General features: G+C 63.9%; 107 protein-coding genes, 1 tRNA gene and 1 pseudogene (1 of these 109 only partly in view). 73 read left to right on the top strand and 36 right to left on the bottom strand.

Annotated elements, in window-relative coordinates:
* The 4 genes from AC5ZGW_RS18135 to AC5ZGW_RS18120 form a co-directional block, all read left to right on the top strand.
* Positions 1–1716: the 3' portion of a potassium transporter Kup gene (locus tag AC5ZGW_RS18135; protein WP_028166501.1), read on the top strand. The gene continues 210 nt to the left of window position 1, outside the view; the window shows 1716 of its 1926 coding nt (coding positions 211–1926); its start codon lies off the left edge, out of view; its stop codon occupies positions 1714–1716.
* A 123-nt stretch (positions 1717–1839) separates the two neighbouring features.
* Entirely contained in the window at positions 1840–2169 is a 330-nt protein-coding gene (locus AC5ZGW_RS18130; RefSeq protein ID WP_130226340.1) for a rhodanese-like domain-containing protein, read from the top strand.
* Between the two features lie 6 nt (positions 2170–2175).
* On the top strand, positions 2176–3345 hold the full coding sequence (locus AC5ZGW_RS18125; RefSeq protein ID WP_130226339.1) for an aminotransferase: 1170 nt from the start codon (positions 2176–2178) through the stop codon (positions 3343–3345).
* Between the two features lie 4 nt (positions 3346–3349).
* Positions 3350–4459: a polyamine ABC transporter substrate-binding protein gene (locus AC5ZGW_RS18120; protein WP_130226338.1), complete on the top strand. Its 1110-nt coding sequence runs from the start codon at positions 3350–3352 to the stop codon at positions 4457–4459.
* Between the two features lie 117 nt (positions 4460–4576).
* Here the strand turns inward: AC5ZGW_RS18120 and AC5ZGW_RS18115 are convergent, their stop codons facing one another.
* From AC5ZGW_RS18115 to AC5ZGW_RS18090, 6 genes are all read right to left on the bottom strand, one after another.
* Positions 4577–5512, bottom strand: a complete 936-nt coding sequence (locus AC5ZGW_RS18115; protein WP_130226337.1) for a lipid A biosynthesis lauroyl acyltransferase — start codon at positions 5510–5512, stop codon at positions 4577–4579.
* Between the two features lie 74 nt (positions 5513–5586).
* Positions 5587–6864, bottom strand: a complete 1278-nt coding sequence (locus AC5ZGW_RS18110) for a beta-ketoacyl-ACP synthase (protein WP_130226336.1) — start codon at positions 6862–6864, stop codon at positions 5587–5589.
* Positions 6865–6896: 32 nt separating this feature from the next.
* The gene (locus AC5ZGW_RS18105) at positions 6897–8084 is read right to left on the bottom strand and encodes a beta-ketoacyl-ACP synthase (RefSeq protein ID WP_130226335.1); all 1188 of its coding nucleotides are present in this window, start codon (positions 8082–8084) and stop codon (positions 6897–6899) included.
* Positions 8077–8550 (bottom strand): 3-hydroxyacyl-ACP dehydratase FabZ family protein, encoded by a 474-nt coding sequence (locus AC5ZGW_RS18100; RefSeq protein WP_130226334.1) that lies wholly within the window; start codon positions 8548–8550, stop codon positions 8077–8079. Before AC5ZGW_RS18100 ends, AC5ZGW_RS18105 begins: the two co-directional genes overlap by 8 nt.
* Before the next feature lie 11 nt (positions 8551–8561).
* A complete protein-coding gene (locus AC5ZGW_RS18095) occupies positions 8562–8867 on the bottom strand; it encodes an acyl carrier protein (RefSeq protein WP_027583603.1) in 306 nt (101 codons plus the stop codon).
* Between the two features lie 194 nt (positions 8868–9061).
* Positions 9062–9403 carry a hypothetical protein gene (locus AC5ZGW_RS18090; protein ID WP_130226333.1) on the bottom strand — a complete coding sequence of 114 codons (342 nt, stop codon included), beginning with the start codon at positions 9401–9403 and terminating at the stop codon, positions 9062–9064.
* Positions 9404–9699: 296 nt separating this feature from the next.
* On the opposite strand from AC5ZGW_RS18090, the gene AC5ZGW_RS18085 reads away from it, so the two are divergent.
* The gene (locus AC5ZGW_RS18085; RefSeq protein ID WP_130226332.1) at positions 9700–10326 is read left to right on the top strand and encodes a ParB-like protein; all 627 of its coding nucleotides are present in this window, start codon (positions 9700–9702) and stop codon (positions 10324–10326) included.
* Here AC5ZGW_RS18085 and AC5ZGW_RS18080 read toward each other — a convergent pair.
* The 3 genes from AC5ZGW_RS18080 to AC5ZGW_RS18070 all read right to left on the bottom strand — a co-directional run bounded on the left by AC5ZGW_RS18080 (position 10323) and on the right by AC5ZGW_RS18070 (position 13244).
* On the bottom strand, positions 10323–10823 hold the full coding sequence (locus tag AC5ZGW_RS18080) for an MgtC/SapB family protein (RefSeq protein ID WP_130226331.1): 501 nt from the start codon (positions 10821–10823) through the stop codon (positions 10323–10325). The genes AC5ZGW_RS18085 and AC5ZGW_RS18080 overlap by 4 nt on opposite strands.
* 21 nt (positions 10824–10844) lie before the next feature.
* On the bottom strand, positions 10845–11423 hold the full coding sequence (locus AC5ZGW_RS18075; RefSeq protein ID WP_130226330.1) for a peroxidase-related enzyme: 579 nt from the start codon (positions 11421–11423) through the stop codon (positions 10845–10847).
* A gap of 84 nt (positions 11424–11507) precedes the next feature.
* Complete coding sequence (locus AC5ZGW_RS18070; RefSeq protein WP_028166489.1) at positions 11508–13244, bottom strand: ATP-binding protein; 1737 nt, start codon at positions 13242–13244, stop codon at positions 11508–11510.
* A 292-nt stretch (positions 13245–13536) separates the two neighbouring features.
* On the opposite strand from AC5ZGW_RS18070, the gene AC5ZGW_RS18065 reads away from it, so the two are divergent.
* The 4 genes from AC5ZGW_RS18065 to AC5ZGW_RS18050 all read left to right on the top strand — a co-directional run bounded on the left by AC5ZGW_RS18065 (position 13537) and on the right by AC5ZGW_RS18050 (position 18229).
* Complete coding sequence (locus AC5ZGW_RS18065) at positions 13537–14745, top strand: cytochrome P450 (RefSeq protein ID WP_130226329.1); 1209 nt, start codon at positions 13537–13539, stop codon at positions 14743–14745.
* 73 nt (positions 14746–14818) lie between these two features.
* On the top strand, positions 14819–16306 hold the full coding sequence (locus AC5ZGW_RS18060) for an amino acid permease (protein WP_130226328.1): 1488 nt from the start codon (positions 14819–14821) through the stop codon (positions 16304–16306).
* Positions 16307–16452: 146 nt separating this feature from the next.
* Positions 16453–17703 carry a sulfite dehydrogenase gene (soxC, locus tag AC5ZGW_RS18055; RefSeq protein WP_463328262.1) on the top strand — a complete coding sequence of 417 codons (1251 nt, stop codon included), beginning with the start codon at positions 16453–16455 and terminating at the stop codon, positions 17701–17703.
* Positions 17690–18229 carry a c-type cytochrome gene (locus AC5ZGW_RS18050; protein ID WP_130226326.1) on the top strand — a complete coding sequence of 180 codons (540 nt, stop codon included), beginning with the start codon at positions 17690–17692 and terminating at the stop codon, positions 18227–18229. The genes soxC and AC5ZGW_RS18050 overlap by 14 nt, the downstream gene beginning before the upstream one ends.
* A 2-nt stretch (positions 18230–18231) precedes the next feature.
* Here AC5ZGW_RS18050 and AC5ZGW_RS18045 read toward each other — a convergent pair whose 3' ends face one another.
* Together AC5ZGW_RS18045 and AC5ZGW_RS18040 are read right to left on the bottom strand one after the other, a co-directional pair.
* The gene (locus AC5ZGW_RS18045; RefSeq protein ID WP_130226325.1) at positions 18232–19482 is read right to left on the bottom strand and encodes an acyltransferase family protein; all 1251 of its coding nucleotides are present in this window, start codon (positions 19480–19482) and stop codon (positions 18232–18234) included.
* 360 nt (positions 19483–19842) lie between these two features.
* Positions 19843–20802: a LysR family transcriptional regulator gene (locus AC5ZGW_RS18040; protein WP_130226324.1), complete on the bottom strand. Its 960-nt coding sequence runs from the start codon at positions 20800–20802 to the stop codon at positions 19843–19845.
* Positions 20803–20905: 103 nt separating this feature from the next.
* Between AC5ZGW_RS18040 and AC5ZGW_RS18035 the strand changes: the two genes are divergently transcribed.
* Complete coding sequence (locus AC5ZGW_RS18035) at positions 20906–22087, top strand: MFS transporter (protein ID WP_130226323.1); 1182 nt, start codon at positions 20906–20908, stop codon at positions 22085–22087.
* 137 nt (positions 22088–22224) lie between these two features.
* On the opposite strand, the pseudogene AC5ZGW_RS18030 reads toward AC5ZGW_RS18035, so the two are convergent.
* Positions 22225–22457 (bottom strand): annotated as a pseudogene (locus AC5ZGW_RS18030) (transposase); the annotation flags it as partial.
* A gap of 129 nt (positions 22458–22586) precedes the next feature.
* The gene (locus tag AC5ZGW_RS18025) at positions 22587–23501 is read right to left on the bottom strand and encodes a LysR family transcriptional regulator (RefSeq protein WP_130226322.1); all 915 of its coding nucleotides are present in this window, start codon (positions 23499–23501) and stop codon (positions 22587–22589) included.
* 200 nt (positions 23502–23701) lie between these two features.
* On the opposite strand from AC5ZGW_RS18025, the gene AC5ZGW_RS18020 reads away from it, so the two are divergent.
* The 3 genes from AC5ZGW_RS18020 to AC5ZGW_RS18010 all read left to right on the top strand — a co-directional run bounded on the left by AC5ZGW_RS18020 (position 23702) and on the right by AC5ZGW_RS18010 (position 25973).
* Positions 23702–24685, top strand: coding sequence for a polysaccharide deacetylase family protein (locus AC5ZGW_RS18020; RefSeq protein WP_130226321.1), 984 nt, complete (start codon positions 23702–23704; stop codon positions 24683–24685).
* Positions 24686–24761: 76 nt separating this feature from the next.
* A complete protein-coding gene (locus tag AC5ZGW_RS18015; protein ID WP_130226356.1) occupies positions 24762–25541 on the top strand; it encodes an MBL fold metallo-hydrolase in 780 nt (259 codons plus the stop codon).
* 213 nt (positions 25542–25754) lie between these two features.
* The gene (locus tag AC5ZGW_RS18010) at positions 25755–25973 is read left to right on the top strand and encodes a hypothetical protein (RefSeq protein WP_130226320.1); all 219 of its coding nucleotides are present in this window, start codon (positions 25755–25757) and stop codon (positions 25971–25973) included.
* Between the two features lie 154 nt (positions 25974–26127).
* On the opposite strand, the gene AC5ZGW_RS18005 is transcribed toward AC5ZGW_RS18010, so the two are convergent.
* From AC5ZGW_RS18005 to AC5ZGW_RS17990, 4 genes are all read right to left on the bottom strand, one after another.
* Positions 26128–26412, bottom strand: a complete 285-nt coding sequence (locus tag AC5ZGW_RS18005) for a DUF2158 domain-containing protein (protein WP_130226319.1) — start codon at positions 26410–26412, stop codon at positions 26128–26130.
* A 112-nt stretch (positions 26413–26524) separates the two neighbouring features.
* Positions 26525–27439, bottom strand: a complete 915-nt coding sequence (locus AC5ZGW_RS18000; protein WP_463328244.1) for an RNA polymerase factor sigma-32 — start codon at positions 27437–27439, stop codon at positions 26525–26527.
* Between the two features lie 559 nt (positions 27440–27998).
* Entirely contained in the window at positions 27999–29363 is a 1365-nt protein-coding gene (locus AC5ZGW_RS17995; protein WP_130230449.1) for a PQQ-dependent sugar dehydrogenase, read from the bottom strand.
* A complete protein-coding gene (locus AC5ZGW_RS17990; RefSeq protein ID WP_130230451.1) occupies positions 29360–29830 on the bottom strand; it encodes a DUF2231 domain-containing protein in 471 nt (156 codons plus the stop codon). Before AC5ZGW_RS17990 ends, AC5ZGW_RS17995 begins: the two co-directional genes overlap by 4 nt.
* 495 nt (positions 29831–30325) lie before the next feature.
* On the opposite strand from AC5ZGW_RS17990, the gene AC5ZGW_RS17985 reads away from it, so the two are divergent.
* Positions 30326–31039 carry an STN domain-containing protein gene (locus AC5ZGW_RS17985; protein ID WP_130230453.1) on the top strand — a complete coding sequence of 238 codons (714 nt, stop codon included), beginning with the start codon at positions 30326–30328 and terminating at the stop codon, positions 31037–31039.
* A gap of 273 nt (positions 31040–31312) precedes the next feature.
* Positions 31313–31867: an RNA polymerase sigma factor gene (locus AC5ZGW_RS17980; RefSeq protein WP_028164570.1), complete on the top strand. Its 555-nt coding sequence runs from the start codon at positions 31313–31315 to the stop codon at positions 31865–31867.
* 87 nt (positions 31868–31954) lie between these two features.
* Here the strand turns inward: AC5ZGW_RS17980 and AC5ZGW_RS17975 are convergent, their stop codons facing one another.
* Complete coding sequence (locus tag AC5ZGW_RS17975; RefSeq protein ID WP_283813341.1) at positions 31955–32089, bottom strand: hypothetical protein; 135 nt, start codon at positions 32087–32089, stop codon at positions 31955–31957.
* Between the two features lie 172 nt (positions 32090–32261).
* Here AC5ZGW_RS17975 and AC5ZGW_RS17970 point away from each other — a divergent pair, with 172 nt between their 5' ends.
* The 15 genes from AC5ZGW_RS17970 to AC5ZGW_RS17900 all read left to right on the top strand — a co-directional run bounded on the left by AC5ZGW_RS17970 (position 32262) and on the right by AC5ZGW_RS17900 (position 46535).
* On the top strand, positions 32262–33260 hold the full coding sequence (locus tag AC5ZGW_RS17970; RefSeq protein WP_245475106.1) for a FecR family protein: 999 nt from the start codon (positions 32262–32264) through the stop codon (positions 33258–33260).
* 80 nt (positions 33261–33340) lie between these two features.
* Positions 33341–34144 (top strand): S1 family peptidase, encoded by an 804-nt coding sequence (locus AC5ZGW_RS17965; RefSeq protein WP_130230455.1) that lies wholly within the window; start codon positions 33341–33343, stop codon positions 34142–34144.
* Positions 34145–34163: 19 nt separating this feature from the next.
* Positions 34164–34601, top strand: coding sequence for a hypothetical protein (locus AC5ZGW_RS17960; RefSeq protein ID WP_245475107.1), 438 nt, complete (start codon positions 34164–34166; stop codon positions 34599–34601).
* A gap of 312 nt (positions 34602–34913) precedes the next feature.
* The gene (locus tag AC5ZGW_RS17955) at positions 34914–36572 is read left to right on the top strand and encodes a ShlB/FhaC/HecB family hemolysin secretion/activation protein (protein WP_496113943.1); all 1659 of its coding nucleotides are present in this window, start codon (positions 34914–34916) and stop codon (positions 36570–36572) included.
* On the top strand, positions 36572–38596 hold the full coding sequence (locus tag AC5ZGW_RS17950; protein ID WP_496113942.1) for a DUF2341 domain-containing protein: 2025 nt from the start codon (positions 36572–36574) through the stop codon (positions 38594–38596). Before AC5ZGW_RS17955 ends, AC5ZGW_RS17950 begins: the two co-directional genes overlap by 1 nt.
* Positions 38597–38602: 6 nt before the next feature.
* The gene (locus AC5ZGW_RS17945) at positions 38603–39007 is read left to right on the top strand and encodes an ExbD/TolR family protein (protein WP_027584694.1); all 405 of its coding nucleotides are present in this window, start codon (positions 38603–38605) and stop codon (positions 39005–39007) included.
* 167 nt (positions 39008–39174) lie between these two features.
* Complete coding sequence (locus tag AC5ZGW_RS17940) at positions 39175–39507, top strand: hypothetical protein (protein ID WP_245475176.1); 333 nt, start codon at positions 39175–39177, stop codon at positions 39505–39507.
* A complete protein-coding gene (locus tag AC5ZGW_RS17935; protein WP_463328247.1) occupies positions 39504–40241 on the top strand; it encodes a TonB C-terminal domain-containing protein in 738 nt (245 codons plus the stop codon). Before AC5ZGW_RS17940 ends, AC5ZGW_RS17935 begins: the two co-directional genes overlap by 4 nt.
* Before the next feature lie 47 nt (positions 40242–40288).
* A complete protein-coding gene (locus tag AC5ZGW_RS17930; RefSeq protein WP_130231500.1) occupies positions 40289–42166 on the top strand; it encodes a putative porin in 1878 nt (625 codons plus the stop codon).
* 2 nt (positions 42167–42168) lie between these two features.
* Complete coding sequence (locus AC5ZGW_RS17925) at positions 42169–42768, top strand: hypothetical protein (protein ID WP_130231502.1); 600 nt, start codon at positions 42169–42171, stop codon at positions 42766–42768.
* On the top strand, positions 42765–43823 hold the full coding sequence (locus AC5ZGW_RS17920) for a peptidylprolyl isomerase (RefSeq protein WP_463328248.1): 1059 nt from the start codon (positions 42765–42767) through the stop codon (positions 43821–43823). The genes AC5ZGW_RS17925 and AC5ZGW_RS17920 overlap by 4 nt, the downstream gene beginning before the upstream one ends.
* An 8-nt stretch (positions 43824–43831) precedes the next feature.
* Positions 43832–44584 (top strand): hypothetical protein, encoded by a 753-nt coding sequence (locus AC5ZGW_RS17915; RefSeq protein WP_130227782.1) that lies wholly within the window; start codon positions 43832–43834, stop codon positions 44582–44584.
* 113 nt (positions 44585–44697) lie between these two features.
* The gene (locus AC5ZGW_RS17910) at positions 44698–45234 is read left to right on the top strand and encodes a YbjN domain-containing protein (RefSeq protein WP_130227783.1); all 537 of its coding nucleotides are present in this window, start codon (positions 44698–44700) and stop codon (positions 45232–45234) included.
* A 15-nt stretch (positions 45235–45249) separates the two neighbouring features.
* Positions 45250–45744, top strand: a complete 495-nt coding sequence (locus AC5ZGW_RS17905; RefSeq protein WP_130227784.1) for a hypothetical protein — start codon at positions 45250–45252, stop codon at positions 45742–45744.
* A 47-nt stretch (positions 45745–45791) separates the two neighbouring features.
* Positions 45792–46535 (top strand): lytic transglycosylase domain-containing protein, encoded by a 744-nt coding sequence (locus AC5ZGW_RS17900; RefSeq protein ID WP_245474871.1) that lies wholly within the window; start codon positions 45792–45794, stop codon positions 46533–46535.
* A gap of 107 nt (positions 46536–46642) precedes the next feature.
* Here the strand turns inward: AC5ZGW_RS17900 and AC5ZGW_RS17895 are convergent.
* Positions 46643–46716: transfer RNA gene (locus AC5ZGW_RS17895), tRNA-Gln, on the bottom strand.
* Between the two features lie 536 nt (positions 46717–47252).
* Here AC5ZGW_RS17895 and AC5ZGW_RS17890 point away from each other — a divergent pair.
* The 6 genes from AC5ZGW_RS17890 (at position 47253) to AC5ZGW_RS17865 (ending at position 52016) form a co-directional block, all read left to right on the top strand.
* Positions 47253–48116, top strand: a complete 864-nt coding sequence (locus tag AC5ZGW_RS17890) for an ABC transporter substrate-binding protein (protein WP_245474872.1) — start codon at positions 47253–47255, stop codon at positions 48114–48116.
* Positions 48117–48191: 75 nt separating this feature from the next.
* Positions 48192–48506, top strand: a complete 315-nt coding sequence (locus tag AC5ZGW_RS17885) for a type 1 periplasmic-binding domain-containing protein (protein ID WP_245474873.1) — start codon at positions 48192–48194, stop codon at positions 48504–48506.
* Between the two features lie 184 nt (positions 48507–48690).
* Positions 48691–49554, top strand: a complete 864-nt coding sequence (locus tag AC5ZGW_RS17880) for a branched-chain amino acid ABC transporter permease (protein WP_130227785.1) — start codon at positions 48691–48693, stop codon at positions 49552–49554.
* The gene (locus tag AC5ZGW_RS17875) at positions 49554–50546 is read left to right on the top strand and encodes a branched-chain amino acid ABC transporter permease (RefSeq protein ID WP_130227786.1); all 993 of its coding nucleotides are present in this window, start codon (positions 49554–49556) and stop codon (positions 50544–50546) included. Before AC5ZGW_RS17880 ends, AC5ZGW_RS17875 begins: the two co-directional genes overlap by 1 nt.
* Positions 50536–51303: an ABC transporter ATP-binding protein gene (locus tag AC5ZGW_RS17870; RefSeq protein ID WP_130227787.1), complete on the top strand. Its 768-nt coding sequence runs from the start codon at positions 50536–50538 to the stop codon at positions 51301–51303. Before AC5ZGW_RS17875 ends, AC5ZGW_RS17870 begins: the two co-directional genes overlap by 11 nt.
* On the top strand, positions 51300–52016 hold the full coding sequence (locus AC5ZGW_RS17865) for an ABC transporter ATP-binding protein (RefSeq protein ID WP_130227788.1): 717 nt from the start codon (positions 51300–51302) through the stop codon (positions 52014–52016). Before AC5ZGW_RS17870 ends, AC5ZGW_RS17865 begins: the two co-directional genes overlap by 4 nt.
* Before the next feature lie 107 nt (positions 52017–52123).
* On the opposite strand, the gene AC5ZGW_RS17860 is transcribed toward AC5ZGW_RS17865, so the two are convergent.
* On the bottom strand, positions 52124–55276 hold the full coding sequence (locus AC5ZGW_RS17860) for a multidrug efflux RND transporter permease subunit (RefSeq protein WP_130227789.1): 3153 nt from the start codon (positions 55274–55276) through the stop codon (positions 52124–52126).
* The gene (locus tag AC5ZGW_RS17855) at positions 55273–56442 is read right to left on the bottom strand and encodes an efflux RND transporter periplasmic adaptor subunit (RefSeq protein ID WP_130227790.1); all 1170 of its coding nucleotides are present in this window, start codon (positions 56440–56442) and stop codon (positions 55273–55275) included. The genes AC5ZGW_RS17860 and AC5ZGW_RS17855 overlap by 4 nt, the downstream gene beginning before the upstream one ends.
* A 168-nt stretch (positions 56443–56610) precedes the next feature.
* Here AC5ZGW_RS17855 and AC5ZGW_RS17850 point away from each other — a divergent pair, with 168 nt between their 5' ends.
* The 7 genes from AC5ZGW_RS17850 (at position 56611) to AC5ZGW_RS17820 (ending at position 63154) form a co-directional block, all read left to right on the top strand.
* Positions 56611–57069 (top strand): MarR family winged helix-turn-helix transcriptional regulator, encoded by a 459-nt coding sequence (locus AC5ZGW_RS17850; protein ID WP_130227791.1) that lies wholly within the window; start codon positions 56611–56613, stop codon positions 57067–57069.
* A 104-nt stretch (positions 57070–57173) separates the two neighbouring features.
* Positions 57174–57410: a hypothetical protein gene (locus AC5ZGW_RS17845; RefSeq protein WP_130227792.1), complete on the top strand. Its 237-nt coding sequence runs from the start codon at positions 57174–57176 to the stop codon at positions 57408–57410.
* Positions 57411–57639: 229 nt separating this feature from the next.
* Positions 57640–60192, top strand: coding sequence for a TonB-dependent receptor (locus AC5ZGW_RS17840; protein WP_130227793.1), 2553 nt, complete (start codon positions 57640–57642; stop codon positions 60190–60192).
* Between the two features lie 11 nt (positions 60193–60203).
* A complete protein-coding gene (locus AC5ZGW_RS17835) occupies positions 60204–60893 on the top strand; it encodes a Fe2+-dependent dioxygenase (RefSeq protein ID WP_130227794.1) in 690 nt (229 codons plus the stop codon).
* A complete protein-coding gene (exbB, locus tag AC5ZGW_RS17830; protein WP_130227795.1) occupies positions 60890–61879 on the top strand; it encodes a tonB-system energizer ExbB in 990 nt (329 codons plus the stop codon). Before AC5ZGW_RS17835 ends, exbB begins: the two co-directional genes overlap by 4 nt.
* 3 nt (positions 61880–61882) lie before the next feature.
* Positions 61883–62353: a TonB system transport protein ExbD gene (gene exbD / locus AC5ZGW_RS17825; RefSeq protein ID WP_028164594.1), complete on the top strand. Its 471-nt coding sequence runs from the start codon at positions 61883–61885 to the stop codon at positions 62351–62353.
* A gap of 12 nt (positions 62354–62365) precedes the next feature.
* A complete protein-coding gene (locus AC5ZGW_RS17820; RefSeq protein ID WP_130227796.1) occupies positions 62366–63154 on the top strand; it encodes a cell envelope integrity TolA family protein in 789 nt (262 codons plus the stop codon).
* A 130-nt stretch (positions 63155–63284) separates the two neighbouring features.
* Here the strand turns inward: AC5ZGW_RS17820 and AC5ZGW_RS17815 are convergent, their stop codons facing one another.
* From AC5ZGW_RS17815 to AC5ZGW_RS17805, 3 genes are all read right to left on the bottom strand, one after another.
* Complete coding sequence (locus tag AC5ZGW_RS17815) at positions 63285–63692, bottom strand: hypothetical protein (protein WP_130227807.1); 408 nt, start codon at positions 63690–63692, stop codon at positions 63285–63287.
* A 43-nt stretch (positions 63693–63735) separates the two neighbouring features.
* Positions 63736–64416, bottom strand: a complete 681-nt coding sequence (locus tag AC5ZGW_RS17810) for a site-2 protease family protein (RefSeq protein ID WP_028164597.1) — start codon at positions 64414–64416, stop codon at positions 63736–63738.
* Between the two features lie 111 nt (positions 64417–64527).
* A complete protein-coding gene (locus tag AC5ZGW_RS17805) occupies positions 64528–65445 on the bottom strand; it encodes a DMT family transporter (RefSeq protein ID WP_130227797.1) in 918 nt (305 codons plus the stop codon).
* Between the two features lie 101 nt (positions 65446–65546).
* Between AC5ZGW_RS17805 and AC5ZGW_RS17800 the strand changes: the two genes are divergently transcribed.
* Positions 65547–66389, top strand: a complete 843-nt coding sequence (locus tag AC5ZGW_RS17800; RefSeq protein WP_463328253.1) for a LysR substrate-binding domain-containing protein — start codon at positions 65547–65549, stop codon at positions 66387–66389.
* On the opposite strand, the gene AC5ZGW_RS17795 is transcribed toward AC5ZGW_RS17800, so the two are convergent.
* From AC5ZGW_RS17795 to AC5ZGW_RS17785, 3 genes are all read right to left on the bottom strand, one after another.
* Entirely contained in the window at positions 66390–67136 is a 747-nt protein-coding gene (locus AC5ZGW_RS17795) for an SDR family NAD(P)-dependent oxidoreductase (protein ID WP_130227799.1), read from the bottom strand. It lies immediately after the preceding gene.
* Between the two features lie 17 nt (positions 67137–67153).
* Entirely contained in the window at positions 67154–67888 is a 735-nt protein-coding gene (locus tag AC5ZGW_RS17790) for an SDR family oxidoreductase (protein WP_130227800.1), read from the bottom strand.
* Between the two features lie 132 nt (positions 67889–68020).
* Positions 68021–69829: an IlvD/Edd family dehydratase gene (locus AC5ZGW_RS17785; RefSeq protein WP_130227801.1), complete on the bottom strand. Its 1809-nt coding sequence runs from the start codon at positions 69827–69829 to the stop codon at positions 68021–68023.
* 222 nt (positions 69830–70051) lie between these two features.
* Between AC5ZGW_RS17785 and AC5ZGW_RS17780 the strand changes: the two genes are divergently transcribed.
* From AC5ZGW_RS17780 to AC5ZGW_RS17715, 14 genes are all read left to right on the top strand, one after another.
* Positions 70052–71113, top strand: a complete 1062-nt coding sequence (locus AC5ZGW_RS17780; protein ID WP_028164602.1) for an ABC transporter ATP-binding protein — start codon at positions 70052–70054, stop codon at positions 71111–71113.
* A gap of 157 nt (positions 71114–71270) precedes the next feature.
* Positions 71271–72593 (top strand): ABC transporter substrate-binding protein, encoded by a 1323-nt coding sequence (locus AC5ZGW_RS17775; RefSeq protein ID WP_028164603.1) that lies wholly within the window; start codon positions 71271–71273, stop codon positions 72591–72593.
* Between the two features lie 114 nt (positions 72594–72707).
* Positions 72708–73667: a carbohydrate ABC transporter permease gene (locus AC5ZGW_RS17770; protein WP_130227802.1), complete on the top strand. Its 960-nt coding sequence runs from the start codon at positions 72708–72710 to the stop codon at positions 73665–73667.
* A complete protein-coding gene (locus tag AC5ZGW_RS17765; RefSeq protein ID WP_130227803.1) occupies positions 73660–74568 on the top strand; it encodes a carbohydrate ABC transporter permease in 909 nt (302 codons plus the stop codon). Before AC5ZGW_RS17770 ends, AC5ZGW_RS17765 begins: the two co-directional genes overlap by 8 nt.
* 44 nt (positions 74569–74612) lie before the next feature.
* Positions 74613–75599: a D-erythronate dehydrogenase gene (gene denD, locus AC5ZGW_RS17760; RefSeq protein ID WP_130227804.1), complete on the top strand. Its 987-nt coding sequence runs from the start codon at positions 74613–74615 to the stop codon at positions 75597–75599.
* Between the two features lie 21 nt (positions 75600–75620).
* Positions 75621–76589, top strand: a complete 969-nt coding sequence (locus AC5ZGW_RS17755) for a sugar kinase (protein ID WP_463328256.1) — start codon at positions 75621–75623, stop codon at positions 76587–76589.
* Positions 76586–77233, top strand: a complete 648-nt coding sequence (gene eda, locus AC5ZGW_RS17750) for a bifunctional 4-hydroxy-2-oxoglutarate aldolase/2-dehydro-3-deoxy-phosphogluconate aldolase (protein ID WP_130231089.1) — start codon at positions 76586–76588, stop codon at positions 77231–77233. Before AC5ZGW_RS17755 ends, eda begins: the two co-directional genes overlap by 4 nt.
* Positions 77234–77287: 54 nt before the next feature.
* On the top strand, positions 77288–78454 hold the full coding sequence (locus AC5ZGW_RS17745) for an acetyl-CoA acetyltransferase (protein WP_130231087.1): 1167 nt from the start codon (positions 77288–77290) through the stop codon (positions 78452–78454).
* 157 nt (positions 78455–78611) lie between these two features.
* Positions 78612–78812, top strand: coding sequence for a hypothetical protein (locus AC5ZGW_RS17740; protein ID WP_027579670.1), 201 nt, complete (start codon positions 78612–78614; stop codon positions 78810–78812).
* 130 nt (positions 78813–78942) lie between these two features.
* Positions 78943–80142, top strand: a complete 1200-nt coding sequence (locus AC5ZGW_RS17735) for a CaiB/BaiF CoA transferase family protein (RefSeq protein ID WP_028164610.1) — start codon at positions 78943–78945, stop codon at positions 80140–80142.
* Positions 80143–80153: 11 nt separating this feature from the next.
* Positions 80154–81320 (top strand): acyl-CoA dehydrogenase family protein, encoded by a 1167-nt coding sequence (locus tag AC5ZGW_RS17730; RefSeq protein WP_130231085.1) that lies wholly within the window; start codon positions 80154–80156, stop codon positions 81318–81320.
* 139 nt (positions 81321–81459) lie between these two features.
* Complete coding sequence (locus AC5ZGW_RS17725) at positions 81460–82596, top strand: thiolase family protein (protein ID WP_130231083.1); 1137 nt, start codon at positions 81460–81462, stop codon at positions 82594–82596.
* On the top strand, positions 82593–82952 hold the full coding sequence (locus tag AC5ZGW_RS17720) for a Zn-ribbon domain-containing OB-fold protein (protein ID WP_130231081.1): 360 nt from the start codon (positions 82593–82595) through the stop codon (positions 82950–82952). Before AC5ZGW_RS17725 ends, AC5ZGW_RS17720 begins: the two co-directional genes overlap by 4 nt.
* A 375-nt stretch (positions 82953–83327) precedes the next feature.
* Entirely contained in the window at positions 83328–83855 is a 528-nt protein-coding gene (locus AC5ZGW_RS17715; RefSeq protein ID WP_130231079.1) for a carboxymuconolactone decarboxylase family protein, read from the top strand.
* A 203-nt stretch (positions 83856–84058) separates the two neighbouring features.
* Here the strand turns inward: AC5ZGW_RS17715 and glsA are convergent, their stop codons facing one another.
* The 4 genes from glsA to AC5ZGW_RS17695 form a co-directional block, all read right to left on the bottom strand.
* Positions 84059–85912 (bottom strand): glutaminase A, encoded by a 1854-nt coding sequence (gene glsA / locus AC5ZGW_RS17710; protein ID WP_130228317.1) that lies wholly within the window; start codon positions 85910–85912, stop codon positions 84059–84061.
* Positions 85913–85934: 22 nt separating this feature from the next.
* Positions 85935–88010, bottom strand: a complete 2076-nt coding sequence (locus tag AC5ZGW_RS17705; RefSeq protein WP_130228318.1) for a TRAP transporter permease — start codon at positions 88008–88010, stop codon at positions 85935–85937.
* 47 nt (positions 88011–88057) lie between these two features.
* Positions 88058–89203 (bottom strand): TAXI family TRAP transporter solute-binding subunit, encoded by a 1146-nt coding sequence (locus tag AC5ZGW_RS17700; RefSeq protein ID WP_130228319.1) that lies wholly within the window; start codon positions 89201–89203, stop codon positions 88058–88060.
* Between the two features lie 156 nt (positions 89204–89359).
* Positions 89360–89581 (bottom strand): acyl-CoA carboxylase biotin carboxyl carrier protein subunit, encoded by a 222-nt coding sequence (locus tag AC5ZGW_RS17695; protein WP_028164618.1) that lies wholly within the window; start codon positions 89579–89581, stop codon positions 89360–89362.
* A 133-nt stretch (positions 89582–89714) separates the two neighbouring features.
* Between AC5ZGW_RS17695 and AC5ZGW_RS17690 the strand changes: the two genes are divergently transcribed.
* Together AC5ZGW_RS17690 and AC5ZGW_RS17685 are read left to right on the top strand one after the other, a co-directional pair.
* Positions 89715–90689 carry an IclR family transcriptional regulator gene (locus AC5ZGW_RS17690; RefSeq protein WP_130228320.1) on the top strand — a complete coding sequence of 325 codons (975 nt, stop codon included), beginning with the start codon at positions 89715–89717 and terminating at the stop codon, positions 90687–90689.
* Positions 90619–92178 (top strand): acyl-CoA carboxylase subunit beta, encoded by a 1560-nt coding sequence (locus AC5ZGW_RS17685; RefSeq protein WP_130228321.1) that lies wholly within the window; start codon positions 90619–90621, stop codon positions 92176–92178. The genes AC5ZGW_RS17690 and AC5ZGW_RS17685 overlap by 71 nt, the downstream gene beginning before the upstream one ends.
* A 152-nt stretch (positions 92179–92330) precedes the next feature.
* On the opposite strand, the gene AC5ZGW_RS17680 is transcribed toward AC5ZGW_RS17685, so the two are convergent.
* Entirely contained in the window at positions 92331–93497 is a 1167-nt protein-coding gene (locus AC5ZGW_RS17680; protein WP_130228322.1) for a patatin-like phospholipase family protein, read from the bottom strand.
* Between the two features lie 163 nt (positions 93498–93660).
* Here AC5ZGW_RS17680 and AC5ZGW_RS17675 point away from each other — a divergent pair, with 163 nt between their 5' ends.
* From AC5ZGW_RS17675 to AC5ZGW_RS17665, 3 genes are all read left to right on the top strand, one after another.
* A complete protein-coding gene (locus tag AC5ZGW_RS17675; protein ID WP_130228323.1) occupies positions 93661–94440 on the top strand; it encodes an acetoacetate decarboxylase in 780 nt (259 codons plus the stop codon).
* 132 nt (positions 94441–94572) lie between these two features.
* Positions 94573–95592: a transporter gene (locus AC5ZGW_RS17670; protein ID WP_130228324.1), complete on the top strand. Its 1020-nt coding sequence runs from the start codon at positions 94573–94575 to the stop codon at positions 95590–95592.
* A 19-nt stretch (positions 95593–95611) separates the two neighbouring features.
* Positions 95612–96952, top strand: coding sequence for a carbohydrate porin (locus AC5ZGW_RS17665; protein WP_130228325.1), 1341 nt, complete (start codon positions 95612–95614; stop codon positions 96950–96952).
* 126 nt (positions 96953–97078) lie between these two features.
* Here the strand turns inward: AC5ZGW_RS17665 and AC5ZGW_RS17660 are convergent, their stop codons facing one another.
* From AC5ZGW_RS17660 to AC5ZGW_RS17650, 3 genes are all read right to left on the bottom strand, one after another.
* Positions 97079–98371, bottom strand: a complete 1293-nt coding sequence (locus tag AC5ZGW_RS17660) for an MFS transporter (RefSeq protein ID WP_130228326.1) — start codon at positions 98369–98371, stop codon at positions 97079–97081.
* Positions 98372–98484: 113 nt separating this feature from the next.
* Positions 98485–99681: an acetyl-CoA C-acyltransferase gene (locus tag AC5ZGW_RS17655; RefSeq protein ID WP_028164626.1), complete on the bottom strand. Its 1197-nt coding sequence runs from the start codon at positions 99679–99681 to the stop codon at positions 98485–98487.
* 208 nt (positions 99682–99889) lie between these two features.
* A complete protein-coding gene (locus tag AC5ZGW_RS17650) occupies positions 99890–100660 on the bottom strand; it encodes an enoyl-CoA hydratase (protein ID WP_130228327.1) in 771 nt (256 codons plus the stop codon).
* A 144-nt stretch (positions 100661–100804) separates the two neighbouring features.
* On the opposite strand from AC5ZGW_RS17650, the gene AC5ZGW_RS17645 reads away from it, so the two are divergent.
* Positions 100805–101341, top strand: a complete 537-nt coding sequence (locus AC5ZGW_RS17645; RefSeq protein ID WP_130228328.1) for a PaaI family thioesterase — start codon at positions 100805–100807, stop codon at positions 101339–101341.
* Positions 101342–101401: 60 nt separating this feature from the next.
* Positions 101402–102016, top strand: coding sequence for a TetR/AcrR family transcriptional regulator (locus AC5ZGW_RS17640; protein WP_130228329.1), 615 nt, complete (start codon positions 101402–101404; stop codon positions 102014–102016).
* A 105-nt stretch (positions 102017–102121) separates the two neighbouring features.
* On the opposite strand, the gene AC5ZGW_RS17635 is transcribed toward AC5ZGW_RS17640, so the two are convergent.
* A complete protein-coding gene (locus AC5ZGW_RS17635) occupies positions 102122–103033 on the bottom strand; it encodes a LysR family transcriptional regulator (RefSeq protein WP_130228330.1) in 912 nt (303 codons plus the stop codon).
* Between the two features lie 118 nt (positions 103034–103151).
* Between AC5ZGW_RS17635 and AC5ZGW_RS17630 the strand changes: the two genes are divergently transcribed.
* The 8 genes from AC5ZGW_RS17630 to AC5ZGW_RS17595 all read left to right on the top strand — a co-directional run bounded on the left by AC5ZGW_RS17630 (position 103152) and on the right by AC5ZGW_RS17595 (position 112584).
* Positions 103152–104648 carry a CoA-acylating methylmalonate-semialdehyde dehydrogenase gene (locus AC5ZGW_RS17630; protein ID WP_130228331.1) on the top strand — a complete coding sequence of 499 codons (1497 nt, stop codon included), beginning with the start codon at positions 103152–103154 and terminating at the stop codon, positions 104646–104648.
* Between the two features lie 119 nt (positions 104649–104767).
* Positions 104768–105913 (top strand): isobutyryl-CoA dehydrogenase, encoded by a 1146-nt coding sequence (locus AC5ZGW_RS17625; RefSeq protein ID WP_130228332.1) that lies wholly within the window; start codon positions 104768–104770, stop codon positions 105911–105913.
* Positions 105910–106986 carry an enoyl-CoA hydratase/isomerase family protein gene (locus AC5ZGW_RS17620; RefSeq protein ID WP_130228333.1) on the top strand — a complete coding sequence of 359 codons (1077 nt, stop codon included), beginning with the start codon at positions 105910–105912 and terminating at the stop codon, positions 106984–106986. The genes AC5ZGW_RS17625 and AC5ZGW_RS17620 overlap by 4 nt, the downstream gene beginning before the upstream one ends.
* Before the next feature lie 25 nt (positions 106987–107011).
* Positions 107012–107899, top strand: a complete 888-nt coding sequence (gene mmsB / locus AC5ZGW_RS17615) for a 3-hydroxyisobutyrate dehydrogenase (RefSeq protein WP_130228334.1) — start codon at positions 107012–107014, stop codon at positions 107897–107899.
* A gap of 51 nt (positions 107900–107950) precedes the next feature.
* Positions 107951–109684 carry an AMP-binding protein gene (locus tag AC5ZGW_RS17610; protein WP_130228335.1) on the top strand — a complete coding sequence of 578 codons (1734 nt, stop codon included), beginning with the start codon at positions 107951–107953 and terminating at the stop codon, positions 109682–109684.
* 4 nt (positions 109685–109688) lie between these two features.
* Positions 109689–110165: a MaoC family dehydratase gene (locus AC5ZGW_RS17605; protein WP_028164634.1), complete on the top strand. Its 477-nt coding sequence runs from the start codon at positions 109689–109691 to the stop codon at positions 110163–110165.
* A gap of 119 nt (positions 110166–110284) precedes the next feature.
* Positions 110285–111202, top strand: a complete 918-nt coding sequence (locus AC5ZGW_RS17600; RefSeq protein WP_028164635.1) for an SDR family NAD(P)-dependent oxidoreductase — start codon at positions 110285–110287, stop codon at positions 111200–111202.
* A gap of 152 nt (positions 111203–111354) precedes the next feature.
* Positions 111355–112584 carry a BaiN/RdsA family NAD(P)/FAD-dependent oxidoreductase gene (locus AC5ZGW_RS17595; protein WP_130228336.1) on the top strand — a complete coding sequence of 410 codons (1230 nt, stop codon included), beginning with the start codon at positions 111355–111357 and terminating at the stop codon, positions 112582–112584.
* The last annotated feature ends 138 nt before the right edge of the window (positions 112585–112722 follow it).

Raw genomic sequence — 112722 nt, 5'->3', positions numbered from 1 at the left:
GGCGTGCTCTCCCTGATCCTGTGGGCGCTGATTGTCGTCGTCACGCTCAAATATGTGGTGATCCTGCTGCGCGCCGATAACCACGGCGAGGGTGGAACGCTGGCGCTGATGGCACTGGCCGAACGCGCCGTTACCAAGGGCGCCGGCGCGGTCGTGATGCTCGGCATCATCAGCGGGGCCTTGTTCTACGGCGACGCGGTGATCACGCCGGCGCTATCGGTGCTGTCGGCGATCGAAGGCATCAAGCTCGTCACCGCGACCTTCGAACATTATGTCGTGCCGGTCACGGCGTTGATCCTGGTGGTGCTGTTTGCCGTGCAATCCCATGGCACAGCGCGGGTCGCCGCATTTTTCGGACCGATCATGTGCGTCTGGTTTGCGGTGCTGGCGATTGCAGCCGTGCCGCAGATCATCAAGCATCCCGAGGTCCTTCTGGCCTTTAATCCGCTGTATGCGGTCTCCTTCATGCTTCATCACGGTGTGATCGGGTTCGTCACCCTCGGCGCGGTGTTTCTCGCCGTCACCGGCGCGGAAGCGCTCTATGCCGATCTCGGGCACTTCGGCAAACGGCCGATCCAGTTCGCCTGGATGTTCATCGTGCTGCCGGCGCTGGTGCTGAATTATATGGGGCAGGCCGCGCTCGTCATCGTCGATCCCAAGGCGATCGAGAATCCGTTCTTCCTGATGTTCCCGGATTGGGCGCTGATCCCGATGGTCGTGCTTGCCACCGTCGCGACCGTCATTGCCAGCCAGGCCGTCATCACCGGCGCCTATTCGCTGACGCGCCAGGCGATCCAACTCGGCCTGCTGCCGCGCTTCGAGATTCGCCATACCTCGGAAGCCCATTCGGGGCAGATCTTTATTCCCCGCATCAACCGGATGCTGCTCATCGCGGTGCTGTTGCTGGTGCTGATGTTCCGCTCCTCCAGCGCGCTGGCCGCGGCCTATGGCATCGCGGTGACCGGCACCATGGTGGTCACGGGCATGATGGGCTTTGTCGTGGTGTGGAAGGTTTGGCGATGGTCGCCGATCGCCGCCGCCGCGCTGATCGCGCCCTTCCTGTTTCTCGACTTCACCTTCCTGACGGCAAACCTTCTGAAGGTGCTTGAGGGCGGCTGGGTGCCGCTGGCGCTCGGCGGGGCCGTGATGGCGCTGATGATCACGTGGCGGCGCGGCAGCCGGCTGTTGTTCGAGAAGTCGCGCAAGCTGGAATTCCCGCTCGCCGATCTTGTGGCGATGCTGGAGAAGCGGCCACCGCAGCGCGTCTCGGGCACGGCGGTGTTCCTGACCAGCGATCCCGCCAGCGCGCCGACCGCGCTGATGCATAGTCTAAAACACTACAAAGTGCTGCATGAGAAGAACGTCATTCTCACCATCGAGACCGCGCCGACGCCGCGGATCGACCCGTCCGAGCGGGTGCGAATGGAGCAGATCAGCCCGACTTTCTCCAAGGTGACGCTGCGCTTCGGCTTCATGGAATCGCCGAATGTGCCGAAGACGCTGGCGATCGCCCGCAAGCTCGGCTGGCAGTTCGACATCATGTCGACCTCGTTCTTCCTGTCGCGGCGCTCGCTCAAGCCCGCCGCGCATTCCGGGATGCCGCGTTGGCAGGACCATCTGTTCATCGCGCTCAGCCGCGCCTCCAACGACGCCACCGACTATTTCCAGATCCCGACCGGCCGCGTCGTCGAGGTCGGAACGCAGGTCACGATCTAGCTTTTTGCTGGTCCTAAGCTGTTTGCGGTGCTTGATTTTCCCCGCGCAAGAGGCGACTTTGCGCCCGAAACGGGGGCCGGCTGAGCCCAAGAACTGAGCCCAAGAATTGTCTGGAGAACGCGCGTGGCCGACCACAAGGTGCATGATCTAACGCCTCAGGAAGTGTCGAACGGGATAGCGGATGGACGCTATCTCCTGGTCGACGTCCGCGAGCCCAACGAGGTCGCCGCTGAGGCCTATCCGGATGGCGTCGTCGTGCCGCTGTCGACGTTTGATCCGGACGAGATTCCGGATCCGCAGGGCAAAGAGGTCGTGTTTGCCTGCCGCTCAGGCAAGCGCTCGGTGACGGCATCGCTCGCGGCGCAGGCGGCGGGGTTGCCTTACGACAAGCATCTGGCAGGGGGCATATTGGGCTGGAAGGCTGCGGGATTGCCGACCAAGACGGGCGGCTGACTTTCCATGACTTCCATGAACAAGGTCTTCGCAGACCTTCCCGTCACCATTTTCGAAGCGATGTCGCAGCTCGCGCGCGACAACAACGCCATCAATCTCGGCCAGGGCTTTCCGGACGATCCCGGTCCGGAGGACATCCGTCGCGCGGCCGCGGATGCTTCCGTCAACGGCTACAATCAGTACCCGTCGATGATGGGTATCCCCGAGCTCAGGCAGGCGATCGCCACCCATTACGGCCGCTGGCACGGACTTGACCTCGATCCCATGACGGAAGTCATGGTGACCTCGGGCGGCACCGAAGCGCTCACATCGTCGATCCTCGCGATGGTCGAACCGGGCGATGAAGTGGTCGTCTTCCAGCCGGTGTACGATTCCTATCTGCCGATCATCCGTCAGGCCGGAGGCATTCCGCGCCTGTTGCGGCTGGAGCCGCCGCACTGGCGGCTGAACGAGGAGATGCTGCGGAGCGTCTTCAACCACAAGACCAAGGCGGTGTTGTTCAACAATCCGCTCAATCCGTCCGCCGTGGTCTATCCGCGCGAAGACCTCGAACTGCTAGCGCGGTTCTGCCAGCAATTCGACGTGGTCGCGATCTGCGACGAGGTCTGGGAGCACGTGATCTTCGATGGCCGCGAGCACATCCCGCTGATCACGCTGCCGGGCATGCGGGACCGCACCATCAAGGTCGGTAGCGCCGGCAAGATCTTTTCGCTCACCGGCTGGAAGATCGGTTTTGTCTGCGCCGCGCCGCCGCTTCTGCGGGTTGCCGCCAAGGTGCATCAGTTCCTTACCTTCACCACCGCGCCCAACCTGCAGGCGGCGGTGGCCTATGGGCTCGGCAAGACGGATGCGTATTTTCACGACATGCGCAAGGACCTGGCGCGGAGCAGGGATAGGCTGACAAAGGGACTGGAGAGCCTCGGCTTTCCCGTCCTGAAATCGCAAGGTACCTATTTCCTCACCGTCGACCTGTCGCCACTCGGGCTCAACGAGACCGACGAGGCGTTCTGCCGGCGCATCGTGACCGACTACAAGGTGGCGGCGATCCCCGTCTCGGCCTTCTACGAAAAGGACCCGGTGACCTCGGTCGTACGTTTTTGCTTTGCAAAGAAGGATGCAACCCTCGACACTGCGCTCGAGCGTCTGTCGGACGCGGTGCACCGTCGAAAGAGGTAGAGAGATGCACGGGCAGGGCCGTCATTCAATTTTTCTCGCCGCCCTGTTTGCCGCGGCTCTGCTCGTCTCCTCATCCGCCCGCGCCGAGGAACGCACGGTCAATTTCTACAATTGGTCGAACTATATGGCGCCGGGTGTGCTGGAGGACTTCACCAAGGAGACCGGCATCAGGGTGGTGTACGACACCTTCGACGCCAACGAGACGCTGGAAACGCGGCTGCTTGCGGGCAAGTCCGGCTACGACGTCGTGGTGCCGACCGGCTATTTCCTGCAGCGCCAGATCACCGCAAAGGTCTTCCTCAAGCTCGACAAGTCGAAACTGCCGAATCTCGCCAATGCCTGGCCGGTGGTGACCAAAGAGCTCGCGACCTACGATCCCGGCAACAACTACGCCGCCAATTACATGTGGGGCACCACCGGCATCGGCTACAACGTCCAGATGGCGCAGAAGATTCTCGGCCCCGACGCCAGGATCGATAGCTGGGACATGGTGTTCAAGCCGGAGAATCTCGCGAAGTTCAAGGATTGCGGCATCCATATGCTTGATTCCGCTGACGACATCCTGCCCGCGGCCTTGAACTATCTCGGCATCGATCCGAACTCCACCAAGCAAGCCGATCTCGAGAAGGCCGCTGACCTCGTCAGCAAGATCAGGCTTTATGTTCGCAAGTTTCATTCCTCGGAATATCTGAGCGCGCTCGCCTCCGGCGAGATCTGCTTCGTGGTGGGCTGGTCGGGCGACATCATGCAGGCGCGCAGCCGCGCGGTCGAAGCCAAGAACGGCATCGAAATCGGCTACGCCATCCCGAAAGAGGGCGCGCAGATGTTCTTCGACAATCTCGCGATTCCTTCGGACGCCAAGAACGTCGCCGAGGCCTATGAGCTGATCAACTACCTCTACCGGCCGGACGTCGCTGCGAAGAACTCGAACTTCCTGTCCTACGCCAACGGCAACTTGGCCAGCCAGAAGCTGATCGATCCGAAGATTCTCAACGACAAGAACAGCTACCCGGACGAAGCGACCCAGAAGAAACTGTTCGTCATCACCGCGCGCGACCCGGCCACCCAGCGGATCATCAACCGGCTCTGGACCAGGGTGAAGACGGGGAAGTGAGGCTCGCTGCCGCCGTTATTGCGAGGAGCGCAGCGACGAAGCAATCCATATCTCCGCAAGTGGCGCAATGGATTGCTTCGCTTACGCTCGCAATGACGCGCAAAGGCAGCAGTCGGCTCACCGCCAGCGGCGGTGCAGCCAGAGCCACTGTTCCGGATATTCGCGCACCCAGCCTTCGATCACATTGGTGACGGCCTGCATCGTGCCCTGAATATCGATCTCCCCGGACGCATTGAACACGGGCTTCACTTCCTCCGACAGCTCGCCGCGGAAGCGGTTATTGGGCAGGCGGATGATGCGGGCGCCGTGGATCGGGCATTCCACTTGACGTCGGAGCCGCGCCAGCGTCGGGTTGGCCTTGGTCTTGCGGCCGAAGAAGGTGACCTCGACCCCGTTGGTCAGATATTGGTCGACGAGCATGGCGACGTGCTTGTTGTCTTGCAGCGCCTGCGCAAGCCGGAGCGGCGCGTCGCGGCCGGCGGGGATCAGCGTGCCCATCTTGATCGCGCGGATCTTCTCGATCGCGCGGTCGGCGGCTTCGCTATTCGGCCGGCGGAACAAAATCGCGGTGTCGAGCCCGTGCGCAACCGCCGCCAGCGCCGGCAATTCCCAATTACCGAGATGCGCGGCAAAGATCAGCGCCGGCTTGCCGTCGTCCCTGATCTGATCGAACAGCTCCATGGTCCGCGGCGACAATTCGATGCGGCTGTTCTCGGGATGGTCGCGGTCGTAGTCCCAGATATGGTCGAGATGGGCGAATTCGGCGCCGATGCGGCCGAGATTGTCCCAGACGCCGGCCAGGATCTTCTCGATCTCCTCAGGCGATTTTTCCGGAAACGCGGCCTTCAGATTCTCGCGACCGATCCGGTCCTCACGCAGCCTGCGACCGATGAAATGCGCGGCGCGTCCGAAGAAATCGGCAGTCTTGAACGGATCGAAGCAGCGCGTGGTGCGCAACAGAGCGATCGTCAGCGCGCCCACCGCTGCCTCGCCCACGGGCTTGACGGCGTCGCGAAGGCGCGCGCGGGCACGAAGGAGCTGGAGGCGGTTCATCGCGACAAGCGGCGCAGCGTTTGGTTGAGCATGATCTCTTCGGAAAACCGGAGATCAGTTCTTCCGATCATGCTCTAGGCCGGCTCGCGCGTCAGGATCAATGAGGCGTTCTGCCCGCCAAAGCCGAACGAATTGGACATCACGGCAGTGACACGGGCGTCGCGCGCCTTGTTGCCGACCACGTCGAAATGAATGGTCGGGTCCGGTACGTCATAGTTGATGGTCGGTGGAATCCGCTGGTGCTCGAGCGTGAGCAGCGAGAATACCGCCTCGACCGCACCGGCCGCGGAGATCGTGTGGCCGACCATCGATTTGTTCGACGACACCGGAATCTTCGAGATCTGCTCGCCGAAGACCGCCGAGGTCGTCAGATATTCCATCTTGTCGTTCTCGGGCGTCGCTGTTCCGTGCGCGTTGATGTGGTCGATCTGCTCCGGCTCCATCCCGGCGTCCGCCAGCGTTTTGCGCATGCAGCCGATGATCGGCTTGCCGTCCGGGCTCGAGCGGGTGCGGTGGAACGAATCAGTCAGTTCGCCGCAGCCGGCGACGACACCCAGGATCCTCGCGCCGCGCGCGGTGGCCGCCTCATAGCTCTCCAGCACCAGCGCGCCGGCGCCTTCGGCCATCACGAAGCCATCGCGATTCTTGGAGAAGGGCTTGGAGGCACCCTGCGGCGGATCGTTCTGCGTCGACAGTGCCGAGAGCAGGGAGAAGCGGACTACGGCCTCGGGATTTACCGAGCCGTCGGTTGCAACGCAGAGCGCCGCATCCGCCTCACCGCGACGGATCGCCTCGACGCCGAGCTGGATCGCGGTTGCGCCGGAGGCGCAGGCGGTCGACAGCGAGATCGGCGAGCCCTTGGTACCAAAGTTCTCGGCGAGGTATTTTGCGACCGAACCGAACATGAAGCGATCATGATAGGGCGCGAACCTGCCGCCACCGCTCGCGCGCAGCATGTCGTAGTAGTCGAATTCCTTCTTGTCGATCGTGCGCCCGAGTTCGAGCCGCTGCGGCCATTCGGTCTCGACCGGCGCGACTGCGAGGAAGAGGGGGCCTGGAAAGTCACCCTTGCTGCCGATACCGGATTGCGCCAGCGCTTCGTCGGTGGCGATTTCGGCGATGCGCTCGGAAAGGCTGGTCGAGGTGAACGGATCGACGCTGACGAAATCCACCGTTCCCGCCATCGTGGTCCTCAGTCCATCGATCGGAAAACGGGTGACCGTCTTGATGCCGGATTCGCCGGCAACGAGCTTGGCCCAATTGTCGGCTTTGCCGGCGCCGAGCGACGTGACGATGCCCATGCCGGTCACGACAACGATCGGCCTGCCAAACTTATCGCGTGGTGTCGCCATGCTTCCCCCGTCGATGCTTGCGCGAATGCGCCCTACTTGACGGCCTCAACCAGGGCCATCCCTTCGCCCTGCCAGTGACCGGTTCCCATCACTACAATCTGGGTCGGCGGATCGGATTTTTCAACCTCGAAGCCGGTCGGATCGTTCGGCGGAAACAGCGCGCCGCGTGAGACCGAGAGCGCCGCCAGGGCAACGCCGAGCGGGAATTGGGCCTCCACGGTGTGGCCGAACATCGTTCCGGTGGCGCGCACGGCAAGGCCCTGGTGCTGGCGCAGGAACGCGCGCTCCTCTGACGTGACGGGCTCGGCGCCGGTCGCGCCGGTGACCACCACGCCGACATCGTCGTCGACGCCGAGTTTCGACCATAGCGCCTCCAGAGACTTCGTCACCGCGCCCGGCTGTTTGCGCTGTGCGAGGTCGGCGACCACCTTGGAGAGCTTGGCATAAGGCTTGGCGCCGCGCGCCTCGGCGTGCTCACGGGATTCCAGCACCAGGAACGCGCCGGCGGAACCAAGCGCGAATCCGCTGTTGTTCTCGCGGGCCCAAACCGGAGTGAACTCTCCGGTCAGGTTGAAGTCGCCGAATTCGAAGAGGACGAGCAGGTCGAGGCGTTCGCCATTATAGGCGCCGCCGATCAGCGCAATGTCGCTTTGGCCGGCCTCGATGCGCGCCACCGCAATCCGCGCCGCATCGATGCTGGAGGCTTCCTCACCCATGAAAGTGCGCGAGGTGCCGCGGACGCCGTGAACGATGGCGATATTGCCCGCAAGCAGGTTGGAGAGCTGCGCCAGGAACAGCGTCGGGCGCAGCTCGCTCATCAGCCGCTCGTTGAGGAAGCCGGGGCTGAAATTGCCACGCGCATCGGCGTTCAGGATCGCCGTATCGACTGCGAGGTCGCGCTCGCCGCCGCCGGCCGCGACGATCATGTCCATGCGGGACAGGATTTCCTGATTGCCTTTGACGCCGGCCGAATCCAGCGCCATCCCCGCAGCATAGGTGCCGATGCGCTGCCAGGCTTCCATCTGGCGCTGGTCGCCCTTCTTCGGGATCTGCGCGTCGAAACTGACCGGGGCGAGCGGATGGACGATATAGGGCGCGAACCGCTTGTCGTCGATGTTGATGCGCTTGGCGTTGAGCGCATCCCAATGCGCGTCCAGTCCTTCGCCGAGCGACGAAAGGACGCCAATGCCGGTGATCCAGACTTCCTTCCGCTCAGTCATGCGTCAGCGCCTGCAGCGGAAAGCCGATCTTCTTGGCCATCGCGTCCATGTGCACGCGAAGATCGGGATGGGGGAAGGGGATGTGGCGGAATGTCAGATAGGCGCTGCATTTCAATTCCTTGCCTACCCGAACCTTGGCCGACGTCACCGCAAAGCCCGAACCTTCATGCTCGACCTTGGCCTCGATCGTCAGTACCTCGCCCGGGTTGACGAAGCCACGCATCTTGGCTTCCTTGATCATCGCGAGAAAGGGCATCCGCTCGAACTTCATCAGGCCGAGCAGCAGCCAGCCGGACGACTGCGCCATCGCTTCCGTCAGCAGCACGCCAGGCATGATCGGATAGCCCGGGAAATGGCCTTCGAAGATCGTGCTGGTCTGCGGAACGTCAGCTTCCACCACGATCGTCTTGTCGCCGATGTTGAGGTCGACGATGCGATCGATGAGCGTGAAATATTCGAGCTGCATGGGGCGCTCGGTTACGAGCCCGACGCCGTGCCCGTGCCTGCGTTCTTGGCCGCGACCAGTTCGTCGATGCGGTCAGCGAGGTTCTTCAGCACGAAGTACTGCTCGGTCGTGGCCTTGCCGTCGTTGACTTCCTGGGTCCACTTCTCAAGTGGCATCTTGATCCCGAACGCCTTGTCGATCGCAAAGGCGATGTCGAGGAAGTCGAGGCTGTCGATCCCCAGATCGTCGATGGCGTGGCTTTCCGGCTTGATCGTGTCGCGCGGGATATCGCAGGTCTCGGCGATAATGTTGGCGATCTGCTCGAATGTGGAAGACATCACTAAGCCTTTGATATATTGGCGATAAATTCCGGGACGATCGGGAGGCGGCGGGCTGATTTGCCCCGGAATGCCCTGTTCCCCCGGGCGGACTCGAGTGCCCGTATATCGGAGCGGGGCCGCGAGTTCAATGGAGCTTGGCCTTGTCTGTGGAGCCGCTTTGTTGGGCAGCAGATAGGGCTGCGGTTCCAGCGCTAGCCCCTCGGCATCACCGAAATCCGCGCGCAATCGCGCCGGCCCATCAGGACGCAATCCTGGGTTTTGCGCAGGTCGGCGATGCTCACGGCCAACCAGATGCCGATTGCGGTCAGCGCCACCGTGAAAGCGAAGGCCGCGATATTGGCCAGCATGCGCTGGCGGAAGTCATCGGGCTCCTCGCGCGGGCGCTCGTAATGGGAAAGGTCCCGGGCCACTTGCCCGGGCTTTCCCGCCTCGAGCGGTTGCTCGTGGCGGGCGGGCGGATGGGCGGAGGTGCGCGGCCGGAATTTGAGCACCACGTGCTCGCCGTCCGAGCTGATAGGCCGCTGGGTTTTCACTGCCGTCCGTCCGCAGAAGTTGTGATCCTGTTTAGCACGCCGTGCGCGCTCCTCACGTAAAATATTGGTGCGCGCTCTCGCAACCTGATCCCCCGCGACACTTCATGGAACTGACAGTGGGGCGATGGGCGCAAGGCATCGCGGCGATGCGTGCGATGCACCCTCGCGCGTCGTGGGGGATCCTCTGTTCACAGCTTGTCGAAACGAGAGACCAAGGAATTCAATCCCTGGTGGCGACGTGCCATAGTGGAACCGGCCCTCGATGGTTTCCGTCGGCAGCAATAGGGAGTTGAACCATGGCAAATACGCGTGAGCCGATTCTCAAGCCGGTTACGATCATGTCCCTGCGCCCGACTCAGATGACGGTCGGCATGAGGGAGGTCAAGGAGAAGCGTCAGCGTTGGCGCGAGCACAAGTCAGCGAAGAAGCGCGCCGAAATGCTCGGCCAGCACATGATCCCGGTGGTGCTCGGGCCCGATGAGCGCCACTACGTCGTCGACCATCACCATCTCGCCCGCGCGCTGCACGATGAGGGCGTCAAGGATGTGCTTGTCACCGTGATCGGCGATCTCACCATGGTCGAGCGCGATGCATTCTGGGGGGTGATGGACAACAAGCGTTGGGTCTTTCCCTACGACGCGAAGGGCGACCGCAGGCATTTTCGCGATCTGCCGAAATCGGTGGTCGACCTGAAGGATGATCCATTCCGCAGCCTCGCCGGCGAACTGCGCCGTGCCGGCGGCTTTGCCAAGGATACCACGCCATTCAGTGAATTCCTATGGGCGGATTTCCTGCGCCGCAGGGTCGCCCGCAAGCTTGTGGACGCTGATTTCGACACGGCGATGGAGAAGGCGCTCGCGGCGGCAAAGAGCAAGGACGCGGTCTACCTGCCGGGCTGGTGCGGTCCAGCGTCCGATGACTAGCCGTTTGCCGGTCCCCGTGGTGGCGTGACCGCCGTATCCCGCTCACCGGGATCGTCGTGGCCGCCCAGTGCGCGATGCAGCAAGCGCTCAGTGCGGCGGCCGACGGTCAGGAGCACGAGCGCGATCACCAGGGCCGTCGCGACGATCCGCCACTCTCCGGCTCCGGAGACGATCCCGATACAGGCGGCCAGAAAGGCACAGGCGGCGCTCGTCAATCCACGGACGCGGAAGTGTTCTCTCTCATGGACGATGACGCCGGCGCCGAGAAAGCCGATGCCGGTCAAGATGCCCTGGATCACTCGGCTGGTCGCATCGGTGATCTTGCCAACTTCGGTGAACTGCACGGCGACCACCACGACTGTCGCGGTGGACAGTCCGACGATGCCGAGCGTCTTCAGGCCGATCGGCTTTCCGCGCAGATCGCGATTGAGGCCGATCAGGGCGCCCGCCAGCGTGGCGACGCCAAGGCGCAGGATGATGTCGCTCCATTCAAGCACGCGGCATACCTCGGCGGCCGGCTATTTCGGCAACCGTCCCATCATGTAGAACTCGTCGTTCGGGCGCATCGCGGTGAAATTCGCCATCCGGTTTGACAGTGCAAAGAAGGCGGCGATCGCCGCGATGTCCCAGATGTCGTCGTCACTGAACCCGTGCGCTTCGAGCGCGCTGAAATCTGTCTCCGAGATTGTGCTCGCCTCGCGGCTCACCTTCATCGCAAAATCCAGCATGGCGCGTTGGCGCGGCGTGATGTCGGCCTTGCGATAGTTGACGGCGATCTGGTCGGCGATCAGCGGATTCTTGGCGCGGACGCGCAGGATCGCGCCATGCGCGATCACGCAGTAGTGGCACTGGTTGGCGGCGCTCGTTGCCACCACGATCATTTCCCGCTCGGCCTTGGAGAGGCCGCTGTCCTTCTCCATCAGCGCGTCGTGATAGGCAAAGAAGGCGCGAAACTCGTCGGGGCGATAGGCGAACGCCAGGAAGACGTTCGGCACGAAACCGGATTTCTCCTGCACTGCGAGGATACGCTCGCGGATATCCTCGGGCAATTTGTCGAGGGAAGGCGTGGGAAAGCGTGTTGCGATCGGCTCAGTCATGGGCGGGTTCCGGCTCAAGGCAATGCAGCTTGGCCGGAACCATAGTCGATGACGGCGCGAGCGCAAGCGCCCGGCTGAAAGCGCTCAGCGCAATGGCTTCTTCAGGAGCGAGAAGCGGTCCGGATCGAGTCCCATCGAGGGCTGCAGCATCGGCGCATCCAGCGTGGTGCTGCGCGCGGCGGGCCGCTCGCTGATCGCGGGGTCGTTGGGCACGTCGCGGTGCGAGGTCGCGCCGCGCCAGCGCTCCAGGACGGCCGAGACGAAATGCATGTCGTGGCCGGCGGCAACCGACGGCACGGTCGCGATGGTGGCTTCGCTGCGCGGAAGCTGATGCGGCGGCACCTCCTTGAAGCGCAGCCGCGTCGGCAGCGCCACGCCCTCGCCGAACGCCAACACCTCGCGAGTGCCGAGCGAGGGCACGAACGACAGCAGGTTGGCCGCGGCGTCGGAAACCGCCGAGCGCAACAGCGCCTGGTCGCGGTCGTTGGCGAGCCGCATCGTGAACAGCGTGTTGCACTGGGAGATGATGGTGGCATCCAGCTCGGCCGGGCGCTGGGTGACGAGGCCGAGATAGACGCCGTATTTGCGGCCTTCCTTGGCGATACGGGAGACCGCCTTGCGGGTCGGGCCAAAGCCGATATTGCGGTCGGCGGACGCGTAGCGGTGCGCCTCCTCGCAGACGAACAATAGCGGCGAGACGCCGTCGCTCCACAGCCCGAAATCGAATGCCATCCGGCAGAGCACGCTCACGACGGAATCGATGACCTCGGCCGGGAAGCCGGCGAGCTGCATCACTGTCATCGGCTTGCCGTTGGCGGGCAGGCGGAACAGGTGGCTGATGACCTCCGCCATGGTGTCGCCGCCGACATTGGCGTTGTCGAACATGAAGGCGTAGCGCGGATCGTTGCGGACGGTTTCGATGCGCGAGATCAGCTTGTGATAGATGATGCGCGAGGAGCGGTTCTCGAGCTTGCCCATGCGCTCGTCGATCAGCGCGATCAGGTCGACAAGACGATACGGCACCGGCGTGTCGACGGTGTAGCCGATCTGCTTGGGATCGATGCGCTTCAGTCCGATACGGTCGGCATTCTGGTATTGGGTGTAGATGCCCTTCGCCATCGGGATGACTTCGGCAAGGATGTCGAGTTCTTCCGGCACGCCGGGGCGGCCGCCGAACAGCACGTCGACGATCTCTTCGAAGTTGAACAGCCAGAACGGCAGCTTCAGGTTGCGCGGGTTGAGCACCTGGGCGCGGTCGCCGAAGCAGCGCCCGTATTCGTTGTGCACGTCAAGGAGGAAGATGCGCAGGGTCGGCCGCGACTTCAGGATCTCGTTGAGGAGCAGCGACACGCCGGTGGACTTGCCGACGCCGGTCGAACCGAGCACGGCGAAGTGCTTGGACAGCATTTCCTCGATATCGACATAGGCGGTGACTGAACGATCCTGCTGCAGAGTGCCGACATTGATCTGGTCCGAGCCGCTCGGCGCATAGATCGTACGCAGTTCCTCTGCGCTGATCAGGTCTACGGTGTCGCCGATGGTCGGGTAGTTGGTGACGCCGCGCTGGAATTTGGGACGGTCGCCGCCGAGGATTTCGCCGAGCAGGTCGACGGAGGCGGTTGCGATATAATTGTCGGATGTCGGCAGGTCCTCGCAGCTCACCTCCGTGATCATGGCGACGATCACGGAAGACGCACTCCGGATGCTGACGAAGCGGCCGACGGTCGCACGCACTTCCGAAAACGGCATCTGGCTGGTTGCCAGGAGTCCGACGCGGGCTTGCGAGCCGCGCACCGAAATCACACGTCCAAAGGATGTCACAGTTCCGGACCCGGGATATTGTGAGATTGAGGTGGGCTCTCACTATGGGAAGCGGGGCTGCACAAAGGGTTAAACCGACGCCGTTCCGAATTTGCTAAATCCACATCATCTGAGTGAGGATTTACCTCTGGGCGATAGCGAGGGAGCCAAGTTGTACGGGAAAATCAGGGTTTTCTCGGTGGAACTCGGTTCGTGGCTCCGGTTAACGATCGATTTACCACTTCAGCAGAGCGCGATACCGTCAACCATGCGCGCCGCACCACTTTGATCGGGGCAGGGTGGAGGGGGGCCGATGGCACCGCGTATCGACTTTACCAGCGAACAATTTTTCCGCGATCCGGCGACCGCCGTTGCGGCGCTGCGAGCCCGAGCGCCTGTGGTCGCCACGCGATTTCCGATCGTGGGCAAGGTCTGGGTCACCACGACCTATGAGACCACCGCACAGATGCTGAAGGATTCCTCCACCTTCACGCTGCGCAAGGAGGACGGGGCGCTCGCAGGACTGCAGTGGTGGATGCCGAAATCCATCGCGACGATCGCCAACAGCATGTTGACGAAGGACGAGCCGGATCACAGCCGGTTGCGCGGCATCGTCGATGAGGCCTTCCGCCGTCGCTCCGTGCTCGGGATGGAGCCGCACATCCGGGTGATCGCGGACGGCCTTGCGGACCAACTGTTCGCATCGGGCAGCCCCGCCGATCTGGTGCAGCGCTATGCGCGCATCCTGCCGCTCTCCGTCATCTGCGAGCTGCTCGGCCTACCGGCGGCCGATCGGCCGAAATTCATCGGCTGGGCGAATGCGATGGGGCAGATTACCAGCGCCTTCGGCTTCCTGCGCATGCTGTTCACCTTGGGGAAGATCCGACGCTATCTGGAGGAGCGGCTACAGGCTGCGCGCAAGGAGGGCGGCGAGGGGCTCATTGCCGAACTGGTGCAGGTCGAAAGGGAAGGCGGCCGCATCACGCCGGACGAAATGGTGTCGATGGTGATGCTGCTGCTCGGAGCGGGTTCCGAAACCACCACGCATCTGATCAGCGGATCCGTCTTCGAACTGTTGAAGAACCCCGAAACGCGTGACTGGCTGGAGGCCGACTGGAACCGCGCCGCCCTCGCGATCGAGGAATTCCTGCGCTTCGTCTCGCCGGTGCAATTCTCGAAGCCGCGCTATGTGCGACACGATGTCGAGCTCGGCGGTGTCGCCCTGAAGAAGAACGATCGCGTGATGGCCATGATCGTGGCGGCCAATTTCGATCCCGCATCGCACGTGCAAACCGAGCAAATGGATCTCGAGCGGCGTCCGAACCGCCACATCTCCTTCGGCACGGGCATCCATTTCTGCCTCGGTCACCAGCTCGCGCGGATCGAGGCGATCTGCGCACTCAAGGCGCTGTTCACCCGCTGGCCAAAGCTTCAGCTTGCGGTTCAGCCGTCGGAGATCCATTGGCGACGCCGTCCCGGGATACGGATGATCGAGAAGTTGCCCGTGGTGTCGAATGCGTGAGCGGCGTAGCCTATCGAGACCATGCTAGCCTGTACGACCGGCCGCCGGGGTCGAAGTTGCGAGGAGGCGGTTCTTGGCAGACATCTGGGCCAGGAAATCGACAGCCGACCTGCTGCAGGAGGCGGCAGGCGTAGAAGGAGACGCGCGGGCCTCGCCGCTGCGGCGCACGCTGTCGGCGCTCAATCTCGTCGCGCTCGGGATCGGCGCCGTCATCGGCGCGGGCATCTTCGTCCTGACCGGACACGCCGCGGCGGCAAATGCAGGACCTGCGGTGACGCTTTCGTTCGCGTTCGGCGCGGTCGCCTGCGCTTTCGCGGGCCTCTGCTATGCGGAGATGTCATCGACCGTCCCGGTCTGCGGCAGCGCCTACACCTTTGCCTATGCGACGCTCGGCGAATTCGTGGCCTGGATCATCGGCTGGGACCTGATCCTGGAATATGCCGTCGGTGCTATCGCGGTCTCGATCGGGTGGTCCGGCTATGCCGTCAGCTTCGCCAGGGATTTTGGCCTTACGATCCCGCCGGAGCTCGCGTCTGCGCCGCTGAGCTATGACGCGACCACGCACGCATGGTCGTCGACGGGCGCGATCTTCAACGTGCCGGCGATGGTCGTCATCGTCTTCATCACGGCGCTGCTGGTTGCAGGGATCAGGGAGTCGGCGCGGTTCAACAATTTCATCGTCGCGGTGAAGCTGATCGTCATTCTGCTCTTCATCGCCTGCACGATCTCCTCGTTCTCGACCGCCAATTGGGTCACCGCGAGCAATCCCGAAGGGGCCTTCATTCCGCCGAATGCGGGCGTCGGCATCTTCGGCTGGTCCGGCGTGTTCCGCGGCGCGGCCGTGGTGTTTTTTGCCTATATCGGTTTCGACGCGGTCTCGACCGCAGCGCAGGAGGCGAAGTCGCCGGAGCGCGACATGCCGATCGGCATTCTCGGCTCGCTCGTGATCTGCGCGGCGGTCTATGTCGCCGTCGGCTTCGTGCTGACCGGGATCGTCCCCTTTGACCGGCTGAACGTTCCCGACCCGATCGCGGTCGGGATCGATGCGGCCGGCGTCGGCTGGCTGTCGCCGGTCATCAAGCTCGGCATCCTGTTCGGCCTGACGTCGGTGATACTGGTGATGCTGCTGGCGCAGCCCCGGATCTTCCGCGCCATGGCCTATGATGGATTGCTGCCGCCGGCGATCGCAAACATCCATCCGCGTTTCAGGACGCCTCATGTCGCCACCATCGGTTCCGGCATCGTCGTTGCCCTTCTCGGCGGGTTGCTGCCGATCGGGCTGGTCGGCGAACTCGTCAGCATCGGCACGCTGTTCGCGTTTGCCGTGGTCTCGATCGGCACCATGGTGCTGCGCGTCGTCGATCCCGACCTGCCGCGTCCGTTCCGGGCGCCGGCGATCTGGCTGGTGGGCCCGGCCGCGGCCGCAACCTCGATCTTCCTGATGCTCAGCCTGCCGATGGACACCTGGATCCGGCTCGCGGTGTGGCTCGTGATCGGCCTTGTGATCTATGCCGCCTATGGCCGGACGCATAGTCGTCTGCGCGCGGGCGATCAGCGCTGACGCGGCGGAACGATTCGGCCCGAAGCAAATTCCCCCATGACGCCTCACGCGATTTTGCAGATGTGAAGGCGTATTCCTGGCGTTCGGTGCTAGCGTGAGATCGATCAACGAGAGCGGCAAGGGAGCGCGTCGTGAGCGAGCAAACAATCGCCAACAGCGAACGACGACCATCCCGCCGGCATTTTCTGCAAACAGGTGCGGCGGTCGCGGGCGGGGCCGCCCTCGGCGCGACACCAGGCACCGCGGACACCAGCAACCTTCCGCCCAACATTCCCGAATGGATGAAGGCGCCGGGCGCACCGATGGGCGATCAGCCCTATGGCACGCCGTCGGTCTATGAGAAGGGCGTCGTCAAGAATATCTCCAAGACGCTGCCGCAATATATCTCGGCCTCCGGCCGTACGCCGCTGCAGGAACTCGACGGCATCATCACGCCGAACGGGCTGTTCTACGAACGTCATCACGGCGGCGTCCCGACGATCGATCCGGCGCAGCACAGGCTGATGCTGCATGGGCTCGTCGATCGCCCGCTGATCTTCACGATGGACGACATCCGCCGCTTTCCGTCGCAATCGCGGATCCATTTCATCGAGTGCTCCGGCAATCCCGTCTACACCAAGCCCTATGGCAAGACCGCATCCGATCTCGTCGGCCTCGTGAGCTGCGCCGAGTGGACCGGCGTGATGCTGAAGGACGTCCTTGACGAAGCCGGCCTGCAGAAGGAAGCGAAGTGGATCGTGGCCGAAGGTGCGGATGCGGCGGCGATGACGCGCTCGATCCCGATCGAGAAATGCCTCGACGACGCCATGCTGGTCTACAGCCAGAACGGCGAGCGGCTGCGCCCTCAGCAGGGCTATCCGTTGCGCCTCTTGCTGCCGGGCTTCGAGGGAAACATGAACATCAAATGGCTGCGGCGGCTGAAGGCGGTGGCCGAGCCGGTTTATTCGCGCGAGGAGACCTCCAAATATACCGACCTGATGCCCGACGGCACTGCGCGCGAGTTCACCTTCTACATGGAAGCGAAGTCGATCATCCTGCGTCCCTCGGGCGGACAGAAACTGAATGACACCGGCTTCCACGAGATATCCGGCATCGCCTGGAGCGGGCACGGCAAAATCAAGCGCGTCGAAGTCTCCGTCGACCACGGCAAGAGCTGGCAGGTCGCCAGACTTCAGGAACCGGTCCTGACCCGCGCGCTCACCCGCTTCCGCCTGCCATGGCAGTGGGACGGCAATCCCGCCGTAATCCAGAGCCGCGCGATCGACGAGACTGATTATGTGCAGCCGACACTTGCCGAACTGCTCGCGGTTCGCGGCGTCAATCATTACTACCACAACAACGCGATCTGGCCGTGGCGCATCAGCGCGAATGGGGAGGTGAGCAATGCGCTGGCTTAGATCGCATGTCGCCCTGCTGGCCGCCGTGATCGCCGGGCTCGCTGCTGCCGCGCAGGCCGAGGAGTCTTTCCATATCGGACGCGCGGCGACGCCGGCGGAAATCAAGGGCTGGGACATCGACATCGGCCATGATGGATCGAACCTGCCGCCCGGCAGCGGCAACGTCGAGCGCGGCCGCGTGGTCTTCAGCGAACAATGCGCCGCCTGCCACGGCGCCGACGGGCAGGGCGGTGTCGGCGATCGCCTGGTCGGCGGCCAGGGCACGCTTGCGGGCGCAAAGCCGGTGCGCACCGTCGGCAGCTACTGGCCCTATGCTCCGACACTGTTCGACTATATCCGCCGCGCCATGCCGCAGAACGCGCCGCAGTCGCTGAGCGATGAGGATGTCTACGCGGTCTCCGCCTACATCCTCAATCTCAACGGCCTCGTTCCGCCGGACGCCGTGCTCGACGCGAAGACGCTCGCCGCTATCAAGATGCCCAATCGCGACAACTTCGTTTCCGATCCGCGGCCAGACGTGCGCTAGCTCTACGGCAGCCGCAGCCGAACGGCGCGGAAGCCGGCCGCCGCGCGGATCACGCCGGCACTGAACAGCCGCCATATTGCCGCGCCGAAGCCGAGCGGCGCTTCCGCGCGCGCCGTCCCGGAGAGCGCGTGTCGGGCCATGTCCATCGCGGGCTTCTCGATCCAGCGATAGGAGAGCGCAGCGACGGGGACGACGAGGACCACGGAAAGAACCAGCGCGGCCACCAGCGCCTGCGCTGGCGTTCCCAGGACCACCAGCTTGTCGTCATTGTGCCAAGCCACCAGTTCGAGGTGGAGCTTGTGGCCGAGGAAGGAGGCGGCGCTGCGCATGATCTGGAAGATGAAGGTGTGGATCATGTAGATCGAATAGGACCACAGCCCGAGCTTCTGCAGCGCAGGCGAGCGCAGCACCGCCGAGATCTTGCCCTGGTCGAACGAGAACACGCAGATCACGACCGCGGCGAGCAGTGGAAACAGATATTGTGGTCCGCCGGATGGAGTAACCAACACGAACACGGCAACCAGCACCGCGCACGAGACCTCCAATATGTTCGGCATGTCGAGCCGGCCGTTGGAATAGAGGCGCAGGTCGTAGACCAGGCATCCCGCGAAGAAGGAGAACATCGCGCGCAGCATGCCCCAATCGCTGGAAACGAACAGCGTGCCTGGCGAACGTTCGTAGAGATGCATTCCGGCCGCAAGACAGAGGCCGAGGAAGATCTCGCGCCGCCGGCGCGGGAACAGCACGACGATGACCGCGAACAGCATCGAGACGTAGAACTCGACCGCCGCGCTCCAGGCGGGGCCGTTCCAGGTCAGGCCGCCATGCAGGTTGAAGGACTGCAGGAACAGGATATTGGTGACGGCTTCATAGAGCGTGTGCCCGGCGCCGAACGGTACCGAATCCAGCGAGAACGAACCGTCGGTGCGCATGAAGATGATCTTGCTCACTTCGATCATTACGAACAGCGCCAGCATCACCATATGCAGCGGCCAGAGCCGCGCGAACCGCATCGCCATGAAGCGGACGCCATCGCCGGCATGCTGAAGGCGCTGGCCATAGGCGTGACAGAGCACGAAGCCGGACAGGGCAAAGAACATGTCGACGCAGAATTGCAGGTTCACGAACGGCTGGGTGCCCTTCAGCGCATGGTAAATAGGGATGTGGAAGAGCACCACGAGCAGCGCGCAGATACCGCGCATTGCATCAAGTGCCTCAAACCGGCCCACGCCCGAAGATGTCTGTCCCGCCATGATACGCCTCTTTCGCCGGCAATGCGTTTGGCATGTCCTTGAGCAAGGCGGGGGCCAGCGCTGATGGCGGAGCGGCGGGGTGGTCGGGGTTCTCTGAGGTTGGTAAATCAGCGGATGATTCGCTTACGCTTGCAATGACGGAGCCGTCATTCCGGGGCATCGCGAAGCGATGAGCCCGGAAAATCCAATTCGCCGCTCGCGCCTGTGGCCAGATGGATTCTCTGATGTGCAATCGCACATCATAGCTCGCGCTGCGCGCGCCCCGGAATAACCACGGCGTATTCGTACGAGCGAACGGCAGGACTACGCTTCTCCCGCGCTCGTTGATTATCGCGCAGCGTGGGACGCTAACCCGCCCCCTTACGATTTCCTCACCAGCTTCCACTTGCCGTCGGCCGTTCGCTTGAGCGCGGGGTCGCTGAGCCGGATGTGGCGCGACAGGAAATCGATGAAGGCGCGCACGCGGGCGGGAAGGGGGCCGGCATGGCCCACATAGACCGCGTGAATATCTTCGCGGTCGCCGGGATTGAGAGTTTGAAGCACCGGAACCAATCGTCCGGCCTCGATGTCCGGACCGATGTGGAACAAAGCAAGGCGCGCCAGCCCGGCGCCGCCCAAAACGAGCCGGCGCACGGCTTCGCCGTCGCTGGCACGGACCATCGGCGGCGGCAGCACCTCTTCGATCCGCTCTCCCTTGCGGAATGGCCAGCCGCGGATCGTGCGCGGAAAGGTCCAGCCGATGCCGCGGTGGTTGGCGAGCTCGGTCGGCGTCTTGGGCGTGCCATGTTTGGCGAGGTAGTCCGGCGAGGCCACGACGACCATGCGGCTGGTCGCGAGCTTGCGCGCGATCAGCCGCGACACCTGCAGCGGGCCGGCCCGGATCGCGATATCAGCGCGCTCCTGCATCAGGTCGATCACGGTGTCGGTAAGGACGATATCGAGCGTGATCCCGGGATGCTCGGCAAGGAAGCGCGGTACCAGCGGAAGGATATGCAATGAGCCGAACGGGATGTTGCTGTTGACGGTGAGATGGCCTCGCGGCGTCGCGCCGGCGGCGGCTTCATGTTCGGCTTCCTGGATCTCGGCGAGGATGCGGACCGCACGTTGATAGAAGGCTTCACCTTCCGGCGTGAGCTGCAGCTTGCGCGTGGAGCGGTTGATGAGCCTGGCGCCGAGGCGTGCCTCCATCCGCGACACCAGCTTGCTGACGCCCGAGGGCGTGAGCCGCAGGCTCCGCGCTGCGGCAGTAAAGCCGGCGCGATCGACGACGCGGACGAACACTTCCATTTCGCCGGAGCGGTTGGTGTCTGATCGGACCATGTTGAACTGGTGTCACAAATGATTGGACTTGTCGCCCTCTAATTCCTGCAACCTCACAGCGCTATTTCCGGACTTGCCGTCCTTCCAGTCCGGAGCCACGTCCTTGCCCATCGCTGTCCTCGCGCTCACCGCCGGTGCCTTCGGCATCGGTACCACTGAATTCGTCATCATGGGTCTTCTGCTGCAGGTCGCTGCCGACATGCAGGTGTCGGTATCGGCCGCGGGCCTGCTCATCTCCGGCTACGCGCTGGGCGTGTTCGTCGGCGCGCCGATCCTGACGCTGGCGACGCGGCGGATGCCGCGCAAGGCCGTGCTGCTGGCGCTGATGGCCATTTTCACACTCGGCAATGCCGCCTGTGCGCTGGCGCCGAGCTATGGGCTGCTGATGGCTGCTCGGGTGCTGACCTCATTGGCACACGGCACGTTTTTCGGCGTCGGCTCGGTGGTCGCGACAAGCCTCGTCGCCGAGGACAAGCGCGCTTCCGCGATCGCGACGATGTTCGTCGGCCTCACGGTGGCGACCATTCTCGGCGTGCCGTTCGGCGCCTGGATCGGGCTATCGCTCGGATGGCGCGCGGCGTTCTGGGCGGTCACCGCGATCGGCGTCGGGGCCTTTGCCGTCGTGGCATTGTTCGTGCCGGGCAGTGTGGGCGAGGACGGCAATGCGGTGAAGGTCCGAGATGAACTGGCGGTGATGCTTCGTCCGCAGGTCCAGCTCTGCCTCGCCATGACGGTGCTCGGCTATGCCGGGGTGTTCACGGTCTTCACCTACATCCAGCCGATCCTCACACGCGTCACCGGATTTTCCGATGCTGCCGTGTCGCCGATCCTCCTGGTGTTCGGGCTCGGGCTGTCGATCGGCAACGTCGCCGGCGGACGGCTGGCCGATCGAGGCCTGCCGCGCGCGCTGATCGGAACGCTGGCCGCGCTCGCGGTCGTCCTGGTCGCAATGACCGCTGTGCTTCCGCTGAAGGTGCTGACCATCGTGCTGGTCGGACTGCTCGGCATCGCGGCGTTCGCGACCGTAGCGCCGCTGCAGCTCCGGGTGCTCGAAACGGCAGGCGAAGCCGGACGGACGCTCGCCTCGAGCCTCAACATCGCCGCCTTCAATCTCGGCAATGCATTCGGCGCCTGGGCCGGCGGGATCACCATCGATTATGGACTCGGTCTCACCGCACTGCCGCTGGTTGCGGCGGCGATCACCTCGGCCGGTCTTGTCCTGGCGCTGTGGAGCCTGCGCCTGGATCGGCCGCAGGCCCGGGCGGCGACCTGTCCTGCGGAATAGGCGCCGGCCGATTTCCACAGTGAAGCTCGAAATAATCCGGCCGGTTTGGTCGAAAGCGAATGGCGGATTACGTTTCTCGCCTTCGTCCTCGAGATATAGCGGAGCGTGGGGCGCAAGGACGCGGACTCATTAAGGCGCAGCCATAGCCTGATCGACGCGAGTTGAACGAAGGCAAGGAGTTGGCAGCGAGCCTGTCGTAACGCGTCGCCACCCGACGACATTGTTTGATCCTGTTGAAGAACCGCTCGACCCGGTTGCGAGCGCGGTAGAGATAGGGGCTGAAGCAGATCGGATCGCTGCGATTGCTTTTCGGCGGGATGTTGGCCCACGCGCCCTTCTTCATGGCAAGCTCTCTGATCCAGTCGGCGTCATTAACCTGCCGACAACCCCTGTTGAATCCGTCGAAAATGACCCACAACGGACATGGTGGCCGCAGAAAAATCACGCAAAGGAGTCGAGGTTCCTCACGAGTGACCCGAGGTCACGGATACCGGCGATTTCAATTTCCTTCCCAGGGAAAGTCCCGCTCCATTTCATGAACTCGCTCCGCGATAAACTCGGCGAAGGCACGAGCTGACGCCTTGGCGGCGCGGCCAGCCGGCAAAATCACGTTGATGTCGGCCGAACCAACTTCCCAGTCTGGCAAGATCCTGACGAGTGCCCCCGACCGCAGCTCAGCCCGAACGCTTCCCTGGCTGGTCGAACAGATACCCAAGCCTGCAACTGCAGCGGCAGACGCTGTTTCCGTCGCGCTGATAACAAATCGTCCTTGGATGCGAACTGAAACAGCCTTTCTGGCTTTACGAAACGACCATGCCTCTGAAGACCCACCCGCAGGTCCCACAATGAGCGTGTGCTTGGTGATCTCAGCCGGCACGGAAGGAGCACCGGCTCGCGCCAGGTACGACGGGGCGGCGACGAGAGCCCGGTGAAGAGTGCCAATCTTGCGCGCCACAGCGGTGCTGTCATCGAGGGAGCCTATCCTGACGGCCACGTCCACGGAATCTTCGATGAGGTTGTGCCGAGCATCGTCGAGCGAAAATTCCATGCGCAGCTTCGGATGCCGATCGCTAAACTTGGCGAGCTTTGGCATGATCGTACGAGAAGCGAAGGACGGAGACGCCGCCACTCTCAGGGTGCCGCGCAACTCACCGGTGCCCCGTGCAGCATGATCGGCTTCATCGAGCGCTGCGAGGATCGCCTCGCACCGAGCGAGATAATCCGCGCCGGCTTCCGTGAGCGTCACAGCCCGCGTGCTGCGCAGCAACAATGCGACGCCGATTTGCTTCTCCAGCGCCGCCACGATCCTGGACGCGGTCGGCTGCGTAATCCCGATCTCGCGCGCTGCCACGGAGAAACCGCCGCTCCGTGCGACCCGCACGAACAGCCGCATTGAGGTGAAGCGATCATTCATACAGATCTCGTATTTATGAAAGTCATTTTTTTAGACTACTCCGAATGTTTGCATGAGCCAAATTATTCACGGTAGCCACGGCTGATAGAGCCAGAAGCAGTTCGCCGACTCCATCAACGCCCTGGTGGGCCTCGACGATCCGTAGGCGTAATGACTTGCGACGCGTCAGCACTTCTGATCCGGGATTTGGAGGGCCCATCATGAACCGCCGCGAATTTCTGACCTCCACCGGTGCCTCGGCTGCTGCAATGACGCTGAATGTAACGGTCGAAGGAAAGGAGGCGACAATGACAGACAATTCCTCGCTCTGGCCCAATGGCGCGCGTCTCGCGATCAGCATTTCCTTAATGTACGAAGGCGGCGGTCAGCCCCTCTCCGGCGCTCCTGGCGTGATCCCCGAACCGATCAAGGACGGCTTGCCGGACATGCCGACTAACGGCGTGTTCCAGTACGGCGTCTACGAGGGCACGCCGCGTTTGCTCAACCTGTTCGACAAGCACGGCATCAAGGTCACCGCCTTCATGATCGGGCAAGCGGTCGACAAGGATCCCGCTTTGGCACAAGAGGTCGTGCGTCGCGGACACGAAGCGGCCGCCCACGGCCGCACCTGGTCGGCGAGCTATGATCTGAGCCCGGCTGATGAGCGGCAGTTCATCATCGACAACATGAACAGCATCGAGCGCGCGACCGGCCAAACGCCGAAGGGATGGAGCGCCTATTGGGTACGCAACAGCCCGCACACACTCGATATCCTAAAAGAGCTCGGTTTCACCTACTATTTGGACGAAGCCAGTATGGACGAGCCGTTCATTCTGCCAGTCAGGGGCGGCGATTTCGTCACAGTGCCTTACACTTTCCATTTGAACGACATCGTGTCTTACCCATTCGAGGGCTATAACCCGGCTGCCTATGAGCAGTCGCTCAAGGACGAATTCGATCAGCTTTATGAGGAAGGGGCCAGTCGCCGTCGGATGATGGTGATGGCGGTCCATGACCGCCTCTCCGGTCACGCCAATCGCGTGCGCGCCCTTGATCGCTTTTTCACATACGCAAAGAGCAAGCCGGCCGTCTGGTTTGCCCGTAAGGACGAGATCGCGAATTGGGCGCTGAAGACGCGCGACAAGACCCCGTACCTCGATCGTGGCCCTGTGCAGAAGACCGGTCTTTCGGGGCCGTCGGCCTGATGGAGTGCACGGCTTGGCCGAAGGTTACCGCCGCGTGTGACATTCGGCCGGACAGCGCGATCGACCAGGAGTGGCCATGACTGCCTCGAATATGACGCTGACCTTGATCGGCGGCCCGACTGTCCTCATTCAGATTGACGACATTCGCCTGCTGACGGATCCGACGTTTGACCCGCCCGGGCAGTATCAGGGACCACATAGCCCTGTGAAGCACCTTAAGACCGAAGGGCCTGCCCTTTCGATCGAGCAGATTGGCAGGCTCGACGCCGTGTTGCTGAGCCACGACCATCATTTCGACAATCTCGACAACTCTGGCCGCGCTCTTCTGCCCAGCATCGGTGTGACCTACACGACAAAGTCGGGGGCGCAGCGTCTCGGCGGAAGTGTCGTCGGCCTGAGGCCGTTCGAGACGCGCTCGCTCGAGGTGGGTCGCAGCACGAAGCTGTTCGTGACGGCGACACCGGCACGCCATGGACCGATCGGGGTCGACGCTGGCGACGTGGTTGGATTTGCCCTCGGGGTTAATGAGCCGGGTGATCTCATCTACATCACCGGCGATACTCTCTGGTTCGATGGCACCGCGGACGTTGCGCGCCGCTTCTCTCCAAAGGTTGTCGTGCTGTACACCGGTGCCGCGGAGCCGCGAGGGCGTTTCCGCATGACAATGGGTAGCGAGGATGCTTTGGAAGCCGCGCACGCGTTTCCGAATTCGAGACTGGTCTCGGTTCACAACGAAGGTTGGGGCCACTTGCGGGAGAGCCAGGAACAACTCGCCGATGTCTTCCGCACGTTCGGTCTGGCAAATCGCCTGACTCGAATCGAAAAGGGCATGCCACTCGAATTCGCAGCAGCTTGACAGGAGGCCGAAATAGCCCGAGGCACGCTCTCCACTCGTCATTGCGAGGGGCGAAGCGACGAAACAGTCCAGAGCCTTTCCGCGGAACGATTCTGGTTGCTTCCGCGAAGCCTCTCATCGGGCTGCGCTTTGGAGCGCGGGCTCGCGCCTGCCTAGGCGAGGAAATAGCAAGGCGTTCGTCGCGATATTCTCCAGTTCGCCAGCGAACACGGTATGTTGTTCTATCCGAAGTTTGACAGTGCGCGGGAACGACTCGCAGCCCAATGTGCGAAGGAGCGGATTTCATCCAAACTCAGCCGGACTCGATGCGGTCGTGATGAGGATACTGCCGAACGTGGCGGAATTGATCCATCGCTCGGGCCGCTGAGCGGCCGCTTCACCAGCGGCGACAAGAATAATCCTTCATTGTCGCCGATGGGCGAGATGAAATAGGACCGAGCCATTTCGGGTTTTGGCCCATCGCGACATATTGCGCTGCCGCACGAACTCGGCCGCTATAGGGGCAAAGCGGACATTGCGTTCGTCGCATCACGCCGCAGGGTTTGTGGGTACACGGCCTAATCCGCCCCACGATGTCTGTTTGGCATCAGAATTTTCGGAGGACCTGGACGGGGAAGGTCGCGTTGTTGGTCTGGCCGCTGCCGTCGGTCCAGAAGCAGTCGACCTGATCGTCCTTGACCGTGTCGACCGTCATCAATGACCCGCCTGAGCGCAGGCGGACAAGATCGCCGGGGCGAAATTCGGGCGTGGCGGGGCCGGCGGTCGAGATGCCCTGTGAAGCCGGAGCGGCAAATGCTTGAGCGAAGAAAGGTGCGTTGAGTGAGAGGATCAAACCGGCACCGATCGACAAGCGCTTCATCATCGCGAGCATGTCGCAGCCTCCGTGTCTTGCAGGGGACAATGAGGTGAGATCCTCAGTCCGCCTCTAGGGCATTGAGCATGGTCTTTTCGGAAAACCGGTATCCACTTTTCCGGATCATGCTCTAAATCTGCATTTCGTATTCCGCGCGTACCCGTTCATGACCCGACTCGTTCCTCTGCGGGCGGTCACGTTGCGTGGGCGGCGGCACGCTCGTCGCGCCATCAGGCGTCAATCGATCGGTCCTCAGATAGCCGACCGCTGCGCGCTTCACTTTTTCAAAGGCGTGGTTCTCGATCTGCCGCACGCGCTCGGGCGAAATGTCCATCCGGCTCGCGAGTTCTGCCAGCGTGGGCGGGTTGTCGGTGAGGCGCCGCGCCTCGAAGACCTGTCGCTCCCGCGGTGTCAGCACCTTGAGCGCGGCTGAGAGTGCGGTCGTCTGCTGGGTCGTCTCGTCCCGCTCCGCCAGTATCACTTCGGCGTCAGGGGAATTATCGACCAGCATCGTTTCCCATTCCGCCGTTTGTCCATCGTCGTCCATCGGCTTGTTCAGGGAAAAATCGCCGCGCAGCCGGCCGTCCATCTCGATCACGTCGGCAGCGGTAACGCCCAGGTGCTCGGCGACCACATTGGCAATTTCCGGCGTGAGCGAGGTCTGGTTGTTCGAGACTTTCCTGATTTCGCTCCTGAGGCGGAAGAACAGCTTCTTCTGAGCGGCGGTGGTGCCGATCTTGACGAGCGACCAGGAGCGCAGGATATATTCGTGAATGCTCGCCTTGATCCACCATAATGCGTATGTCGAAAACCGCGAGCCACGGTCCGGCTCGAAGCGTTGTGCGGCAACGACCAGACCGACATTGGCTTCGGCGATGATATCGGCGAGCGGGAGACCATATCCGCGATAATGCCGCGCTACCTTGGCTGCAAGCCTGAGATGACTTTTGACGAGTGCATGCAGCGCGGCCTGATCGCCGAGTTCATGCCAACGGCGTGCAAATTGCTGTTCCTGTTCTGCGTCCAATAGAGAGTATTGTTCCATCGTAAAGGTTCCTATCTGCGCCCGACGCTTTGCGTCGAGTGCTGGTCGAGGCCCGCGCTATGTCGAGGCAGTACGATCATTAGCGGCAGGCGTTGCATCGGTCTTTCGAGAGCGACGGTTTTTGCTGAAACGCACATTTCAGATCACTTCGGTCGAAGCCCGGAGTTTGTGTCGTGCCGAGGTCGAAGCCGGTCGGGGCCGGTAACGTGCACTGAGCTGTTCATGGCGATCACGCTCTCGCTTCGAGTTAGCTGCAAGCTGAACGTAGGCCAGGCGTGGTCGGCGGAGCCACTAAACAGGCGTTTAATGAGTTCACGTCCGATTGAGAGGATGCTGCTTACAAATCGGTGAGCTTGCTGTGCTCGCAGGCAAGCGAGTTCACGCCGCGGTTATTTGTGAAGCGCAGGTTGGTCGAGGAGGGGAGGCGCCGTGCGAATTCGCAAATGCGTGCGATCTCGCTCTTGCCATTGCTCGCGGGCCGCGCGCCATTCCGATGATGCAGAGCCGGACGTCGCGAACGACGCCCGGCTCTGCCTTGCTCCTTGGGCTCCTCTAGCGCTTATGTGTCCGACTTGGTTTGGGCCGCTGGGCTCGTGGCGGACACCCGCCACACCGTGTTTCCGACATCGTCGGCGATCAGCAGTGCACCCGCCCGATCGATCGCGAGGCCAACCGGCCTGCCGCGCGCGTGGTCGTCCGCACTGAGGAATCCCGTGACGACGTCCTGCGCCGGACCGGATGGCTTGCCGCCGCTAAACGGCACGAACACCACCTTGTAGCCGTTGAGCGGGGTTCGGTCCCAGCTACCATGCTCGGCGACGAATGCACCTCCATGATATTGCGCTGGAAGGTTGTTGCCTGTGTACATGGCGAGGCCGAGCGGTGCCACATGCGAACTCAGGGCATAGTCCGGCACGATCGCCTTGGCCACGAGATCGGGGCGTTGCGGCTCGACGCGCGGATCGAGATGCTGGCCGTAGTAGCTGTAAGGCCAGCCATAAAAGCCGCCATCCTGCACCGAGGTCAAATAGTCCGGCACGAGATCGGGACCGATCTCATCGCGTTCGTTGGCGATGGCCCAGAGCTTGCCGGTCTCGGGCTCCCACTGCAGCCCGGTGGGATTGCGCACGCCGCTGGCGAAGATGCGATGGGCGCCGCTCGCGCGGTCGATCTCCCAGATCGCGGCTCTCTCGTACTCGGCCTGGATGCCGTTCTCGGTGATGTTGCTGTTCGAGCCGACACCGACATAGAGCTTTGCGCCGTCGGGGCTCGCGAGCAAGGTCTTGGTCCAGTGATGGTCGATAGGCCCGCCGGGAAGATCGGTCAGCTTGGTGCCTGATGCAGTGATGCTGGTTTGTCCATCCTCGTACGGATATCGCACGATCGCATCGGTGTTCGCGACGTAGAGATCGTGGCCGACCAGAGCGACGCCAAACGGTGAGTTGAGGTGGTCGAGAAACACGGTGCGGAGATCGGGAATGCCGTCGCCATTGGTGTCGCGCAGCAGCGTGATGCGATTTGCATCCTCAGCCTTGGCGCCGGCGAACCATTGCACCCAGCCGGTGACGAGATCCTTGGGCCGGAAGACCGGGGCCTTCGGGCCGTTGCTTTCGACCACCAGCACGTCGCCGTTCGGCAGCACGTAAAGCGATCGCGGATGTTGGAACCCCGTGGCCAATGCACGGACCTGCAACCCTTCCGCCACCTTCGGCGTTTCGTCACCCCACGGAGCTGGCCGCGCAATCCTGATCGGCGGCAGCAGATATTGCTGCACCTCCGGCAAGTACGGATGGGCGCCGATCTGCCTTGCGGGATTCCCGCCGCTGTCGTCACAGCCCGCAAGACTCAAGGCAGCAGCGGCGACAGCCACGGTGGCAAAGCGCGGCAGGTTCGTCGCACGGGCAAGATTGAGCAAGCTGGTCATTCGACTGCTCCTGCGCGATCGCCATAGGTCAAGCCCCAGCCTCCCACCGCCAGCGACAGCAGGAGGATCGTGACGAGTCCCGAGAGCGCGAGGCCGGTCGGCACGACAGCGGTGTAACCATCGCGGCTGTGAACGAGGACATTCACGATCGAGAGCACGATCGCGACGACATAGGTGAGTGCACGAAACCAGGCCGGCCTCTGCCTGTCGATCAGGAGATCGATCACGGCGGCGATGGCCGCAAGCGCCGCGATCACCAATCCGGCCGCAATCAGCCAGACCGAAAATCTTTCCCACATCACCAGCGCAGTTCGCCAATAGGCGAGATCGGTGACGAAGGCGCCGATCAAGTAGGCGACCGAAAACGGCAGCAGCACTTGATGGATGGCGTGCCGGCGGGGCGCAACCACCGGCACCGCTTCAGTTTCGACTGTGGAGTTGGTGTAGGCCACCGCGATCTGTGTCATACTTCGATCCTCACCATCGTGTGCAAGTGCGCGGCTTTGCGCCGACGCCTGCTTTGCGAGGCAACTTTCGATCTGTTCGATATGCCGGAGCGCTTCGCAGCTCCCATACATTGCAGATGGGAAAGTGGGGCGCGCTTTCAAAAGCACGCGTTCGAAACTGACGGTAAATCCTCTGTGACCTTACCCGCTGAGCTCGGCCGGCTCGCGAAACCTATCCGAGCTGCTTCCCGCGTCATCGTCTCGAGGCGCGCGCTCGTTCGGCCGCGGCGGTATCGGCTGATGTGCCAAGGTCGGGCAGGTGACGCCGTCAGGCAATCTGTCATATGGTTGACATAGGAAGGTACGATGTGAGGACCGAGGGATGGCGCGACCTCCGGGATCTGCTTGCGCGAAATCGAAGGCCCTTGCGAGGAAGTAGCCGGCGAGACGGCTCAGTTGTCAGTGATGCTAAGTATTGGCCAAATCGCTTCGTCCCGGGCGCAAGTCCGGCAGAGGATGAACTTACCCCGCCTCGGCGCCTGGACCTTGGCGAAGGTCGTGGCGGTACTTGTCATTCTGGTCGGGGTTACCGTCGCATCTGGAAACGAGCGGACGCCGCCGGTCGGGCTCATGACGTTCAATATCCCGGCGCAGCCACTGATCGACGCGCTGCAGGCGTACAGCCAGCAGGCCGGCGTCCAGGTGATGTTCGAAACGACCTCGGCAGCCGGCTTCCGTTCGCTGTCGGTCAACGGCGAGTTTACGCCGCAGGCCGCGCTGCTGATGCTCCTGGCCGATACTGACCTGAGGGTTCGCTATAGCCGATCCAATGCCGTGACGCTCGCGCCGGCGTCCGTGCCGGATCCGGACGAGCCGCGCATCCATCCCCCAGTCTCCGCGGACATAACGCTTGGAACGTTACGCGTTCGCGGTACGACCGACGCTCCCGATCGCAATCTGGGAGAATATATCAGCCTCCTGCAATCGGACATTCAGAAGGCGCTCAAGAAGGGCGGGCGGACCAGGCGGGGCGAATATCGGGTCGCGGTCAAACTATGGGTGACGCCGTCCTCGCGAGTCATAGACAGGGCCGAGCTCGACGGTTCGACAGGCGACTTTGATCGGGATAGCTCGATCGCCGAGAGCTTGCGTGGCCTGGTGTTGAGCCAGCAGGCGCCGCCCAACATGCCGCTCCCGATCCGCTTCATGATCTCGATCCACGCGCTGTAGGCGACTAATATAAAGGGTTGCCTCAAGCTCCGGCGACATCTTACTCGATGCTGGGGCGATCAAACGATTCTCGGGGCGCAGCCGTTGCAAGCTTCCGGCTGAATGGCCGCGGTATCTTAATATTCCCGCACCTGTGGTTCGATTGCCGCAATCGCCGACCAGCTTGCGAGTGACTGATGTCCGTCACGCGAGTGTCATCCTCGGTGGATAGGGAAAATAGTGGGACTGACTACGATCTGCGAAACGCAGGGCGTGGCGTTGCGGGGCTGGTAGGTGTCTGATTCGAATAGTAAATCTCTGCGAGAGACAGTCGCAGCTGATTACGAGGGCTTGGCTAGGCGTCTGACGCGTTGCCTTGGCTCCTCGGATTTCGCGCGCGAGGCGCTGCACGAAGCGTTTCTGCGGGTCGATCGAGTATCCGATGCGGTGCCGATTCATAGCCCCGTCGACTATCTGTTTCGTACCGCGCTGAATGTCGCCAAGGATCGGCGCAAAAGCGATCGGCACTTGTTGAACGCCTCGGAAATCGCGGCGATCATGGACGTCATCCCCGACGACCGTCCGGACCCGGCAATGGTGACGGAATCGCGCATCGAGCTGACGGAATTTCAGAAGGCTCTCGCAGAATTGCCCGCCCGGCGGCGCGACGTATTTATCGCAGCCCATCTTGATCATCAGCCCCACCGCGAGATCGCGGATCGGTTTGGCATCAATGTGCGCACGGTCGATTTCGACCTGCAGCATGCCATGGAGCATCTCAGCCGTCGGCTGGGCCGCACCGTTCTCCGGCGTCTCGGGCCGCGTCCAAAGGCGAAGGCCAGCGAGTAGCTTGCGTCTTGGCGAGAGACGTGCTTGTCAGGCTGTCTAGATCATGATCCGATTGGACGGAATCGGATCATGATCTCGTCTCTTTGTTTAAGCATGATCTTCCTGCGCAAACGCTTCGCGTTTGTCGCGAGGGAAAACCGGTTTCCACTTTTCCGGATCATGCTCCAGCGGCATTTTTCCAACGCGCACGGTTGAATGCCGGCGCGGATCGCGAATCTTCAAGAAAAATTTTGAAAGATGCACTTTCTATAGCGACAAAGAGCTTGAAAGTGCGGATAGGCTGCATTTTCGATTCAGTCTTCCTTTGCGTCAATCGTCTATAGAGCATGAGGACGCGGTATTTCTGAGTACGCCGAAGTCATTCGGCGGGAGAATCAACAAAGAGCGATTGGCCTTGACCGCAGGCGACGATATTCCTTCCGAGCTTGACCCGCTGCTGCGGCAGGCGCTTGCGTGGGTTATTCGCCTGCACTCCGGGTCGGCGTCGTCGGACGATGCTGCCGCTTTGGCGCTTTGGCGGCAGCGCAGCGCTGAGCACGAGGCCGCCTTCCGCGATGCCGTGAGGCTGTGGCGCAGTTTCGGCGAGGCGACGCGCGTGCTCGCAAGCCAAGAGCTTGTGAATGTTGAACGCCGCAGTCAACGCGACGCGCGCGACAGGCTCAGCCGCCGGGCGCTGATCGGGGGCGCGATGGCTGCCGCCGCATCGGTGGCCGCCGGATACGTGGTCGTTCGTCCGCCGATGGGGCTATGGCCGTCTTTCGAAGAACTTTCGGCGGACTATCGGACCGGCAAGGGCGAACGGCGCAACATCGCATTGGCCGACAATGTCTCGCTGACGCTCAACACCCAGACCAGCATCGCCGTACGATCCGAGCAGGGGGCTCCGCGCATCGAGCTGATTTCGGGCGAGGCCGCCGTCCAGGCGGAGCGCGACGCGCCCGCGCCACTTGTCATTGATGCCGCCGGAGGCCGGGTCACGGCGCATCGTGCCAGTTTCAATGTGAGATGTCTCGATCGTGCCGTCTCGGTGTCGTGCCTTGAAGGCGCCGTCGAAGTCGAATGGAAAGGACAACGCGTCGCCATTTCGGGCGAGCAGCAGATATCCTATTCGGCGGAGATGGGGCTCGGACGCGCCTCGCAGGCGGATCTGGAACAGGCGAATGGCTGGCGAAAGGGTCTTCTGATTGTCCGCGACTGGCCGGTCAATCGTTTGGTCGAAGAGATCAATCGCTACCGGCCGGGCAGGATTGTCGTTATGGACGAGCAGCTTGGGCACCGCATGATTTCGGGCACCTTCCATCTCGATCACCTCGACGACTTCATCGCTCAGGCCCACGGCCTGTTCGGCGCCACGGCGCGGAGCTTGCCGGGAGGCATCGTGTTGCTGAGCTAGCGTCTTGAACGGACTCCGCGCCCCGCGACAAATTGTTCGAAAACGGGTCTGCCAGACAAATTGCAGGACAAGAGGATTCAATGATCAAGCCGCGACATGCGGATGGCGCGCACCGGTGTCGCGGGTTGGCCACCGTCATCCGAGGCATCGCGGTCGGTGTCGGACTGCTGGGGTTGACAACGGCGGCCGCCTGGCGCGCCGAGGCTCATGACATCGGCTGGGCGGTTGGGAATTTCGCGGCGCATCAGCAGCGGTCTGAGGTTTCGCCCCTGGCGCGCACGCAGGAGCCTACGGTGCCTAACCGCCAAAAGACCGGCACCGGCTTTTTTGTCGACGACAAGGGCCATATGTTGACCGCCCGTCATGCGGCGGAAGATTGCGCGCGGCTCATTGTCTTCAAGGAAGGCCGGGCGCTAGCGGCGCAGCTCGTGGCCTTGTCGCCCAGCGCGGATATCGCGCTGATCAAGGTGACGAAGACCCTGGGGCTGGCTGCGGTTTTCCCGAATACGGTCGGCGTGAGCACCAACGACATGGTGTTTGCCTCCGCTTACGATAAGCTGGCGACCAGCCGCGGCATGTTTGCAAACGCGACCGTGGCGGGAAGCCCAGGCAGCCAGTCGGGTGTGCTGCAGATAGATACGGATGTCACCTTCGGCGCCAGCGGTGCGCCGGTACTGGACAGTCGTGGCCTGGTACAAGGGATCATAAGCCGCAGGACCGGATCGAGCCGTGTGGTCGCGGTGGGGGCAGGGGACGCCAAGAGTTTCCTCGCCTCCAAGGGAGTTCGTGTCGCGGAAGATGACCGATCCCAGATCGTCGCCACGACCTCGCGCGCCAGCCGAGCGGCCTCGCTCTCGGCGCGGGTCACGTGTTTGCAGAATTGAGGCGAGACGGATGTGGCAGATGAGTTTGTCCAAGATAGCCGGTTGGGTTGCGGCGACAGCCATCGTGGCGACGTTTTCGCCGGCGCTGGTTTCCGCGCCAGCGCGGTCGCAGGAATATCGCGAGGCGAGCAAGGCGCCGCCGCATTGGACTCAATTCGCGAAGCTGGTCAGGTATCGTTTTGAAGACTGGATGGGAGCGGATGACGAGGTCGGCAATCGTTTCCGGGCCTATCTTCGCGAACACCGCGGAAAAGAGGACGGGGCGCCGCAGATGCTCGAGGTGCGCGCCTGGCTCAATCCTGACGGCTCGGTCGAAAAGGTGACCTTCCCTCCGCTCAACAATGCGCAGGCCGACGCCGATCTGCGGAAGATCCTCACGCGGGGCAATGTCGGGGAGGCGCCGCCACCGGAAATGCTGCAGCCCCTGCGCCTGCGCCTGTTGCTGAATCTGAAATAGCATCACGACCGGGACGACGCCGGGAAAGCCCGATGCCGCGTGGTTTGCGCCGCGCGCTTCGCTGGCGATCCGCACGGCGCACGCGCTGTCCGCGAATCGTAAGGCGCGCAAAAATTTCTTAAGACTTTGATTCAGTCTCGTTCCGGCTCGATCGTCTGTTGAAGTGAGGCACCATGAACGCGGCATTCCGCCGTGTCGTCATGTGCGTGCCCAGGAGACGAGCGAGCACCCGTGCAATCTGAGATCGGTTACAAGCGTGGCGGACCTGCGTCCGCCCGAACGGTGTTGCTCGGCCTGAGGCCTGTCGTGTCGGTGATCGCCGGCGGTCTTTGCGCGCTGACGTGGGGTGAGGCAGGCGCCGCGCCGCAAAGGGCGCCGCAGCCGGCGAATGCACCCACGGCGCAGCAGCCCGCGAATGCGGACAATGCGGCGGCGCCGGCGCAACGCTTCGACATCGACGATTTCGCGGTGCAGGGCGCCGACAAGCTGCCGCAGATCGAGATCGAGGAGGCGATCTATCCGTTCCTCGGGCCGAACAAGAGCGCCGACGACGTCGAGAAGGCGCGCGCGGCGCTGGAGAAGGCCTATCGCGACAAGGGCTTTCAGACCGTCAGCGTGTCGGTGCCGACGCAGAATGCGCTGCGCGGGGTCGTCATTCTCAAGGTGGCGGAGATGAAGGTCGGGCGGCTGCGGGTGAAGAATTCGCGTTACTTCGACATCGAGCAGATCAAGGACCGGGCGGCCTCGCTGAAAGAGGGCGCGCTGCCGAATTTCAACGATGTCACCAAGGACATCGTCGCGCTCAACCAATGGCCGGACCGGCGGGTCACGCCCGCGCTGCGCGCTGGCGTCGCGCCGGGCACGGTGGATGTCGACCTCAACATCGAGGACAAGGCGCCGCTCCACGGCACCGTCGAGGTCAACAACGCCAACTCGCCGAACACCACGCCGGCCCGCCTCATCGCCACTGTGCACTACGACAATCTGTGGCAGCTCGGGCATTCCGCCAGCTTCACCTATCAGGTGGCGCCGCAGCGGCCGGGCGATGCCGAGGTGTTCTCGGGGTCGTATCTGGCGCGGATTCCCGACGTCGAATGGCTGAGCTTTTTGCTCTACGGCGTGAAGTCGAGCAGCAACGTCGCCACCGTCGGCGGCACCAACATCGTCGGCCCCGGCGAGATCATCGGCGGCCGCGCGGTGATGACCTTGCCGGGCCGCGAGAACTTCTTCCAGACGCTGTCGGTCGGGGTGGACTACAAGCACTTCGATCAGACCGTGGGGCTCGGCACCGACAGTTTCGCCTCGCCGGTGACCTATTATCCGGTGGTTGCCAGCTACGGCGCGACGTTCCAGAACGAGACCTTCACCACCCAGTTCAACGCCGGCATCACCTACAGCCTGCGGCCGTTCGGCAGCGACTGGACCGAGTTCGACGCCAAGCGCTACTACGCCTCGCCGAGCTTCACGCATTTCAACGTCGACGTCGCGCACACCCAGGAATTGCCGGAGAACTTCCAGCTCTGGGGCAAGGTGCAGGCGCAGGTCGCCGACGGCCCTCTGGTGTCGAGCGAGCAGCTCAGCGCCGGCGGCCTCAACACCGTGCGCGGCTATCTGGAATCCGAGGTGCTCGGCGATGACGGCGTGATCGGCAATCTGGAGCTCCGCAGCCCGGATCTCGGCGCGATGCTGCAGAAGGAGATGAAGGACGAGACCGGCCAGGGCGCGCCGCGTTTCACCACCTTCAACGAGTGGCGGCTGTTCGCCTTTGCCGACGCCGCGCATGTCAGCATCCAGAAGCCGCTGCCGGATCAGCAGTCGGCGTTCAACCTGTGGAGCTACGGCGTCGGCACCCGCTTCAAGGTGTTCAACGCCTTCAATGGCATGTTCGCGCTGTCCGTTCCGATGGTCAGCCAAACCTATACGCGCGCGGGCGACCCGCGCTTCAACGTTCGGCTCTGGGGTGAATTCTGATGATGATGGGATGGGACAAGATGCGGGCCATGGGGAGCGGTGCGAGGCGCGCGGCCGCGAACGCGGCGGCGATGCTGTTGCTGGCCGTGGTGGCGGTGCTGGCGCTGGCGGCGCCGGCGAACGCCTGGTGGAACGATGAGTGGCAGCTGCGCAAGAAGATCACGATCGATGCAAGCGCCGCGGGCGCCAACATCACCGACCCGATCGGCTCGACGCCGGTGCTGGTGCGGCTGCACACCGGCAATTTCCGCTTTGCCTCCGCCAAGGACGACGGCTCCGACCTCAGGTTCGTCGCCGGCGACGACAAGACGCCGCTGAAGTATCACGTCGAGAAATATGACGGGCTGCTCAGCGAGGCGCTGCTCTGGGTCGCGGTGCCGAACCTGCAGCCGGGGGCCAAGGCCGAGATCTGGCTCTACTACGGCAACAAGAAGGCGCTGGCCGCGGCCGACGCCAAGGCGACCTACGACCCCGACACGCTGCTGGTCTATCACTTCAACGAGCGCGGCACGCCGTCGCTGGATTCCTCGGTGTGGGCCAACAACGCCCAGAGCGTCGGCCAGCCGGCGGAAGGCGCGCTCATCGGCAATGGCGTGCGGCTGACCGGGCAGAACCCGGTGACGCTGCCGGCCTCGCCGTCGCTGACGCAGGCCGCCGGTGGCGCGTTCACCTGGTCGGCGTGGATCAAGCCGGCGGCGGCGCAGCCGAACGCGGCGCTCTACAGCCGCCGCGATGGGGCGGCCGGCAATGCGCTGGTGATCGGTCTGGACAATGGCGCGCCGTTCGTCGAGGTGACGACGGCCGGCGCCGCGCAGCGCAGCGGCACCGGCGCGCCGGTCGCACCTAGCACCTGGCATCATCTGGCGGTGGTCGCGAACAACGGCCAGGTGACCTTGATGCTGGACGGCACTCCTTACGCGTCGGTCGCCGCCGCGTTGCCGGCGCTGAACACGGTGGCCCTGATCGGAGGTGACACCTCTGCAACCTCCAGTGCACCTCCGGTCACCCAGGCCGCCCCGTCCGCAGCCGCGCAGTCCCCTGCTGCGACGGCTGCGGACGGCAGCGCGGCGCCGGCGGCGGACGATGCGGCCGCCGCGGCGCCGGTCGCGGTCCCGGCGATGGCGGGCTTTGCCGGCGACGTCGACGAACTGCAGATCGCGAAGATCGCGCGGCCGGCCGGCTTCATCAAGTTCGCCGCGGTCGGGCAGGGCCCCGACCAGGCCAAGCTGATCGCCTTCAGCGTCGATGAGGAAACCGGCAGCTGGCTGTCGGGCTACTTCGCGGTGATCCTGAAGTCGGTCACGCTCGACGGCTGGGTGGTGATCGGCCTCTTGGTGATCATGGCGGCCTTGAGCTGGGTGGTGATGGTCGACCGCTCCGGCTATCTGAACCGCCAGGCCAAGGCCAACGCGGTGTTCATGAAGCACTTCCGCGCGGTCGCCGACGACCTCACCATCCTCGACCGCGGCGCGGATGCCGACGTCGCCACCCTCGGCGGCCGGCTGTCGGCGGCCGATGCCAAGGCGATGAAGGCGTCCTCGCTCTATCGCATCTACCACATCGGCGCCGAGGAGATCCGCCACCGCTTCCGGAATGGCGCCGCCCCGGTGCTGTCCGGCGCCTCGATCGCGGCGATCCGCGCCGCGCTCGACAGCGGCGTGGTCAAGGAGATCCAGCGGCTGAACCGGCTGATGGTGATCCTGACCATCGCGATCTCCGGCGGTCCGTTCCTCGGCCTGCTCGGCACCGTGGTCGGCGTCATGATCACCTTCGCGGCGATCGCGGCCTCCGGCGACGTCAACGTCAACGCGATCGCGCCCGGCATCGCGGCGGCGCTGGTCGCCACCGTGGCCGGCCTCGGCGTCGCGATCCCGGCGCTGTTCGGCTACAACTACCTGATCTCCAAGATCAAGGACCTGACCAGCGACATCCAGGTCTTCGTCGACGAGTTCGTGACCAAGATGGCGGAGTTCTACTCCGCCGACCGGCCGGACCCGACCCTGCACCGCATGGCCGCGGAGTAAACGGCGATGCAGCTGCAGAGCGACTCCAAGCCGTATGACGACATCAACATCACCCCGATGTTGGACCTCGCCTACGTGCTGCTGGTGATCTTCATCATCATGACGACGGCGACCGTGCAGGGCCAGAAGGTCAACCTGCCGAAGGCCTCGGCCGCGCCGTCGCTGGCGACGCAGACCACCAAGGCGATCACGGTCGCCAACGACGGCAAGATCTTCCTCGACACCATTCCGGTGACCTTGCCCGAGCTCGAGCAGCGCCTGGTGCAGCAGAAGGCGCTGACGCCGGAGTTCCCCGTGGTGCTGCGCGGCGACGCGCAGGCCCAGTACCAAAGCGTGATGGACGTGCTCGACCTCTTGGGCCGCATCGGCCTCAACCAGGTTGGACTCGCCACCAAACCGCTCGTGAAGTGATGCGATCGTCGATCCCGGTGCCAACGCCTCTTCCTCACACGCCCATTCGGCGCAAACGCGCCTATGAGCGTGCGCTCGATGCGCTGCAGCGAGCGCTCGTCCGGCTGCGGCTGGTCGGGCCGGCTCTCGATAACCTTGCCTCCGATGCCGCGAAGGGAGGGGATTGCGTGAGTTCTGTCGTTCTGCCGTTTCCCATTCGGGGCGAAGCGCTTCTGGTCAAGCTGGCGAACGAGCTCCGCGGCCGCGTCACGGCCGGAGAGCTGGAGGATGATCCGTTCCTGGCGACGATCTCGCGCGGCCGCCGGCCGCGCCTGTCGATCGACCGCGACGCCTATGTCGAGTTCAACGCCGAAGACGAAACCTTTCATCTCAAGATAGATGCCTCGCCCGTACTAGCGCTGACGCTGGAGACGAAAGAGTTCACAAGGCTCGTTGAATTCGTCTTTCAGTATTTCGCTGAGCGCGATCGCGGTCTGCGGCAGGTCGAGGTCGTATCGTGAGCAAGCTTCGGGACGATTGGAATCTGCCGGACGAGCCGTCAGATCGTCAGCGCTCTATATTCCGCGGCCCCGGGATGCGCTACGGCGCGGCGCTTGTGGTGATCGCCTTGCTGTTCGGCGGGGCAGGCTACTGGCTGTTCGGCGGGGACGATCTGCCGCCGCCGCGACAGGTCCGCGAGATCACGATCGTCAACATCACGCCGCCACCTCCGCCGCCACCGCCACCTCCGCCGCCCGAGCAGAAGATGATCGAGCAGCCGAAGATGGCCGAACCGGAGTTCAAGGAAGAAAAGCCCATCGAGAAGCCGCAGGACGAGCCGGTCAAGGACGCCAAGAACGACGAGCCGCCGGGGCCGCTGTCGCTTGACGCGCAGGCGACCGGACCGGGCGATCTCTTCAATCTCGGCGGCAAGCCGGGCGGCAGTCCTTACGGCGGTGGGGGCGGCGGTGGCAGCCGTTGGGGCTGGTACGCCTCGATGGTGCAGGCGCAGATCGAATCCGCGCTGCGCGCCAACAACAGGACGCGCCGGGCGGTGATGGAGGTGCAAATCCGCCTGTGGGCCGACAGCACCGGCCGCATCAACCGGGTTCAGCTCGTGCCGTCGACCGGCGATGCCGAACTCGACACGCTGATACGTAACGACATTCTCGGCAGTCTGACGCTGCGCGAACCGCCGCCGAAAGACATGCCGATGCCGATGGTGACGCGCGTGACCGCGCGTCGGCCGAGCTAACGCGACGTTTGTCAAACACAACGGACTACAAGAGGACTGGGGACAAAATGTTTGAGATTAATCCAGGTGCACGCCGGCGCACGCTGCTGCTCGCTGTCTCGCTGGCTGCGCTGTCCTGCGTGGCGCCAGCACTTGGCCAGCCCGCGGACGAGGCCGGTGCGCCTGAGAAGAAGGTGGAGTCCAAGCGGCCGAAAGTGTCGGATGCCAAGCCGACCTCGCCGAATACGACGGTCAATCTTCTCAACCTCATGGTGAAGCGCAAGCTGCTGAGCGAGGATGAGGCGCAGTCGCTGATCAAGCAGGCCGAGGACGAAGCCTATGTGTCGCGCCAGGCCTCCAAGGACGCCACCAGCAAGGCGGATGAAGCCGCGAAGGCAGCGACCGCGGCCGCGGCTGCCGCCAATCCGCCCGGCACCCGGCACGTCACCTATGTGCCGGAGATCGTGAAGCGGCAATTGCGCGAGGACATCAAGAAGGAAGTGATGGCAAAGGCCGAGAAGGAGAACTGGGCCTCGCCGGGCGCGTATCCGGAATGGGCGCAGCGCATCCGCTTCTACGGCGACGTGCGCGCTCGTTATATGGGCAGCTTCTTCCCGACCGGCAACGATCCGGGGCTGATCAACTTCAACGCCATCAACTCAGGCTCGCCTTACAATCTGGGACCAGACAACCTCAACCAAATCCCGACGTACAACACCTATCAGAACCGCAACCAGGTGCGGCTGCGCGCCCGCCTCGGCATGGACGCCGACCTCACCAACGGCTTCGCGGCGGGCCTGCGGATCGCGACCGGCGAGAGCAACTCGCCGGTCTCGACCAACCAGACGCTGGGGGGCAGCGGCTCGAATTTCTCCAAATATTCGATCTGGCTCGATCGGGGCTTCCTGAAGTATCAGCTCCCGAACCAGGACGTGGTGGCGCAGGTCGGGCGTTTCGACAATCCGTTCTGGTCGCCGACCGATCTGGTCTGGTACCGCGAACTCGGCTTCGACGGCTTCGCCGTGCAGGCCAAGCAGGAGGTGATTCCGAACATTACGGCGTTCGGCGTCCTGGGCGCGTTTCCGATCTTCAATACCGACTTCAACGCGGGTACCAACGCGTCTTACGAGAATGGTGGTGGAAAGCTTCCGAGCCACGACAAATGGTTGTTCGGCGCCCAAGGCGGCTTTGCCGCACGGTTCGACCCGGTCTCTGAGTTCCGCTTCGGCGTGGCCTATTACGATTTCGAGAACGTGCAGGGGCAGCTCTCCGAGACTTGCTTTGTCGGCTCGAGTTCGGATAGCTGCAGCTCGGATCTGTCGCGGCCGCTGTTTGCCCAGAAGGGCAACACCTACATGATGTTGCGCAACATCTACAGCGATGTCCACAATAATTTGGGCCAGAACCTTCAGTTTCAGTATTTCGGACTGGTCCAGAAATTCCGCCCGGTGGTCGCCAGCGCCTCGCTCGACCTCGGCGAATTCCATCCGTTCCACATCGTGCTCGACGGCGAATTTGTCTGGAACTCAGCGTTCAATCGCGCGCTGACGATCCCCGGCACCGGGCTTGCGCCTGTGTCCAACGTCCCCGGCATCGCCATCAACAACCGCGCTGGTACCGCGAGCGGGTCGGTGCTTGGCCCGTTCAACGGCGGCGACATGGGCTGGATGACGCGCGTCACCGTCGGCAACAAGGAGATCAAGCACTTCGCCGACTGGAACGTGCATGTCGGCTACAAATACCTGGAGTCGGACGCGACGCTCGATGCCTTCGCCGATTCCGATTTCGGGCTCGGCGGCACCAACCTCAAGGGTTACTTCCTCGGCGCCAATGTCGGTCTCAGCGAGAACGTATGGGCGTCGATGCGCTGGCTGAGCGCCAACAACATCGCCGGCTCGCCCTATGCCGTCGACGTCCTCTTGGTCGATCTCAACGCAAAGTTCTGATCATGAAGATACGCATCCTCACCTTCCTCACGGCGGCCGTCGCGGTGTGTTCGCATCTCGAACCCGCCCGCGCCGATGCCGAGACCGACCGGCTGCGCGAAGCCCTGCGCAGCGCCACCCTGCAGACCCGGCAACTGGAGGACCAGCGGACGGCGCTGCAGGCCAAGCTGGCCGACGCCGAGCGCGACAAGGCCGCGGCGAAAGCCCAGGTCGACGCCGCCAAGGCGCAGGTCCGCCAGACCGAGAAGCAGCATCGCGAGGCCGTCGACGAGTTCAACAAGCGCCTCGCCGAGCGCGACGAGACCTTGGAGAAATGGAAGTCGGCCTATGAAGAGGCGGCCAATGTCGCGCGCGACAAGGACGCCGCGCGGGCCAAGTTCGAGGGCGAGGCCAACGCCTACAAGGCCGCGACCAAGGGCTGCGTCGCCAAGAACGACCAGATGCTGAAGGCCGGCCGCGAGCTGTTGAAGCAGTACAAGAGCGTCACGATCGGCGACACCATCGTCGCGCATGAGCCGATGCTGGGGCTGCGGCGGGTGGAAATCCAGAACAACATCCAGGACAGCGGCGACAAGATCCTCGACCAGAAGGCAGAACCATGAACATCTCCTCCCTCCGCGGTGCACCCCTGATGCGATCCTTCCGTGTGTCGATGATGGCGACGGTGCTGGCCGCGCTCCCGCTGGCCGCCGCCGCCCAGACGGCACCGCCGCCGGTGCCGCAGCGTCCGGTGCAGGCCGTCGCTAAGCCGAAGCCCGTGGCCCCCGCCGCAGTGGCCCCGCAGCCGGCGGCGACGACGCAGGGCGCGGCCACCGCCAAATCCGGCGCCGGCGACGACGTGATCGCCCGGGTCGGCAGCACCAACATCTCGGCCGACCAGATCCGCGCCTATGTCGCCGCGCTCGGGCCGCGCGAGCGCGCCGCGTTCGGGCAGGATCCGAACCTGCTCAGCCAGGCGGTGCGGTTGATGCTCGCCAACCGCCTGGTGCTGCAGGAGGTCGCGGCCAAGAAGTGGGACCAGCAGCCGGCCATCGCCGAGCAGCTCGACCGGGTGCGCGAGAGCGCGGTCGCCGAGCTCTATCTGCAGCAGGTCTCGACGCCGCCGGCGAGCTTCCCGAGCGAGGACGACCTGCAGAAGGTCTATGACGCCAACCGGGCCTCCTTCCTGATGCCGCGGCAGTTCGAGCTGGCGCAGATCTTCGTGGCGGTGGCCAAGGACGCCGACAAGGCGGCCGAGGACAAGGCGAAGAAGACCGTCGAGGACATCCAGCGCAAGCTGAAGGCCCCCGGCGCCGACTTCGCCGCGCTCGCCAACGAGACCGGCGAGGTCAAGAATGGCGGCGAGCTTGGCTGGCTGGCCGAGACCCAGATCCGGCCGGAAATCCGCACCCAGGTGATGGCGCTCGCCAAGAACGCGATCGCCGAGCCGATCAAGCTCGACGACGGCTGGCACATCATCAAACTCACCGACACCAAGGCCTCCTACACAAGGACCTTGCCGGAGGTGCGCGAGGTGCTGGTGCAGCAGATGCGCAGCGAACGCGCCGCGATGCTGCGGCGGGCCTACCTCGCCGAGCTGCTCAAGCAGAATCCGCCCGTCATCAACGAGCTCGCGCTCTCCAGCCTGATCGGCGGCCCGACGCCGGCGGCGCGGTAGCCTGTGCGATGGCCGCCGTGCCGCCCATCGCCGAACCGGCGCCGGACTGGAGGCTGACCACCGGTCGGCTGCGGACGCTGCTTGCGATGTGCGGCTATCGCGGCGCCGTGCTCGCGACCTGGCGGCGGCATGTGCTGCCGGCCGGGTGCCGGGTCTGCCTGCAGTTCGGCGATCAGCTCGCGCGCGACGGCGACGGCCTGACCCGTGTGGTGATCCGCTGCAGCCTGGAGCTCAACGGCCATGACGCGCGCATCGGCGAGGTGACCTATTGGCAGATCCGCAAGGTGGTGCCGGCCACGGTCGACGGGCAGCGCGTCCATTTCGAGCTCGAAACCGATCTGTTGCTCGGCAGCATGATCCGGTTTGACGACGTGCTGACGCAGGGGGCGGAGATGCTGCGCCATCTGCGGCTGTTGATCGCGGATGCGCGGCTGACGCTGGCGCATCTGCCGGTCAACGACCGGCTTGGCGAGGAGGCCCGTGCGCCGGTGCTGCGGATCGAGGCCCGCTTCGCCGCCGACCTCGCCGCCGGACGCTCCGGTCTTGTGGTGCCCGATCCGCAAGACGCCGGCGGGCCGGCCACCGCATCGTCCCGCACCACCACGCGCCATGTCGGCCTCGGCCTCGCCGCCTGCGATTGCCTGACCGACCAGGTGCTGCCCGAATTGGCGCAGGCGGCGCGCGCCCTGATCGCGCAGGAGCGTTCGCCCGGGACGGCGCCATGGCCCTCCCAGGTGCTGCCCGCAAGCGCCGCCCTTTGATGCCGATGACGCAACGATTGTCGTCGGAACACTGCAACGTCTGCAACACACGCCGGCAGCATTCCGCTGCCATTTGACGATCCGCTCACCCACAACCTGTTACGGAGTTTTCCATGTCCGACGCCACGATCACCAAACTGACGCTCGACAGCCTGCGCGAACTGTTTCAGCTCGCCGGCTATCGCGTCGAGACCCTGACCGACCCGGTCGCCAACATCTCCTACCTGCGCTCCGGGACCAATGGGCTTGCGTTCGACGTCCGTCCCGGAAACCGGATCGCCGGCGACGAGCAGAGCTTCATCGATGTCGCCCTCATTGCCGTGCTGCAGGTGCAGGGCGAACTGCCGCTTGAGCTGGTCAACCGCTGGAATGCGACCCGCCGGTTCGCGCGCCTGCAGCTCAGCCCGCCGTTCCTCGCTCTGTCGCTCGATTTCTCGGTGGCGGGCGGCGTGACGCAGAACAATCTGCGGGCGCAGATCGAAATCTGGGATCACCTGGTGCAGCAGCTCGTGGCCTATCTGCGCGAAGAACTGGCCAATCTGGCAAAGGCCAAGGCGCCGAATGCACCCGCTCCCAGCACAGCCTTGCAGACGCCCGCGACGGATCGCGATCGCGTCGCCGAGACAGACCTGCCCCACACGGTTCAGTAGCCGCGCCAGATGCGGATGAAGGCCGCTATCCATACCGGCGGAAGCCGCATCTTGTGGCGACGACGAAGCGCGCGCTGGTTCGGCGCAGCGCTCGGCGCGCTTGCCGTCTTGCTCGGGGCCAAGCCAATCTCGGCCAAGGCCGCAACCGACGTGGATGGCAGGCTGAACGCGGACCCAGCGCCGGCGGCCTGGCAGGACTTCGCCAAGCGCCTGCAGCTTCGATTGCAGGAGCGCTTGGCGTCGGAATCGACGCCGGCGCTCCGCTTCCATGACGCGGTCGCAAGGCGCGCATCTGATGCCAGGACGGCGTCCCCGTCGATTGTCGTGCGCGTATGGGTGATGCCCGATGGCAAAGTCCAGCGCATTGAGTTGGAAGGCCTCGACGACGACGCCTCGCATGATCTGTCCACGCTTCTGATCGGCGATGGCGTTGGCAGCACGCCGCTCGATATGCCGCAGCCGCTGCGGATGCGGCTCTCGTTGCGTCCGAAGACACGCGTGGAGGATTGAACGTGCCGGCACCGGCATCGCAGCGATGGCGCGGCTTGGTGGCGGCAATGGCGGTACTATCCGCCGCGTTGATGACGGCTGCCGGCCGGGCGGAGCCAGCCGCGAACGATGCGAGTTTCCCCATCCGTTACGCCGCGATCGAGATGCCTGCGGATACGGCTCCCGCACCGGGCCCGCCGTCTGCCGGACCGCTGGCTGGTTCTTCAGCTCCGGCCAAGCCCCAATCGCCGATGAACCGCAGCGACGCGCTGGCCTACTACCGCGCGCTGATCGAGAAGGAGGCCGGGCGGCAGGGACTGGCGCCGGCCATTGCCGAGGCGGTGATGGCGGTGGAGAGCGGTTATAACCCCGGCGCAATCGGCGGTGTCGGCGAAATCGGGTTGATGCAGATCCTGCCGTCGACGGCGCGCATGCTGGGTTTCACGCGAAGCAATGCCGAGCTCGCGATGCCCGAAAACAACATCCGTTACGGGGTGACCTACCTTGCGCAGGCATGGCGTCTTGCCGGCGGCGACCTTTGCACAGCGACGATGAAATATCGCGCGGGCCACGGGGAGACGCGCTTCTCCCATCTCTCGGTCAATTACTGCCTCGCGGTCCGCGCCAAGCTCTTCGCGCGCGGATTTCCCGTCACCGGCAGCGTCCCGGCGGCAACCTTCGGCAAGCCGGCGGGGCTAGGCGGTGGCTGCGGAAAGAAGTGTCTTGGCACAGCCGGCATCGGCCGCGTCGATCTCGCTGGGCTCAATACGAGGCTCAATGCAATCGTCATGCAGGTGCGCAGCGGAAGGTGAGGGGTGCTGGGCTCGGATGGCGATGGAGCGACAGCGCTATGAGCCGTTCCATCGGCCGCGGTGAAAAGCCGGTTTCCGATCAAGCTGTTGGTGGGATTTGTCTAGTCTGGCTGGGGAACCTGGATTCGAACCAAGACAAACAGAGTCAGAGTCTGTTGTGCTACCGTTACACCATTCCCCAAGAATTGCTCAACGGCATCAATAGCTTAAGTCTATGGCCGGGGCAATACCGGCGGGCGGGATCATGGCAAATCGCCGCCTCGCTGCGAGGTCCTTCTACTGTTCGGTCAGGGCCTTGGCAAGCAGGTATGGCGCGTGTTTCCAGGCAAAATGCGGCCGGCCGCAGGTAGGGATCGGCGCAGCGGTTGATTTCGATGCTTCCTTGATTCTTGAAGCGAGGCCGTCGCCATCGGCGGCAACCCTGTAACGACAGCGCTCGGTCACGCCGGACGCGGCGTCAACACGCGCAGTGACGCGCCATCTCGCACTCGGATGCGCACGTACGTGCAGGGCGCGATTGCCTAGCGTTGAAGCAGCGATAGCGCGATCGGCTCGCGTGATGCGCATGCGGACTCGCGCCTGGCTTGGCTTGCCGAGGTCGGGGTGCCATGCGATGCTGGTGTACCAAGAAAATTGGGGGCGGGCCTGCAACGGCTCGTGCGCTTCCCATGCATAAAAAGCCCGGCATCGGGCAAGGGATAGTGGAGACGTTCGAAGATGAGATTTTCACATGTCATCGGGCTGTTTTCGGCTGCCGTCATGTCGGCCGCGCTGGTGGGCAATGCCGCGGCCCAAAGCAAGACCGTCAAGATCGGCGGCATCTTCCCGATGAGCGGCAATGCGGCGAGCATCGGCGTTCACGTCAAGCATGCGTTCGATGTCGCGCTCGACATCATCAACAACCCCCATCCCGAGCTCGGCAACTTCCCGCTCGCCAAGAATGGCGGCCTCGCAGGTCTCGGCGGGGCCAAGGTCGAGATCGTCTACGCCGATAACCAGGGCAGCCCCGCAACCGGGCAAAACCAGGCGCTGCGGCTGATCACGGAGGAAAAAGTGGTGGCGTTGACCGGCGCCTATCAGTCCGGCATCACGCTGACCGCGAGCGCGATTGCCGAGAAATACAACATCCCCTTCGTCAACGGCGAGTCGGTGGCGCCCAATCTCACCGAGCGCGGCTTCAAATGGTTCTTCCGCGTCACGCCGATCGCGACCGATTTCGCGCGGGTCTATTACGAATTCCTCAACGACATGAAGGCCGCCGGCGCCAAGACCGACAATGTCGCGATCCTCCACGACAACACCGAATACGGCGCTTCCGTCGCCAACACCCTCACCACGGCGTTCAAGGAGAAGGGTATCGCGGTTGCGCTCGACGTCGCCTATGCCACCAACGCGACCGACGTGCAGGGCCAGGTGCTGCAGCTCAAGGAGAAGAAGCCCGACGTCGTCATCGCGATCTCCTATACGTCGGATGCGATCCTGTTCGCCAAAACGATGCAGGCGCTCGATTACAAGCCGCCGATGCTGCTCGCCGACGACTCCGGCTATTCCGACCCGTCCTTCATCAAGGCGGTCGGCTAGATCTCGCAAGGCGTCTTCAACCGCTCGTCCTGGAGCGTCGGTCCCGCGGGCTCGCCGACCGCGATCATCGCCAAGATGTACAAGGACAAGAGCGGCGATGACATGGACGATACCGTCGCGCGCCAGATGCAGGCGCTGTTCGTGCTGTGCGAGGCGATCGACCGCGCCGGCTCGACGGAACCCGCTAAGATCCAGGCCGCGTTGAAGGCGACCGACCTCAAGCCCGATCAGATCATGATGGGCTACAAGGGCGTCAAGTTCGACGACAAGGGCCAGAACATCCTGGCGTCCGGCCTCATCATCCAGCTCCAGGACGGCGAGAACTACGTCTCGGTCTGGCCGAAGGCGAGCGCCGAGAAGACGCCGATCATGCCCTACAAGGGCTGGTGATGAATTTCTTCACCTCTCCCATCGGGAGAGGTCGATTTGCGCAAGCAAATCGGGTGAGGGGTTACGCTCTATCGATAGACCTGATCCCCTCACCCGGCGCTTCGCGCCGACCTCTCCCGACGGGAGAGGTGGTCAGGGGGGTTGACGGCCAAATGATTCAACCAAGAACAATACGCGCACATCCATGACCTTCACGCTTGTTCAGGTGATCGTCGGCGGCCTCTTGCTGGGAGCTGTCTACGCACTGTTCTCCTCCGGGCTGACGCTGGTCTGGGGCATGATGAACGTGGTCAACTTCGCCCATGGCGATTTCGTCATGCTCGGCATGTACGTCGCGTTCGTCGTCTACACGCTGCTCGGCGGCGGGCCGCTCATCGGCGCGCCGCTCGCGACGCTGTTGCTCGCCACCCTCGGCGTCATCGTCTATTTCGGCCTGATCCGCGACATCATGAAGGGGCCGATGCTGGCGCAGATCCTCGGCACCTTCGGGCTGGCGCTATTGCTCCGCTATTCGGTGTTCTGGTGGTTTGGCGCAAACTTCCTGTCGCTGCCGGAAAACCTCGTCGGCGGCACCTTCGACATCTTCGGCATCCGCATCCAGGCCTCGCGCCTGCTGGCCGGCGTGGTCGCGCTGGTGGTGACACTCGCCCTGCATCTTCTGCTGACGCGCACCACGCTCGGCTCGCGGATGCTGGCGGTCGCGGAGGATGCGACGGCCGCGCAGCTCATGGGCATCCGGCCCGACAGCATGCAGGCGATCGCCTGGGCGATCGCGGCCGGCGCCACCGGCCTTGCCGGCGCGCTGATCGCAACCTTCTTCTACATCGTGCCGACGGTCGGCGAGACGCTCGGCATCGTCGCCTTCGTCACGGTCTCGCTCGGCGGCTTCGGCAGCGTGCCCGGCGCGCTGATCGCGGGGCTGCTGATCGGCGTGATCGAGTCGCTATCGGGCTATCTGATCGGCGCCGTTTACAAGGACATCGTGGTGTACTCGCTGTTCCTCGGCTTCCTCTGGTTCAGGCCACAGGGCCTGATGGGCAAGACGTGATGCGGCGCACGCTCTGGCTCCTGATCGCGCTTGCGCTGGTGGTCGCTTATCCGCTGGTGTTCACGACGCCGTTCCAGCAACGGCTCGGCGCGCTGGTCCTGCTCTATGCGATCGCAGCCTCGGCGTGGAACATCGTCGGCGGCTACGCCGGCCAGATTTCGGTCGGCCACGTCGTGTTCTTCGGCTGCGGGGCCTACGCCGCGATGGGCGCGTATACGCATTTCGCGCTGTCGCCGCTGGTCGGAATTCCCGCCGGCATCGTCTTTGCCGTGCTGATCGCGGCCGTGATCGGCCGGCCGACGCTGCGGCTGTCGGGCCACTATTTCAGCATGGCGACGATCGCGGTCGCCGAGCTCGCGCGGCTGATCGTTACCAACACCGAATATCTCGGCGCCGCCGTTGGCCTGAGCGGCCCGACCGTGCCGCGCAACGTGTTCGATCTCTCCTTCATCTCGGCGCTGCCATATTACTATCTGTTCCTGGCGGTTCTGATCATCACGCTCGGCATCACCTGGTGGATGACGCGCAGCAGGATGGGCTTCTACCTGCGTGCGATCAAGGATTCCGAGCGCGCGGCGCGTTCGCTGGGCGCGCCTGCGAGCCGCATCAAGCTTTACGCCTACATGCTGAGCGCAGGGCTCACCAGCGTCGCCGGCGCGCTCTATGCGATGATGTTCGGCTTCGTCGATCCGGAGTCCGGGCTCGGCATCCTGATCTCGGTGAAGATCCTGATCATGGCGGCGCTCGGCGGCGCCGGACTATTGTTCGGCCCATTCGTCGGCGCTGCAATCCTGGTGCCGCTCGAGGAAATCTCCAACAGCCTCTTGGGCGGCAAGGGCGCCGGCCTGACCTTCGTCGTCTATGGCGCCATCATCGTGCTGATCGCGCGCTTCCAGCCCGGCGGCATCCTGGCCCTGATCAACCGTCTGTGGGCGAAGCGTCGGGCCAAGCCGATGGAAGAAGGCATCGAAGAGGCCGGCCATGCTTCTTGAAGCGCGCGGGGTCACCAAGGCTTTTGGCAACTTCAAGGCGGTCGATGCGGCCAGCGTCACGCTGGGGCAGGGCGATATCCTCGGCCTGATCGGGCCGAATGGCGCCGGCAAATCCACCTTCTTCAATTGCCTCACCGGCGATCTCGCGCTGACATCGGGCCAAGTGCTGTTCGAGAACCACGACATCACGCAGCTGTCGCCGGAGGCGCGCGCACGGCTCGGCTTGGCCCGCACCTTCCAGGTGCCGCAGACCTTCGAGGGCATGACGGTGCTGGAGAACGTGATGATCGGCGCCTTCCTGCGCACGCCGCATCGCGTCGAGGCCGAGACCAAAGCCCGCTCAGTGCTGGAGCAGGTCGGCATGATGCAGCTTGCGGATGCGCCGGCGCGCTCGCTCGGCACGCCCGGCCGCAAGCGGCTGGAGATCGCGCGGGCGCTTGCAACCGAACCCAAAGTGCTCCTGCTCGACGAGGCGATGGCAGGGCTGACGCAGCGCGAGGTGCAGCTTGCGATCGAGCTGGTGCGCGATATCCATCGCTCCGGCATCACGCTCGTGATCGTCGAGCACATCATGGAAGTGATCATGTCGCTGGCGAGCCGGGTGATGGTGTTCCACCAGGGCAAGGAGATCGCGCGCGGCACTCCGCGCGAGGTGACGTCCAATCCGGCCGTCATCGCAGCCTATCTCGGCACCCGTGCCGCCAAGGCCGCCGCCGGCCACACCCCGATCGAGTTGATGGGCGGGCCCGCGACATGACCGGGCCGCTCTTGAGGCTCGAACATCTCGAAGTGCGCTACGGCGACCTGATCGGCATCTCCGACGTCTCGCTGGATGTGCCCGCGGGCAGCGTGGTCGCGCTGCTCGGCTCAAACGGCGGCGGCAAGACCACGACGCTGAATGCGATCGCTGGCCTGATCCCGGTGCATGCCGGCAGCATCCATTTCAACGGCGAGGCGATCGCGGGGCAGAGCGCGTTCGCGATCGTGCGCAAGGGCCTTGCTTTGTCGCCGGAAGGCTGGCGGCTGTTCGTGCAGCAGAGCGTCGAGAACAACCTTCTGCTTGGCGCCACGCCCTTGCGGGACAAGACGCGCGCCAGGACATTGCTCGAGCGGGTCTACGAGATCTTCCCGCGATTGAAGGAACGCCGCAGCCAGCGCGCCGGCACCATGTCCGGCGGCGAGCGGCAGATGCTTGCCGTCGGCCGCGCGCTGATGAGCGATCCGAAACTTCTGATGCTGGATGAGCCGTCGCTCGGCTTGGCGCCGGCCGTGGTGGAGTCGATGTACGAGACGTTCGGCCGGCTGCACCGCGAGGGGCTGACGATCCTGCTTGCGGAGCAATCGATCGAGCTCGCGCTGGAAGTTTCCGACTTCGCCACCGTGCTGCAGGTGGGCAGGAGCGTGCTGTCAGGCACAGCCGCGTCGCTGGCGCAGGATCCGCAGGTGCAGAAGGCATATCTCGGCGGCTGATGCGACCTTGTAGGATGGGTAGAGCGAAGCGAAACCCATCATCTTCTTCGCGGGCGGCAACCAATGGGTTTCGCTTCGCTCTACCCATCCTACGGGCTACGAACAGCTCACTCCGCGGCTTCCTTGACGGAACGCTCTTCTTCGCGCCGATGCTCCTCCTCGTCCTCTTCATCGGTCGAGCTGCTCCAGCCCGCGAACATATTGGAGAGCTTGTCGAGATAGAGGTAGACCACCGGCGTCGTGAACAGTGTCAGCGCCTGGCTCACGATCAGGCCGCCGACCATGGCGTAGCCGAGCGGCTGGCGGATTTCCGATCCTGTGCCGGTGCCGAGCATCAAGGGCACGCCGCCGAGCAGCGCCGCCATCGTCGTCATCATGATCGGGCGGAAGCGCAGCAGCGCTGCCTGCCGGATCGCAGCCTCGGGCTCCAGGTGATCGTCGCGCTCGGCCGCGATCGCGAAGTCGACCATCATGATGCCGTTCTTCTTGACGATGCCGATCAAGAGGATGATGCCGATCAGCGCGATCAGGCTGAAGTCGAAGCCGGCCGCCATCAGGATCGCGAGCGCGCCGACGCCGGCCGAGGGCAGCGTCGACAGGATGGTGATCGGATGGATGTAGCTCTCGTAGAGGATGCCGAGGATCAGGTAGACGACCACGAGCGCGGCGAGGATCAATAGCGGCACAGTGCTCAGCGATTGCTGGAACGCCTGCGCGGTGCCCTGGAAGCTCGAATTCAGCGTCGGCGGCGCACCCATCTCGACCATCGCCTTCTGCACCGAATTGGTCGCTTGTCCCAGCGCCACGCCCTGCGCGAGGTTGAAGCTGATGGTGATCGCCGGGAACTGGCCCTGGTGGCTGATCGACAGCGGGCGCACCGGCACGCTGGTCCAGGTCGCAAAGGTCGACAGCGGCACCTGCTCGCCGGTTAGCGGTGACTTCAGATAGATCTTGTTCAGCGTGTCGATGCCGGCCTGCAGTTCGGGCAGCACTTCCAGGATCACGTGATAGCTGTTGAGCTGGGTGAAATATTGCGTCACCTGACGCTGGCCGAACGCGTCATACAGCGTGTCGTCGATGAGCTGCGGCTGGATGCCGTAGCGCGAGGCGGTGTCGCGGTTGATCTTCAGTTCGAGCGTGGTGCCGTTGGTCTGCTGGTCGGTCGCGACGTCGCGCAGTTCCGGCAATGTCTGCATCTTCGCGAGAATCTTCGGCGCCCATTCGTTCAGCTCGGCGAGATTGGCGTCCTGCAGCGTGAATTCGAATTGGGTGCGGGTCGGCCGGCCGCCGAGGCGGACGTCCTGCGCCGCCTGCATGAACAGCCGCGCGCCTTCGACCTGCTCGAGCTTTGGCCGCAGGCGCGCGATGATCTGCTGCGCGTTGGCGGAACGCTGGTCGCGCGGCTTCAGCGTGATGTACATGGCGCCATTGTTGCCCGCCCGGCCGCTGCCGCCGATGGCCATGGCCACCGTCGCGACGTCAGGGTCGGCGAGCACGATCTTGCCGAGCGCTTCCTGCTTGCGCTTCATGTCGACGAAGGAAATGTCCTGGTTGGCTTCCGAGGTCGCGGTGATCAGGCCGACGTCCTGCTGCGGGAAGAAGCCCTTCGGGATGACCACGAACAGGTAGACCGACAGGCCGAGCGTCGCGAAGAAGATCATCAGCGTCGTGAACTTCCAGCGCAATGCGAGGTCGAGCACGTTTTGATAGCCCCGCAACATGGCGTCGAAGCCACGCTCGCTGATCTGGTAGAAGCGGCCGTGCTTGGTCTCGCCATGGGCGCGCAGGAAGCGCGAGGCCATCATCGGCGTCAGCGTCAGCGACACGAACATCGAGACGAAGATCGTCATCGCCAGCACGACCGCGAATTCGCGGAACAGGCGCCCGATGATGCCGCCCATCAGGAGCAGCGGGATCAGCACCGCGACCAGCGAGATGCTGATCGAGACGATCGTGAACCCGATCTCGCTCGCGCCCTTGAAGGCGGCCGCCATCGGCTTCTCGCCTTCCTCGATATAGCGCGTGATGTTCTCCAGCATCACGATGGCGTCGTCGACCACGAAACCCACGGCGATGGTCAGCGCCATCAGGGACAGGTTGTCTAGCGTGTAGCCGAACACCCACATCAGTGCACAGGCGCCGAGCAGGGCGAGCGGCACGGTCACAGTCGGGATGACCGTGGCCCAGAAGCTGCGCAGGAACACGAAGATCACCATCACGACCAGCCCGATCGTGAGCAGCAGCGTGAATTGCACATCCTCGACCGCGGCGCGGATCGTGGTGGTGCGGTCGCTGATGACGTCGATCTTGATCGCCGGCGGGATCGCGGCGACCAGCCGCGGCAGGGTTGCCTTGATCTTGTCGACGGTGTCGATGACGTTGGCGCCGGGTTGCTTGAAGATGACCAGGAACACGCCGCGCTGGCCGTTGGCCCAGGCCGCCTGCTTGGCGTCTTCCGGGCCGGCGACGGCCTGGCCGATATCGCGGATTCGCAACGGGCCGCCATTGCGGTAGGCGATGATGACGTCGTTCCAGGGGGCGGCCTTCAGGAGCTGGTCGTTGGCGTAGATCGTATAGGCGCGGGTGTCGCCGTCGATATTGCCCTTGGGACTGTCGACGGTGGCGCTGGCGATGGCGGCGCGCACGTCCTCCAGCGACAGGCCCTTTGCCACCAGCTTGGCCGGATCGATCTGGACCCGTACCGACGGCTTCTGTTGACCGCCGATGATGACCTGGGCCACGCCGGAGATCTGGCTGATCTGCTGCGCAAGCTGCGCGTCGACGGCATCGCTCACCTCGGTCAGCGGCAGCGTCTCCGAGGTCGCCGACAGCAGCATGATCGGGGAGTCCGCCGGGTTGACCTTTCGGTAGGTCGGCGGCGACGGCAGGTTCTTCGGCAATTGGCCGCTCGCCGCGTTGATGGCGGCCTGTACGTCGTTGGCCGCGCCATCGATACTGCGATTGAGATCGAACTGGATGGTGATCGATGCGGTGCCGAGATAGCTCGTCGAGGTCATCTGGGCGACGCCGGGGATCTGCGCGAATTGGCGTTCCAGCGGCTGCGCCACCGAGGTCGCCATGGTTTCCGGGCTGCCGCCGGGCAAATTCGCGGTGATCTGGATGGTCGGGAAGTCGACCTGCGGCAGCGGCGCGACCGGCAGCAGCGGATACGCCACGAGGCCGACGAAAAGAATGCCGGCCATCAGCAGCGAGGTGCCGATGGGGTAGCGGATAAAGGGAGCGGAAATGCCGTAGCTCATTCCGGCTTCACCTTGGATTGCGTCGCATCCGAGCTCGCGACCGCGGTGCTGACGAGCACGCCGGGCGAGACTTTGTATTGGCCTGAGGTAATCACCTGCTGGCCTGGCGATAACCCCTCATCGACCACGGATTTGCCGTCGATCGAGTAGCTGACCTTGATCCGGTGCAGCTCCGCCTTGTTCTCCTGGCTGACAGTATACGCGTAAAGCCCGTCCGTGCCATGCTGGACGGCATCGTCGGGAACCACGGTCGCATCCTTCAGCGTCCGCACCAGGAGCCGCGTCGATACCGATTGGCCCGGCCACAGCGCGTGGTCCTTGTTCTCGAACACCGCCTTCAGGCGGATGGTTCCGCTGGTCGTATCGACCTGGTTGTTGATCAGCGCGAGAACGCCGGTGGACAGGAGGCGCTTGCCGTCAGTGGAGTAGGCGATGGTCTTCGGCGGGGAGGCCGCCAGCGCCGCCTTGATGTCAGGCAGTTGGTCCTCGGGCGCGGTGAAAATCACCGCGATCGGCTCGATCTGGGCGATCGAAACGATGCCGGTCTGGGTCGCGGCATTGACGATGTTCCCGACATCGACCTGGCGCAGGCCGGCGATCCCCGTGATCGGCGCCTTGACGGTCGCGTAATCGAGCTGCGTCTGCGCATTCGTGATCGCCGCATCGTCTGCGGCGATCTGCGCCGTCAATTGCGCGACCATGGAGCGCTGGGTGTCAGTCTGCTGGCGCGTGGCGAACTCGCCGAGCCGGGTGAAACGCTGCAGATCGAGCTTGGCGTTGGCGAGATTCGCCTCGTCCTGCTGCTTCTTGGCCGTGGCCTGGTCGAGCGCGGCCTGATACGGGCGCGGATCGATCTCCACCAGGACGTCGCCCTTGTTGACCAGCTGGCCTTCCTGGAAGGCGATCTTCATGATCTGTCCGTCGACGCGGGTGCGGACCTGGACGGTGTTGAAGCCCTGCACGGTGCCGAGGCCGGTCAAATAGACCGGGAAATCGGCGGTTTCGACGCGTGCAATCCGAACCGGGACGGGCGGACGGGCAGCGGCGGCAGTCTTTTGCCCGTCAGCTTTGGTGTGCCCCCCGCCATAGCGCTGCCAGCCAAAATAGCCCGCGGCGCCGACGGCGGCGACCAGCAAGAGCCAGCCTATCGTTCGTGACTTGGACATGCGCGCTCATGGGTTCGGAGACAATTATAGGTGTTTAAAACCGTTCCGGGGAAACCATATAATGCGTCAGCACTTAATGCGTACACACACTAACACTTGAGAATCCTAAACATTTGGAAAGGTTTAGGAGCGCGTTCCTGAAGCCTCGATCCGTCCGTTGAAACCGACATGTCGCTCGATCTGAAACGCCAGCTTGTTTCGCAGCTTGTCGAGAGTTCACGCCTGTTGCGTAACTATATCGACCATCGTGCGAAGACGCGTGGCACCACGCGCGCGCAATGGATCGTGCTGTTCCGGCTGCGGGAGCAGGAGGGGCTGTCGCAGGTCGATCTCGCCGATGTGCTCGAACTGCAGCCAATCTCGCTGGTGCGACTGCTTGACCGACTGGTCGAGCACGGGCTGCTCGAGCGCCGGCCTGATCCGAAGGACCGCCGCGCCAACCGCCTGTTCCTCACCGATCGCGGCCGGCAGCTGGTCGACGATCTCGACAGCCTGCGCGATGCGATCGCAACCGACGTGCTGCGCGACATTCCCGATCAGCGGATCGAGGCCAGCCTTCAGACGCTGCGGGACCTCAAGGATCGCATCAAGTCGCTCGGCGAAGGCCCGGACGTTGCGGTGAAATAAAGCACTTCACCTCGCCCGCAAGCGGGAGAGGGAGTTTCTCTCCCGGTTGAATCCGGACTCGATGTCGGTCATATCGCAGCCCGCGAGCGAAATCGGGGTGAGCGATGGACGAGCTGAACGGACGCATGATGGCCTGCCAGATCCTGATCACGGGATTGATCGCGCGCGTTGCCAACGAGCAGAAGGATCCGCTGCGTTTCATCACCGATTTCCGCGACGAGATCAAAGCGGTGGTGAATGGAGTCAATATTGCAGGCGAGAACACCGATCGCGTGCGTCAGGTCGCACAGCGGACGGTGGACGAATTGTTCTCGCTGATGAAGCCGCCGAGCGCCGATTAAGCTTCGTTTACCGCCGAACTGTGCGGTGATTGATTTCGCAGCGGTTTTCCTGCTCTTTAGAATCGTTATTAGAATAGTTTGAAATAATCAGATTAGAAGCGTTCTGATCTGGATCGATTCAAACGAGCGATCGACGCATTCGCGTTGACCCGAAATTTCGTCGCCGATACCACCCGCCCATCGTCGCGTATCAAAGCGCATAGATCAGAATTCATCGCGGGGGCGAGTGATGAGCAACATAAAGACGCCGAGGTCGCTGCGTTTCGAGGTGGCGATCAACTCGGCCGGCGAACGGCTTGAGGGCTACTCGGGCAAGAAAGTGTCGACGGTTGCGGGCCTGATCGCGGCCGCATCGTTTTCCGGCGCCGAAGCGCAACAGCCCAATTTGCCGCCGGTGAATGTGGAAGCGCCCGTGGCGCGGCCGCGGCCGGCCAACACCAAGCCGACACCGGATCAGGTCCGCGCCCGCACCGCACTCAGGCGCGCGTCACGTCGCACGCAGCAGACACGGGTTGCGGCCGTGCCTTATCCCAACGCCGGTGGGCTCAATGCCGATCGCGATCCCTATGCGGATCCTGCCGCGCCTTACAAGGTCGATCGCGTGCAGGCGTCAGGAAAGTTTCCCGAGCCGATCCTGAATACGCCGAAGACGATCACTGTGCTCTCCAGGCAAGTGCTGGACGACAAGAACGCCACCACGTTGCGGCAGGCCGTGCTGAGCACCGCCGGTGTCACGCTCGGCACGGGCGAGGGCGGCAACGCCTTCGGCGACCGCTTCTTCATCCGCGGCTTCGATGCCCGCAACGACATATTCATCGATAGCGTGCGCGACGCCGGCGTCAGCGTCCGCGAGAACTTCTTCACCGAGCAGGTCGAAATCCTGCGCGGCCCCGGCTCTTCATTTGCCGGCCGAGGCACCACCGGCGGCGCCATCAACATCGTCACCAAGCAGGCGACGACGGAGGGCAGCTTCTACAACATGGATACGACGTTCGGCACCGACCGCACCAAGCGCGTCACGCTCGACGTCAACCAGGTGATCAGCCCGACGCTTGCCGTGCGCGCGGGCGGCCTGTTCCAGGACGCGGGCGTTGCCGGCCGTGACTACGTGTCCGATGACCGCGGCGGCGGGTTCGTTGCGGCGAAGTGGACGCCGATCGATGCGGTGAAGGTGACTGCAGGCTACATTCACACCGATATTCACGGCCTGCCGGATTTCGGCGTGCCCTATTTCCGGCCGAGCACCGCGAGCAAGGCAGGCGGCCCGTTCCCGGATTTCGGCGTCAACCGCAACAATTGGTACGGCTTCACCGATCGCGACTTCTCGCAGGTGAAGCAGGATATCGGCACCATCAACGCCGAGGTGCAGGTCACGCCGGATCTTACGCTCAGCAACAAGACCAGGGCCTCGCGCTCGCTGTTGAATTACATCGGCACGCTGCCTGAGGCGCCGGTCCTCAGGAATCCGCTGATTTTCTCGACGTTGTCGGCCAATCCGCAGAGCCGCTATCAGACCACCGATACGCTGGCCAACCAGACCGAGGCCACCTACAAATTCGACACTGGCGGCTGGCGCCATACGGCGCTCGCCGGTGTTGAAGTGTCGCAGGAGCGCTCCAGCATCGACAAGTATACCGGCTTGAGTTCGGAAGCCATTGGCGCGCCGTTCTCGGGCACGGGCTCTGTCACGGGTGTCAGCGTGTTCAACCCGCAATACACATTCCTGCCGTTCGGCACGACCCCGACGCTTGCAGGTCTCCCAACCAAGATCGGAATCGACACTACCAGCGGCTATCTGCTCGACACCGTCAACTACCACGATCTCGTCATCCTCAACGGCGGCATCCGCTACGATGATTACAAGATCAACACGAGCGGCTTCGGCACGGTGAACGGCGTGCCCAACGTGTTCGGGACGCAGTCGGCCGAGTTCGGTCTGCCGAACTTCAATTTGGGCATCGTGCTCAAGCCGCTTCCGATCGCGAGTGTCTACGCGGCCTATGCCACCTCTTCCAATCCCGTCGGTGCTGAGTTCGACGGCACCAGCACGGCGTATGGCGGCCTCTCGCCGGTGCTGAACGGTAACACCAATCAGATCTTCGGTCCCGAGAAGAACACGGCGATCGAACTCGGCACCAAATGGGAGTTGTTCGATCGGCACCTGTTGGTGACGGCGGCGCTATTCCAGACCGAAAAGGATAACGCCCGTGAATCGGTCAATATCACGCCGGCGACCGCCACCGCATCCTGTCCCTATCCCGCGAACACAAGCGGCACCGTGCCCTGCATCAGTGCCGGCGCTGCCTACCGCATCCGCGGCATCGACCTCGGCCTTGGCGGCAAGATCACGGACAAATGGAGCGTGTTCGGCGGACTGGTGCTGATGCAGTCCGAGGTGACGAAATCGCTCGTTCCGCCCGCGAACACGATTCTCTACACCACCAATGTCGGCCTGCCGCTCGCCAACGTCGCGCATCAATCGTTCAGCCTGCTGACGAAGTACCAGCTCACGGACATGTGGGAGATCGGTGGGCAGGCGGTCTACCGTTCCAAGATCTATGGCGGCACGTTCCTCGCGGCGAACCAGGGTACGCAATTGCCGAGCTACTGGCGCTTCGATGCGTTCGCGGAGGCGAAGCTCAACAAGAACTGGAGAGTCAAACTGTTCGTGAACAACATCTTCAACAAGCTTTATTACGACGCGTTGTATCAGAGCCCGGCTCCGTTCGTGCTCGAGGCGCCAGGTCGCGCCGCCTATCTCGTCGTATCGGCACGGTTCTGAAACGACAGGGCATGCTGATTTGCGTTCCGAATGTGCTGAGCAAGACCGATGTGGCTGACTTCCGTCGCATCATGGATGCCAGCGCCTGGGAGGATGGACGTTCGACGGCAGGCGCCGCATCGGCGCTGGTGAAGCGCAACGAGCAGTTGCCGCCGGATAGCGAGGTTGCACGCCAACTCGGCAGCCGCGTGCTGTCGGCGCTTTCGGCCAGTGCGCGCTTCATCTCGGCGGCGATCCCACTTAGAATCTTTCCACCTTTGTTCAACCGTTACGTCGCCACCGACGGTCATCATTTCGGTCTGCATGTCGACAACGCGGTGAGGGGAGACCATCTCACCGGCTTGCGGATACGCACCGACCTCTCGGTCACGCTGTTTTTATCGGAGCCGGATGAATATGATGGCGGCGAGCTCGTCATCGAAGATCTCTACGGCTCGCATGAAGTGAAGCTGCCGGCCGGCGACCTCGTTCTTTATCCTGCTTCTAGTTTGCATCTGGTCACGCCGGTGACGCGGGGCGCGCGGGTTGCGTCTTTCTTCTGGCTCCAGAGCATGGTACGGGAGGCGCACGCTCGCAGTCTGATCTTCGATCTGGACACCGCTATCCAGGCCTTGGTGGAGCGGCTTGGGCGAGACGATCCCGAAACGGTCAAATTGACCGGCATCTATCACAACTTGATACGCCACTGGGCCGAAGTATGAACATCCTAACTACCCGCGCGACACTCCTTGCACTCTCCGTGCTGACGCTGGTCTCGTTTGCAGCACCGTCGTCGGCGCAGCAGCAGATGGCGCCCGCCGCTCCCGCTCCATCTGCGCCTGTCGCGCAACAGACTGCTCCCGCCGCGCCGCAACCGCCGGCAGAGGCGGCGACGCCGGCGCAGTCACCCTCCGCCGCCGCGTCGGTTGCCTCGCAGGGAACTCAAGACGTCAGTGCAGCGCCCGCCGAGGGCGACGGCAAGAAATCGGCGACCATCGCCGGACTGAAGGAACTGTCGCCCTGGGTGATGTTCTGGAATGCCGACATCGTCGTGAAGGCGGTGATGATCGGTCTTGCCTTTGCATCGCTGGTGACCTGGACGGTGTTCATCGCCAAGATGATCGAGCTTACCGTCGTGCAGCGCAAGTTGCGCGCCGCGCTCGCCAAGATCAGCGATGTGCGCTCGCTTGCTGAAGCGCAGTTCGCGCTCGGCGCCAAGGGCAGCGTGCTGTCGACCCTGATCGCGGCGGCGATGCGGGAAGGGCGACTGTCGGCCGGCATCTCCAGCGACGCCGGCATCAAGGAACGCGCGGCATCGAGTTTTGCCGAGATCGTGCGTGCCGAAGGCCGCCGCATTCGCGTCGGCATGGGCCTGCTTGCGACCATTGGCGCGACCTCGCCCTTCGTCGGTCTGTTCGGCACCGTCTGGGGCATCATGAACAGCTTCATCGGCATCTCGAAATCGCAGACCACCAACCTCGCGGTGGTCGCGCCCGGTATCGCCGAGGCGCTGCTCGCGACCGCGATCGGCCTCGTCGCGGCGATCCCGGCCGTGATCATCTACAATCACTTCTCGCGGGTGACGAAGGGTTATCTGGAACTGGTCGGCCGTGCCTCGGGCGCGGCTGCGCGGCTGCTGTCGCGCGACCTCGACCGCACCAATGTCAGCGTGTCCAGCGGCGCACATTCGCGCACGGCGGCGGAGTAGGCGATGGCTGTCTCGATCGCGGACAATGACGGCGACGACGACGATTTCGCGGAATCGCACGAGATCAACGTCACGCCATTCATCGACGTCATGCTGGTGCTGCTGATCATCTTCATGGTGGCCGCGCCGCTCTCCACCGTGGACCTGCCGATCGATCTGCCGACGTCGAGCGCGACGCCGCAGAAGAAGCCGGATAAGCCGACCTATGTCAGCATCAAGTCCGACCTGACGCTTGCGATCGGCGAAAATGCGGTCAAGCGCACTGAGCTGGTGCATTCGCTCGATACCTTGGCCGACATGAGCAAGGATAAGTATGTATTCCTGCGCGCGGATCGCGCGGTGCCTTATGGCGAGCTGATGGGGGTGATGGAAATCCTGCGCTCGGGCGGCTACAACAGGGTCAAGCTGGTGACGCTCGAAGGTGTTCCCGGCGCGCCTGCCGCACCGCAAGCCGCCGAACCGGCAAAACCTTGACGACGGACAGCGATGTCTGACCTCGATCTCGAGCAGAAGCCTTCCCGACGGCTATGGATTTGCGCCGCAGCGACGGCGCTTGCGCTGCATGTTGGCGGCGCGGCGCTGGCGCTTGCGAATTTGCGCGGCGATGACGTCGGCGACGGCTTGGGCGCAAATGCCGCCGAGTTCGCGGTGGAGATGGCCTCGCCCAAGGTCGAGGAGGAGAATCTGCCGCCGGGTCCTGACGCCGATGCGTCGCAGGCCGCTCCGCAGCTCTCCGAGCAGAAGGCCGAGGTCAAGGAGACCGACCTGCCAAAGGACGTGCCGCACGAGTCCGAAGACCCCGACCGCATCGTCACGCAGAACGACTCGAAGAAGCCCCAGGAAGACGATCCCAAGGTCCAGGCTGTCCAGACCCAGGCCTCCGAAGAGGCGCCGGCCCAGGAAGCAACCGCGCGGCAGACGCTGGAGGAGAACGCGCCGGAGGCCGAGCAGGCCAAGGCCCCCAATCGCGGCATCGGCAAGGACAGGCAGAAGCTGACCGCCGACTGGGGCCGCAAGATCAGCGCCTATTTCGAGCTCCACAAGCGCTATCCGCACAACAAGAGCAGGGCGACCACCGTGAAGGTCAGCATCGTGCTGAACCGCCGCGGCAATATCGTGAATGTCGCCGTCGCGGAGTCCTCAGGCGACCCGGCCTTCGATGACGCGGCCATCTCGATGGTCCGTCGGTCCGATCCGGTCCCCGCGCCGCCAGCCGAACTCACCGAAGACCAATTCGCCTTCAGCCTCGACGTGAACTTCAAGAAGCCGAAGTAACGGATTGAGGCACAGGGCGGATTAGCTCGTAGGATGGGTAGAGCGGAAGCGAAACCCATCGGTCTCAAAGCAAGCTGCGCGAATGATGGGTTTCGCTTCGCTCTACCCATCCTACGGCTGCAACGCGGCTCTAGCGCCAGAAATAGCGGATGCCGACGTAGACCACGACGAGGCAGGCGAAGATCAGCGCCACAGGGAGCGGCCGTTTGCCTGTCGGGCCCGATACCCCCGGCTTCTTGGCGGGGAGGCGGCGGAAGGCGGTGACATTGCCGCGGTCGGCGACCGGCTCGCGGGAGGGGGCGGGGACATCGGGCGGCGTGCCGGCACCGCCCATCTCGGCATAATAGCTCTTGTACATCAGCTTGATGGTGGCCTCGCTCGCCTCAAGCTCCGGCATCTGCTCCAGGAGCTTGTTGTAGGTGCCGAGGAAGTTCTGCGCGTCGGCCGACAAGGACGACGTGCCGTTCAGCTTGGCGAGCATTTTCCAGGTCGCGAAGTCCGCTCTGGCACGGGTGTCCGCACGTCGAGCGATCAGCATATCGGCAGCTTTGATCAAGAGGCCCTCGCGATTTTTTCTCAACCTAGGCGTTGCCGGTGATGAGGAGAAGCGCACCTATCACATAGCCGGTCAGTGTCCTCAGTATCGCGGAAATAATATCAAGATTGAGACCAAGCTGCGAACCGAGCAGGGGCAGCAAGATCAAAAGCCCGATCAGGATCAGCAACCCGTAGGGCTCGAGGCGCGCGAGCGGCTCAGCGAGCGGCCGGGGCAAGAGCCCGACCGCCACCCGGCCGCCATCCAGCGGCGGGATCGGCATCATGTTGAAGATCGCGAGCACGATATTGATGAGGAAGGCGTTTTTGAGATTGTCCGCGACCCAGCGCGCGCTGTCCGGCGGGACGAATGGGAGTAAGTGGAATGCCAGTGCGGCAACCAAAGCGAGAATGATGTTGGTGGCGGGGCCGGCCAGCGCCACCCAGACCATGTCGAGCCGGGGATGCTTGAGATTGCGGAAATTGACCGGCACCGGCTTGGCATAGCCGAACAGGAAGGGCGACTGCGACAGCAACAGCACGGCGGGCAGGACCACTGTGCCGAAGGGATCGATATGCTTCAGCGGATTGAAGCTGACGCGGCCGAGCTGCCAGGCGGTGTTGTCACCCAGCCGGTGGGCGACGAAGCCGTGCGCCGCCTCATGGAAGGTGATGGCGATCAGGAGCGGCAGCACCCAGACGGAGATGGTGTAGAGGGAGATGTTCAAGGGGGATATCCGGTCGCGGCGGCGCCGCTCTCAACCACACATGATGGTTGCGGCCGGGTTCCGGCGCAAGGCGGAAATGCGCTGCGACGCATTAGCGCGGAATATCGGCCGTCAGCGTAGCTTCTGCACTGCCGGATCGGCCTCGACGACCTCCTTGGGGCCGGATTGCGTCGTCGCGATCCAGATGCCCGCGAACACGGTCACGATGCCAATCACCAGATTCCAGCGCAGCGGCTCGCCCAGCAGCGCGGCGCCGACGAGCGATGCCGCGATCGGATTGACGGTCACCGAGATCGCGACGCGGGTCGGCGTCGTGCGCTCCAGCGCGAATGCCCAGAGATAGAACGTCAGCGCCGCGCCGAAGGCCCCGAGATAGACCGCGCCGAACCATTGTGGGACACCGAAAGCGGCGACCGGGGCAAAACTGCCACGCGCGAGCGAGGCGAGGATAAGGCAGGCGGCACCGGCGGCCATGGCCATCGTCGTGAACGGGATGGGGCCGGAGCGGCGGATGAAGGGCCTCGACCAGATGCTGTAGAGCGCCATGCAGAGCGCGGCCGCGACCATCAGGAGATCGCCGCGCCACGCCCCATCAGGCGCGGTGCTGAGGCCGGAGAGCAGGGCCATGGCGACACCTGTTATCGTCACCAGTACGCCCGTGGTCTTTCGCACCGTCAATTGCTCCCTGCCAAGCGCCGCGCCGACCGCCATCGTCAATAGCGGCAATGTCGAGAGCGCGAGCGCACCGCGCGCCGCCGTCGTGAAGATCAGCGATGCGTTGAACAGGATCGGGAACAGGGCGAAGAACAACAGGCCGAGGCCAATCACCGCCGGCCAGTCGCGTCGCGCCGGCCAGCCTCGTCCCTGTATCAGGACGAGCGGAAGCAGCAGCAGGAAGCCGATGCCGAAGCGGAACGCGCCGATGGCGAGCGGGTCGATGGCGCCCACGAGGTAGCGCGTTGCCCCGATCGACGTGCCGCCAAGCGCGCTCGAAAGCACCGCGGCCAGGACACCCCAAGTTTCGCCCATCCGGCTTGACCTCATTTTTCGGTTCTTGCCGACGGTAGGGGACACGCGATAATCAAGAAATCAAATTTATCTTATGGATAAAATCACGGTTCGTTATGAGCATGGATCCGGACCTCCTGAAGGCATTCGTTGCGGTGGCGGACCATCGTTCCTTCACCCGCGCGGCCGTGGCGCTGAACCGGACGCAATCGGCGGTCAGCATGCAGGTGAAGCGGCTGGAAGAGCGGCTGCAGGCGGAGCTGTTTCATCGCACCAAAGCCAATGTTGACCTCAGCGCGGCCGGCGAAGGCCTGCTCGGCTATGCGCGCCGCATCCTCAGCCTGAACGAGGAGGCGATGGGCCGCGTCCGGGAGCACAAGGTAGAGGGGCGCGTCCGCCTCGGCGTGATGGACGACTACGGCACGCTACTGGTCCCGCCGCTGCTCGCCAGCTTCGTCGCCAATTATCCGCTGATCCATATCGAGATGGAGACGGGGCTGACTTCGTCCATGACCGACCGGCTCGGAGAGGCCTACGACCTCGTCATCGCCATGCTCCCGGAAGGACGCGGCGAAGGCGAACTCCTGCGGTGCGAGCAGGCGGTGTGGGCGGCGAGCCCGGAGCATCGCGTCGAGGAGCTTGATCCGCTTCCGGTGGCGCTTTACCCGCAGGGCTGCCTGTTCCGGAGTTGGGCGATGCAGGCGCTTGACGCTGCGAAGCGGCCGTGGCGGCTCGCCTTCGTCAGCCACAGCCTCGCGGCGGTCGAGGCGATCGCGGTGCAGGGATTGGCCGTGACCGTGGTCAAGGCCGGGACCTTTCCGCCGCGGCTCCGGCGCCTGTCGGATCGCGACGGCATGCCGCCGCTGCCGCGCGCCGAGATCAGGCTGCATCGCGCCGCGAACCTGTCGCGCGCGGCGTTACTGTTGGCCGACCATCTGGTCGCGGAGCTCCGCCAACCGATTTAATTAGTAGGTCGCGCGGCCGCCCGAGATGTCGAACACAGCGCCGGTGGAGAAGGCGCAATCCTCCGACGCCAGCCAGGCGACCAGCGCGGCGAGTTCTTCCACCAGCACGAAGCGGCCCTTCGGAATCTTCGACAGCATGAAATCGATATGCTGCTGCGTCATCTGGTCGAAGATCGCGGTACGCGCCGCCGCCGGCGTTACCGCGTTGACGAGGATATCGTGTTGCGCGAGTTCCTTGCCGAGCGATTTCGTCAGCGCGATCAGGCCGGCCTTCGACGACGAATAATGCGCCGCGTTCGGATTGCCTTCCTTGCCGGCAATGGAGGCGATGTTGACGATGCGGCCGTAGCCCTGCTTGAGCATCGCCGGCACGATCGCCTTGCAGCAGATGAAGGGGCCGTCGAGGTTGATGCGCAATACCTTGCGCCATTCCTCGAGGTCAGTCTCCCACACGGTCTTGTTGATGCCGGCGATACCGGCATTGTTGACGAGGATGTCGATCTTGCCGAACGCTTTCAGCACTTCGTCGCGCGCTTTCTCGACGCCGGCGGGATCGGTAACGTCGACCTTGAAGGCGGCCACCTCCGGGCCGATCTCCTTCGCGGTCTTCTCCGCCAGCGCGATGTCATGATCCCAGATCGCGACTTTGGCGCCGGAGGCGACAAAGCGATCGGTGATTGCGCGCCCAAATCCCTGCGCGCCGCCGGTGACAACCGCAACGCGGCCGGTGAGATCGTATTCGTTCATGGTGTGCTTCCTTGAAATTAGAGTGTCCAGCCGCCGTCGATGGCATGCGCGACGCCGGTGGTGAACGCGCTCTCGTCGCTGGCGAGATAGACGGCGAGTGCGGCGATCTCCTCGGCGGTGCCGAGCCGGCCCATCGGCTGGCGGGCGATGAACATGTCGCGCCCTTGCGGGCCTGCGGCGGCGGCGCGCTGTAGCATCGAGGGCGTCTCGACCGTGCCGGGGCAGATGCAGTTGCAGCGGATGCCTTTGGAGATGAAGTCGGCCGCGACCGAGCGGGTGAGGGCGGCCACCGCCGCTTTGGTCGCTCCGTAGGCGTAACGGTTCGGCGCGGCCTTGAACACGCCGGCGGCGGAGGCGATGTTCACGATCGCGCCACCGCCCGCGTCCAGCATGCCCGGCAGGAAGGCACGGATCGTGCGGTGCATCGACTTCACATTGAGATCGAAGGAGAAATCCCAGTCCTCATCGGAGCAATCGAGCACCGTGCCGTGATGGACGAAGCCGGCGGCATTGAGCAGGATGTCAGTCTTGCCGACGCGCTTGGCCATCGCCGCGACCGCAGTGGTGTCGCGCACGTCCAGCCGCGCCACCTCGGTGACGCCCTCCCGCTTGAGCAGCGCAAGCTTCTCCTCGTCGATATCGGTGGCGAACACGGTGGCGCCCTCGCGCGCAAAGGCCACCGCGCAAGCGCGGCCGATGCCCACGGCCGCTGCGGTGACGAATGCGCGCTTGCCCTTCAGGCGGTCTGACATGTTGTCTCCCTTCATTCTGCCCGTCATTCCGGGGCACGCGAAGCGTGAGCCCGGAATCCATTTGTCCGCTCGCGTTTGTGGCGCAATGGATTCCGGGTTCGCCGCTTCGCGACGCCCCGGAATGACGCCGACCTAGTGATTATCCCTGGCCACCCCGACCTTGCCGGCGATGTCGTGATAGCGGGTGGCGAGTTCGAGGCAGGCGCCGGTGGCCTGCTGGCCGACGGTGGCGCGATAGAGTTCCTGCCACGGCGTCTGGTTCGCCGGATAGCGGAAGCCGCCATTCGCCTTCAATTCGGCATGCCGCTTCTTCACCTCGTCATCCGAGATCAGGATGTTGGCGGTGCCTTTGTTCAGGTCGATGCGCACCCGGTCGCCGGTCTTCAGGATCGCCAGCCCGCCATCGGCGGCCGCTTCCGGCGAGGCGTTGAGGATCGACGGCGAGCCCGAGGTGCCGGACTGGCGTCCGTCGCCGATGCACGGCAGGGACAGGATGCCGCGTTTGATCAGCGCCGCCGGCGGCTGCATGTTCACGACTTCGGCACCGCCGGGATAGCCGATCGGACCGACGCCGCGGATGAACAGCATGCAGTGCTCGTCGATCTCGAGCGAGGGATCCTCGATCCGCTTGTGGTAATCCTCCGGCCCCTCGAACACGATGGCGCGACCCTCGAAGGCGTTCGGGTCCTTCGGGTTGACCAGATAGCGGTCGCGGAACTCCTTGGAGATCACGCTGGTCTTCATGATCGCGGAATCGAAGAGATTGCCGCGCAGTACCAGGAAGCCTGCGTCCTTCACCAGCGGCTTGTCGTAGGTCCAGATCACGTCGGCATCGGGCCGGGCTGCATCCTTGCAGTTCTCGCCCATGGTGCGGCCGTTGACCGTCACCGCATCTTCATGGATGCGCTTGCGCGTCATCAATTCGCGCACCACCGAAGGCACGCCGCCTGCGCGGTGATATTCCTCGCCGAGATAGAAGCCGGCCGGCTGCATGTTCACCAGCAGCGGCACGTCGTGGCCATATTTCTGCCAGTCGTCGATCGACAATTCGACGCCGACATGGCGGGCGAGTGCGTTGATGTGGATCGGCGCGTTGGTCGAGCCGCCGATCGCCGAATTCACCACGATGCAGTTCTCGAACGCCTTGCGGGTGAGGATGTCGGAAGGCTTCAGGTCCTCCCAGACCATCTCGACGATGCGCTTGCCGGTCTCATAGGCGATCTGGCCGCGCTCGCGATAGGGCGCGGGAATCGCCGCGCATCCTGGCAGCGACATGCCGAGCGCTTCGGCCAGCGAGTTCATGGTCGAGGCGGTGCCCATCGTGTTGCAATGGCCGACCGACGGCGCCGAGGAGGCGACGACGTTCATGAACTCCTCATAATCGATCTCGCCGGCGGCGAGTTGCTCGCGCGCCTTCCAGACCACGGTGCCGGAACCTGAGCGCACGCCATTGTGCCAGCCGTTCAGCATCGGCCCGCCCGACAGCACGATCGCGGGCAGGTTCACGGTCGCCGCCGCCATCAGGCAGGCGGGTGTGGTCTTGTCGCAGCCGGTGGTCAGCACCACGCCATCGAGCGGATAGCCGAAGAGAACTTCGACAAGGCCGAGATAGGCGAGATTGCGATCGAGTGCGGCGGTGGGCCGCTTCCCCGTCTCCTGAATTGGATGGGTCGGAAACTCCATCGCGATACCGCCGGCTTCGCGGATGCCTTCGCGCACCCGATGCGCCAATTCAAGATGATGGCGATTGCAGGGCGAGAGATCGTTGCCGGTCTGCGCAATGCCGATGATCGGTTTGCCGGACTGCAGTTCCTGCCGCGTCAGTCCATAATTAAGGTAGCGCTCGAGATAGAGCGCGGTCATGCCGGGATTGTGCGGGTTGTTGAACCATTCACTGGAGCGGAGCTTGCGTTTGGTGACTGGCGTAACGGGCTTGTTCATTGTTTCTCCCCGAGCGCAAAAGGCATGCTGCACTGCACTCAGCCTTGTTTCATTGACGCAACTTTATGCACGTCGACCGACTGTTCGCAATTGATTGAGCGCCGCGATATTCAACTTTGATCCAACGACATGGCGAAAAAATTCTGCTAAGAGGCAGCTCAACTTGAAGAGTGGGCAGGGGCCTTTGTGGTCCTAACCGCCGCTAGAATCGGAGGGAATTGAATGGCGTCGGTGCAGATTAGCGACGTGCGCAAGTCGTTCGGTGGGTTTGAAGTCCTGCACGGCGTGACTGTTCCGATCGAGGACGGCGCGTTCGTGGTGTTGGTTGGCCCCTCCGGCTGCGGCAAGTCGACGTTACTGCGCATGCTGGCGGGACTGGAGAACATCACCTCCGGGACGATCTCGATCGGCAATCGCGTCGTGAACAACGTGCAGCCGAAAGAGCGCGACATCGCGATGGTGTTCCAGAACTACGCGCTCTACCCGCATATGACCGTTGCCCAAAATATGGGCTTCTCGTTGAAATTGCGGAATGCGAACCAGCAGGACATCACCTCCCGGGTCAAGAAGGCCGCCGAAATCCTCGCATTGACGCCGCTCCTTGAGCGCTTCCCCCGTCAATTGTCGGGTGGTCAGCGCCAGCGCGTCGCAATGGGGCGCGCGATCGTCCGCGATCCCCAGGTGTTCCTGTTCGACGAGCCGCTGTCCAATCTCGACGCCAAGCTGCGCGTCGCCATGCGCACCGAGATCAAGGAACTGCACCAGCGGCTGAAGACCACGACGGTCTATGTCACCCACGACCAGATCGAGGCGATGACGATGGCCGACAAGATCGTCGTCATGCATGACGGCATCGTCGAGCAGATGGGATCGCCGCTCGAGCTCTATGACAAGCCCGACAACCAGTTCGTCGCCGGCTTCATCGGCTCGCCCGCAATGAACTTCCTCAACGGGCATCTGAAAGCCAACGGTCAGGTTTATGTCGAGACCGAGGAGGGCGCCCGGTTGCCGCTGGCGACCGCGCCGACCGCTTCCGACGGCAAGCCGGTGGTTTATGGCATCAGGCCCGAGCATCTCGACCTCGCCAGTGACGGCATCGAGGCCGAAGTCATCGTCGTCGAGCCCACCGGTTCGGAAACCCAGATCGTGGCGCGCATCGGCAAGCAGGACATCATTGCGGTGTTCCGCGAGCGACACGACGTCAAGCCCGGCGAAAGGATTCATTTGCGGCCGCGCGCGTCGTCCGCTCACCTGTTCGACAAGGACACCGGCCACCGTCTTTAGAGCATGATCCGGAAAAGTGGAGACCGGTTTTCCGAAGAAGATCATGCTCGAACAAAGAGCTAGAGCGGGATGACAATTCGAAGAAAAGTCATCGCGCTCTAGGCGGCCGGATTAACAAGCCCAAGCAAGACCATAAAATTAAGGGAGAAGACTTGAAATGAATAAGTTTACGACCGATCGCCGCTCGCTGCTCAAGGGCGGTGCGGGCCTTCTGGCAGCCGCCGCGACGATGTCGGGCGACGAACTGCTGGGCTATGCGAAGGCCTGGGCGCAGACTTCGCCGTGGAAGCCGGAGCCGGGGGCCAAGATCAACCTGTTGCGCTGGAAGCGGTTTGTTGAAGCCGAAGACGTCGCCTTCATGAAGATCGTCGACGCCTTCCAGAAGGCCAACAACGTCACCATCAACGTCTCCAACGAATCCTACGATGACATCCAGCCCAAGGCGTCGGTTGCCGCCAATACCGGGCAGGGCCTCGACATGGTCTGGGGTCTCTACTCGCTGCCGTTCCTGTTCCCGAGCAAATGCGTCGATGTTACCGACGTCGCCGACTATCTCGGCCAGAAATGCGGCGGCTGGACTGACTCCGGCAAGGCCTACGGCATGCTCAACGGCAAATGGATCGGCATTCCCGTTGCCGCCACCGGCGGCCTCGTCAACTACCGCGTCGCCGCGGCCGAGAAGGCCGGTCACAAGGAGTTCCCGAAGGATCTCGCCGGCTTTGCCGACCTCGTGAAGGGCATGAACAAGAACGGCACGCCGGCCGGTATGGCGCTGGGCCATGCCTCGGGCGACGCCAACGGCTGGCTGCACTGGGCGCTGTGGGCCCATGGCGGCAAGATGATCGACAAGAACAACAAGGTCGTCATCAACTCGCCCGAGACCGCCAAGTCGCTGGAGTACGTCAAGGGCCTCTATGAGAACTTCGTGCCGGGCACGGCCTCATGGAACGACAGCTCCAACAACAAGGCGTTCCTCGCCGGCCAGCTTCACCTCACCACGAACGGCATCTCGATCTATGTGACGGCGAAGAAGGAGAATCCGCAGATCGCGGAGGACATGAACCATGCGCATCTGCCGCCCGGCATCGACGGCAAGACGCGCGAGCTTCATCTCGGGTTCCCGATCCTGATCTTCACTTTCTCGAAGTATCCGCAGACCTGCAAGGCGTTCACCGCCTTCATGCTGGAGCCGGACCAGTTCAACCCCTGGATCGAAGCGGCGCAGGGTTATCTGTCCCACTTCCTCCTCGGCTACGACAAGAACCCGGTCTGGACCGCAGATCCGAAGACGACGCCTTACCGCAGCGTGGCGCAGAGCGCGTCGACGCCGGCCGGCGAGGCGCAGATGAGCGAGAACGCGGCGGCTGCGATCGCCGACTTCGTGCTCGTCGACATGTACGCGAACTACTGCACCGGACGCGAGGATACGAAGACCGCGATGGCTTCGGCCGAACGCGCGGCCAAGCGCATCTTCCGCTAAGCGAACGGCCGGCGCGAAGTGCCGCGCCGGCTTTGGATATGAAGGTGATCGGGGCGACGCTCGGCCGTGGGGGCTCGGGCCGGGCGTTGCCTTCGATTTGGAGTTGGAGACGGAATGAGCACTGTCCAGACATCGATGCCGGTACAGGCTGCCGCTGCCGGCGAGCAGTCACTTTGGTCAAGACTGCGCGCCAGCCGTAACTGGGCGGCGCTGTGGTTCATGCTGCCGGCCGCGGCCTTCCTGATCCTGTTCCTGGCCTATCCGCTGGGGCTCGGCATCTGGATGAGCTTCACGGACGAACGCATCGGCCGTGCCGGCGTCTTCATCGGCCTGGAGAACTATCTATGGCTGTGGGACGACGCGATCTTCTGGCTGTCGGTCTTCAACACGATCCTCTACACGCTGATCGCCAGCGTCATCAAATTCGCGATCGGCCTCTACCTCGCGCTGCTCTTGAACCGGCACATGCCGTTCAAGGCCATGATCCGCTCGATCGTGCTGATTCCCTTCATCGTGCCGACGGTGCTGTCGGCGATCGCATTCTGGTGGATCTATGACGCCCAGTTCTCGATCATCTCCTGGTCGCTGATCAAGCTCGGCCTGATCGAACACAACATCAACTTCCTCGGCGACAGCACCTGGGCCCGCGCCAGCGTCATCTTCGCCAATGTCTGGCGCGGCGTTCCGTTCGTGGCGATCACGCTATTGGCCGGCCTGCAGACGGTGTCGCCCTCGCTCTATGAGGCCGCGACGCTCGATGGCGCCACCAACTGGCAGCGCTTCTGCTACATCACCTATCCGCTGCTGACGCCGATCATCGCCGTGGTGATGACGTTCTCGGTGCTGTTCACCTTCACCGACTTCCAGCTCATCTGGGCTCTGACCCGCGGCGGGCCGGTCAATGCGACGCATCTGATGGCGACGCTGAGCTATCAGCGCGGCATCATCTCCGGACGGCTGGGCGAGGGCGCGGCGATTGCGACCGCGATGATTCCGTTCCTGCTCGCCGCGATCGCGATCTCCTGGTTCGGCATGCAGCGCCGCAAGTGGCAGCAAGGATCGAACAATGACTGATTCAGCCCTGCAAACCAAAGCGCCGGCGTCGGCCGCGAGCGACGACTCCGAGGGCATGAGCTATCTGGAGTCGCTGCCGCGTCGCCTGATCACGCTCTATCTGCCGCTGTTCATCATCCTCGTGGTGCTGCTGTTCCCGTTCTACTGGATGGTGCTGACGTCGATCAAACCGGACGAGCAGTTGATCGACATGGAGAAGTTCAACCCGTTCTGGGTTGTCCATCCGACCTTCAAGCACATCAGCAAGCTGCTGTTCGAGACGCAGTATCCGCGCTGGCTCTGGAACACGATGTATGTGGCTGTCGGCGCCACCTTCCTATCGATCGCGGCCAGCGTGCTGGCGGCCTATGCGATCACCCGGCTGCGGTTCAAGGGCGCCGACACGGTCGGCATCCTGATCTTCTTCGCCTATCTGGTGCCGCCGTCGATCCTGTTCATCCCGCTGGCCTCGGTGATCCAGGCCTACGGCCTGTTCGACTCGCCGCTGTCGCTGATCCTGGTCTATCCGACCCTGCTCATTCCGTTCTCGACCTGGCTCTTGATGGGGTACTTCAAGACCATCCCCTATGAGCTCGAGGAATGTGCGCTGATCGACGGCGCCTCGCGCTGGCAGATCCTGGTCAAGATCATCGTGCCCCTGGCGATCCCCGGCCTGATCTCGGCCTTCATCTTCTCGTTCACGCTGTGCTGGAACGAGTTCATCTATGCGCTGACCTTCCTGCAATCGACGCCGAACAAGACGGTGCCGGTCGCGATCGTCAACGAGTTCGTCGACGGCGACATCTACAAATGGGGATCGCTGATGGCGGGCGCGCTGGTCGGCTCGCTGCCGCTCGTGATCCTTTACGCCTTCTTCGTCGAGCATTATGTGTCGGCCATGACGGGAGCCGTGAAGGAATAGCGCAGGCGCCCATCTAGCCCTGAAGAACACGAAGGAGTTGGGTCTTGCACGTTCTGATTCTCGGCGCCGCCGGCATGGTCGGCCGCAAATTGACCGACCGACTGCTGCGCGACGGCCGCCTCGGCAAGCAGGACATCACCAGGATGACCCTGCAGGACGTGGTCGAGCCTGCAAGGCCGGCCAACGCCTCGATCCCGGTCACGGTTGTGGCGTCCGACTTCGCCGATGCCGGCGCCGCGGCGCCATTGATCGCCGAGAGGCCCGACGTGATCTTCCATCTCGCCGCGATCGTGTCCGGCGAGGCGGAGGCTGACTTCGACAAGGGCTACCGCATCAATCTCGACGGCACGCGCTACCTGATCGACGCCATCCGCGCGGTCGGCGGCGGCTACAAGCCGCGGCTGGTGTTCACGTCCTCGATCGCCGTGTTCGGCGCCCCGTTCCCGGAAAAGATCGGCGATGAATTCTTCCACACGCCGCTGACGAGCTACGGCACGCAAAAGTCGATCTGCGAGCTTCTGATCAACGACTATACCCGCAAGGGCCTGTTCGACGGCATCAGCATCCGCCTGCCGACGATCTGCGTCCGGCCGGGCCGGCCGAACAAGGCGGCGTCGGGCTTCTTCTCCAACATCATGCGCGAGCCGCTCGCCGGCGAGGAGGCGATCCTGCCGGTGTCCGAGGACGTGCGGCATTGGCATGCCTCGCCGCGGTCGGCGGTCGGCTTCCTCGTGCATGCCGGGACCATGGACCTCAATGCCATCGGCCCGCGCCGCAACCTCAGCATGCCCGGGCTCTCCGCCACTGTCGGCGAGCAGATCGCAGCACTCGAGCGCGTCGCCGGCAAGAACGTCACGGCGCGGATCAAGCGGGTGCCGGATCCGACCATCATCGGCATCGTCTCCGGCTGGCCACGCGACTTCGTCACCGACCGCGCGCTGAAGCTCGGCTTCACCACGGCCGAGAAGACCTTCGACGACATCATCCGGATTCATATCGAGGACGAGCTCGGCGGCAAGTTTGCAGCCTAGCTTTCCCTTCGGAGTGCGGTCATGACGCGGGTAGCCTCTATCGGCGAATGCATGATCGAGTTGAGGCAGGCGCAAGGCGGAGCCCAAAGCGGGCACCACGGCGGCCTCTACTCCCGGGGTTACGGCGGTGACACCCTCAACACCGCCGTCTATCTCGCGCGCCTTGGCGTCGACGTCGACTACATCACGGCGCTCGGCGACGATGCGTTGAGCGAAGAGATGATCGCCACCTGGAAGGCCGAGGGCGTCGGCACCAAGCGCGTCGCCCGGCTCGCGGGTAAATTGCCGGGCCTCTATCTGATCCAGACGGATGAGAAGGGCGAACGGAAATTCTTCCATTGGCGCGAGAACTCGGCCGCGCGCAAGCTGATGCATTTGCCGGAGACTGAGGATCTCCTCAATTCACTCGCGACCTACGACCTCGTCTATCTCTCCGCTATCACGCTCTCGATCTATGACGATTACGGGCGAGGGCGGTTGATGACGGCCTTGAAGCGTGCGCGCCTGCTTGGCACGCGCTTCGCGTTCGATACCAATTTCCGCGCCCGCGGCTGGCCCGACCTGGCCGAGGCGCGCAGCGCCTATAGCGCGGCGTTTGAGGCGGCCGACATCGTGCTCGCCTCGACCGAGGATTTGTTGCCGCTCTATCCGGGCGAGGGCACCGAGGCGCTGCTCGCGGGCATTCCGAGCCCGGAAGTGGTGCTGAAGCTGTCAGAGCCGGCCTGCGTGCTGCGCTTTTCCGGCGGATCGCGGGAGGTGAGGGCCGAGCCGGTGACCCAGCCGGTTATCGACACCACCGCCGCGGGCGATAGTTTCGCGGCCGCCTACCTTACGGCCCGGCTTTCCGGCGCCGAGCCGCCGGAAGCCGCGCGCGCGGGCCACCGTCTGGCCGGCGTCGTGGTGTGCTATCCCGGCGCGATCATTCCGCGCTATGCCATGCCGCCGAAGAAAGTGCCGCGGCCGCCGAGTTCGCGCAGGGTTTCGCAATGACATCAGCCAAACAGGAAACGCTGGTCACGCTGTTCAGCCAGGCCAAGGTCATCCCCGTCCTCACCATCGAGCGGCGAGAGGATGCGGTGCCGCTGGCGCGCGCCCTGGTCGCCGGCGGGGTGGTCACCCTTGAGGTCACTTTGCGGACACCGGTCGCGATCGAGGCGGCAAAGGCGATCATGGCCGAGGTGCCGGACGCGATCGTCGGCATCGGCACGATCCTGAGCCCTGATGATCTGGCCCGCGCCGAGTCGCTCGGCGCCAAATTTGGGATCAGCCCAGGCGCGACGCCCGAGCTCCTGACGGCGGCCGCGGCAAGCAGCCTGCCATTCGCGCCGGGGATCGCGACCGCATCCGAATTGATGCAGGCGCTGGCGCACGGCTTCGATCTCGCAAAATTCTTCCCTGCGGAATCGTCAGGCGGTATCAAAGCACTTCGGGGGCTGGCCGGGCCGTTCCCGAATGCGCGGTTCTGCCCGACCGGCGGCGTCGGGGAAGCCAATGCCGCCACCTGGCTGGCGGAGCCCAATGTGGTCGCGGTCGGTGGGTCCTGGCTCTGCCCGCCCGCGGAGGTCAGGTCCAACAATTGGGCCGGCATAACCGCCATGTGCGACCGCACCCTGAAATCGCTGAAAGCCGGGTGAAGTCCGGTTACGGATCAGCTACAAGCGATCAGGAACATTTTTGGGAGAACGGCCATGACAGCCAGCATCGTGGGGTGGGCCCACACGCCTTTCGGCAAATTCGACGCGGAGACGGTTGAAAGCCTGGTGGTGCGCGTCGCCCACGAGGCGCTGACCGATGCCGGCATTTCGGCCGGCGACGTTGACGAGATCGTGCTGGGACATTTCAACGCAGGCTTCTCGCCGCAGGATTTCACGGCCTCGCTGGTGCTGCAAGCCGATCCGCAGTTCCGTTTCAAGCCGGCCACGCGCGTCGAGAACGCCTGCGCGACCGGTTCTGCCGCTGTGCACCAGGGAATCCGCGCCATCCAGACCGGCGCTAAATTCGTGCTGGTGGTCGGCGTCGAGCAGATGACGCGGACGCCGGGGCCGGAGATCGGCCGCAACCTGTTGAAGGCGTCCTATTTGCCGGAAGATGGCGACACCGTTGGCGGTTTTGCCGGCGTGTTCGGCAAGATCGCGCAGGCCTATTTCCAGAAATATGGCGACCAGTCCGATGCCCTGGCGCTGATCGCCGCCAAGAACCACAAGAACGGCGTCGCCAACCCTTACGCGCAGATGCGCAAGGATTTCGGCTTCGAGTTCTGCCGCGCCGAGAGCGACAAGAACCCGTTCGTCGCCGGCCCCTTGAAGCGCACCGACTGCTCGCTGGTGTCGGATGGCGCCGCCGCGCTGGTGCTGACGGATGCGGAGACCGCCAAGACCATGGGCAAGGCGGTGAACTTCCGCGCCACCGCCCATGCGCAGGACTTCCTGCCGATGTCCAAGCGCGACATCCTGCAGTTCGAGGGCTGCACGGTGGCCTGGCAGCGCGCGCTGGAGCAGGCCGGCGCCAGGCTGTCCGATCTCTCCTTTGTCGAGACCCATGACTGCTTCACCGTCGCCGAGTTGATCGAGTATGAAGCGATGGGCCTGACGCCGCGCGGGCAGGGCGCCCGTGCGATCAAGGAGGGCTGGACGCTGAAGGACGGCAAGCTGCCGATCAATCCGTCCGGCGGGCTCAAGGCCAAGGGCCATCCGATCGGCGCCACCGGCGTCTCCATGCATGTGATGAGCGCGATGCAGCTCACGGGACAGGCGCCCGAGGGTATGCAGTTGAAGAATCCCGAGCTCGCCGGCATCTTCAACATGGGCGGCGCCGCGGTTGCGAATTACGTTTCGCTGCTGGAGCCGGCGAAGTAGGCTGTAGGCGAAGCGGGCTGCGGTAGCCGTAGGGTGGGTAGAGCACAGCGAAACCCACCATCTTCGCCCTGGGTCGTCATTGATGGGTTTCGCTGCGCTCTACCCATCCTACGGGATCACCGCGGTATGCCGCGGCGCAGACTTCGGAGCGTGTATCATGGGTAACGAAAGCTCGTTGTCGCTGGACGAACTCAACGACCGTATCGCGATTCTTGAAGACAACATCAGGCAACTTATCGAGCAGGCCGCTGCGGCATCCGGCGAGCAGAACGAGGCGCGCATTGCGGACCGCATCAGCCAGCAGAATGACGAGCTCGAGCGGCTGATGAAGGAGCGCGACGCGCGATCGACAAGATAATCCGCTACCCATCGCGCATACGCCCATACGCGCTGCGCGCCTTGATCTTGCGGACGCCCTGCCGTTACTAGGTCCCCGGAAGCGATAACGCGGCCGTGATTGGCTGCCTTTCTGAGAGGATGACGAGGCTATGGGACCGCTGGATGGCATCAAGGTCGTGGACATGACGACCGTGTTGATGGGGCCGTATGCGACCCAGACGCTCGGCGACTACGGTGCCGATGTCATCAAGGTGGAATCGCCCGACGGCGACGTCACGCGTCAGATCGGCCCGACCCGCCATGCCGGCATGGGCCCGGTGTACCTCAACACCAACCGCAGCAAACGCTCGATCTGCCTCGACTTGAAGAAGCCGGCCGGCCGCGAGGCCGTGTTGCGCCTGATCGCCAAGGCTGACGTGCTCGTCTACAATGTGCGCCCGCAGGCGATGGCGCGATTGCAGCTCGGCTACGACGTCGTCTCCAAGATCAATCCGCGGCTGATCTATGCAGGTGTGTTCGGTTTCGGCCAGGACGGACCGTATGCCGCCAAGCCCGCCTATGACGACCTGATCCAGGGCGCGACCGCGCTGCCGGCGCTGATGGCGCAGACCTCGGACGGCGTGCCGCGCTACGTACCGAACGCGCTGGTCGATCGCATCGTGGGATTGACCGCGGTCGGCGCGATCTGCGCAAGCCTCGTGCATCGCGACAAGACCGGGCAGGGACAGCGCGTCGACATCCCGATGTTCGAGACCATGGCCGGCTTCGTCATGGGCGATCATATGGGCGGCCTCACCTACGATCCGCCGCTCGACCGCGGCGGCTACAAGCGGCACCTGTCGCCGGACCGGCGTCCCTACAAGACGAGCGACGGCTATATTTGCGTGATCGTCTACAACGACAAGCAGTGGGACAATTTCTTCACCGCGATCGGGCGCGACGATCTGCGCGGGGATTCGCGATTTGCGACCTTCGCCGGCCGCGCCGCCAATATCGATTGCGTCTACGCCGAGCTTGCGCGCATCCTCAAGACCAAGACCACCGCGGAGTGGAACGAGATTCTCGAGAAGGCCGACGTGCCGGTCATGCCGATGCACGATCTTGAGACCCTGTTGCAGGACCCGCACATCGTTGCAACCGATGTGTTTCCGGTCATCGAGCATCCGACCGAAGGTCGCATCCGCAGCATGAAGGTCTCGGCGCGCTGGTCGGAGACGACAGCCGAGCCGAAGCGGCTGGCGCCGCGGCTCGGCGAGCACAGCGTGGAGGTCCTGCGGGAGGCTGGTTTCTCCGCAAGTGAGATCGCCGCCATGCTCCGGGACGGCGTCACCAAGACACTCGACAACTAGGACAGAGACAGATGGATTTTGCGCTCTCGGCCAATCAGGAATCCATCCGCGATGCTGTGGCAAAAATCTGTGCGCGCTTTGACGACGCCTATTGGCTGAAGAAGGACAAGGAGGGCGGCTACCCCGCCGACTTCCACCGTGCACTGGCCGAGGCGGGCTGGCTCGGCATCTGCATCCCCGAGGAATATGGCGGCTCCGGGCTCGGCATCACGGATGCTGCGATCATGATGCGCACGATCTCGGAGTCCGGCGCCGGCATGTCGGGCGCGTCAGCCGTGCATATGAACGTGTTCGGGCTCAATCCGGTGGTCGTGTTCGGCACCAAGGAGCAATGCCAGCGCATGCTGCCGCCGATCATCGATGGCCGCGACAAGTCCTGCTTTGCGGTGACCGAGCCGAACACCGGGCTCAACACCACCCAGCTCAAGACCCGCGCGGTGCGCAAGGGCGACAAATACATCGTCAACGGCCAGAAGGTCTGGATCTCGACCGCGCAGGTCGCCAACAAGATCCTGCTGCTGGCGCGCACGACGCCCCTGGAAGAAGTGCGGACGCCGACGCAGGGCCTGAGCCTGTTCTATACCGATTTCGACAAGAAGCGCGTCACCGTGCACGAGATCGAGAAGATGGGCCGCAAGCCCGTCGATTCCAATGAATTGTTCTTCGAGAATTTCGAGATTCCGATCGAGGATCGCCTCGGCGAGGAGGGCCGCGGCTTCGAATATATTCTGCACGGCATGAATCCGGAGCGCATCCTGATCGCGGCCGAAGCGGTCGGGCTGGGCAAGGTCGCGCTGTCGCGCGCGCAGGCCTATGCCAAGAGCCGCATCGTGTTCAACCGCCCGATCGGCATGAACCAGGCGATCCAGCATCCGCTCGCCAAATGCTGGATGGAGCTGGAGGCCGCGTGGCTGATGGTGCTGTCGGCCGGATGGCACTACGACCAGGGCCTGCCTTGCGGGCCCGCCGCCAATTCGGCGAAGTTCCTCGCCGCCGAAGCCGGCTTCCGTGCCTGCGAGCAGGCGGTGATGACCCATGGCGGCTTTGGCTATGCCAAGGAGTATCATGTCGAGCGTTACCTGCGGGAATCCCTGATCCCGCGCATCGCCCCGATCAGCCCGCAGCTCATCCTGAGTTTCATCGCCGAGAAGGTGCTCGGGCTGCCGAAGTCGTATTGAGGATGGCCGCGATGATTCACCCTGTCATTCCGGGGCGACGCGAAGCGGCGAGCCCGGAATCCATCGGGCCGCATGCGAGGAGGTGCGATGGATTCCGGGCTCGCGTCTTCGACGCGCCCCGGAATGACGGAGAGCGACCATGAGCTTCATCACCGGCGTCGGGCTCACCTCGTTCGGCAAGCACGAAGGCTCATCCTCGCTCGATCTCATGAGCAAGGCGGCTGAGCTTGCAATTTCGGACGCCGGCGTGAGGCGATCGGAGATCGATGGCATCCTGTGCGGCTATTCCACAGTCTCGCCGCATATCATGCTCGCGACCGTGTTCGCCGAGCATTTCGGCATCCGCCCGTCCTATGCCCATGCCGTGCAGGTCGGCGGCGCCACCGGGCTCGCGATGACCATGCTGGCGCATCATCTCGTCGATGCCGGCGTGGCGAAGCATGTGCTTGTGGTCGGCGGCGAGAACAGGCTGACCGGCCAGAGCCGCGACGCTTCGATCCAGGCGCTCGCCCAAGTCGGTCATCCCGATTACGAAGTGCCGCTGGGTCCGACCATCCCCGCCTACTACGGCCTCGTTGCTTCGCGCTACATGCACGAATACGGCGTCACCGAGGAAGACCTTGCCGAATTCGCGGTGCTGATGCGCAAGCACGCGCTGAGCCATCCCGGCGCGCAATTCCACGACCCGATCACGGTCGCTGACGTGATGGCTTCAAAGCCGGTAGCGAAACCGCTGAAGCTGCTCGATTGCTGCCCGGTCTCCGACGGCGGCGCGGCTTTCGTGATCAGCCGCGAGCGGACCAGCGACATCGGCGTGCGCATCCGCGGCTGTGCGCAGGCGCATACGCATCAGCATGTCACCGCCGCGCCGGCTTTGAGTGAACTCGGCGCCGAGATCGCGATCGCCAAGGCCAAGGCGGTCTCCAGCGTTGCGATCTCCGATGTGCGCTATGCCGCGGTCTACGACAGCTTCACCATCACGCTTGCGATGCTGCTCGAAGATCTCGGCCTGGCCAAGCGCGGCGAGGCAGCCGCGCGCGTGCGTGCGGGTTACTTCAATCAGGACGGCGAGATGCCGCTCAACACCCATGGCGGTCTCCTGAGCTACGGCCATTGCGGCGTCGGCGGCGCGATGGCGCATCTGGTCGAGACGCATCTGCAGATGACCGGGCGAGCCGGCAACCATCAGGTCCGCGACGCCTCGATCGCGCTATTGCATGGCGATGGCGGCGTGCTGTCCTCGCATGTCAGCATGTTCCTGGAGCGGGTGCGATGAGCGGCAAGCCTGCAGACTGGACCAGCGGCGCGGAAGCGATCGTCTACCAATCCTGCACCGCTTGCGGCGCTGTGCAATATTTCCGCCGCAGCTTTTGCGCCGCCTGCGGCGCGCCCGATCCGCAGGAAAAGCGCGCCAGCGGGATAGGGACGGTCTACGCGACCTCGCTGGTCTGCCGCGCCGCGACGCCCGAGACACGCGCGCATGTGCCCTACAACATCGTGCTGGTCGACACCGCCGAAGGTTTCCGCATGATGGCCCACGGCGAGAATGATCTTGCGATCGGCGACAAGGTGACCGCGCGGTTTGCGCAGTTCGCGGGCCGCGTGGTGCCGTATTTTGAAAAGGTTAGATGATCGCGGTCACCGCCAATAGAGCACAATGCTGGCGATGACGACCATTGCCGTCACCGCCAGCATTTGCGCGAGCGCCTCCGAGGCCGCCCTCCTGGTGGCTTCCTTCATGCCTGTCTCCCTAGACTTGGGCGTGACTCATCGTGGCGCGGAATCCGCGCAAGCGACGGCCTTTTAGATTGGTACTCTCGGAACACCCCGCGTCGGACATTCGCTCCGATTGAGTCCCCACTCGGCGAATATCGACGGTAGCAGGGTCGGTCAGCATTGCGGCGGCATTTTGACTCGGCTGTGTTGCTCCTGCGTCAAGCGGCGGATAGTGTTTTGAAACTTAACGGAACCGAAGCAAATCGAGAAGAAAGAACGAGACGGAAAAGAATGGCCCGCATCGAATACAGCGATCCCGCCAAAGCCAGCGATCGCACCCGTGAAATCCTCGACAAGAATCGCAACGCCAACATCTTCCGCATGATGGCGCATTCGCCCAGTTATTTTGAGCAATATTGCCGGCTCGGTGGCGCGATCCGACACAGAGGCGAGCTTGATCCTGTTGTCCGCGAGCTTGCGATCACCCGCACCGGCATCCTGTGCGAAGCTCCTTACGAAATCGTCGCGCATAAACGGATCGGCAAGAATGTCGGCGTCACCGACGAACAGAACGAAGCGTTGGAGAATTGGCAGTCCGCCACCTGCTTCAACGACGTGCAGCGCGCCGCGCTCGCTTTCACTGATGAGATCGTCAAGCTGAAGAAACCGACGGACGCCACCTTCAAGGCGATCGCCTCGAAGCTCTCGCCAGCCGCGCTCGTCGAATTGCAGCTCTCGGTCGGCTTCTACATCATGACCTCGAAATTCCTCGAGACGTTCGAGATCGACCTGCAGCCGGTCACGGAAGTGGTGGGTTGATCGAGCTGCCGCCGCGCTCTTCTTCGCCTCGCCCCGCGCGCGGGGAGAGGCCGGATCGCATCGAAGATGCGATCCGGGTGAGGGGCTGCTTCTGCGAATAAAGCTATCACCATCTTCGCGGAAGCGGCCCCTCACCCTAACCCTCTCCCCGCGAAGAGCGGGGAGAGGGAACTGGGAAGGCCCGCGCGCGGGGAGAAGGGACTCTACGTCGCCGTCAGCAGATCGACCTTCGCGTTTGCGACGATCAGCCGGTCGGCGAGCAGTTGCGCGAGGTTGCGCATGATCCGCTCGCCGGCGCGCGGGTGCTGCTTGCGGAACCGTTCGAAGTCGCGCAGCGGGATTTCCCAGGCGGTCGCGGCCTGGTCCGCCAGCACGTCGGCGGAACGGATGGGCTCGATCAGCGCCATCTCGCCGAACGCCATGCCGGCGGTGAGCGTCGCCAGGCGGACGCCGTCGGGCAGGGTGACGTGCACGACACCGCTGCGCAGGAAGAACAGCGAGCCAGCGGGATCGCCGGCGGAGATGATCTTCTCGCCGGAGCGGTAGGTGTGGGTCGAAGCGAGCGACGCGAGGTCGGTCAGCTCTTCCGCGCTCAATCCGGCCAGCAGCGGCTGCTCGGACAATTCCGCGGTCTCGAAGAAATCGATCGAGCCGCCATAGCGATAGACGATCTGGTCCTCCGCCCATTCGATTGCGGTATCGAGCAGGTAGAAGTCCCTGATGTTGCCGAGCTTGGCCGTCCACTCGCGCAGCGTCTTCCATTCCGTCGATGAGCGTTTGATTCCGGACAGGATCACGGTGACGCCGAGCGCGGCCAGTTCCTCGAAGGCCTCGGCGACCAGCCGCGCGCCGGCACGGGTGGTGGAGGTGACGCGGTGCAGGTCGAACACGACGAATTGCGGCCGCCGCTCCGAGGCCATCCGCCGCGACACGTAATCGACCGCGGAAAGCGACAGCGTGCCGACCAGTTCGATGATCCGCACCTCCTCGTGATGGGCCGCGAGGATATCGCGCTCATGCGGGCGGCGGACGCGCCGCGACGGGCTCTTGCCGATATTGTAGTCGGCGATGATGCTGGTGCGCGCATCGTCGCTGCGGTTGAGCATATGCAGGTCGTAATGCGAGGACAGCGCCTCGCAGACCTTGATGCCGCGCACGCTGTTGCCGTGCTTGTCGAGCTTGGGCGAATAGCTGCCGAGCCCGAGTCGGGCGGGCAGCGCGGCCAGAATGCCGCCGCCGACGCCGCTCTTGGCGGGGATGCCGACGCGATAGATCCATTCGCCGGCGAAATCGTACATGCCCGACGAGGTCATCACCGAGAGCGTGCGCGAGATCGCATACGGCGTCATCACCTGCTTGCCGGTCACCGGATTGATGCCGCGATTGGCAAGCGTTGCCGCCATGATCGCGATATCGCGCGCGGTCACCAGCACCGCGCATTGCCGGAAATAGACATCCAGCACGGAGGCGACGTCGTCCTTGATCACCGCATTGGTGCGCAGGAGATAGCCGATCGCCCGATTGCGGTCCCCGGTCGTGCTTTCGGAAAGATAGACGGCCTCGTCGAGCGCGAGCTCGCGCCCGGCGAAGCGGCCGAGCGCCTGCCGGATATAGTCGAAGGCGGCATCGCCCTTGGCCTCATGGATCAGCCCGGTGCAGGCGATGGCGCCGGCATTGACCATCGGGTTGAAGGGATGGTTCTCCGCATTCAGCCGGATCGAGTTGAAAGGATCGCCCGACGGCTCGACGCCGATCGCGCTTTCCACCCGCGCCGCCCCCAGCGTGTCCAGCGCCAGCGCGAACACGAAGGGTTTGGACATCGACTGGATGGTGAAGGGCACCTTGGTGTCGCCGACCTCGTAGACGTGACCGTCGAGGGTGGCGAGGCTGATGCCGAAATGGGCAGGGTCGGCCTTGCCGAGCTCGGGGATGTAATCGGCGACGGCGCCACCGGTCTCGGCGGCGAACTCGTCGTGGCATGACTGCAGGAACCGCAGCAGAGGCGGTCTTGAGCGGGTCCAGGCGGTGGCGCTGGAAGGAGGCGGCTCGGGTTTCATCGCCTCCTGTTGTGCAACGCAATCAGGGGGCGCGCAACTGGTTCGGTATGAGCGCCTGCCGCCGGACCAGCAGCAGCGCGATCAGGACCGTCGGCACCAGGATGCTAAGCCCGAGCAGCGTCACCTGCATCTGCGACAACGGGTTGATGCCGCCGCCGGGTGTCGCCACCACGAAGCCGCCGATCACGAGCAGCACCCGCAGCGGCCACTCCAGCGCGCCCGCGCGGCTGAGGTCGCCGACAAAGGCCTGATAGCCCTGGATGCCGCCGCAGATGAACAGCGTGCCGAAACCGGCAAGCGCCATCAGGCCGAGGCCGGCGAGATAGGGGGAAGGTCCCTGCAGCACCAGCGCCGGGTTCAGCACGAAGAAGAACGGGATGAAATAGATGATGCTGCCGACCCACATCGATTCCCACCCGGTTTTCATCGCCGGCGATCCGGCGATGCCGGCTGCGGCGAACGAAGCGATCGCGACCGGTGGGGTGATCGACGACAGCATGCCCCAGTAGAAGATGAACATGTGGACCGCCATCCGGTTGAGCCCGAGCTTCTCCAGCGCCGGCGCCACCAGGATAGCGAGGAAGATGTAGCAAGCCGTGGTGGTCAACCCGAGCCCCAGGATCAGGCTGGTGAAAGCGCACATCGCCAGCAGCAGAAACGCGTTGTCGCCAGCAAGCGTCAGCAGGTCGTTGGCGAGGCTCGAGACCACGCCGGTCATCGAGAATGCGCCGATCAGAAGCCCGCAGCCGGCGAGGATGCCGACCAGCTCCACGAAGGTGCGGCCATTGACTTCGAGGAATTTTGCGATCGTGGCTGGCGTCCAGCGCGTCTCCTTGGAGAAGAACTGGTTCAGCACGAGGAGCAACGCAGTGGCGTAGAACGGGGCGTGGCTCTCGCGCTTGAAGTAGAGCAACATCACGATCAGCAGCGCGATGACGAACACGTAGTACCAGCCCGACTTGAGGGTATCGATCACCCGCGGCAGCTCGGCCCGCGGAATGCCCCTCAGGCCATGACGCGCCGCATAGGAGTCCACCTGCATGAACAGGCCGATATAATAGAGCGCGGCGGGAATGATCGCGGCGACCGCGACCTCGGCGTAGCTGATGTTCAGGAACTGCGCGATCACGAAGGCGGTGGCGCCCATCACCGGCGGCGCCAGCACCGCGCCGGTCGAGGCGCAGGCCTCGATGGCGCCGGCATAGGAGGCGCGGAAGCCGCTGCGCTTCATCACCGGGATGGTCATGGTGCCGGCAGTGAGCACGTTGGAGATGATCGAGCCGGACATCATGCCGAGCAGTCCGCTCGCGAAGATGCAGACCTTCGCCGCCCCGCCGCGGAACGTGCCGCACAGCGCAAAGGCGATGTTGATGAAGAATTTTCCGGCACCCGTCATCATCAGCGCGGTGCCGAACACGAGGAAGCCGATCACGGTATCGGCAAAGGCCTGGATCGGAATCCCAAGCAGGCTCTCGCCCGAGAGCACATGATAGGCGGTGGCCTGGTCGAAGGTGAGTTCGGAGCCACGAAACGGCCCGAGCCATTTGGCCTCGGCAAACAGCGGATAGACTGTGAAGGGGAACACGCTGAGCAAGAGGCTCCAGCCGCCGGTGCGGCGCAGGGCCTCCATCAGCATCGCCCACATCACGACGCCTGCAATCAGGACGTTGCGCGGCGCGCCGTCGGATTCCCAGCCGTACTGCGCGGCCTTGCGGATGTTGAGCATCAGCCAGATCGCCGCAGCAAACGTCAGCACGAACAGGAGAAGGTCGTACCAGGGAATCCGGTCGAGCGGCGCGCTCCCCGTTCCCGGAAAGATCAGGAACGTGAACGGCAGCATCAGCGCGATCAGCAGATAGAAATATTCGGTGTTGAGCTGGGTGTAGCCGATCAGGAAGCGCAGCGAGAATTGCTGGTTGATGCAGAGCAGGATGGTGGCCGCGGTCGCGACCACCAGCGCCCAACGCCAGCCGCCGCGCAAGCTGCGCACGCGCGTGACCTCGGCCTCCTGCATGTTGCCCGCCCCGGCATGGGGATCTTCGAACTCGATCCTCTTCGGCGGCGCGGCCACGGCGCTATCGAGCGGAGAAGCTGACATCAGGAGATCCCCACAATGGCGTTAGCTTGCAATGGAAGCTCGTGGCTTTATTCAAAGCCGTTCGACATGTTGGCCTTGGCAAGCGCTGCCGCGCGCGCCTTCATCCAGCCTTCCAGGAACGCCTTCTCGTCCGCGGGCGGATTGGACTTGCCATATTCCGTCCAGGCGGCGGTGAGCACGTCCTGGCGCTTGAACAGCGCGTTGTTGTGGGCCTCCTGCTGGTCGGTCCATTGGCCCGCTTCCTTCAGCGCCCTCACGGCGCCGGGATGCACCGGCGCGACCCAGTTCTTGGTCTGCCTATCGGCGGCAAGCCCGCTCGCGCCTGGCGCGGAATCCTTGTAGGCATCGTAGTTGACGATCATCGCCTTGGTGATGGCGTAAATCTGGTCCGCGGGCACGGATGCATAGGCGACGAAGATCGGGTAGGGGTAGTTTGCGAGGTTGAGCGGCTTCTCTGGCGAGATGCCGGCGCCACAGGTCGCGCGATGCGGGAAGAAGAACGAGCCGACCTTCTGCACCCGTTCCCATCCGGCCTTGTCGTCAGCTGGAAGCGGCGGCCAGATCAATCCGCGCGGCGAGGTCTCGGCTTCCTTTGCGGGCCCCGTAATGGTGGTGCCGAAGGCAGCGTCGGTGTCGTTGTTGATCAGGCCCTTCCACATCGCGCCATAGCTTGCGAATTCGACGGCCTTGACGTCGGACTGCTTGAGACCGCCGAAGGCGAGGATGGCGAGCGAGTTCTGGTTCAGCGCGGGCGAGCCGACCACGAAGCCGACGCGCTTGCCCCTGAGATCCTTGATGTCCTTGACGCCGATATCGGCGGCGACGCCGAGCGAGGCTGCATTGCAGTCGACCGTGGACAACAGGAGTTGCAGCGGCTGCGGCCCCCATTCCTTGGCGCCGAACTCGAACACGCCTTCCTGCGCGAAATAGGTGCCGGACCCCATCGCCGACATCACCGCGCGCTTGGCGCGCAGCGGCGCCAGCCGCGCCACGTCATTGCCCGCCGGCAGCACGCGGAGGTCGGTGCCGTATTTGTCCTTCATCATCTTGCCGACACCGACCGCGATGTTGAACCCCGCGGTTCCCGTGTCGTAGGCGGTCACGCCCATCGTCGGCGGCAGCTTGATGTCTTCGGCGAGCGAAGGTCCTGATACGAGTAGGGTGACGCCGAGCGCGAGCATACGACGGATCATGATTCCTCCCTGATGTTTCGCTACGCGAAACTTGTTGTTTGCGAGGATCATTGCATCGCATCGCGATGATGGCAACGGCGCACCGTTGGCGCGCACTGCCACCATCGTTGCATCACCGGACAGATTGTCGCGGATCGAGCCTTGAATGTGTGCGCGTCAGGTCTCGACGATGGCGACCGCCTGTCCTTCGGCGATCACGTCGTCGACGCTGACGAGGATCGACTTGACCGTGCCCGACGCGGTCGACGTCACCGGAATCTCCATCTTCATCGCCTCAACCAGCGCGACCTCGTCGCCATCTGCGATGCTGGCACCGGCCTCAACGGGTATTGCGCATACACGGCCGGCCACTTCGGTGATGATCTTGATATCTGGCATTCCACGCTCCCCATCCGTTTCGCGAAACGCATAGCGCTCTGCGAACGGCTTTTGTTGTGGCCGCACATTGCCTGAGGTAGCTTGTTCTGCAAGTGGAATTTTATTCCGTATGGCGGAATGGAGCCTATAACAAATGGGAAGACGCTCAGAGCGGCTTAGCCGCCAAGGAATGCTCGCCAGCGATCTCGCAGGCGAGGGCGACGTGATCCAGGTCGTGTCGCGCGCGTTTGATGTCCTCAGATGTTTCGAAGGACACGAAGCGCGGCTCGGTAATCTTGAAATATCGAATCGTTGCGGCCTGCCGCGATCGACGGTGTCGCGGCTCACGCACACGCTGACGCGGATGGGCCAGCTCGTCTATCTGCCGCGGGACCAGAAATATCGGATAGGTCCTAGCGCGGTGGCGATGAGCACCGCGATGATGAAGGGCCTGCAGCTCCGCAACCTGATCCGTCAGCGTCTGCAGGACGTCGCCGAGCAATTGCCCGGCACCGTCGGCTTCGTCATCCCCGATAGGTTCCAGCTCGTCTATCTCGAATACGCGCGCTCGGCGAACGCTCTCGGCCTGCACGAGGTCACCGGCAGCCGGATCTCAATGGCGACCACCGCTGCGGGCCACGCCTATACGGCTGCGCTCGAGCCCGAGGTCGGCGATGCCCTGATCGCGGAGATGGAGCGCGAGATTCCCGAAGGCGCGAAGCTGCTCAAGCCGCGCATCGAGGGCAATCGCCGCCTCTTGCGCGAGCACGGCTATGTCGTCGCCTGCGGCCTCTGGAGCCCGCACATCAACGGCGTCGCGGTGCCGCTATGGTCGCCGCAATACCAGACCTATGTCGTGACCACGATCGGCCTGTTGTCGGCGATGTATGACGAGAAGCGGCTGCACAAGGAGGTCGGGCCGCAAATGGTGCAGCTCGGCGCCGCGCTCGCCAGCCTGCTCGAAGGCGCCGACGCCAGCATCTTCAATAACCGGCTCGAGCGAAAACCTGTTCCGGCAGCCGTGAACCATAACAAGATCATAAAAGCGGAGGAAAGGAATGAACTGGAAGCCGGAACTCGACGAGCTCGCCCGGCGCGAAGCGTTCGCGCGGGAGATGGGAGGCGTTGAGAAGGTAAAACGACAGCGCGATCAAGGCCGGCTCACCGTTCGCGAGCGCATCGATAAGATTGTCGATCAGAAATCCTTTCACGAGATCGGCGCCATATCCGGCATCGCCGAATATGACGAGAACAACGAGCTCAAGCAGCTGACGCCCGCGAACTGCGTGTTCGGCCGCGCCAAGGTGGACGGCCGTCCGGTGGTCGTGGTCGGCGACGATTTCACCGTGCGCGGCGGCTCGGCTGATGCGTCGATCTCCGCCAAGCCGCTGATGGCGGAGGAGATGGCGCATGATTTCCGGTTGCCGATCATCCGCATGATCGAAGGCTCCGGCGGCGGCGGCTCGGTCAAGACGATCGAGACGCGCGGCGCAGCCAACCTGCCCGGCGGCGTCGGCGGCACGCGCTGGTACTGGTACACGACCGCGAACCTCGCGCGCGTGCCGGTCGTCGGTCTCGGGCTCGGCTCGGTCGCAGGCCTTGGCGCGGCGCGACTTGCGGCCACGCATTATTCGGTGATGACCAAGAACTCTGCGATGTTCGTCGCGGGCCCGCCGGTGGTGAAGCGGCTCGGGCAGGATCTGACCAAGCAGGAGCTCGGCGGCGCCGACATCCAGACCCGCGCCGGCGCGATCGATCAGGCAGTCGAGACCGAGGAGGAGGCGTTCGAGTGCGCGCGGCGCTTCCTCTCCTATCTGCCGCAATCGGTGTTCGAACTGCCGCCGACCATTCCCTGCACCGACGATCCTGAACGATCAGAGGAATCGCTGACGAAGGCGGTGCCGCGCAATCGCCGGCAGGTCTACAAGATGCGCCCGATCATCGACGCTGTCGTCGACAAGGGCTCGTTCTTCGAGGTGAGCGCCAATTTCGGCAAGCCGATCATTGTCGGCCTGGCGCGGCTCGAGGGCAGGGCGGTGCTGCTGCTGGCGAGCGATCCCTTCCACTATGGCGGCTCGTGGACCGCGGAAGCCTGCCAGAAGGTGGTGCGTTGGGTCGATTTCGCCGAGACCTTCCATCTGCCGGTGGTCTACCTGATGGACTGCCCCGGCTTCATGATCGGGCTGGAGGCAGAGAAGAGCGCGACCATCCGCCATGGCGTGCGCGCGATGGCGGCGGTCAACCAGAGCACCGTGCCCTGGTGCACGATCATCGTGCGCAACGCCTTCGGCGTCGCCGGCGTGGTGCACCAGCCGGCGAACCGCTTCTCGATGCGCTACGCCTGGCCGTCGGCCTATTGGGGCTCGCTGCCGCTGGAGGGCGGCATCGAGGCCGCCTACCGGGCCGACATCGAGGCAGCGCCCGATCCGGCGGCGAAGCTGAAGGAGATCGAGGACCGTCTGAACAAGCTGCGCTCGCCATTCCGCTCGGCCGAAAAATTCTGGGTGGAGGAGGTGATCGACCCCCGCAGGACGCGCTCGCTGCTCTGCGAATTCGCGCGTTTGGCTGAGCCGATCCGGACCGCGGGGCCGCCAGGCAACATGTCGACAAGGCCGTAGTTGCTGCCTGACCCTCATGGTGAGGAGCCGCGTAGCGGCGTCTCGAACCATGAGGCCCGGGTCTCACAGGCGGCCCATCCTTCGAGACGCCTGCTTACGCAGGCTCCTCAGGATGAGGGGGAGTGCGTGGCGCCTGCGTCCTTTCGGCAGTTCTACACCTCGCTCTCGCGGTGCACGTCATGGACCACGATGCCGGCGTCGGGCATCTTGATCCAGTCGCGCCGCATCAGCGTACGCTTGGTGTCCTCATGCCCGCTCATCCAGTGCTCGCGCATCGAGGTGCCCGAGAATTCGTGATCCTTGGCGTGGCCTTCATAGGCCTTCTGCTGATAGATCAGTTGCAGGATCGCGATGCTCGGCAGGGCGCTGTTGGAATCGCGGAGCTGGCGCTCTTCCTCCGATAGCTGCTCGTTCGGAATCTTCGACAGCGCCTTATAGAGGCGGGCGCGGAGATTGTGGGTCTTGCGATACATATCGGTGTTGTAGCGCGTGCGCGAGGAATACATGATGTCCTTGTGGCGGGCCATTACGTCGTGGATGTCGCGGGGCAGCACGCCGCGGGCCGAGAACAGGTCGACCTGGAATACCAGTGAATTGAGGCTGTCGACCTGATCGAGCAGATGCTGCAGCGGCGTGTTGGAGACGATGCCGCCATCCCAGAAATGGTCGGTGCCCACCTTTACCATCGGCAGCGCCGGGGGCAACGCGCCGCTCGCCATGATGTGCTCGGGAATGATCTCGTCATGCGCGTTATCGAAATAGATGAAATTGCCCGACAGCACGTTCACCGCGCCGACGGCAAGCCGCATCCTCTTGGAGTTGATGCGCTCGAAATCGACCAGCTCGAGCAGCGACTCGCGTAGCTGCGCCGTATCGTAATAGCTCGTGGCGGTCCTGGCGCCGGCTGGGCTGAACCATGGACTGGTGGTGTGGGGCGCGAAGAAGCCGGGCTGGCCCAGCACCGTCGTCATGAACGAGGAGGTGAAGTTGCGGGCCTTGCGGAAGATGTCGCCGTCCGGCGTGTAGTGCCAGATCTTGCGGCTGGTGATGCGGTCCCAGAATGTGTGCAGTCGCTCAAGCCGCCGCTCCGGCGGATTGCCGGCGATGATTGCCGAGTTGATCGCGCCGATCGAGACGCCGCAGATCCAGTCCGGCTCGATACCTGCTTCGTGCAGCGCCTGATAGACGCCGGCCTGGTAGGCGCCGAGCGCACCACCGCCTTGCAGCACCAGCGCGACACGGTCGCAGCGCTCCGGCCGCCAGCCGCGATGGGAGGTTGCAGTTTCTTGTTCGTCGAAATGTGGGCTACGCGCATCCATGTCCTTGCACTCCCTGCGCGCCAACGATTCCGTGTGCCCGTGACGCGCTGATGACAGCCGCCAAGGGGACATTCGGGTCACGCGGCTGAAGGAAATCCCTCATATCAATGTCAATGTCCGTCGCTAGCGTTCGGGCCATTAATTGCAAAACAGGGGATTTGCGATGCGCAGGGAAGAACTATTGCGGCTTCCGTCAATGCCTGCCGCGGGCCCAAGCTATCCCGCAGGACCCTACCGCTTCGTCAATCGCGAATTCCTGGTCATCACCTACGAGACCGATCCCGCGCTGATCCGTGCCGGGCTGCCTGAGCCGCTCGAGCCGATTGATCAGCCGATCGTGCACTACGAATGGATCAAGATGCCTGATAGTTCCGGCTTCGGCAGCTATACCGAGTCCGGTCTGGTGATCCCGGCGCGCTTGCACGGCGAAGAGGTCAATTTTGTTTCGCAGATGTACCTCGACGATGATCCGCCGATTGCGGCGGGCCGGGAGATCTGGGGCTTTCCGAAGAAATACGCCCATCCCAAGCTCGAGATCGTCAAGGACACGCTGACCGGCACGCTCGAATACGCCGGCCAGCTCGTCGCCATGGGCACCATGGGCTACAAGCATGAGAGCATGGCGGGCAATGGCGACATCACCCGCGCGACGCTGTCGAAGACGCAAGTTAATCTGAAGATGATCCCGGGAGTCGATGGCCGTCTCGAAGTCTGCCAGCTCGTCGCGATCAACCTGACCGACATCAACGTCAAGGGCTCATGGATCGGCCCGGGCCGGCTGCATCTGGTACCGCACGTCAATGCGCCGGTTGCGGATTTTCCGGTGCGGCGGGTGGTCGGCGCGCACCATTTCCTCGCCGATCTGACGCTGCCGTTCGGCCGCGTCGTGCACGATTACAACAAGGAAGCCGAGCTGGTCGCAACGGGTCTCGCGGCGGAGTAGACTGCGACATCAAACTGTAACAGAAGCGTAATTCAATCGTCGCGTGCCGGCGTGTGGGGAAGGTGCCCCGCACTGATATGTGCTGGCATGCGCAGGGGTTGACGATGTCTCGCGTTGAGCTTCGGGCTGGTCATGTCGGCTGAACCAGCGAAAATTGTCAGCGTGCCGGCGGACGCCACTCCGGTGATCCCCGGCCTGGTGTGGGCGTTCCGTCTGCATGGCGACGGCACCGCTGAATCCTTGCCCATCGAAGCGCCGATCGAGTTCAGCCATGATGGCAGGCTCTGGCTGCATTTCAATCTGGCGGATGGTCGCAGCCGGCAATGGCTTGGCGGCCTGCAGTTTCCGATGCTGGCGCGCGATCTCTTGCTGTCGCATGACAATTTCCAGCAGCTCCACACCATCGACAACTGCGTCTATGGCGTGTTCTCCGATCTCGTGCGCGAGATCGACTCCCCAACGGAGGAAACCGGCTTCCTTCGCTTCGCGATGACCGAGCGTCTCCTGATCAGCGGCCGCCATCAGGCGCTGTGCGCGGTGGATGCCACGCGCCGCGTGCTCGAAGGCGGCCATCGTGTCGCGACGGTGGCGGCGCTGCTTGAGAAGATCATCGACGAGGTCGCCGACACTATGGACCGGATGGCCGACAAGATCGCCACCGAGATCGACGGCATCGAGGAACGGGTGCTGTCCGGCGAGACCAAGTCGGAGATGCGGGCCGGGCTCGGCCGGTTGCGGCGAACCTGTCTGCGGCTGCATCGTCAGCTTGCCGGCTTGCGTGTCCTGTTCCACCGGCTCGAGCAGAAGAGCCCCGAAAATCTCAGCCCGGCGCTAAGGCTGCATGCCGCAAAGCTCGCACAGCGGCTCGACGGTCTCGACCACGATATCACCGAGCTGCGCGAACGCAGCCGGTTGCTGGAGGAAGAGCTTCGCTTCAAGCTGGAGGAGGAGAGCAACCGGCATCTGCACGCGCTGTCGGTCGTGACCATGATGCTGCTGCCGCCGACGCTGGTTACCGGCATCTTCGGCATGAACACCAAGGGACTGCCGCTCACCGACGTCGACAGCGGCTTCCTGTGGGCCGCGGTGCTGTTGATCGCCGCCTCGGGCCTTGCCTATCTGATCATGCGTCGCCTGGGCATCGTCAAATAACGGGCTGCGGTATCATTGCATGTACCGAGTGCTCATCCGCGCGGTCACGGCATTCGCGGCGATCACTGCCCTTGCCCTCGCAGCCGCCCGCGCGGCAGATCAGCCCGACGGCGGCGACAAGGACCTGCGCGACAGGCTGGCCGATGCCGGCTACCAGTTCAGCCTGACCTATATCGGCGAGGGGCTCGCCAACGTCTCCGGCGGCATGCGTACCGGCGCGATCTATACCGGGCGTCTCGATCTCGGCACCACCATCGACCTTGAAAAGGTGATGGGCTGGACCGGCGCCACCTTCCACGCCAACGTGTTCCAGATCCATGGCGATGGCATGTCGCGCAGCTATATCGGCAATCTGATGCTGGTCTCCGGCGTCGAGGCCTTGTCCTCGACGCGGCTCTATGAGCTCTGGATCGAGCAGCAACTGCTTGGCGGCAAGCTCGCCGTCCGCGTTGGCCAACAGGCCTCCGACATTGAGTTCATCGACAGCCAGTACGACGACATCTTCATCAACTCCGCGCTGGGCTGGCCCGGCATCACAGGGATCAACCTGCCGGGGGGCGGGCCGTCGCCGCCACTCGCGGTTCCTGGCATCCGTATCAAGGCGGCGCTCTCAGACCGGATCACCGCCTATCTCGCACTGTTCGACGGCAGTGCGGCACCGCCGGATGCGGACGACGCGCAGATCGCCAATGCCAACGGCCTTCTGTTCCGCCTCAACGATCCGCCGTGGTGGATCGGACAGCTCAAATACAAGTTCGAGATCGGCGAGAGCCGGTTGCCGGCGACGATCACCGGCGGTGGCTGGTATCACATGATGTCGTTTCCCGATCAGCGCTTTTCGGGTGACGGCCTGTCGCTCGCCGATCCCAACAGCTCCGGCGATCCGGCATGGTGGCGCCGAAACCAGGGATTGTTCATGGTCTACGAGCAGCAATTGGCGCGCGCCGCACCCGGTTCGGACAAGGGCGTCGCATTCTTCATGCGGGCCTCGGTGAGCCCGTCCGATCGCAACCTGGTCAACGCCTATGTCGACGGAGGCTTCCTGTTCACCGGCTTCAGCGACGCCCATCCGAACGACAGGTTCGGCGTCGCTGCAACCTATGCCAGGATCTCCGACCGCGCCCGCGCTCTCGATCGCGACATCCAGATCTTCACCGGAACGCCATACCCGATCCGCGACTACGAGGCGATCTTCGAGGTCACCTATCAGCATGAGGTCAGGCCCGGCTTCTATCTGCAGCCGGTGCTTCAATATATTGCGCATCCGGGCGGCGGCGCGGTCGATCCCTACGATCCCACGCAGACGCATCGCATCAAGGATGGTGTAATGGTCGGTGTACGTACGACCATCACGTATTAGCTGCGTGATGAGTGACGACGTTACTCTGGAGGCGCGCCGCGACTTGTAGGGTGGGCAAAGCGGAGCGTGCCCACCACCCGCGTTCGGTGCAAGGAAAAAGTGGGCACGCTGCGCTTTGCCCACCCTCTAAGCGGCTGCCGCGACCGCTTTCAGCGCCGGCCGCCTGATCGCCAGCGCGATCGATGCAGCAATGAGGCAGAGCGCGCCGGCAATGAAGAAGGCGGGCAGGTAGCTTGCGTAGACCGTCCGCGACAGGCCGGCGCCAAAGGCGGCGGCACCGGCGCCGAGCTGATGTCCGGCAAAGATCCAGCCGAATACGAGATTGGCGCGCTCAACACCGAAGTTCTGCGCGGTCAGGCGCACGGTGGGCGGCACGGTAGCGATCCAGTCGAGCCCGTAGAACATCGCAAACAGCGACAGGCCGTAGAATGAGAAATCGGTGAACGGCAGGAAGATAAGCGACAGCCCGCGCAGGCCGTAATACCAGAACAGAAGCCAGCGGTTGTCATAGCGGTCCGACAGCCAGCCCGAGACGATGGTGCCGAAGAAATCGAAAATGCCCATCGCGGCGAGCAGGCTCGCAGCCTGCACCTGCGGAATGCCGAAATCGAGACACATCGGGATCAAGTGCACCTGGACCAGGCCATTGGTGGAGGCGCCGCAGATGAAGAAGGTCGCGAACAGGATCCAGAATACCGGCGACTTCGACGCGTCGCGCAGCGTGCCGAGCGCGACCGCCATGATCGGCGTGTTGCTCGGCGGCGGCGCGGGGAGTGGCTCCTTGCCGGTGTCGCCGAACGGGCGGAGGCCGACGTCGCTCGGCCGGTCGCGCATGACGAGCAGCACCAGGAAGGCGGACAGGCCGAGCACGACGCAGACCAGCGACAGCGCGATCCGCCAGCCGAAGCGCTCAGTGAGGGTTGCGATCAAGGGCAGAAAGACGAGTTGGCCGGTTGCGACACTCGCGGTCATGATGCCGATGACGAGGCCGCGCTGCGCGACGAACCAGCGCGCAGCGATCGTCGCGCCCAGCACCAGCGCCGTCATGCCGGTGCCGATTCCGATCACGACTCCCCACAGCAGCACCAACTGCCAGACCTGTGTCATCGCGAGCGAGGCAAGCAGGCCGGAAACCACGATGAGTTGGGCCACCAAGGTCACATTGCGCAAGCCGTAGCGATTCATCAGCGCCGCGGCAAAGGGCGCCATCAGACCGAACAGGATGAAACGGATCGAGAGCGCGGAGGAGATCTCCGCTGTGCTCCATCCGAACTCCTGCTGCAGCGGCACGATGAAGACGCCGGGCGCGCCGACGGTGCCGGCGGCAATTAGCGCGGCGAGGAAGGTGACGCCGACCATCACCCAGCCGTAATGGACATTGCGGCGGCCAAGGGCGGCCGCCAGCCTGTTCGAGATCATGCAGCCTCGGAAAATTCTAACTGGAAGGTTAGCTCGTCAGGCAGATACTGCCGCGAGGGAGGCATGACGTAAATGCCATACTTCCCTCGTTTCAGGACATTAGGGGGCGAAGGCTAATGCGCGACCCGCTCGACCGCGATCGCGGTGGCTTCGCCGCCGCCGATGCAGAGCGCGGCGACACCGCGCTTCAGGTTCTGCGCTTCCAGCGCATGCAGCAGCGTCACGATCAGCCGCGCGCCGGTGGCGCCGATCGGGTGACCCAGCGCGCAGGCGCCGCCATTGATGTTGAGTTTTTCGCGCGGGATTCCGAGGTCGCGCTGCGCCGCCATCGCCACCACCGCGAAGGCCTCATTGATCTCGAACAGGTCGACGTCGCCGACGCTCCAGCCGACCTTGTCGAGCAGTTTGCGGATCGCCGGGATCGGCGCCGTGGTGAACCATTGCGGCTCCTGGCTGTGGGTGGCATGGCCCTTGATCTCGGCCAGTACCGGCAGGCCGTCGCGATCGGCCAGCGAGCGCTTGGCCAGGATCAGCGCCGCGGCTCCGTCGGCATTGGCGGAGGAGGCGGCCGGCGTGATGGTGCCGTTGGCGCGGAATGCCGGCTTCAATCCGGGGATCTTGGCGGGATCCACTTTGAGCGGATGCTCGTCATTGGCGATCACGCGCGGGCCTGCCTTCTCCGTGATCGTGATCGACGCGATCTCGGCCTTGAACGCGCCGCCCTCGACCGCGTTGCGCGCCCGCGTGAGCGTCTCCATCGCGTAAGTGTCCTGGTCCTTGCGTGTGAACTGATAGGCCTCCGCCGTCGCCTCGCCGAAATCGCCCATCGAGCGTCCGGTCTCGTAGGCGTCCTCAAGTCCGTCCATCATCATGTGGTCGATGATGCGGTCATGGCCGGCGCGATAGCCGCCGCGCGCCTTGGCAAGCAGATACGGCGCGTTGCTCATGCTCTCCATGCCGCCGGACACCACGATCTCGGCCGAGCCGGCCTTGATGATGTCGTGCCCGAGCATGGTCGCCTTCATGCCGGAGCCGCAGACCTTGTTGACCGTGGTCGCCCCGGTTGCGTCGGGCAGTTTGGCGCCGCGCGCGGCCTGGCGGGCCGGCGCCTGGCCCTGGCCGGCCGGCAGCACATTGCCCATGAACACTTCATCGACGCGTTCAGGCGCGAGCTTTGCCCGCTCCAGCGCCGCACCGATCACATGGGAACCGAGCTTGTGCGCGCTGAACGGCGACAATTCGCCCATGAAACGGCCGAGCGGCGTACGGGCGGCGGAAAGGATAACGACGGGATCGGAGGCATTGGCCATGGCGGGCTCCCTGGAGGATTCTTGGTCACATGATAATAATCATATGATGCGCCGCAAAAATTGCAACGCCCGCCGGCATGAGAAATTGTCGTGCTTCATCCCCACCGCTGTCATCATCCGCGAAGGCGGATGATCCAGTAACCACAGAACGTCGTTTGGCGGGTACTGGATGCCCCGCCTTCGCGGGGCATGACGGCGCGCTTTGCGGCTACCGCTTTCGCCCTAGAAACCCCTGCATCAGCCGCTGCGGCTCGCCGGTGAGGAACGATTTCCCGAACACGCCGACGCTCAGATTGACCGACTCCGTCAGCGGCAGTTCTTCCCATTGCCGCAGCAAATTCTTCTGGATGCGCAGCGCTTCGGGGCCGCATTCGAGCAGCGCCGCCACGGTGCGTTCGACCTCGGCGTCAAGCTCGCCTTGTTTCGCGACCTTGTCGACGAGGCCCCAGGCGAGCGCGGTGGGTGCGTCGATGTTCTCGGCGGTCATCACCAGCCAGCGCGCGCGGCTCCAGCCGATCAGGCGCGGCAGCAGCGCCGCATGGATCACCGAGGGGATGCCGACGCGCACCTCGGGCATGCCGAATTTTGCGTCATGCGCCGCGATCCGGAAATCGCAGGCTGCGGCCACTTCCAGCCCGCCGCCGAGACACCAGCCCGGCATTCGCGCGATGACCGGCGCCGGGAATCGGCGCACGGCCTCGCAGAGGTCGCGCAGTCGCGTGATGAAGATTTCCGCCGACTTCTGCTCGAGCTTGGCCATCTCCTTGATATCGGCGCCGCCGATCATGCTCTTCTCGCTCTGGCCGGCCAGGATCACCGCGCGAATATCGCGGTCATCGGGAAGCTTCTCGAACCCTTCGCGGACGCCATCGGTGACGGCCGAGCTCAGGATGTTCAGCGAGCCGGCGTTGCAGACGGTGAGGCGGACCACGCCGCGGGAATCGCGGTCGACGCCGCAATGGGGGTTGAGCATTTCCATGGCATCATCTCGGGCAGGGGAACATCCGGCCACTTCCCGGACAATGGCGGCGCTTGTCAAGCCGTCGCGCAACCGGTGTTGCGACGCAGCAGTGCGTGCAATAGAATGATGATTATCATCTAACGTCACTTGAAAGGAGTTGCCATGACCTTCGTCGATACTGTCGATCTGCTCTCGCCAACGTCCCGCCGCGAGCGGGTGGTGCATTGGCAGGCGCCTAGGCCGATCGCGAAGGTCGCTGCCGCGATGACGGGGATGGAAGCGATGTGCGGGATCCGCGACGGCATCCTGCCGCCGCCGCCGTTCGCCAAACTGATCGGTTTCCGGATGGCTGTCGTCGAGCCCAGCCGGATCGTGATGGAACTCGATCCCGAGGAGAGCCTCGAGAACACCATCGGGCTGCTGCACGGCGCGACCGCCGCGGCATTGCTCGATACTGCCATGGGTTGCGCGATCTCGACCATGCTCCCCGCCGGCCAGACCTCGGTCACGCTCGACCTGAAGCTCACTTATCTGCGACCGCTCTCGGTGCGTTCAGGCACGATCCGGGCAGAAGGCAAGGTGATCAAGCTCGGCCGCCAAAACAGCTACACCGAAGGTTTCGTCCGCGACGGCGCCGGCAGTCTTGCAGTGCACTCTACCGCGACCTTCGCCATGATCGGTGGCGCGAATTTGAAATAGCTGCAGCTTTCTTTACGTCTTGATGCTATTATATGACTGCAAACATCCAATGAGACTCTCATGCGTTATTCGAAAGAACACAAGGCGGAGACCCACGAGCGGATCGTGAAGCAGGCATCGGTCAGGCTGCGCGAACGCGGCGCCCATGGCATCGGCGTCGCCGACCTGATGAAGGAGGTCGGACTGACCCATGGCGGCTTCTACGCCCATTTCGATTCCCGCGAAGCGCTGGTGATCGAGGCGTTCAACTATGCGATGGATCGCGGCAACGAGCGTTGGCGCAAGATCGTTGAGGAGACGCCGCCGGAGAAGCGGCTGGCAACCATCGTCGATTCCTATCTCACGACGACGCACCGCGACGATCCCGGCCGCGGCTGCGCGGTTCCTTCGCTCGGCGCCGAGATCGCCCGCGAAAGCCCGAAGACCCGCAAGGCCTTCGCCGCCAAGCTGGAACGCATGATCGACATGATAGCCGACCAGATTCCGGACGTATCGCCGAAGGCCGCACGCAAGCAGGCGATGGCAACGCTTGCGACCATGATGGGAACCGTCGTGATGGCCCGCATCGCCGGCAATGGCGAGTTCTCCGACGAGATCCTCGCTTCGGGCCGCGAAGCCGTATTGTCTCGTGCCGCCAAGCCGGCGGCCAAGAAGCCGCGCGCCAAGGCGCATTGACCCGTACGACTCTCTCCGCGTCATTGCGAGGGCAGCGAAGCAATCCATGTCGCCGCTTGCCGAGGCATGGATTGCTTCGCTCCGCTCGCAATGACGGTGTACGGATTAGCCCCCGTTAAACAACGCCCGCTCATCCTCGACCGTCTCGTAGATGTAATCCGCCACCGCGCGGATGCGGGCGAGGTCCTTGCTGTCGGCATGCATCAGAAGCCAGAAGGTGCGTGATATCCGCACTTCCTCCGGCAGCACCGGTGACAATTCCGGATGCGCTGTCGCCATGAAATGCGGCAGCACGGCGATGCCGTAGCCGGCGATGGTCGCGTTGAGCTGCGCGATCAGATTGGCGCTGCGGAATTTGGCGGAAATCTTCGACGAGACCTGCGGCAGGTAGTCGAGCTCGGGCGTGAACAGGAGTTCCTCGATATAGCCGACGAAGCGATGCGTCGACAGGTCGCCTCGCGCCGTGATCTTCGGCGCGCGCTCGAGATAGGTGGGCGCAGCGTAAAGCCCGAGGCTGTAGTCGAGCAGCTTCCGCCCGACAATGCGGCCTTCCTTCGGCATCGACAGGCTGATCGCGATATCGGCCTCGCGCTTCGACAGGCTGAACAATCGCGCGGTCGCCACCAGTTGCAGATCGACATCTGGATACCGGTCGGTGAATTTGATCAGCCGCGAAGCCAGGAAGTGGCTGCCGAAGCCGTCGGGCGCGCCGATCCGCACCGTGCCCGTCAAATGTGCACGCGAGCCGCCGACCGCCTCCTGGTTGGCGACGATGGTCGATTCCATCGCCTCCGCGCTGTCGGCGACGCGCTGGCCGGCTTCGGTGAGGAGGTAGCCGGTCTTGCGGCGGTCGAACAACTTCGCCGAAAGGTGATGCTCCAGCCGGTCGACACGGCGGATCACCGTGGCATGATCGACGCCGAGTTGTTTTGCCGCAGCCGACACCGATCCGCCGCGCACGATGGCGAGCACGAAGCGAAAATCATCCCAGTCGATCGCGCCGCCTTGATCCAGCATTTCCGCACATCTATGGTGCATTTTATCGGACTTGAATCCAATAAAATGCAGGTCAAAAGGGTTTGTAAAGCGGTCTAGGTGCGGATCAGGCGTCCGGCCGGGATGAAGGGAGGTTTTCATGCGTTCTATCGGACATTTCATCGGTGGCAAGGAGGTCAAGGGCACCTCGGGCCGGACGGCCGACGTCTTCGAGCCGATGACCGGCGATGTGCAGGCCAAGGTGGCGCTGGCCTCGAAGGCTGAGCTGCGCGCCGCGGTCGAGAATGCCAAGACCGCGCAGCCCGAATGGGCGGCGACCAACCCGCAGCGGCGCGCCCGCGTGATGATGAAGTTCCTGGAACTGGTGCAGCGCGACTACGACAAGCTCGCCGAGCTCTTGGCGCGCGAGCACGGCAAGACCGTTCCCGATGCCAAGGGCGACATCCAGCGCGGTCTGGAAGTGGTCGAGTTCGCCTGCGGCATCCCGCATCTGATGAAGGGCGAATACACCGAAGGCGCCGGCCCGGGCATCGACATCTATTCGCTGCGCCAGCCGCTCGGGGTCGTTGCCGGCATCACGCCGTTCAATTTCCCGGCGATGATCCCGATGTGGAAGTTCGCGCCCGCGATCGCCTGCGGCAACGCGTTCATCCTGAAACCTTCGGAACGCGATCCCGGCGTGCCGATGCGGCTTGCGGAACTGATGATCGAAGCCGGCCTGCCGCCGGGCATCCTCAATGTCGTCAACGGCGACAAGGAAGCGGTCGACGCCATCCTCGACGATCCCGACATCAAGGCGATCGGCTTCGTCGGCTCCTCGCCGATCGCGCAATATATCTACGAGCGCGCGGCGGCGACCGGCAAGCGCTGCCAGTGCTTCGGCGGCGCCAAGAACCACGCCATCGTGATGCCCGACGCCGACATGGACCAGGCGGTCGATGCACTGATCGGCGCCGGCTACGGCTCGGCCGGCGAGCGTTGCATGGCCGTCTCGGTCGCCGTTCCCGTCGGCAAGACCACCGCCGACCGTCTGATGGAAAAGCTGATCCCGCGCGTGGAATCCTTAAAGATCGGCACCTCGATCGATCCGTCCGCCGATTACGGTCCGCTGGTGACGCGCGAGGCGGTCGAGAAGGTCAAGGGCTATATCGACATCGGCATCAAGGAAGGCGCCACGCTCGCCGTCGACGGCCGCGGCTTCAAGATGCAGGGCTATGAGAACGGCTTCTATCTCGGCGGTTCGCTGTTCGACAACGTCACCAAGGATATGCGGATCTACAAGGAAGAGATCTTCGGCCCCGTGCTGTCGGTGGTGCGTGCGCATGACTACAACGAAGCGCTGGCGCTGCCGTCCGACCACGACTACGGCAACGGCGTCGCCATCTTCACCCGCGATGGCGATGCGGCGCGCGATTTCGCCGCCAAGGTGAATGTCGGCATGGTCGGCATCAACGTGCCGATCCCGGTGCCGATCGCCTATTACACCTTCGGCGGCTGGAAGAAGTCCGGCTTCGGCGACCTCAACCAGCATGGTCCGGATTCGATCCGCTTCTACACCAAGACCAAGACGGTCACCTCGCGCTGGCCGTCGGGCGTCAAGGAAGGCGCGGAGTTCTCGATCCCGACGATGAAGTGACGGTGTAGCCTGGCCCGTCATTGCGAGCGCAGCGAAGCAATCCATGGCGCAGCAAGCGGAGGCGTGGATTGCTTCGTCGCTTCGCTCCTCGCAATGACGACAAGAATGAGCAGCCCACTATGCAGTTCGCTCTGAACGAGGACCAGGTCGCCATTCGTGACATGGCGCGGGCGTTTGCGGCGGAGAAGATCGCGCCGCATGCGCTGCGCTGGGACGAGGAGAAGCATTTTCCGGTCGACGTGATGCGGGAGGCGGCAGCCCTTGGCATGGGCGGCATCTACATCAAGGACGATGTCGGTGGCTCCGCGATGACGCGGTTCGACGCGGCGCTGATCTTCGAGGCGCTCGCGACCGGCTGTCCGACGACGTCGGCCTTCATCTCCATCCACAACATGGCGTCGTGGATGATCGATGCCTTCGGCAACGATACCCAGCGCCAGAAATGGCTGCCAAAGCTCTGCACAATGGAGCTGCTGGCGAGCTATTGCCTGACCGAGCCGGGCTCCGGCTCGGATGCCGCGGCGCTGCGCACCCGCGCGGTGCGCGACGGCGACCATTACGTGCTGAACGGCCAGAAGCAGTTCATCTCGGGCGCCGGCGGCGGCGATCTCTATGTCGTGATGGTCCGCACCGGCGGCGACGGCCCCGGCGGCATCTCGACATTGGTCATCCCCGCCGACACGCCGGGCCTCTCGCTCGGCGCCAACGAACGCAAGATGGGCTGGAATGCGCAGCCGACGCGCGCGGTGATCTTCGAGAACGCGCGCGTGCCGGTCGAGAACCGGCTCGGCGAGGAGGGCATCGGGTTCAAGATCGCGATGGCCGGCCTCGACGGCGGCCGGCTCAACATCGCGGCCTGCTCGCTCGGTGGCGCGCAAAGCGCGCTCGACAAGGCGCTCGCCTACATGAAGGACCGCAAGGCGTTCGGAAAGCGGCTCGATGAATTCCAGGCGCTGCAGTTCCGCGTCGCCGACATGGCGACCGAACTCGAGGCCGCGCGCACCTTCCTCTGGCGCGCCGCCGCGGCGCTCGACCGCAAAGATCCCGAGGCGACCAAGCTGTGCGCGATGGCAAAACGCTTCGGCACCGATGTCGGCTTCGAAGTCGCCAACCAGGCGCTGCAGCTGCACGGCGGCTACGGCTACCTCAGCGAATACGGCGTCGAGAAGATCGTGCGCGATTTGCGCGTGCACCAGATTCTTGAAGGAACCAACGAGATCATGCGGCTGATCGTGGCGCGCAAGATGATCGAGGGAGCGCGATGACGGCTGCCGTGCAGGATGAAGGCGACCTGATCGTTCGCCGCGAAGGGGCGGCGGGCGTGATCCGGCTCAACCGTCCCAAGGCGATCAACGCGATGACGCTGGAGATGTCTGAAGGCATCGACGCGGCGCTGGACCGGTTCGAGTCCGATCCTGCTGTTGCCGTGGTGCTGCTGGAAGGCGCCGGCGACCGCGGCCTCTGCGCCGGCGGCGACATCCGCGGGCTCTACGAGAGCTCCAAGGCGGGAGGCGATCTCGGCAAGCGGTTCTGGCGCCAGGAATACGTCATGAACGCGCGGATCGCGAAATATCCGAAGCCGTACGTGGCGTTCATGGATGGATTGGTGATGGGCGGCGGCGTCGGCCTGTCCGGCCACGCTTCGCACCGTGTCGTCACCGAGCGCACGAAACTGGCGATGCCTGAAGTCGGCCTCGGCTTTTTTCCTGACGTCGGCGGCACCTGGCTGCTGTCGCGCTCGCCGGGCGAACTCGGTAGCTATTTTGGCCTGACCGGGCAAATCATGAACGGGCCCGACGCGATCTATGCGAAGTTTGCCGACGCCGAGGTGCCGTCGTCGAAATTGCCTGAATTGCGTGAGGCGCTGACGAAAGTCCGCGCCGGCGTGACGCACGCCGAGGTCAGGAAGCTGATCGACGGCTTTGCGACCGGCGAGACCTCAGGTCCCGCTGCGGCAATGCAGCCCAGGATCGATGCCTGGTTCGCGCATGATCGCATGGAAGACATCATCGCATTGCTGCAGCGCGACGGCTCGGAATTCGCGCTGTCGACCTTGAAGGTGCTGAACGAGAAATCGCCGCGCGGCATGGTGGTGACGCTGAAGCTGTTGCGGCTGGCGCGGACATCGTCCTCGCTCGAGGAATGCCTGGTGCGGGAATATCACGCCGCGCTCGTGGTGTTCGCCAGCGACGATTTCCGCGAGGGCGTGCGCGCCGCCGTGATCGACAAGGACCGCAATCCGAAATGGTCGCCGGCGCGGGTCGAGGATGTGACACCGGAAATGCTGGCGCCATACTTCGCCGAGATCGGCGCCGACGAGCTGACATTTAAACAATAGACGACAGGACGGGGAGGACATCGAGATGGCAACGATTGCATTCATTGGCCTTGGCAACATGGGCGGTCCGATGGCTGCCAACCTGGTGAAGGCCGGCCACAAGGTGGTGGCCTTCGACCTGGTGGCCGCGTCGCGCAATCAGGCTCAGAGCGATGGCGCCGCGATTGCTGAAAGCAGCGTCGCCGCGGTGAAGGGCGCTGACATCGTCATCACCATGCTGCCGGCCGGCAAGCATGTGTTGTCGGTGTGGAACGAGATCCTGCCCGCGGTGACCAAGCGTGCGCTTATCATCGACAGCTCGACCATCGATGTCGAAAGCGCGCGAGAGGCGCATGCGCTTGCGGCCAAGCATGGCGTTTTGTCGGTGGATGCGCCGGTCTCCGGCGGCACCGGCGGCGCCAAGGGAGCGACGCTCACCTTCATGTGCGGCGGCGAGGACAAGGCGTTCGCGGCGGCCAAGCCCGTGCTGGAGAACATGGGCAAGAAGATCGTGCATTGCGGCGGCGCCGGTGCAGGGCAGGCGGCCAAGATCTGCAACAACATGATCCTCGGCATTTCCATGATCGGCGTCGGCGAAGCCTTCGTGCTCGCGGAGAAGCTCGGGCTCTCGCATCAGGCGCTGTTCGACGTCGCCTCGACTTCGTCGGGCCAGTGCTGGGCGATCACGAGCTATTGCCCGGTGCCGGGCCCGGTTCCGACCTCACCGGCCAACAACGGCTACAAGCCCGGCTTCGCCGCGAACCTGATGGTGAAGGATCTGACGCTGGCGCAGGACGCCGCCAACACCGCCGGCGCAGTGACGCCGCTCGGCAAGCATGCTCAGGAGATCTATCAGGCGTTCGATGCAGCCGGTCACGGCGGGGTCGACTTTTCCGGAATTATCCAGCACGTTAGAGCACTCGCCGGAAAATAATGGTCGCTGGTTTCCCTTAGCGGCCGGATAAGGCGCGGAGGGAATGACCTGATGACCACCTTTCAGGAAGCGCGCGCGTTTCTGCTTCAGCACCGCACGGATTACGAGACCGCGGTAATTGGTTTTCGCTGGCCCGATCCGGTGCCCTTCAACTGGGCGCTGGACTGGTTCGATGCGGAGCTCGCGCAAAACCCCGATAGTCGCGACCGCGCGGCGCTGTGGATCGTCGATGCCGGCAGCGACCGCGAGACGAAGCTGTCGTTCGCCACGCTGTCGCGACGCTCCAATCAGGTCGCGAATTTCCTGCGCGCGCAAGGCTTGAGGCGCGGCGATCATCTGCTGCTTCTGCTAGGCAACGTTGTGCCACTCTGGGAGACCATGCTGGCCGCGATGAAGCTCGGCGTCGTCGTGATTCCTGCAACCACGCTGCTGACGGCAGACGAATTGCGCGACCGGCTCGACCGCGGTAAGGCGAGGGCGGTGGTCGCAACGCAGGATCAGGTTGCGAAGTTCTCCGGCCTCGGCAGCGATAAACTCGTGCGCATCGTGGTCGGAGCGACGTCGCAGCACGACGGCTGGCTGCCGTTCGAGCAGGCCGCGGATGCATCGGAAACCTTCACGCCCGATGGGCCGACCAAGGCCGACGACCCGATGCTGCTCTATTTCACGTCGGGAACCACGGCGAAGCCGAAGCTGGTGCGGCACAGCCAGCGCAGCTATCCAGTCGGTCATCTCTCGACCATGTACTGGATCGGCCTGCAGCCGGGCGACGTGCATCTCAACATCTCCTCGCCCGGCTGGGCCAAGCACGCCTGGAGCTGCTTTTTCGCGCCTTGGAATGCTGGCGCCACCGTGTTCGTGGTCAACCAGCCGCGCTTTGACGCCAAGTCGCTGCTTTCAACGATCGGCCGCTGCGGCGTCACCACGCTGTGCGCGCCGCCGACGGTGTGGCGCCTGTTCATCCAGGAGAAGCTGTCGACCTTCAAGGTGTCGCTCCGCGAGGTCTGCGGCGCCGGCGAGCCGCTCAACCCTGAGGTGATCGATCAGGTGCAGGCGGCATGGGGCCTGACCATTCGCGACGGCTATGGCCAGACCGAGACCACTGCGCTGGCCGGCAACTCGCCGGGCCAGAAGGTCAAGATCGGCTCGATGGGCCGGCCGCTGCCCGGCTATCGCGTCGCGATTACCGATCTCGACGGCAATCCGACCCGGGAGGGCGAGGTCACGCTGGTACTCGGTGCCGACAGGCCCGCTGGTCTGATGCAGGGCTATCAGGGCGATGACGGCAAGCTCTCCGGGGCCGACGGCGCGATCTATCGCAGCGGCGACGTCGTGTTCAGCGATGAGGACGGGTATTTGACCTTCGTCGGCCGCACCGACGACGTGTTCAAATCATCCGATTACCGCATCAGCCCGTTCGAACTGGAAAGCATCTTGCTTGAGCATGAGGCGGTCGCGGAAGCCGCCGTCGTGCCGAGCCCCGATCCGATCCGGCTCGCAATTCCGAAGGCCTATGTGCTGCTGGTCTCGGGCGTCGAGCGCACGCCGGAAACGGCGCTGTCGATCTTTGGGCATCTGCACACCCGCCTGGCGCCGTTCAAGCGCATCCGCAAGATCGAGCTCGTCACCGAGCTGCCCAAGACCATCTCCGGAAAGATCCGCCGGGTGCAGTTGCGTCGGCTCGAACATGAGGATAATCGCGAGGACAGTTTGCGCGGCGTTGAGTTCCGTGAGGAAGAATTCCCGGAGCTGCAGAAGGTCCGCGCGACTGGATCGGAGAATTAGAAAAATGAACGAAGTCTGGAAGAAGCCGCCCGTGTCGCTGGAGACGTATCAGGGCATGGTCGGCAAGGAGATCGGCGTGTCGGCCTGGCACCTGATCGATCAGCAGCGGATCGATACCTATGCCGACGTGATCGAGGATCATCAGTTCATCCATGTCGACCCTGAGCGCGCGAAGGACACCCCGTTCGGCACCACGATCGCCCACGGTTTCCTGACGATGTCGCTGCTCAGTATCATGTCCTACCAGGTGATGCCCGTCATCGAGGGCACCACGATGGGCGTCAATTACGGTTTCGACAAGCTGCGCTTCATCTCGCCGGTGCGCTCCGGCAAGCGCGTCCGCGGACGCTTCGTGCTCGCCGAGGCCAAGCTGCGCAAGCCGACCGAGCTGGCGTCGCGCACGAACGTTACGGTCGAGATCGAAGGCGAGGAAAAGCCGGCGCTGGTCGCCGACTGGCTCGGCCTGATCTACTTCGCCTGAGCCGCTCCTTTCAGCGTCATGGCCGGGCTTGACCCGGCCATCCATCGCTGCTCAAAACGCTTTGATTTTTGATGGATGCCCGGGTCAAGCCCGGGCATGACAAATCGGGAACACACTTCATGACAATCAGGTTTGACGGACGCGTCGCCATCGTCACCGGCGCGGGCAATGGTCTCGGACGGGCGCACGCGCTGGGGCTCGCGAGCCGTGGTGCCAAGGTGGTGGTCAATGATTTCGGCGGCGCGCGCGACGGTACCGGCGCCTCGCTGTCGCCGGCTGAAGCTGTGGTCGAGGAGATACGGAAAGCGGGCGGCACCGCGATCGCCGACGGCGCCGACGTCTCGAACTTCGAGCAGGTCACGGCGATGGTCGAGCGCGCGACCAAGGAGTGGGGCAGCGTCGATCTGCTTTGCGCCAATGCCGGCATCCTGCGCGACAAGTCGTTCGGCAAGCTCGAAGTCGCCGATTTCCAGAAGGTGTTGGATGTCCATCTCGTCGGCAGCTTCTACTGCTGCAAGGCGGTGTGGGCCGGCATGCGCGACCGCAATTACGGCCGCATCGTGCTGACGACATCGTCCTCAGGCCTCTACGGCAATTTCGGTCAGGCCAATTACGGTGCGGCCAAGGCCGGCATGGTCGGGCTGATGAACGTGCTCGCCGAGGAAGGCCGCAAGAACAACATCCGCGTCAACACCATCTCGCCGACGGCCGCGACCCGCATGACCGAGGAATTGCTGCCGCCGCAGGCGCTAGCGCTGATGAAACCGGAAGCGATTACGCCGGCGGTGGAATATATGCTGAGCGAGGATGCGCCGACCCGCACCATCATGGGCGCCGGCGCCGGCTCGTTTGCGGTGATCAAGATCCTGGAGACCGAGGGCATCAACCTGCCGCCCTCCGAATGGACCCCCGACGCCATCGCCGCGCATTTCGCTGAGATCAGCGACATGTCGAAAGCCAGGGCGTTGCAGGGCGCGTTCGAGCAGACGCAGAAATATGTCGCCCAGGCGGCGGCAAGAGCAGGGATCAAGCTGTAACGCGACGTCGCGTTGCCGCACTCAACCGTCATGGCCGGGCTTGACCCGGCCATCCACGTCGTGAGGGCTGCGCAAGTTCTTCGTGGATGCCCGGGTCAAGCCCGGGCATGACGGCCGTTTTGCGGTACGAGAATCCTGCCTAAACTCAAGCCATGCCTTCCACTCCACACCAAGTTGCCGTCATCGGCGCCGGCCCCGCCGGCCTGATGGCGGCTGAGGTGCTGGCGCAGGCCGGCGCGCTGGTCACGATCTACGAGGCGATGCCGTCGGCTGGCCGCAAATTCCTGATGGCCGGCCGCGGCGGCCTCAATCTCACCCACAGCGAGCCGCTGCCAAGATTCCTCGCGCGCTATCGCGAGGCGATGCCGCATCTTGAGGCCGCCATCGAAGCGTTCCCACCGCAAGCGTTGCGCGACTGGAGTGAGGCGCTGGGCCAGCCGACCTTTGTCGGCTCCAGCGGCCGTGTCTTCCCGAAAGCGTTCAAGGCCTCGCCGGTGCTGCGCGCCTGGCTGCGCCGGCTCGACGGCGCGGGTGTGCGGCTGTTGCTGCGGCATCGCTGGAGCGGGTGGGACAATGACGGCCGCCTGCTGTTTCAAACGCCGGAAGGAACGCGCGCCGTTGAAGCCCGCGCCACCATCCTGGCGCTCGGCGGCGCGAGCTGGCCGCGACTCGGATCTGATGGCGCATGGGTGGATGTGCTCACGGCAAAAGGCATAAAGATCTCGCCGTTACGTCCAGCCAATTCCGGCTTCACCGTCGCCTGGTCGGATATCTTCCGCGACCGCTTCGAAGGCCAGCCCCTCAAAGGTGTCGCGCTGAACTTCGGCGGGCAGCAAGTGCGCGGCGAAGCCATCATCACCCGTACCGGCATCGAGGGCGGCGCCATCTATGCGCTATCGGCCGATCTGCGCGAGACGATCCTGCGCGACGGCGAGGCAACGATTCATGTCGCGCTCCGGCCCGATCTCGCGATCGATGAGCTCACCACGAAGCTATCGATGCCGAAAGGCAAGCAATCCTTCTCGAACTTCCTGCGCAAGGCCCTGAATCTCGCGCCCATCGCCATCGGCCTGTTGCAGGAGGTGGCAAAAACCTCAGGCTTGTCTCTGCCGTCGCAGTCTCCCGCCGATCTCGCCCGCCTCATCAACGCCGTGCCCCTGCGTCTTGCCGGCACAGCACCGATCGCCCGCGCGATCTCCACCGCCGGCGGCATCGCATTCGACGAACTCGACGCCAACTTCATGCTTCGCCGCTTGCCCGGCATCTTCGCCGCGGGCGAAATGCTCGACTGGGAAGCCCCGACCGGCGGCTATCTCTTGCAGGCGTCGTTTGCGACCGGTGCCGCCGCGGGGCAGGGCGTGTTGAAGTGGCTCGACGCGTAGGGTGGGCAAAGCGAAGCGTGCCCACCTTCTCTTGCACCGATCGTGAATGGTGGGCACGCTACGCTTTGCCCACCCTTCTGTAACGGGCCTTGCTCAGTCAATCCCTTTTTGCGTCATCCGCTCGCCGGGGTCTCGCTT

The organism is Bradyrhizobium sp. Crot121 (assembly GCF_059512385.1).
The sequence above is the reverse complement of the archived record's forward strand: the minus strand, read 5'-3'. Positions and strand labels throughout refer to the sequence as shown.

What these genes read in the sequence shown, in the direction of transcription:
- AC5ZGW_RS17855 (WP_130227790.1), bottom strand. Translation starts at nt 56,442, where the DNA reads ATGTCCAAGTCACGAACGATAGGCTGGCTCTTGCTGGTCGCCGCCGTC.
- AC5ZGW_RS17665 (WP_130228325.1), top strand. Translation starts at nt 95,612, where the DNA reads ATGTACCGAGTGCTCATCCGCGCGGTCACGGCATTCGCGGCGATCACT.
- AC5ZGW_RS17610 (WP_130228335.1), top strand. Translation starts at nt 107,951, where the DNA reads ATGACCACCTTTCAGGAAGCGCGCGCGTTTCTGCTTCAGCACCGCACG.
- AC5ZGW_RS18075 (WP_130226330.1), bottom strand. Translation starts at nt 11,423, where the DNA reads ATGACTGAGCCGATCGCAACACGCTTTCCCACGCCTTCCCTCGACAAA.
- AC5ZGW_RS17700 (WP_130228319.1), bottom strand. Translation starts at nt 89,203, where the DNA reads ATGATCCGTCGTATGCTCGCGCTCGGCGTCACCCTACTCGTATCAGGA.
- AC5ZGW_RS17860 (WP_130227789.1), bottom strand. Translation starts at nt 55,276, where the DNA reads ATGAGCTACGGCATTTCCGCTCCCTTTATCCGCTACCCCATCGGCACC.
- AC5ZGW_RS17795 (WP_130227799.1), bottom strand. Translation starts at nt 67,136, where the DNA reads ATGAACGAATACGATCTCACCGGCCGCGTTGCGGTTGTCACCGGCGGC.
- eda (WP_130231089.1), top strand. Translation starts at nt 76,586, where the DNA reads ATGACATCAGCCAAACAGGAAACGCTGGTCACGCTGTTCAGCCAGGCC.
- AC5ZGW_RS17920 (WP_463328248.1), top strand. Translation starts at nt 42,765, where the DNA reads ATGAACATCTCCTCCCTCCGCGGTGCACCCCTGATGCGATCCTTCCGT.
- AC5ZGW_RS17785 (WP_130227801.1), bottom strand. Translation starts at nt 69,829, where the DNA reads ATGAACAAGCCCGTTACGCCAGTCACCAAACGCAAGCTCCGCTCCAGT.
- AC5ZGW_RS18045 (WP_130226325.1), bottom strand. Translation starts at nt 19,482, where the DNA reads ATGGCGGGACAGACATCTTCGGGCGTGGGCCGGTTTGAGGCACTTGAT.
- AC5ZGW_RS17925 (WP_130231502.1), top strand. Translation starts at nt 42,169, where the DNA reads ATGAAGATACGCATCCTCACCTTCCTCACGGCGGCCGTCGCGGTGTGT.
- AC5ZGW_RS17630 (WP_130228331.1), top strand. Translation starts at nt 103,152, where the DNA reads ATGCGTTCTATCGGACATTTCATCGGTGGCAAGGAGGTCAAGGGCACC.
- AC5ZGW_RS17850 (WP_130227791.1), top strand. Translation starts at nt 56,611, where the DNA reads ATGTCGCTCGATCTGAAACGCCAGCTTGTTTCGCAGCTTGTCGAGAGT.
- AC5ZGW_RS17775 (WP_028164603.1), top strand. Translation starts at nt 71,271, where the DNA reads ATGAATAAGTTTACGACCGATCGCCGCTCGCTGCTCAAGGGCGGTGCG.
- AC5ZGW_RS18020 (WP_130226321.1), top strand. Translation starts at nt 23,702, where the DNA reads ATGAACCGCCGCGAATTTCTGACCTCCACCGGTGCCTCGGCTGCTGCA.
- AC5ZGW_RS17915 (WP_130227782.1), top strand. Translation starts at nt 43,832, where the DNA reads ATGGCCGCCGTGCCGCCCATCGCCGAACCGGCGCCGGACTGGAGGCTG.
- AC5ZGW_RS17800 (WP_463328253.1), top strand. Translation starts at nt 65,547, where the DNA reads ATGGATCCGGACCTCCTGAAGGCATTCGTTGCGGTGGCGGACCATCGT.
- AC5ZGW_RS17995 (WP_130230449.1), bottom strand. Translation starts at nt 29,363, where the DNA reads ATGACCAGCTTGCTCAATCTTGCCCGTGCGACGAACCTGCCGCGCTTT.
- AC5ZGW_RS17605 (WP_028164634.1), top strand. Translation starts at nt 109,689, where the DNA reads ATGAACGAAGTCTGGAAGAAGCCGCCCGTGTCGCTGGAGACGTATCAG.
- AC5ZGW_RS18040 (WP_130226324.1), bottom strand. Translation starts at nt 20,802, where the DNA reads ATGGTCCGATCAGACACCAACCGCTCCGGCGAAATGGAAGTGTTCGTC.
- AC5ZGW_RS17735 (WP_028164610.1), top strand. Translation starts at nt 78,943, where the DNA reads ATGGGACCGCTGGATGGCATCAAGGTCGTGGACATGACGACCGTGTTG.
- AC5ZGW_RS17730 (WP_130231085.1), top strand. Translation starts at nt 80,154, where the DNA reads ATGGATTTTGCGCTCTCGGCCAATCAGGAATCCATCCGCGATGCTGTG.
- AC5ZGW_RS17790 (WP_130227800.1), bottom strand. Translation starts at nt 67,888, where the DNA reads ATGTCAGACCGCCTGAAGGGCAAGCGCGCATTCGTCACCGCAGCGGCC.
- AC5ZGW_RS17705 (WP_130228318.1), bottom strand. Translation starts at nt 88,010, where the DNA reads ATGTCAGCTTCTCCGCTCGATAGCGCCGTGGCCGCGCCGCCGAAGAGG.
- AC5ZGW_RS17960 (WP_245475107.1), top strand. Translation starts at nt 34,164, where the DNA reads ATGAGTTTGTCCAAGATAGCCGGTTGGGTTGCGGCGACAGCCATCGTG.
- AC5ZGW_RS17650 (WP_130228327.1), bottom strand. Translation starts at nt 100,660, where the DNA reads ATGGAAATGCTCAACCCCCATTGCGGCGTCGACCGCGATTCCCGCGGC.
- AC5ZGW_RS17985 (WP_130230453.1), top strand. Translation starts at nt 30,326, where the DNA reads ATGAACTTACCCCGCCTCGGCGCCTGGACCTTGGCGAAGGTCGTGGCG.
- AC5ZGW_RS17625 (WP_130228332.1), top strand. Translation starts at nt 104,768, where the DNA reads ATGCAGTTCGCTCTGAACGAGGACCAGGTCGCCATTCGTGACATGGCG.
- AC5ZGW_RS17835 (WP_130227794.1), top strand. Translation starts at nt 60,204, where the DNA reads ATGCTGATTTGCGTTCCGAATGTGCTGAGCAAGACCGATGTGGCTGAC.
- AC5ZGW_RS17770 (WP_130227802.1), top strand. Translation starts at nt 72,708, where the DNA reads ATGAGCACTGTCCAGACATCGATGCCGGTACAGGCTGCCGCTGCCGGC.
- AC5ZGW_RS17815 (WP_130227807.1), bottom strand. Translation starts at nt 63,692, where the DNA reads ATGCTGATCGCTCGACGTGCGGACACCCGTGCCAGAGCGGACTTCGCG.
- AC5ZGW_RS17870 (WP_130227787.1), top strand. Translation starts at nt 50,536, where the DNA reads ATGCTTCTTGAAGCGCGCGGGGTCACCAAGGCTTTTGGCAACTTCAAG.
- AC5ZGW_RS17720 (WP_130231081.1), top strand. Translation starts at nt 82,593, where the DNA reads ATGAGCGGCAAGCCTGCAGACTGGACCAGCGGCGCGGAAGCGATCGTC.
- AC5ZGW_RS17725 (WP_130231083.1), top strand. Translation starts at nt 81,460, where the DNA reads ATGAGCTTCATCACCGGCGTCGGGCTCACCTCGTTCGGCAAGCACGAA.
- AC5ZGW_RS17780 (WP_028164602.1), top strand. Translation starts at nt 70,052, where the DNA reads ATGGCGTCGGTGCAGATTAGCGACGTGCGCAAGTCGTTCGGTGGGTTT.
- AC5ZGW_RS17890 (WP_245474872.1), top strand. Translation starts at nt 47,253, where the DNA reads ATGAGATTTTCACATGTCATCGGGCTGTTTTCGGCTGCCGTCATGTCG.
- AC5ZGW_RS17740 (WP_027579670.1), top strand. Translation starts at nt 78,612, where the DNA reads ATGGGTAACGAAAGCTCGTTGTCGCTGGACGAACTCAACGACCGTATC.
- AC5ZGW_RS17695 (WP_028164618.1), bottom strand. Translation starts at nt 89,581, where the DNA reads ATGCCAGATATCAAGATCATCACCGAAGTGGCCGGCCGTGTATGCGCA.
- AC5ZGW_RS18115 (WP_130226337.1), bottom strand. Translation starts at nt 5,512, where the DNA reads ATGAACCGCCTCCAGCTCCTTCGTGCCCGCGCGCGCCTTCGCGACGCC.
- mmsB (WP_130228334.1), top strand. Translation starts at nt 107,012, where the DNA reads ATGGCAACGATTGCATTCATTGGCCTTGGCAACATGGGCGGTCCGATG.
- AC5ZGW_RS17690 (WP_130228320.1), top strand. Translation starts at nt 89,715, where the DNA reads ATGGGAAGACGCTCAGAGCGGCTTAGCCGCCAAGGAATGCTCGCCAGC.
- AC5ZGW_RS17885 (WP_245474873.1), top strand. Translation starts at nt 48,192, where the DNA reads ATGTACAAGGACAAGAGCGGCGATGACATGGACGATACCGTCGCGCGC.
- AC5ZGW_RS17900 (WP_245474871.1), top strand. Translation starts at nt 45,792, where the DNA reads ATGGCGGTACTATCCGCCGCGTTGATGACGGCTGCCGGCCGGGCGGAG.
- AC5ZGW_RS17820 (WP_130227796.1), top strand. Translation starts at nt 62,366, where the DNA reads ATGTCTGACCTCGATCTCGAGCAGAAGCCTTCCCGACGGCTATGGATT.
- AC5ZGW_RS17875 (WP_130227786.1), top strand. Translation starts at nt 49,554, where the DNA reads ATGCGGCGCACGCTCTGGCTCCTGATCGCGCTTGCGCTGGTGGTCGCT.
- AC5ZGW_RS17950 (WP_496113942.1), top strand. Translation starts at nt 36,572, where the DNA reads ATGATGATGGGATGGGACAAGATGCGGGCCATGGGGAGCGGTGCGAGG.
- AC5ZGW_RS17675 (WP_130228323.1), top strand. Translation starts at nt 93,661, where the DNA reads ATGCGCAGGGAAGAACTATTGCGGCTTCCGTCAATGCCTGCCGCGGGC.
- exbD (WP_028164594.1), top strand. Translation starts at nt 61,883, where the DNA reads ATGGCTGTCTCGATCGCGGACAATGACGGCGACGACGACGATTTCGCG.
- AC5ZGW_RS17905 (WP_130227784.1), top strand. Translation starts at nt 45,250, where the DNA reads ATGAAGGCCGCTATCCATACCGGCGGAAGCCGCATCTTGTGGCGACGA.
- AC5ZGW_RS18000 (WP_463328244.1), bottom strand. Translation starts at nt 27,439, where the DNA reads ATGGAACAATACTCTCTATTGGACGCAGAACAGGAACAGCAATTTGCA.
- AC5ZGW_RS17670 (WP_130228324.1), top strand. Translation starts at nt 94,573, where the DNA reads ATGTCGGCTGAACCAGCGAAAATTGTCAGCGTGCCGGCGGACGCCACT.
- AC5ZGW_RS17745 (WP_130231087.1), top strand. Translation starts at nt 77,288, where the DNA reads ATGACAGCCAGCATCGTGGGGTGGGCCCACACGCCTTTCGGCAAATTC.
- AC5ZGW_RS18005 (WP_130226319.1), bottom strand. Translation starts at nt 26,412, where the DNA reads ATGCTCGCGATGATGAAGCGCTTGTCGATCGGTGCCGGTTTGATCCTC.
- AC5ZGW_RS17945 (WP_027584694.1), top strand. Translation starts at nt 38,603, where the DNA reads ATGCAGCTGCAGAGCGACTCCAAGCCGTATGACGACATCAACATCACC.
- AC5ZGW_RS18100 (WP_130226334.1), bottom strand. Translation starts at nt 8,550, where the DNA reads ATGCAGCTCGAATATTTCACGCTCATCGATCGCATCGTCGACCTCAAC.
- AC5ZGW_RS18025 (WP_130226322.1), bottom strand. Translation starts at nt 23,501, where the DNA reads ATGAATGATCGCTTCACCTCAATGCGGCTGTTCGTGCGGGTCGCACGG.
- AC5ZGW_RS17600 (WP_028164635.1), top strand. Translation starts at nt 110,285, where the DNA reads ATGACAATCAGGTTTGACGGACGCGTCGCCATCGTCACCGGCGCGGGC.
- AC5ZGW_RS17655 (WP_028164626.1), bottom strand. Translation starts at nt 99,681, where the DNA reads ATGGCCAATGCCTCCGATCCCGTCGTTATCCTTTCCGCCGCCCGTACG.
- AC5ZGW_RS17635 (WP_130228330.1), bottom strand. Translation starts at nt 103,033, where the DNA reads ATGCTGGATCAAGGCGGCGCGATCGACTGGGATGATTTTCGCTTCGTG.
- AC5ZGW_RS17640 (WP_130228329.1), top strand. Translation starts at nt 101,402, where the DNA reads ATGCGTTATTCGAAAGAACACAAGGCGGAGACCCACGAGCGGATCGTG.
- AC5ZGW_RS17660 (WP_130228326.1), bottom strand. Translation starts at nt 98,371, where the DNA reads ATGATCTCGAACAGGCTGGCGGCCGCCCTTGGCCGCCGCAATGTCCAT.
- AC5ZGW_RS17910 (WP_130227783.1), top strand. Translation starts at nt 44,698, where the DNA reads ATGTCCGACGCCACGATCACCAAACTGACGCTCGACAGCCTGCGCGAA.
- AC5ZGW_RS17620 (WP_130228333.1), top strand. Translation starts at nt 105,910, where the DNA reads ATGACGGCTGCCGTGCAGGATGAAGGCGACCTGATCGTTCGCCGCGAA.
- AC5ZGW_RS17990 (WP_130230451.1), bottom strand. Translation starts at nt 29,830, where the DNA reads ATGACACAGATCGCGGTGGCCTACACCAACTCCACAGTCGAAACTGAA.
- AC5ZGW_RS17645 (WP_130228328.1), top strand. Translation starts at nt 100,805, where the DNA reads ATGACCTTCGTCGATACTGTCGATCTGCTCTCGCCAACGTCCCGCCGC.
- glsA (WP_130228317.1), bottom strand. Translation starts at nt 85,912, where the DNA reads ATGAAACCCGAGCCGCCTCCTTCCAGCGCCACCGCCTGGACCCGCTCA.
- AC5ZGW_RS17595 (WP_130228336.1), top strand. Translation starts at nt 111,355, where the DNA reads ATGCCTTCCACTCCACACCAAGTTGCCGTCATCGGCGCCGGCCCCGCC.
- AC5ZGW_RS17715 (WP_130231079.1), top strand. Translation starts at nt 83,328, where the DNA reads ATGGCCCGCATCGAATACAGCGATCCCGCCAAAGCCAGCGATCGCACC.
- AC5ZGW_RS18095 (WP_027583603.1), bottom strand. Translation starts at nt 8,867, where the DNA reads ATGTCTTCCACATTCGAGCAGATCGCCAACATTATCGCCGAGACCTGC.
- exbB (WP_130227795.1), top strand. Translation starts at nt 60,890, where the DNA reads ATGAACATCCTAACTACCCGCGCGACACTCCTTGCACTCTCCGTGCTG.
- AC5ZGW_RS17685 (WP_130228321.1), top strand. Translation starts at nt 90,619, where the DNA reads ATGAACTGGAAGCCGGAACTCGACGAGCTCGCCCGGCGCGAAGCGTTC.
- AC5ZGW_RS17755 (WP_463328256.1), top strand. Translation starts at nt 75,621, where the DNA reads ATGACGCGGGTAGCCTCTATCGGCGAATGCATGATCGAGTTGAGGCAG.
- AC5ZGW_RS18050 (WP_130226326.1), top strand. Translation starts at nt 17,690, where the DNA reads ATGCGCTGGCTTAGATCGCATGTCGCCCTGCTGGCCGCCGTGATCGCC.
- AC5ZGW_RS18120 (WP_130226338.1), top strand. Translation starts at nt 3,350, where the DNA reads ATGCACGGGCAGGGCCGTCATTCAATTTTTCTCGCCGCCCTGTTTGCC.
- AC5ZGW_RS18125 (WP_130226339.1), top strand. Translation starts at nt 2,176, where the DNA reads ATGACTTCCATGAACAAGGTCTTCGCAGACCTTCCCGTCACCATTTTC.
- AC5ZGW_RS17880 (WP_130227785.1), top strand. Translation starts at nt 48,691, where the DNA reads ATGACCTTCACGCTTGTTCAGGTGATCGTCGGCGGCCTCTTGCTGGGA.
- AC5ZGW_RS17845 (WP_130227792.1), top strand. Translation starts at nt 57,174, where the DNA reads ATGGACGAGCTGAACGGACGCATGATGGCCTGCCAGATCCTGATCACG.
- AC5ZGW_RS18105 (WP_130226335.1), bottom strand. Translation starts at nt 8,084, where the DNA reads ATGACTGAGCGGAAGGAAGTCTGGATCACCGGCATTGGCGTCCTTTCG.
- AC5ZGW_RS17680 (WP_130228322.1), bottom strand. Translation starts at nt 93,497, where the DNA reads ATGGATGCGCGTAGCCCACATTTCGACGAACAAGAAACTGCAACCTCC.
- AC5ZGW_RS17805 (WP_130227797.1), bottom strand. Translation starts at nt 65,445, where the DNA reads ATGGGCGAAACTTGGGGTGTCCTGGCCGCGGTGCTTTCGAGCGCGCTT.
- AC5ZGW_RS18015 (WP_130226356.1), top strand. Translation starts at nt 24,762, where the DNA reads ATGACTGCCTCGAATATGACGCTGACCTTGATCGGCGGCCCGACTGTC.
- AC5ZGW_RS18110 (WP_130226336.1), bottom strand. Translation starts at nt 6,864, where the DNA reads ATGGCGACACCACGCGATAAGTTTGGCAGGCCGATCGTTGTCGTGACC.
- AC5ZGW_RS17930 (WP_130231500.1), top strand. Translation starts at nt 40,289, where the DNA reads ATGTTTGAGATTAATCCAGGTGCACGCCGGCGCACGCTGCTGCTCGCT.
- AC5ZGW_RS18085 (WP_130226332.1), top strand. Translation starts at nt 9,700, where the DNA reads ATGGCAAATACGCGTGAGCCGATTCTCAAGCCGGTTACGATCATGTCC.
- AC5ZGW_RS17765 (WP_130227803.1), top strand. Translation starts at nt 73,660, where the DNA reads ATGACTGATTCAGCCCTGCAAACCAAAGCGCCGGCGTCGGCCGCGAGC.
- AC5ZGW_RS17840 (WP_130227793.1), top strand. Translation starts at nt 57,640, where the DNA reads ATGAGCAACATAAAGACGCCGAGGTCGCTGCGTTTCGAGGTGGCGATC.
- AC5ZGW_RS17865 (WP_130227788.1), top strand. Translation starts at nt 51,300, where the DNA reads ATGACCGGGCCGCTCTTGAGGCTCGAACATCTCGAAGTGCGCTACGGC.
- AC5ZGW_RS18065 (WP_130226329.1), top strand. Translation starts at nt 13,537, where the DNA reads ATGGCACCGCGTATCGACTTTACCAGCGAACAATTTTTCCGCGATCCG.
- AC5ZGW_RS17965 (WP_130230455.1), top strand. Translation starts at nt 33,341, where the DNA reads ATGATCAAGCCGCGACATGCGGATGGCGCGCACCGGTGTCGCGGGTTG.
- AC5ZGW_RS18010 (WP_130226320.1), top strand. Translation starts at nt 25,755, where the DNA reads ATGTTGTTCTATCCGAAGTTTGACAGTGCGCGGGAACGACTCGCAGCC.